Raw genomic sequence first — 86967 nt, forward strand, 5'->3', positions numbered from 1 at the left:
TAACACGGATCACGGTTGAAGGTTAGGCATCAGCAGACAGAATTGAGCAGGTTTCTCACGCTAAGTTCAGCTGATCACAAGGCTGAGATCTGCCTTATCAGTCACCAGCAGATGTTGTGGACTGTTGATAATACACCACTCTGGTGCTGCCCGAGTGATGGCAAGATGCGCAGTTAAACTGGTAGTCCAGAATACGGGTATATCACCCGAGCTAATGCAGAGCGGCTCACCAAAGTTTGGTTTACTCAGGTTGGATACTCCTATTTCGCCGGAGTCACCAAAATGAACCGGGATACCGTGAGGCACCCGACTCACAGAGCCGGCCTGAATTGCACGGATCAATGTCGGCTTATTCATAGGGCGCATGCAGACCACCTTTGGTCCCCCAAACGGCCCAACCTGATGGCTTTCGATATTGCTGATGTACATTGGTAAAGAGTGAGTCGGATTAGCAAGTGGGCTGGCAATGCCAAAAGAGCGTAAAACAGTGTCAAATGCCAGATAACTGGCCAGCGCAAAGGCAACAAAATCATCCCGCCACAGATGTGTAATATCAGAGACTTCTTCGGTTAGCTGTCCTTGCTTTAGTATACGATAACGTGGAATATCTGTTCTTATATCAATGTCCTGACCCAGTTGGTCCAGGTGATAACAGCCAGGCGAAATACTGCTTGCCAACAATGGACAGCAATCAGCATTGTGCTGGCAGTAGGTCTGAAATTCAAACGCATTGGCTTCAGGCAGGATTAAAATATTGCATTGGGCAAAACCCGGTACAAAACCATTGGTGGGGCCGGAGTAATCTCCGGCCCGGATCATGGCACGAATAGCGTTAGGTGCAGTGAGTGATGCCTTAGGGTCCATATTTGTCCTCATCAGATAACAGGCTGATTTAACAACATCTCCCCAATATTATAGGCCGATACGATTAATCTGCCTGCTTGTCTATGCTGACCGGGAGCGTACCATTGGCTTTGGCCTTGCCCATAATCACTTGTGCAAGGGCTGTGTAAGCGGGGCCACTCACCCGGTGCTCGGTTTCAACATCTACGTTATACGCATAGCTTGCCAGTACAGCCTGGCTGTATGGAGCAAAGCGAGTGATTTCATAGGGTGCGCGTAAGCTGATGAAAACCGTCGGTGTATTCTGCGCTTGGGCGAATATCATTAGCTCTTCTAATGCCTCTGGCTGGGCTTTTGCGTTTACCGCAAATTTGGCTAATGTGGCCAGGTCATCCATTCCGCCAATTTCGGCAGCACTTTGTGCCGGGGAGGCGTGCCCGGCAATCACCCAGTCAGCACGCTGGATATCTGACTTTGCTTGTTGCGGATTAAACCCTTGTAAACTAGACATTGTCACGGTGAGTGGATGTGCGGAGTAAGCCTGTAAAGCTTGTTTAAGCGCCGTGGTTTTTTGTTTGTCAGGCATGATCAGGTGAATGTGTTGATTAGCACGAACCGCTAGTGGCAATAGATTATCATTCTTCACTTCGGTAATGGCCGCCAGCGCAAGTTCGGCCTCGACTTTGCGATGTTGGGGGTTACCCAAGACGGATTCAGCAATGGCGGTTGATAAGCGACGTTGTTCGGGTAAAAAGCGTGCTTTGAGCGCACGGATCCGGTTGGCTGATAATGTGAGCTCAGAGATCGCTAGCTGGGTAGAGGCTGTTTGATAAAGCTTGTCCATAAATTGCCTGAATGCACTGATATCTTCTGTGCTCCGTATTGCAAAAGGCATAAGTGCGATATCTACGCCGGCAGCAAAGGTTTCTATGACAGCCTGCTCAGGAGCAAAGAAGTCACTGATCCCGGCCATGTCGAGCGCATCCGTGATGGTGACACCCTGATACCCCAGTTGACCCCGCAGTAAATCATGCATTATCTTGCGTGACATGGTGGCTGGACGCAGCATTTTCTCGCCCCGTTTGTTGAGGATTTGCGTATCATCTAAAGCCGGATATTGAATATGTGCTGTCATCAGCATACCCGGAGCGTGTTGCTCGATAATGGTCGCAAATGGTGCGATGTCCTGCTGGTAAATTTGATCAGGAGTGTGATTGACCCGGGGCAAACCTGTGTGGCTGTCTACATTGGTATCACCATGGCCTGGGAAATGTTTAATGGCTGAAATAACCCCTTGTTGTTCAAATGCCTTAACCTGCGCGGCTCCAAGCTTTGCGACTATGTCGGGGCTCTCGCCAAATGAACGTACATTGATGACTGGGTTGTCCGGGTTGGCATTGACGTCAACAGTGGGGGCGAAGTTAACATTGATCCCAAGCGCAGCCAGTTCTTTACCTATCGAAGTGGCGACTGCATGCGCATAATGGGTGCCATGTTTCGCATAGCTGGCACCAATACTCATATTGCCCGTGAACGAGGTTGCCTCGGCCCGGTTGATTCTGGCGACCCTGCCACCCTCCTGATCAATGGCGATAAAGGGAGGGACTTCAGTAGCGTCATGCAGCTGACTTGTTAGCGCGACAATCTGGTCAATTTCCTGTACGTTTTCGGCAAACAGGATCACCCCACCGATATGATATTCCCGGAGGATGTCTCTTAGCTGCGGTGGCAGAGACGTCATAGGCTCTCTGCACTGCGCTCCTTTGCCTTGTTCACAAAAGTATCTCAAATCGAGCATCAGTTTTTGGCCAATCAGAGGGCGTAATTCAGGTGATACCGTGGCACTGTGGCTTTGGGTTGTCAGGGTCATGAGCAAACCTATTAAAAGTAAGCGAAGCAAAGTATTCATCGTTAATATGCTATTTTTTCTGGCACTCTATCATGTCATGACGCTAAGATGGAGCAAATTCAGCTCGGTGCGCTATCTTAAGCCGGTGCCAGTGAACGAGCTTTGAACATTAAGGTAAAATTATAAAATTAAGAGGGAAAGACCATGACACACCATGCCTTAAACTATGTAGAGTTTGCAGCGTCGGATCTGGCTGCGACACAGGCATTTTTTGAATCGGTATTTGGCTGGCAGTTTCAGTCATATGGCCCAGAGTACGTTGCTTTTAGTGAATCCGGCTTGGAGGGGGGCTTTTTTCAAAGTGCGTTGTCTGCACGTCAGGATCAGGGGGCACCGTTACTGGTGCTCTACAGCCAGGACCTCGAGCAAACACAGCAAGCTGTAGAGCAAGCAGGGGCCACTATCAATAAAGCGATTTTTAGCTTTCCGGGTGGCAGACGGTTTCATTTCATTGAACCAAGTGGTAACGAATTAGCGGTGTGGAGCGACAAGTAACTCAAAAAACCAGTACCCCGTTAACTTGCAATCCCGACATCCAGCTTGGCAAACCATTCAAGGAATTCGGTGACGGCGTCTCCTTTAAACAAACGGCCATGTTGTGGTGCCATAATGTCGATATCCAGCTCCTTAACGCGGGCTATCCAGTTTGATTTTGCGCGGTTAGAGGGCATCCAGCGACGATGAAAATACTCCATGTGTTTCACATGAGTGCCAAAGTCTTCAACAAATATGGGCGCATCCGTTTTTTCCAGTGCTGCGCCTACATCACCGCTCATCAGAATTTTGGCGTGGGGGTCATAGACATGAAAATTTCCGGATGAGTGAAGATAATGTGCTGGTACCAGCTTTAGGCTAATGTCATTCAGACGGATCTCCCCGCCTTCGTCCTTGATCCCCTGATATCTGATATTGTTCATGCCAAAGTGACGAATAAACCCTTCCCACAGCCAGGGAGCGTGTAGAGTTGCATTCGGCAGGGCCTTATCCCACAACCCAAGTGATGAAATGATGTCGGGGTCCTGATGGGAAGCGAATAACGTTGTCAACTCTTCGAGTTCAATATGCTGCAATATTGCGGCTAACATAGGTGAAAAGAGCTCCGTGCCGCCCGGGTCTAGCAGCACCGCCAGGCCTTTGCCTTTTACCAAATACTGGTTGGTATCTATGATTTTTTCTGGTTTTCCTTCATCCCGGCCAAACATCAACCAGGTATGGCTGGGAGCCTGAAACAGTTGTGTCGCTTTCAATGCAAGGTGCCTCTTAGTGTATGAATTTCATTTAAGTTTACGGTGACAGATTGCTTGATTGTTCTGGCTGCACTGGCAATAAAGTCGGAGACGGATTGCAAGCTGTCACTAAATTCTCCTGCATTCGATGCTTCAACTCTACTGGTTACTGCAATGTATTCAGCACTGCGCATCTGCTTGTTAATTTCTTCAAAAAAACTCTCCAGTTCAAGCAGGGCGATTTCGAGCTTCTTAGTCTGTTGCTGTCGTTCTGATTTCGCTTTGTGCTGTAAGGCTGCGAGTTGCACTGTGGTAGCCAGCGTCGCAGCCTGATCAACATGTAAATCAAACTGTGTACTGCGTACGGCCTCGAGCGCGATTTTGAACAGCTGGTTGGATAATGTGGAGATGTGTGTTGTGGTTTTAATGGTTTGTTCTGAGAACTCATCAATAAAATTAGTGATAGGCTTAAAACCGGATGCAGAATCTCCCGCCCGAAGTGCCACAACGCGTGCATTTTTAGCGGTTAATGATAAGTTTTTGGCTTCAGCCAGAATGGCATCCAGGTTGGCGATAATACGCGCAACGCGAATAAAGCTGTCTACTATATTTTTATCGCTCAATGCGAAACTCCACTGGCAACGGGCTGCTTTCAAGACACTAGGATAAAATTCGCTGAAATTCCAGAAATCGGCATAATCGCACACCCAGTGAAAATGTTCTCCACAACCTTAAACCCTTTCATTAACAAAGGCTTCAAAAGTACTCTTAAGCATTACCAAAGTGACGAGATTGCGACTAAGCTTGACAGGTGCGACATAAAAAAAGATCGGAGCCTGAGTGAAACCCGCTGCGTTGCAATCAATAGTTTGTCTGTGTTTCTCTGCCATGGGGTGGCAGGCAAGCGCAGCAACTCCAACATCCGCTATTTTATTGGCCAACCCAATGGTGTTTGCGCTGGTCATAGGGGGCGTGTTTGCTTTGATGGCGGGGTTGGTGGTGTGGGGGTTAAATCGCCAACGGGGAGTTATCAGCAGTAGTGAACACCATGAGGCCCATCATTTTTATCTGGAGGCATTTCAGGCGAACCCGGGATATCAGTTTGTGTTTAGCTCGGATGCGAGCTTAGTCAGTATGAGTGATGGCTTAACTAATGCGCTGAATAAAACCCATAAAGCATTATTTGCTTACAACCTCCACGAATTGCTTGAACCAGATAGCTGGGCAAGGCTCGCAGCGTGGCTGGAACAGCCAAAAAATGGCCAGGTGGTTAAATTGACGCTGGTTAGCGCCCAGAGCGAACGTGTTACGGGGTTGTTTGAGTTGCAGAGCTCTGAGCAACGTAACCTTCATCTGGCTCGCTATTTACATCTTTCTCCTCATCTTGGTCAGGCTGACACAGACAGCGAGCTGTTAGCCGTGACACTGAGCTCCATAGGCGACGGCGTAATATGCTGTGATGTAGATAGCCGAGTGATTTTTATGAATCCGGTCGCCGAGGCCGTCTTAGCTTTGCTGACCGAAGAAGTCAAAGGGTTGCCTATCACCGAGGTCATGCCACTTTATCACGAGGGCAGTGACAGGCTTATTGAAGATCAGATGGCCGTTTGCATGCGCAACCAGCAAACGATCAGCTTGCCGGATTCTACCTGTTTTCGAAATCATCTCGGGCTGGAGTTTGCGATTGATGATTCCTGCTCTCCGGTCTACAACAACGCAGGTAAAGTGATTGGGGCCGTGATGATTTTCCAGGATGTGACTGAATCGCGGGCGCTTAAACGTAAAATGAATCACCTGGCTCACCATGATGCATTGACCGGTTTGCCGAATCGACTATTGCTGCAAGACAGGCTGATTCAGGCCTGTAAACGTGCATTACGCAACCGTCATCAGTTTGCCGTTGTGTTTATGGACCTCAATAAGTTTAAAAAAATTAACGATTCATTAGGGCACGACTTTGGTGATCTGCTCCTGAAGCAGATCGCACACCGGTTGACCGATGCTATCAGGGCATGTGATACGGTGTCTCGTATGGGGGGCGATGAGTTCGTACTGTTGCTTGATGCCATTGAAGATAAACGGCACGTTGGCAGTGTTATCAAAAAAGTGCTCGATAAAGTGTGTGGCCAATACGAGATCAAAGGCGTTGAAGTGCGGGCAACTTTGAGTGCTGGTGTGGCTTTATACCCTGATGACGGTGACAACGCCGAAGTGTTAATGAAACATGCAGACAGCGCCATGTATCGGGCGAAGAAATCTGGCAAAGGTGGTATGCAGTTTTACTGCTCACAACTGGATGACGAAGCCGAACAAAACCAGGCTCTGGAGCAGGCCATTTTGGAGGCGATATCTCAGGATAAGTTTGTGCCTCATTTTCAGCCCGTTGTGAGTGCCGCGGATGGCCGGGTTGTTCAGTTGGAGATGTTAGCACGTTGGCACAAAGAAGGTGTATTAGTCGAAGCGAATCATTTTATCGGTGAGATAGCAGATCTGGGCGCCTTGATGACTTTACAGATCAGGCTTTGGGAGCAGGCGCTGAGCTGTTTTGTGAAATGGCAGGCTCTGTACCCCAAGCTCAGGTTAAGCATCAACCTTGCAGTAAAAACACTACAGCACGATGACGCATTGCAAACGCTTAAACGCTGCATATCCTCACATGGCTTACTGCCTCAGCATATAGAAATTGAGATTGCTGAAAAGCAATTGTCGTTGCTTGGAGCAGAACTTAGCTCGGTGGTTAGCACATGGCGTCAGGCAGGGTTTACTCTGGCAATTGACGACTTTGACGCTTGCCATACCAGCATTAGAGAACTTCATGCATTTCACTTTGATGTCCTTAAACTGGACCCCGAGCTAACAAAGGGACTGATCACAGGTGAGGCTTCGGGCGTGGTGAGTTCGATACTGACCCTGGCCAACAATCTCGGTGTTATTTGCTGCGCAGAAGGAGTAGAAACCTCTGAACAAGCCAGATTACTCACCGAGATGGGTTGCCCTCTGCTGCAGGGTTATCATTTGGGTGAGCCGCTCAGCGCAGAGGATGTTGCTGCGCACCTGGCACTGAAAAGTACTTCTTAGGCTCCAAATACGCACTTAAATTGGTGTGTTCAGGCTATACTCAAAGGACAAGTCAGAGGGGCATGCGGCCAGAAAAGGGCTTGTCAGGAGCAGGCGCGTGAACACCAACACTTTATCAGACGAACTGGTTGTACAATGGAATGAGTTATTAACTCGTGTGGCTGAGCTACTGGAGGTGCCTGTTGCATTGATCATGAAACTCAACGGTCCCCACCTGAGTGTTTTCAATAAGAGCCTCAACAGTAAAAACCCTTACGAGATTGGTGATAGTGAGTGTTGGGATCAGTCTGGGCTCTATTGTGAAACAGTGATAAAGACACAACATGAGTTGTTTGTTCCCAACGCCCTTAAAGATGCTGACTGGGCTCATAATCCGGATATCAAACTGGGTATGATAGCTTACCTGGGCTTGCCAATTAAGAATGTTGATGACTCAGTTTTTGGTACCGTGTGTGTACTCGATGACAAAGAAAATACCTTTGATGGCAAAACCAGAGCTATGCTCAGCTCACTGAAACATTTGTTTGAACTGCAATTGAGAATGCTGGCGGAGCAAAAGGAGCACGATCATAAAGAGGCATTTAAAGAGCAGACATTAATGACCATGGGGCTGGCTCATGAACTCAATACGCCATTGGGCGTGAGTGTGACATCTGCATCTATGCTGGTCGAGTCGGCCAGTCGGCTTTTGCAAGAATTAGAGGATGGACCAGAGTCTATGGATGAAGTCCGTAAACAGGCTGACTGCATTGGTCAGGCTGCGGCCTTGCTGGCACGCAACCTTTATCAGATTGACGATAAAATTGACCGACTTAAACAGTCTATTGTGCAGTGCCACAATGGGGTTTCGACAGTATGTCGTATTACAGACGTTTTTAATTCACTGGCAGATGTATGGGCACCTTCGTTAGCAGAGAAAGAAATCACGCTTCAAATCGACATCGATCCAAGCGCAGACGTATTATTACACCTCAAGCCAGCCAGTTTAATTGAAGCGCTCAACCATCTGATTACCAACGCAATTGAACATGCATTTGATGGCGTTGAGGAACCAACGGTCAGAATTGGCGCCAAGGTTAAAAATCAGGAGCTCAAGCTCAAAGTGAGTGACAATGGTGCGGGTGTAAATCTGATTCACCCGGAAGATATTTTTGCTCCATTTTATTCAACTAAAAAACAGGTTGCAGGGTCTGGGTTAGGCCTGGCACATGTTAAGCGTATAGCTTTGAATGATCTGGCGGGTACTGTGTACGTCAGTTGTTATCAAGATGGCTTGAGCATAGTACTGCGATTTCCTGTGTCCGGGCCAATCGCGCAACCGTAAGCTGACAGTCAAAGAGGCTTTGTTACAGACCTTTTTGTGCCTTGACGGTTGCAATAGCCAATGACAGTTGTGCAGCCATTGAAGCATGTTTTTTATGCAGGACATGATAGGCTTTTGAACTGAATAAATGATGTACATTCAAATGAGCGAGTGAGTCGGGTAGCGGCCACTGAGTTGATACCACAAAAACAGCGTAGTCAAAGCGGTGCAGGTTTAGCAGCTCAGGCAGTTTGCCTAAATTGTTAATCTGATAGAACTGATTTCTTTGCGCTTGCGGGTACTTGGTGAGTAGCACACGCTTGGATTGGTCGGTAGCGACTATGGTACTTGGTGTTGCTACTAACACAGAGTTGTCGCAAGGCACATTTGCGACGCATAAGAGCACAAAGTCAACTTCCGTTAACGCGGGACCGACAGAGATAACATCTTTGAATGGGGCGAATATCTCCTGTGCCAGAATGACGTCGCCATCGGTATGCTCAGCCGTAATTTCGTGCAGCACACGGTGCGCGGGCATGGCAATAAAGTTGGCTTTAATGCCTGCCTGAGCATACGCAGCCTGAATTAATGGCAAGGCCTGGTCTCGGACACTAGGGTGTTGCAGGTAGGATATTGTTAATGGTGTAGCACAAATTGGTGCACTGATAGCGCACAACACAATAACTCTGGTTATTAGCAGAAACATTTCTTTGAGCATAAAAAGCGCCTTAGTGAACCTGCGCAGGATTATACCCAGTTTAGTTGCAAAGCGTAGTCTCCAAAGGTGTTATATCCGGTTAAATTAACCACAATTTGCCCTCGATCATAATCCTGTTAAATAGGTAAAATAAAAAAGGTACACCCTTGTCTCCTCTGCCTTTAAAGCGACTTGTTTGTGTCATCAAGAATTAACAAATATGATTAAAAATTAGTTGACTTAGAGGGGCAGCCCGATAAGATGAACGTAGACAGAATTTGGGTCAGTGTTTATAAATCTCCATTACGTTGTTGTATAAGTTTTTGCTTGTAGTAGTACCGTCCTGAAGTTTTATCACCGGCAAAATTTAGGTCTATGCGCCCACATGGGCATAGGTTTGCCAGTTTTTTGTATAGAAGGATCCTTTGCAACAGGGCAGAGGTTAGCTTTTAGGGATTGGCATCATTTTAATATTCAGGATTTACTATTATGTCTAATACTTTAACAGGTACCGTAAAGTGGTTTAACGAATCAAAAGGTTTTGGTTTCATCGCTCAGGAAAATGGCCCAGATGTATTCGCACACTTCAGTGCAATTAAAGGTGACGGTTTCCGTACCCTTGCTGAAGGAGAGCGTGTTGAGTTTAAACTGACTCAAGGCCAGAAAGGTCCTCAGGCTGAAGAAATCGTTAAGCTTTAATTAAAAGCTTAATACCCTGAGAGAAAAAGCAGGCTAAGGCTTGCTTTTTTTGTGCCTGTGATCCACTTAGCATACCTTTCAAAGAACAGGCTGTGATAAGATCGCATCATGAATTCCTGATGTGTTTTATTCCATGGATCTGACCCAATTCTGGCAGCTCATTGCCATCGACAACCAAACTAAAGATAAAGCGGCGCAACTAAAAACCAGGCTGGAAACACTGTCTGATACAGACATTGCCGATTTTGACACTCATTACAGCAAGCAACTCAGACGCTTATGGCACTGGGATATTTGGGGGGCAGCCTATGTGACCTGCGGCTGCAACAGTGAATATGACTTTCTGGATTTCTGCAACTGGCTACTAACCCAGGGCGAAGCCGTGGTAGAACAAGTGCTGACTCAGCCAGATACCCTGGCAAGCATTGAAGACATGCCCCTGCGCGACAACCTGCCTTACCCTTACTGCGACGAACTGGACCTGACAGCAGGCTTGCTCTACGAGCAAAAAACGGAGCTGGAGCTGCCCTATCACAACACGGTGAATTATGCGCCACAGGGCAAACAGTTTAAAAATAAACCCAAAGTGTTAAAGCAAACCTACCCACAGTTGTTTGCCAAGTACTGGCAGGGGTGAGCTCCGCCAGTACCATCGAGGGTCTGACTGTGCCTTCTTCGTTTTCAGTGATACGCCACGGAGTGTAAGCTACAAAATGCAGGTACAAACAGTCTATTCCTTGTGTTTAGATATCGAGGGGTAACAAGGCGTATGCCCAAATTAGACTTTGTACACCACAGACATATTTCTGTTCGGTGCCTGAGTACTGCAAATGCTAACAGTTCTCTTATGAAAACCCTAGTGTATGTTTCTTAGCCATTTGAAATATCTACTAACTTATTAATCCTTTGAGCCTTATTATTAAAATAACGGCAGCAATCTCCATCGAGTCGGTAAAATACTGTTTTAAATAGTGCTTTAGCATTGTTTTTATTTGCGACAACTGAGCGTGTTCAAAGTGCGGAAGTGAACATGAAATTTTAACAGGTTGTTTGTTTTTTGTTTCATTGTGGGTGTTTGTACATTACGCTTTTATGACGTAACGCGTTAGGCTTGAATATTCAATCAGAAGTCGCAATGGCTCATGATGTTAGCGATGCGCCAGTTTCAAGCTTAAAAGGAAACAGTCTAATTTGTAAACAGTATGTATTCAGGGAGAGAGTGAATGCCTAACAATAATGCCTCTTTGGTGGCTTTTCTATGTTGTTTCAGTGGTTTTAGTTACGCTGAGACACAGTGGGTCGACACACACGCATTGTTGAACCAACAACATTTGTGGCATGAAGTTGAACATGAGCTGCACAAGCAGGCTCGAGTCTTGTCTACTTCAATAAATGCGGACAAAGCGACAACTGGGTTGAGCTATCAACGGATAAAAACGACAGGAAGTACCAAACGCTTTGAGCACTATCAGGTTTTTTATCGCAACATACCGGTGATTGGCGCTCGGTTTGTGCTCGTCAAAGACGATACTGATAAAATCGTGCAGGGTCTGGGGGTGACCTTGAGAGCACAAGAGGTAACGAGTGCCACTGATGGGCGTTACTTCCACATGTCCTTGACTGATATCGAACAGCGGCTGGCGGAAGGAACCGGCATAACTTCCGGGACGAAATTAAAACATCTCAATCGCGCGTATTTGACTTGGCAAGGCCGTCTAATAGGCGTTTTTCAGGTCATCGCCACTTCGAAAGAGGGCATACGCACACTCACCATCGATGCGGACACGCTGAGTGTACTTAAATCTGAGCAAGGGGTCGTTCACGTTTCCAGTGATGAGCAAGACGTTGAACAGCTTTCTATCGACGAACAATACGTTGCTGCTGGAGGCATAGGCGGTAACGAGAAAATGGGGGCAATTTGTTATTCTCCACAGCCTTCGACAATGGAGGCTTGCCTCAGATATCAATATGATGAAACGACCGGCGCTTCAACTGAGTTGCTATTCAATGATATCAGCGACACGGATCGCCCGCTCATTTTTGCTGAATTTGATGGCTACCCTTTTATTGTCAGAAAAGAGGGTGGACGCTGTTTTTTAGAAAATCCTTATGTGCAGACGATTGACTACTATTCGCATCATACTAATTCTTTTATGTACAGTTGTGATGGATATTACGAATATTTTAATGGTGCCGATGTCGATACAGATTACTATAACTTTTTTAGCTATAGCTCACTAAATGATGCTCATTTTTACGGTGGGCTCACCATGCAATTTTTTCACAGACAACTGAATGAACTGTTTCCAAATCAAGCGTCCGATTGCTCCATTGATGGTTACTGTCTCCAAACACTAAGACAAAGAGTAAGAAACAACACCTTGGGTATGAACCAAGCTTACTGGGACGGTACCCATGTGAATTACGGTACCGGATACTATGGCTATAGCCATTATTCGCTTACTACATCAAGTGTAGTTGCTTACGAGGCGGCGTATGCATTGACACACTGGAACAGTCAGCTGAATAGCCAAGGGGAAGCTGGTGCTTTTTCTCAAGCATTTGCTGATATTGCGAGCCTTGCCGTGCTAGATTACTTGCAGCACGGAGTATCGGGTAGCTTTAGCACTTCAGAACCATTTCTAACACAAACTTTGGATAGTACAGGGCGCCCGCAAGCGGATAAAAAGTGGTGGCTTGGCTGGGATGTAAGAGTCCAAGATGTCGGAGAGCGTTACTTTTCGCTGCCTTCACTTGATGGTAGTAGTATAGATCATTTGAGTGCGTATCGTGCCAATATGTCTCGATATGACGTGGGTGGTCTTTTCAGAAAAGCGTTTTATGAACTAGTAAAAACTTATGGTTGGACGGTGGAGGAAGCATTCAAACTATTCTTAAACGCCAACATTTCATGTTTGCCCGCCAACGCCAGTTTAGATGATGCAGCTACTTGCCTGATGTTGGTTGCTAACTCAAGCAATGTTGGCATGTTAGCAGAGGATGCACGGAAAAATGTAGATGGAGCGTTACATCTGGTGGGGCTGGTTGCACAAACGTCTGAAATTTCAAGCTTACCGGTTACTGCTATGCCGCAGTATGACGAGTTCAGATATTGGATTGATATACTACCTATAAGTGAAATAGAGCATATCGCTGTGGACTGGGGGGATGGGGCGACAGAACGTTGGGAGCGCAAAGCAGGTCATGCTATTTATCCTTTCTTACATAGGGTACACAATATTGCGCCAGACCAGCTTGTGCGTTTTAAGCTCAAAGTTGTAAAAAGCAATGGAGAGGAATTGCTTGCCTATAGGGATTATTATTCACATCCTTTAGGTGTGGTTTGTTCGCCGATGATAGGGAACGAAAAAACTGAGTTGTTGGATATCGTGACTATTAATCAACAGAGCTTGTCATTGAAGCCACAAAGCTACCAGGAGATTCTGGACCAGCCTCTGAATATGTACCTTGAGCAAGAGAACTCGATCGAGTTAGGTCCCAGGTCGGTAGGTCAAAAAGTGACTGTATTGATCGATACAAACCACAATGGTGCCTACGAAGAGCAAGAAGTTTATATAGAAGAATGGGCTAAGGGTAATGAACGTATTGTTTTGAATTTGCCTGATGGTGCCTTACCGGGTCAAATGATGATGCGGGTGTCTGTTGGAGATAGTTACAGACATATATATAGCTGCGGTGGTATTGATGAGGGGCAAATCTTTGATATAAAAGTCGACTTTTCAAATGCAGGCGAGTGGTCGCCTACTAATTTTAGCTTCGAAACTGACGGCAGCAACAAAGTTAAATTCCTCAACAGTTTTGTACAAAGCAAGACGCAACCTTCGGATGACTTTGAACTACCTGTACTAGCAAATGATTCAGCGTATTTTTCCGGTTCAAGTGACATACCCTATCATCCAAGTTTTCAGACTTGCTTTGAATTGGTATCTCAACAAAGTTCTCAGCGCTATACATATAGTGAATTATCGAACTTATTCGCCTGCCAAACAAAAAAAGCCACACCTCAAACCTATAACGTGCTCCATCCAACTTAATTGAATGAATTGCTGTAGGGTTTCGCCAGCATATCGCAGGTGGGACCTGAGCGTTTGCTCAAATTACTCTCCATATTAAGGGAATAAAATATGAAACCTCTGTACTTATCCATTGCACTTGCATTGGGGACGGTATCCGTAATGCCTGACACTTTTGCTGGCTCATCACAAGCAGCCAGTGATGCAGCTTACCAGCAAGACATGCAAATCAAAAATGATCGTTTAAAAGCGCGACTGGCACGACATGGACTGAGCAGAAAAAACCGGCCTCATTTGTTTTCGCTAATTGAACAAAGGTTGGATCACGACGAGTTGGAAACAGAAAATCCTCGCCTTAGCTCATTACAAAATTGCTTGAGCGGCAGACCTGAACTGTGCTCTTTTTTTAAACACATGGGGATTGACGTAGCAAACAATGCTAGTGGTGAGCCTTTTGTTTTGCTATCTGCGTTAAACAGTAAAACGGTTTCGACCGATTATACATTGATAGATCTGCATCTGACCAATGAGAAAGGCGAGCAGCTCACTCAACTGTCATACAATGAATACTTTGGCGACGGGCAGGAGGCAAAACGCAAATCCGTATACTCCTACGCGAAAGTACAAGATATTCTGTCTAAGCTTGCCGCTTCAGAGCGTATTTTTGCCGATGGCTGGGTAACCTCAATATATATGGGGGCCGACAATAAGCAAATTGTTGAAGACCGAAATATTGTAGTTGAGTATTCGAAGGATACTTTGCTGGCAAAGTTAGGCTACTCTATGCAGCTGAGATCAGGCGCATCTGGTGCTGAGGGCGCCTCACTACTTCCTTTAGCGGGGCGAGATGGTTTTAAAACAGCCATTAAAAAGCCCATTGATAACCGCTCTGAAGGCGGTGCGGATGCGCCTGATGGTAAGATCACTATTTGTCTCAATCGAAATTATGGCGATTGTGATTATGAAAATATATACCCAATAGGAACGCCCAATAGTCAGACCAAACTTAAGGTGCCGTTTCAAGGGAGTTTTAACGTGATGGGCAAAGTAACACGCATTTACCTGCCAAATTTTACAACACTGGAAGTTCAGGAGGAAAACGGCGTAATAACCATAGTCGAGAGCCCGGCAATGAATAAGCCTGCTTTCATGAATCACGGAACTAATATCTTTATTCAGACGAAGGAAGGTGGCGGGGCTGTGGCAATTGGTGATTCTGATTATCAGGATATCAGCGACCTCTTCGCAAAGAAATTAAACTTGCGCTACGACAAGTGGAAGGGGATGGATCGGACAATCATATCTTGGGATATCCCGCAAGATGAGGGGGTGTTTGGAGACGCCACATTATTTGGCAGGTACCAGGATACCCACTGGATAATGCACTTTGCGCTTGATCATGTTATACGTCCAGGCAGACCCCCACTAACGGCTTCTTTTGTCATTGGCTCCACAGACATGAACAGTGGCTGGGGTGAAACAGACCACCCTCAGATGCAAATTGTATATAGTTGCCTGGCTGAAGGCACCTTAATCACTTTACCAAATGGTAAGCAACTTCCCATCGAGCAACTTGAAGTGGGAGATCAAGTGCTCGGTGCCAGCGAGTTTTCACCTGATCATCACTTAGCTCTGACGATAGAAGATATTTCTGTAGGGGTTGAAACCATTCCCATGGTCCAGCTGAAAACCAAGTCTGGTAAAACGCTGCTCTTAACAGAATCTCACCCTGTTGTCATGCAGTCTGGTAAGGCTGTGTGGGCTAGCAAAATTGAGCAAGGCGCAAAGATTTTGACTGAAGACGGGTTAGAGATGATCACTCAGATAGAGGAGATTGAGTTCACCGACAAGGTTTATAATCTTCGCCTGGGTCGTGGTAAAGGTGATCCCAATTATCAACAAGGTGAGTCTTTCAGTATGTTTGCCAATGGTTTGCAAGTAGGTGATTTGGCGATGCAAAGCGAGTATGAGTTCAGCAGTGAGGTGGAAACAACAGAAGATGTGCTTAATCGTTTGCCTCAGGCCTGGCATCAGGACTATCTGAACAGCCTGAAGCAGTAGTCATGGATTGACAAATACCAAGGCCCAATGGGCCTTTCATGGAGATATGATAATGAAAATACGTAATGTGGTTTCGATTATGTTGTTATTGGGAGCCGCCTTTCTGTTGGTAAAGGCACACGCTCACACTATAGCTGTCCATGAAGTAGAAGAACGAACTGCCATTGGTCAGAGTAATGACCTTGTGCCACTTGGCACGGCTTATCAGAGCAAAGGAAAGCAGTTTTTGGGGTTGCAATCTGTGCTTGGCAGGCAAGTTGATCACCTGGGTAACACGCATATAGATTTTAGAGTAGGTGTTGACCTGAGCTATCAGCAAGCACTTAAACTCGTCGATGGAAAGGTAGATGCAGGTTTCGAATTGCCTGCGGTTAGAGTGGATGCAGGCTCAAACTATGCTAAGAATATCAGTGCGGATAGGTACACAGGTACATATACTGTCTACTCCTCAATTAAGCCCAAATCAAGAATATTGATTCCAAACGATGACACAGGCTTTCAGCCTACAGTTGCCGCGAAGGAATTGGCAACGGCGTACCCCGGAAACAAGGCTCGCAATTTGGGGGACGGGTTTGTTCAGGGCTTTGCTTACGGCTCGAATGTTGTCATTAACATGAAAATTGAGTATCGAAATGAGACGGATAAGCGCACAATTGGCGGGTACCTTAGCGTTGACTGGATAGGTAAAGTTCAAGTCGATGGAGATCTGCAGAAAATCGCCGAAGATAAACGAAAATCAGTCAAAATTACGATAAGCGGTATTCAGAGTGGCGGAGACCCAAACAAGTTATTGCAAGTAATACCTAATGGTATTATGCACTGCACACTGCTCAACCCCGAGCCTTGCTTTAATTTGTTTCAAGCAGCAGTACACTACCTGAAAACGGACTACATCAATCAGTTTAATTCACTGGATGATTACAATATCAGCGACGCTTATACAGCCAGATATTTAGATTCTGGTGCCGGCCTTCAACAACTCATCCCTGATAGTGGATATATGCCTGCTAACTATCTGACTCAACTCATTATCAAAGAGCTGACGGCTCGCTGGGTAGATGAGCTGCAGGTGTATCGCCGTGCAAAAAACCTGCAACGTTACTACGCTGCGCAATTTTCCGCAGAGCAATTGCTGCTGTTACAGGATATTGAAACTAAAAGCCGCGCTAACGCTAACTTGTATGCTGATCTAGTGGATTATTGTGAACGCAACCCGGAAGGCAGTCACTGTATTCAGTACGAGGCCGATAATCTCGTGTATTTACGTGATTATAGTGCCATCAGTGACGTACTAAGATAAGGATATCTCATGAATATACTCAGATTTTTGTTAGTCTTGCTGGTACTGGACATGGCTTTTGGTGGTCCGGCAGTTGCCTCGATATCAGAGCAAAATAATGGAACACATCAGCAAGCCAGATACAGTGAACTAGGAGATTTACTTACAGTTGAACAGGCACAAGGCCGGTTTGCGTGGCTGAGCAAGTGTTTTGACGGGCTGCTGGTTGAACTGTGGGAGCAGATGTATGAATCGACCGATATAGTCCAAAAAGAGGAAAAGCTTCGCCAGCTAAAAGAGCTATGGCTCTCTGGCGCCGCTTTAGCTGCTGGCAAAGCGCAATACGTGACGTTTGCGAACACTGATTTTACGAACCCCTATCAGTGGTATGCAGGCACCAGTGCAGATGAAGCCTGCTCTATAATGCCTCCGGAGTATAAGCCCGTGGCGCTTAAGACCACGGTACTGCCGAGATCATACTGTGACAACCGCAGTTATGTGCATGAATGGGAATGGATCTCCGAAGTAACCGTGGATGATGTTACTCACCGGTCTGAAAAGCATGGATATAGCCAGATTTCGGGTAAAGTGTTTGGATTGCGCGCTAATCAGGTATCAAAAGTCACCATTAAACCTGGGCACGAAGAGCCTGAATTTCCATCTTATGTCGCAGCCAGAGTATGGTTGGACTGGGATCACAATGGTCAGTTTGAACCTTCGGAAATGGTTTACCGGTCTGCGTCAACAGGTGTGTTTGAATTTTCGCTAGATGTGCCGGCACAAGTGCCTGAAGGTTTAACACTGATGCGCGTTGCTATTGATGCCGGAGGAGGATCGGATAACGCGTGTACCCGTGTGCATTACGGTGAAGTTGAAGACTATCTGGTAACAATTCGTTAAGGAAGATGATATGAATCCAATTTACTCTACATTGCTGGCGATAACGCTGGCGGCAGTGAGTGGCTATTCACTGGGTGCAGATACTCAAATGACGAATAGTGCTTTGACAGGCTCCGTCATTTCAGGTCTCATAAATGATCACATCGAAGTGGGTACGGCATACGATAGCCAAAAAAAGCGTTTTTTAAACGTGCGGCCAGTCAGTGGTGTTGTCGATGAGAGTTTTGGTAATACTGAGCTGCAGTTCAAAACCGGCATCGACATGGGTTATGACGATATGCTGAGTATTCTCAATGGCAGTGTTGACACCAACGTGAACTTTCCCGTGGTGCGTGTCTCTGCGGGGGCTTCGCTTGCCAAAGAAATGGCATCCAGCACTTATTCAAGCTCTTACACATTTAGTGCGTCCAGCACGCCAAAGAAACGTTTGTTTTTGCCTGTGAACCAGAATACAGGATATACCCTGTCACAAGTTGGGCATAGTATTGCGAACAACTACCAGACTAAATTACAAACATTGGCAGGCGATGAGTTTGTCACTGGTATTGAGTATGGTGCAAACGTGCTGGTTAACTTAAAGATTGATTTCGGTAGTAACAAAGACAAGTCAGACATCGGCGGCTATCTGGATGTTGACTTGTATGGTGGTGTATTCAATGTAGGCGGGCAGCTCAGATATTTGCAGCATGACATAAAATCGTCGGTAAAAATAACGGTAAGAGCGGTACAACAAGGGGGCGACCCCAAACAACTGCTCACCGTCATACCTAACAATATCATTACCTGCTCTTTGGACAATCCACAGCCGTGTTTTGATATGTTCTATGAAGCGGTTAAATATGCAAAATCTGGGTTTACTAGCCAACTGACCTCACTCAGTGATTACAATGTCGTTCGCTATTATACAACTCGCTACGACAAATCATCACTGGCATTGCGCGCATTAGTGCCAGACTACCAGATAGTCAGAAATGCAACTAAATGGCTGATCACTGAGCTTGAGGACGACTTTAAGCAAGCCATTCTGGATGAGCAAAGAGCAACTAACTTACTCAACAGCTATTATGCTTATTTGCCTGAGGTACAGCGCCTGTCAGTGGAGCGTATCAAAGTACTTGCCTATGACAATGCCTGGTTTTCTTTCCATGCTGCCAAATATTGCCGGGATAACCCCTTCGGTTATGCCTGTGAAAACAAGGTGCAGGAAATGGAAAACGCCTGTGTTCAACGAGGCAAATCTTGCCCCGCCAACTACGATATAACGGATTTACAGCTACCGACTAGTGACGGCCAGGATTGGAAGCAGTGTGAGCTTGCCAGGCAAGAGGCTGTTCGCGCTGGCGTTGTTTCTGGAGAGGATAGTGTAAGGTATCGAAATATACGGTGGGCACCAACCTTCATAGACGTAAGTGCACCAGCGCGAGGGATCTTGAACTGGCGGTTGTGTGAGGCCGCTTTAAGCACCTATGGTGTTGCATATCAACAGTAGGACAAAAGCGTATGCCTGATTGCGGGCATACGCTTTATGGCGAAATGTTTGACTGACTCTGAACTCTTACCTAATACAAGTGAATACAATTACGCAGTTAAGCTAGTACTATTGGATGGACGAGTTAGCGTATTATATTTTATTTTTTAACGATTATGTTACAATGAGCGCCGTCATACACTGGCTTCATCAATGAAGCTTTGATGTTACGTATGGCTCAATATCACTATCAGGGAGTGACTATGTACAAAATAATGATTGGCCTTTTATTTTTAATAACGTCCACTGTATCGGCAAGCGATGCACAGTACTTTTGGCGGTTTGGTGATGGTTCGGTATCTCATGAGGCTGAGCCCGAACATGAATACGCACAACCGGGTATTTATACAGTGACCCGTGAAGTGTATCAGGACGGAAAGCTGGTGGAATCTTCCCAAAAACAGGTCGATCTCGTTTCTCCAAAAATTGTAGGGCTGGTTATTTTGCAACCTGATACCGTCGTACTAGGTCAGAATGTAGAGTTTCTGGCAAATCTCACATCCAGTGAGCCGCTAGACTTACATTATCAATGGTATGTTGCTGGTGAGCCGATAACATCGCAGGCGGATACTGGCAAGTTAACAACCCAGTTTGCTGAGCTGGGAAATGTTGAGTTATCAGTTGATGCAATGTGGCAGCAAACCACGGTTTCCAGTGCGAGCGTTCAGCTGCAAGTTGTAGAAACTGATAACAACAATGAAAAGCCCGGAAATGGCGATGGCAACAGCAATAAATCACCAGGTACTGATAACGGCAATACTCAGGGTGGCGACTCAGGTGGTAGTCTGAGTTTCTTGATTTTGTGTTTAGCGGGCGTATTTGTCAGTCGCAAACGTGGTTGATATGCCTTGTCTGAGTTCAGTGCTGAGAACGACCACTTATTAAACCAATAGCTATCCGTTTCAACGAGAGCTTGTATAAGAGTTTGAATAACTTCAACCTCTGGATAGGGCACTACAAGTGCTCTATCCATTTGAGTATCTTTTATTTAAGAACAGACTAATTTTATACCAATGTCACTTAATACCCGTTCAATTTGAAGGAGCAAATATGCCGCTAACGGTGTTAAAAATTTCGCTATTTAGAACAAATAAATAGCGAAATTTTTGCCTCGCCTACATAGATGTAGGTGCCTCAGCGATAGCAGGGCGCGAGATTGGTGTTATCGACGATATTTTCTCGCCTCAAAATAGAGCACTTCATTAAGCAAATTGGTATCACTTTGCGCATGTCAGTTATGGCACTGAACCAATGGTAAATCAGCTAAGTCACATCAATAAAATTGCTCATAAAGTAAGACCTGCGGTCGTCTCACAGGCCTTAATCGATAACTCAAGTCTTGTAACCCGGCACCATTGCAGGTCGCTCTGGCCAGTGGCATAGCTCGCTCCTTTCATGGCGTGTGGCTGCCTTTACCTGACCATGCCCTAATGCGCAGTAGCCTTATGCTTGCAGTGCTTTAAGCGCTCGGTTCACTTGTTGATCTGCCTGACGGGTTGTTTCTGGCAGGCGGTATTTTGGGGTAAGTTTGAGGATCCAGTCTTTTGCTGTGCTCAGACTAACTTTATGACCGACAGAGACGTACACTGGCTTAATGTGGTCCTGAGTCCGTAAAACTTCGCCTATTACTTGCTCATCATCTATCAGCGGCGCGCAGGCACCTCGAGTTTCAAGTGGCGTTTCATGCGTGCCTGTGAGTCGTGTTTTACCACACCCTATGGTTGGAATATCCAGTACGACACCTAGATGACAGGCCAGACCAAAGCGCCTTGGGTGAGCCAGGCCCTGACCATCACACACTATCATGTCTGGTTTGTGGGTGAGTCGTTCAAACGCGGACAGCAATGGCGGCAATTCCCTGAATGAGAACAAACCGGGAATGTATGGAAAACGCACACTTTCGGTGACCACCTGAGTTTCTATGATCTCCAGTGTATTGGCATCTAACACCACAATGGCACTAACCAGTTGGTTTGTCGCGTCGTCATAAGCCACATCAGTGCCTGCAATGGTGGTGATGGAGTCAAATTGGTCTTCAATGATAACCTGAGCCGCGAGTGTTTCCTGCAGTGTCCGAGCCTCTGCCTCAGAGTTGGGATGCTCTATTTGCATGTTAACGCCTTATTTTTTGTATTGCTCTGCAATTTTAACGTACCTTTACTCATTAATCATAGGGGGCTGTACCATAAATGGGCATACACGGTATGATGAAGGTTATTAAGAGAAGGTTGAGCCAATAGAAAGGGTAACTATTATTTAAGTGGCTGCTTTATATGGTTAATTTAGCTTTATGTATAGTGTGGTGACTACTATTTGCCCAAATAGTTAAAGGCGCAGGCTCCAGAGCGAGAGATTAAATGTATGCTTGATTCTAAGCAGTTGCAAATTATCTATTGGGTCATATTGGCATTCAGAGATTATTACGTTTCTGGCGAGTGCGAAGAAACCCCAATGGGCATGATGCAGGAGGGCATCGACGATTATCTTCTTGGATTTGATATTCAGGGGGGCCGATATCGAGTCGCAGATTTAAAGGAGGCATTGCTTTGTGCTTATCAGTCAGATATTGAACTGTGGTGGCGTTTTAATTGTTATAGTTTCCATGCGAAGCCTCCACTTCATGAAGCTCAAGAGGAAGATGAAGAAAGCTTGCAGCGTGCCTGTGTTTTTTCTGGGTTGAATATTTTGGATTGGGTAAGGAGTTTTTGGACCGTGAAAAGCTTGCTGAGTACAGGGACAAGTACCACCCAGAAATGCTTAAATTGTTGGTCAAGTGCTGTGTCTGGGATGTTTTATTTCCGGGAGAGAGCCTGCCCGGTTATACAGTCCCTACATCAGCAGATACATCGTCATTTGACTACACCGGCTAGATAGCGGGTCAGGTATTTGAAAGCCCGGGTATTGGCAGGTCTTGCTCTGATTAATTAGCTCAGAAAACAGGTTAAGTGGCTGACTGAACTAAAGTAGACAATTAGAACAGCAACTCATTAGGGCTGTTTAACATATTTAAGGAAGCCAGATGTTGGTTGAAATGGCAATTGCTGATGCATACGGTGCCGGGTTTGAGTTTGTTGCACAAGATATTATCCGGACACACAATGATCTTAGCGGCTACCGGGCACATGCATTATCTGGCGAGTTAGCCTGCTACACTGACGACACACAGATGTCTTTGGCATTGGCTGAGCTGATGCTAAGTGATAAACCCTGGGATAGTGAAACGATTGCCGCTGCCTTTTACTATACGTACCACAGGGATCCGGTTCATGGCTATGCCAAGCGATTGCAGCAGGCTTTTGCCGAGGCGCCTAATGCACAAGCGTTTGCCAGACTGGTTAAGAGCGATAGCTTTGGCAATGGCGCTATGATGCGTGTTCTGCCTTTGGGTTATCTGGTTGACGAGCAAAAAATTATGAGCAGAGCTGAGCAGCAGGCCCGAGTAACACACGACCACGATATTGCGGTTAACGCTGCCAGGTGTATTGCTCTGGCCACTCATGCGGGCTTATATAAAAAGGCAACTCTGAATACTTTGCCAGATTATCTTACTGATTTCGGTTGTGTGTTTGATGCTCACTGGGAAGGGCCTGTGCGCGCTATTTCAGAGGATACGCTGAGCGCGGTTTTGATGGTGCTGAGCCAGTCGCACAGTTTGAGTGACATACTCGAACTATCAGTAAACTTAGGCGGCGACACAGACAGTGTAGCGGCAATCAGTTGTGGTATAGCAAGTTGCTATGACGAGGTCGAAAAAGATCTGCCTCAGATATTAATTGCTCAGTTTGATCATCCCCATTACGGCCTGGAGTATTTGGCCAATATTGATTTACGTCTTGAAGACTTGAAGCGATGAGTTTAATGGAGTAGAAGAAAAATAACATCGCCTTTCTGGCTAATGGGTTGTATTGAGAGGGAACATAGTATAAGGCTGTTTCATTTTGAATCAGTTTCTCTTTTCTGAAGCGACACTTCCGTCACATACCAGCGCTGATGGGATTACAACATGACAAATCGATTTGTTCGACAGTATCCTACAAGGATATAGAGAACCCACATCAGGTGATCTGTCATTAGCATTATGGAATAAAACCTTGCTCTATCTTGTTATTATATCCAGCCAATTTTTAGCAGGCGGTGTTTAGCCCTATGAAATACAGTTTCTCCTACTCAAAAAGCGCCTTTCGATATAAGGGCGTATCAATCAGTTGCTGGTAGGCGATGCGAAGCCGAGCTACCAGCTCCGGATCCGTGGCTAAGCTGACAGCCAAATATCCCCTGATACTAAGCGGTTCAATATCCAGCACATAGCGAAAGTGGTTGTCTGGTAAATTCATTGCCTGCGCTATGGCGCTGATATAGCGTGGGTCGTCCACCACCAGATCGACTTTATTGGCCGCCAGTAAGTGGTAGGACTGTTGAATATCTGCGGTCTCTATGAATTCAAACCCCAGAGTCTGCAATACCTGGGCAGCCACGTCCTCTCTTTGTACGGCAAGCCGATATTGTTTAGCGTCCATCAGCGACTCGATGTGGATTTTCTGAGGAGGCTGATTCGTTACAAAGCCGAGGTTAAACAGCGCCACGGGGCCAATCCAGTGAAACAACGCTTCTCGCTGTGGGGTTTTTGCCATGCTGTAGATTAGGGTGTTGGGCTTATCTTTTGCAGTATTCAAAGCGCGCGCCCAGGGGTACATGTAAAAATCGCCCTCCAGTGCAGCCGTGTCCAGAATGGCTTTAACCAGCTCGGTGCTTACACCGTCAACCTGATCGTTGACCCAGGTTTGGTTGGGTGGGGATAACTCCGTGACTACGGTGAACTTAGCCCAGCAGTGAAAGCTACTCAGGAATAGGATTAGCGTCAGGGTAACGACTGTTTTTACCATCAAAAACATACCTTTTAATCTACATACGGATAAAAGTGTAGCAGGGTCAGGTTATCTTGCCCTTATTATTCAAGGTGTCAGATTCAAGATGTCAGCCAGTTTAGTGCTAATTAACCATAAATCTCGTGAATACCCTCTATATTGCAAATTGTCGACAATCCGGCTCGGATTAGGTTGACGTATACGTAAAGCAGCACTATATTGTCTACAACTTTTAACAAGACCGGAAGGCAAAGACATAATGAGCTTTATGCATGAAAGTGCCGTAACTGCTTCTGATAAAGCATTTTTCCGGCTTAGAAAAGAGATTGTTGAAGGTGATATTCCGGCTGGCTCTAAGTTAAGCGAAATGGAATTGTCGACAAAGTATGAGGTAAGCCGAGCGGTTGTTCGTGAGGCAATAAACCGCCTTGAGGCCTGTCATTTGGTTGAACGTCGTCCGAATGTGGGGGCCAGAGTGGTCTCGCTGAGCGAAGAAGGCCTGATGGAGTTGTATCAGGTGCGCGAAGCCCTCGAAGGCATGGCTGCACGTCTGGCAGCGCAACACATGCCAGATGAAGAAATTGCTAAACTCAATAGCCTGTTGAACGAGCAGTTCGACGAAGTCAAAGGCGGCGAATCTTATTATCAGGAAGCGGGCGACCTGGACTTTCATTACCGCATTATTGTCGGCAGTCAGAATCAGCAGCTTATTGCTATGTTGAGCAATGGTATTTATCACCTGGCGCGAATGTATCGTGTGCAACTCGGCATGGCCGGGCCACGCGTTACAACGGCCTACGACGAACACAAACACATAGTGCGTGCCATCGCAAATCGGGATGCCGAGTTGGCAGAAATGCTGATGCGCCGCCATATTCAATATTCTAAAAATAATATTGCCACCAAGTTAACCAAACAGCACCAGTCATAATCGGGGAGACACACTTATGAGTACAGGGATCATCAGCGCAGGTAAGAGATTTCGTGACGCGCTAAAAGCCAATCAGCCACTACAGATCGTGGGTACCATCAATGCCTACAGCGCCATTATGGCGAAAAAAATCGGTCACCAGGCTATCTATCTGTCTGGCGGCGGTGTTGCGAATGCCTCTTATGGTTTACCGGACTTGGGCATTACTTCTTTGAACGATGTAATTGCAGATGTTCAGCGTATTACGTCTGCCTGTGACTTGCCTCTGATGGTCGATATCGACACGGGCTGGGGCGGTGCATTTAACATTGCTAAAACTATCCAGGAAATGCAAAAAGCGGGTGCCGCTGCCGTGCATATGGAAGATCAGGTTGCGCAAAAGCGCTGTGGTCACCGTCCTAACAAAGAGATTGTATCGACAGACGAAATGGTTGACCGCATCAAAGCGGCTGTAGATGCGCGTACTGATCCAGACTTCTTCATTATGGCTCGTACCGACGCGTTCGCGCAGGAAGGTCTCAAAGCAGCTATTGAGCGTGCAAAAGCCTATGTTGCAGCCGGTGCAGACGGTATTTTCGCAGAAGCTGTGCAGACAGAAGAACATTATCGTGCATTTGCCGAAGCGCTGGATGTGCCTATTCTGGCGAATATCACCGAGTTCGGTAAAACAGAGCTGTGGAACAAAAAAGAGTTGGGTGAGTGGGGCGTCGATATGGTGCTTTACCCTCTGAGTGCATTCCGGGCAATGAACAAAGCCGCAGAAATGGTGTATCAATCAATTTTAGAAAACGGCGATCAGAAAGCCGTCATCGATAGCATGCAAACTCGTATGGACTTGTATGATTATCTTGGCTACCACGAGTATGAGCAAAAGCTCGACGCATTGTTTGCGCAAGGTAAGAACAAATAAACAGTTTAAAGGATAAAGATAAAGCCGCGTTCCTGCGGCTTTTATCACAATGAAATTAACCAGCAGGTAAAATTCAGGAGACAACAAAATGGCTAAAGTATTAAGCGGTGCAGGCCTTCGCGGTCAGGTTGCAGGTAAAACGGCACTTTCAACAGTCGGTGTATCGGGCTCAGGTCTGACTTATCGTGGATACGACGTAAAAGACCTGGCTGAACACTGTCAGTTTGAGGAAGTCGCATATCTGATCCTAAAAGGTAAATTGCCTAACCAGCAGGAGCTGGACAGCTACAAGGCACTGCTAAAATCTCAGCGCGGCCTGCCACAGGCACTAAAAGAGGTGTTGGAGCGCATTCCGGCCGATGCACACCCAATGGACGTATTACGCACCGGTTGTTCTATGCTGGGTAATCTCGAAGGTGAGCACGACTTTGAACAACAGCAGGCCATCACAGATCGTATGCTGGCGTGTTTCCCAAGCATCATCTGTTACTGGTATCGCTTTAGCCATGATGGTGTACGTGTTGATGTTGAAACCGATGACGATTCAATCGGCGCACACTTCCTGCACATGTTGCATGGTGAAAAGCCAAGCGAGTTGCATGAGCGTGTAATGCACGTTTCACTTATTCTGTATGCTGAGCATGAGTTTAACGCCTCTACCTTCACTGCACGTGTGTGTGCTTCTACGCTGTCTGACATGCATTCATGTATCACAGGTGCCATCGGCTCGCTGCGTGGTCCTCTGCACGGTGGTGCCAATGAAGCGGCCATGGAAATGATTGAGCGTTTTGAGTCGGCCGATCATGCTGAGCAGGAAATGATGGGCATGCTGGAGCGCAAAGAAAAGATCATGGGCTTTGGTCACGCAATCTACTCTGAGTCTGATCCGCGTAACGAAATCATCAAAGGCTGGTCTGAAAAGCTGGCTGCTGATGTGGGTGATACCGTACTTTATCCGGTTTCTGTGCGTTGCGAAGCGGTTATGTGGCGCGAGAAGAAGCTGTTCTGTAATGCAGATTTCTTCCACGCATCGGCTTATCACTTTATGAAGATCCCAACTAAGCTGTTCACGCCTATCTTCGTGATGTCGCGTTTGACTGGTTGGGCAGGTCACGTGATGGAGCAAAGAGCAGACAACCGTATCATCCGTCCGTCAGCGGAATATACAGGCGAGGAACTGCGTCCGGTTCCTGCTATGTCTGAGCGTTAATACCTGAACGTCCACAACGTCACTGTATGGCACAGATCACCGACAATAATGATAAAGATCTGTGCCGTTGAGCCAATGAGCAATCCTGGAAGTAGTTATGAACAGCCAATTTCGTAAAAAATTACCTGACTCTTCGCTGTGTTATTACGACACGCGCGAAGCGGTCGAAGCCATCAAGCCCGGTGCGTATGATGGCTTACCTTATACCTCTAAAGTCCTGGCAGAAAACCTGGTGCGCCGCGCCGAGCCTGAAAAACTCTACGATTATCTGAGCCAAATTATCGAGCGTCGTCGCGACTTAGATTTCCCCTGGTTTCCGGCACGTGTGGTCTGTCATGATATTTTAGGCCAGACGGCGCTGGTAGACCTTGCCGGTTTGCGTGATGCCATTGCCGAAAAAGGCGGTGATCCTGCCAAAGTAAACCCGGTGGTGCCAACTCAGCTGATCGTTGATCACAGCCTGGCAGTAGAGCACGCCGGTTATGAAGAAAACGCCTTTGAGAAAAACCGGGCGATTGAAGACCGCCGTAACGACGACCGCTTCCACTTTATTAACTGGACCAAAACAGCGTTTAAAAACGTTGATGTGATCCCGCCGGGCAATGGTATTTTGCACCAGATCAATCTGGAGAAAATGTCGCCGGTTATCCAGGCGCGCGATGGCGTGGCATTCCCGGATACCCTGGTTGGAACCGACAGCCATACCCCGCATGTTGATGCACTGGGCGTAATTGCTGTGGGTGTAGGGGGTCTTGAAGCGGAAAGCGTGATGCTGGGTCGTGCTTCTTATATGCGCCTGCCGGATATCGTGGGTGTGGAGCTGGTCGGCAAACGTCAGCCGGGGATCACCGCCACGGACATAGTGCTGGCCATCACGGAATTTTTACGTCAGGAACGCGTGGTTTCTTCGTACCTTGAGTTCTTCGGCGAGGGCTGCGAGGGCTTGTCTTTAGGTGACCGGGCAACCATTTCGAACATGACACCTGAGTATGGCGCCACGGCTGCCATGTTCTATATCGACCAGCAAACCATTGATTATCTCCGCCTGACCGGTCGTGATGACGAGCAAATCAAGCTGGTTGAGCAATATGCCAAGCACACTGGTTTGTGGGCCGATGCCATGACAGGCGCTCAGTACGAGCGTGTGCTGAAATTTGATTTATCTTCGGTTGGCCGTAACCTGGCCGGTCCGTCAAACCCGCATCGCCGTGTTGCAACGGCAGACCTGGCCAAGCAAGGCATTGTGGCTGATTATGAGCAGCGTGAGGGCGAAATGCCAGACGGTGCGGTGATCATCGCAGCCATTACCAGCTGTACCAACACCAGTAACCCGCGAAACGTGGTGGCAGCCGGTTTGCTGGCACGTAATGCCAACAAACTGGGCCTGAGCCGCAAGCCGTGGGTAAAAACCTCATTTGCGCCGGGTTCCAAAGCCGTGCGTTCATATATGGAAGAAGCGCAGTTGTTGCCTGAGCTTGAGCAACTGGGCTTTGGTATCGTGGCATTTGCCTGTACCACCTGTAACGGCATGAGTGGGGCACTGGATCCAAAAATTCAGCAAGAAGTGATCGACCGCGACCTCTATGCCACGGCCGTCCTATCGGGCAACCGCAACTTTGATGGTCGTATTCACCCTTACGCCAAGCAGGCTTTCCTGGCATCACCGCCTTTGGTTGTGGCATATGCCATTGCCGGATCAGTACGTTTTGATATCGAAAATGGCGTGCTGGGTCAAGACCAGGCTGGCAACCCGGTCACGTTAAAAGACATCTGGCCAAGCGATGAAGAGATTGACGCAGTAATCGCACAGAGCGTGAAACCGGAGCAATTCCGTGCCGTTTACGAACCTATGTTTGACCTGAGCGTTGACTATGGTGAAGACAACGACCCGCTCTATCAGTGGCGTGAGATGAGTACCTATATCCGCCGTCCGCCATACTGGGAAGGCGCGTTAGCAGGTGAGCGCACCATGAAAGGTATGCGACCATTGGCGATTCTGGGTGACAACATCACCACAGATCACTTGTCTCCGTCGAATGCGATTCTTGCCTCCAGTGCCGCCGGTGAGTATCTGGCGAAAATGGGTTTGCCTGAAGAAGACTTTAACTCGTATGCGACCCACCGTGGCGACCATTTAACGGCGCAACGTGCTACGTTTGCTAACCCTAAACTCCTGAATGAAATGGTGTTGGAAAATGGTGAAGTGAAGCAGGGCTCTCTGGCGCGTCTTGAGCCAGAAGGCAAAGTCACTCGCATGTGGGAAGCCATCGAAACTTATATGGAGCGCAAACAACCGCTGATCATCGTAGCCGGTGCGGATTATGGTCAGGGTTCGTCTCGCGACTGGGCAGCCAAAGGGGTGCGTTTAGCCGGTGTAGAAGTCATTGTGGCTGAAGGCTTTGAGCGTATTCACCGTACCAATCTAATCGGAATGGGCGTGTTACCGCTGGAGTTCCAAAATGGTACAACGCGCAAAACGCTGGAGCTGGATGGTACTGAAACCTACGATGTCGAAGGGACACGTACTCCAGGCGCTACACTGAACCTGATTATCCACCGCAGCAATGGCGTTCAGCTTGAAGTGCCTGTGTTGTGTCGTCTGGACACGGAAGAAGAAGTGTCTATTTACGAAGCCGGTGGCGTGCTACAGCGCTTTGCCAAAGACTTTCTTGAAGCAAACGCTTAACCACTACGTTCTTGCTCTGCAGTAAATGCGGAGCCTGTCTGAGCAGAGGGCACCTGTGCGGGTGTCCACTCTGCTATTTAGGATGAAAACTATGACTTTCAAACCTCAACTACGTGTGCCGGCGACCTATATGCGCGGTGGCACCTCCAAAGGCGTGTTCTTTAATCTCAGCGATCTGCCCGAGGCGGCACAAGTGCCGGGTGAAGCGCGCGACAGACTGCTGCTGCGAGTGATTGGCAGCCCGGACCCTTATGCCAAGCAAACCGACGGTATGGGTGGCGCGACCTCCAGCACCAGTAAAACCGTGATCCTGTCGAAAAGTGATAAAGCGGACCATGATGTCGACTATTTATTTGGCCAGGTCGCGATAGACAAACCTTTTATCGACTGGAGTGGCAATTGTGGCAATCTAACCGCAGCGGTGGGTGCGTTTGCCATTAGCAATGGCCTGGTAGATGCCAGCAGAATACCTGAAAACGGCATTGCCGTAGTACGGATCTGGCAGGCAAACATTGAGAAAACCATTATCGCTCATGTGCCTATGGCAAATGGTGAAGTGCAGGAATGTGGCGACTTTGAACTTGATGGCGTGACTTTTCCTGCCGCCGAAGTGGTGGTGGAATTTATAGACCCAGCCGACGGCGATGCTGATATGTTCCCAAGCGGTAATTTGGTAGACCAACTGGAAGTGCCGGATATTGGCACATTTGATGTGACTATGATCAATGCTGGGATCCCAACCTTGTTTTTCCGTGCTGAAGATCTGGGTTACACCGGTGTGGAGCTGCAAGAAGCGATCAATGGTGACGACGCGGCGTTGGCGCGATTTGAGCAGATCCGCGCCTACGGTGCCGTAAAAATGGGTCTGATTGACCACATTGATGAGGCTAAGGTACGTCAGCACACACCTAAAATTGCCTTTGTATGCGGACCTAAGGCTTATACTGCCTCCAGTGGCAAAGCCATCTCGCAGCAGGATATTGATCTGTCAGTTCGGGCTCTGTCTATGGGCAAGCTTCACCACGCCATGATGGGCACGGCAGCAGTGGCGATTGCTACGGCTGCTGCTATTCCCGGAACGCTGGTGAACCTGGCTGCGGGTGGTGGCGAGCGCAACAGTGTCACCTTTGGCCATCCTTCAGGGACCCTGAAAGTGGGTGCAGAAGCTGAACTGGCAAATGGCCGCTGGCTGGCAAAAAAAGCGGTGATGAGCCGCAGCGCCCGAGTGGTGATGGAGGGACATGTCAGAGTCCCAGAAGAACAAATTTAGTGATGAAAATTGGCCCGGTTACTCCGGGCCTTGTTTTTTAAGGAACGAAAAAGATGTATGAAGCGTTACTTTCTATTGCGCTGACCACAGCGTTGCTACTTGGCTCGCCGGGTCCCGCACCTCTGGCATTGGCCGCAGTGGGCGCCAGTTCAGGTGTGCGGCAGGGAGCCCCTTTTCTATCTGGTATCTTACTCGGATTATTAGTGGCAATTATAGCCGCGGCGACGGGCCTGGGTGCGTTACTATTAAGCTACCCCAGCTTGAGCACCGTGTGTCAGATTGCAGCCATCGCCTATTTATTTTATGTCGCGTATAAAATTGCGACTAATCGCAGTGGATTATCTCATGTAGAAGGCGGTGAGGTTGGGTTTCGGGATGGCTTTATTTTGAACCTGCTCAACCCCAAAGCCTACGCAGCTTGTATTGCCATATTTGCTAACAACAGTGTGCCCGATACCAGCCCGTTTATCGGCGCTTTACTCGCAGCAATAACGTGCTTTGTCATTGCTATTCTGGTGGATAGTCTGTGGCTGGTACTTGGCGGTGTGCTGCATCGATTCATAAAAACTCCCGAACAGCTGCGTATTTTACGTTTGTTTTTTGCCTTTTTGTTAACCTCTCTGCTAATTTGGATCACTACGACCCAAATTCTTAGCTGAGGGAGTGATGGCGTGCTTTCATTCAATCTCTGTTGATACGGAGCGAGTAAATGGTGACCTGCTCATGAGCTTTACAGCGTTGGGCAGGGTAAACCATGCTGATTATATGGCCATTAAGGCTGTAATCGACAGTGCGTTAAGAGCGGCTGTAGGGCAAAAGATCAGAGTACTGGTTGATGTGACTGAGTTTGAAGGGTGGGAGTTGCATGCTGCCTGGGACGACGTAGCATTGGCCCAGCGCCATAGTCATGACTTCTATAAGATTGCGGTGCTTGGCAATAGCCGTTGGCAAAAGCTTGCAGCCATGGTCGGTAATTGGTTTGTAGAAGGGGAGTCCCGGTACTTTGAAGAAAAAGGGCAAGCTCTATCCTGGTTGCTAGACTGAGTGGGCTGCGCTGCCAAGTAAAACGTATATAATGAAACATATAGTGGTAATGTTAAGGCTGACATAAAGTTATGAATACACTTTTCATCACAGGTGCAAATCGTGGTATTGGGCTGGCGCTAGTCAAATTATATCTCGAACAAGGTTGGCGGGTGCTGGCAACCTGCAGAGCCCCACAAGCTGCCGAAGCATTGTGGCAGCTGGAGCAGCAGTTTAGTCACTTACAAATACTTGCTCTGGACATTACCAACTATGCACAGATGGCTAAGTTGTCTGGTACATTGCATGACGTACAGATAGACTTGGTAATTAACAATGCAGGCATTTATGGACCCAAAGGCTATGCGTTTGGCGACTGTGATGTAGAGCAATGGCAACGTGTTATGGAAGTCAATGTGATTGCACCGCTTAAATTGGCGGAGGCATTCACCCCGCAACTAAGGCTGGGTAAGTTAAAGACGTTTGCTGTACTCTCATCGAAAGTTGGCAGCATGACCAACAACACTAAAGGGGGCGGGTATATCTATCGCAGCTCAAAGGCGGCGTTAAACTCGGTGATCAAGAGCCTTTCCAATGACCTGTTACCTGAAGGAATAAAAACCGTGGCGCTGCATCCGGGTTGGGTTAAGACCGATATGGGTGGCCCTAATGCATTGATCTCTGCCGAAGAATCTGCGAAAGGCCTGAAACTGGTGCTGGATGAACTACACGAAGCGCAAAGCGGTGGCTTTTATGACTATCAGGGGTTAGCGATACCTTGGTAGCAAATATCTCTGGTTTAATTTCTAGGCATAGAAGTGGAGTAATGCTGCGATGTTTGAATTGGCCTCACAGAAAGACCTTTTTGTAACATGAATTAAAAGTAGCTGGGCTTAATGAGCGCCAGCTACCGACACTAGATAATGTTACTCAAATTTATCCTGACATGGGCTTGAACCAGGACAAGTCCAGCTTGTCGTGCCTGTTCCGCCAGCAACATGTGGTGTGTTTTTCTCTGCATGCAGCAGTTGTTTATGAGATAAGCTTTTTAGTGGTTTTTTGTTTAGTTTTAACATTGTTATTTCACCTCCAAATGGTTTTTGTGTTTTCCTTAGCGAAAAAACTTCGCAATTCACATTAACCTTATATTGATGCTTGGTCAATAATTGTTATGAAAACTTATCCTGCACTTGCGCCAGGTGATAGTAACCCAGCTGACCAAGGCGGCGAAGCTGAGGAAAGGGTATCCTGGGTAGAGGCTGCTGATATAAGGGTAGGTCGGGCACTTTGTCTTTCATTGCTAGTTGCGCCAGTCTGTACGCTGCCTGTGAGCTAAACGATACACCTGAGCCACAGTAACCCAAAATATATCCAACATTATCCTCAAAAAAGACATGCGGCATATCATCCAGCGCTGCTGCAATATAACCATGCCAGTGGTAGTCATGATTAATTCCCGATAAACAGGGAAAGCATGCCGAAAGTGCGGTTTTGAGGTGGTTCAGGTATTTGGCTTTGTTCTGATCCTTTGCAAACACTGCACCTCTGCCGCCAAAGAGCAGGCGGTTGTCAGGTAGCAGCCTGTAATAGTATTTCAGCCTGCGCGTATCCATTACTACCTGGTGTGTTTGCAGACCACTTTGCACCAGCTCTTGTTCGCTCAGAGGACGAGTTACGAAAATGCTGCTGAGAATGGGCAAATAGCGGTTATCGATAAGCGGATGGCTGTGTTTGTTGTTATAAGCATTTCCAGTATAAAGCAGCTTATCTGCACTTATTTCCTGATCGTTTACACTCAGCGTGTGGCGCTGACCGTGTTTAACCTTGCTGACCAGGCTCTGTTCAAACAAGGTAACACCAGCTTTAATAGCCATGTCACGATAGCCAAGCAGGAGCTTGAGCGGATGCAAACCAAAGCCATTTTCATAGCGTATAGCACCATGAGCGTGGTGATTCAGCATAAACTGCGTATCAAGTTCTGCCTTGCTGAGCAGTTGGCTGCTTTCACCGCCAAAATTATCTGAGATAAACCGCGCAGCACTTTGCAAGTTGGCATATGCCTGAGCATTATGCGCTATTTTCAGATAACCCGATGCCTGTGCGTCACAGTCAATTTTGTGTTCATCAATGAGTGATCTGACTCGGTTGACGCCACCCTGAAACTCATCGTAAATACCACGGCTAACATCTAGCCCCCAACGTTTAGCGTAATCAGGGTAGCCAAGACGTCCTGAGCCGGGCAGTGCAAACCCTGCATTACGCGCACTGGCGCCAAAGCCAACCTGGTTGGCTTCCAGTACACACACTTTTTGCTGATAGTTTTTGGCCAGATAGTAAGCACTTAATAACCCACTAAATCCGCCACCAATGACAGCTACATCAAAGTGCTCAGATGTTTCGGGTGCGGGGTTTGCTGTTGGCAGGGACTGTGTTGCGGCCCAGTAACTTGGCGCGAAATCCTGACCCTGACAATGGGCTGCACTTAGGGGATCGAAAGTTTGCATCAGAACTCCAATACCATTTCAGCAGCCTGGCAATGGCATTCAGTGTCGCAAAGCGTGCAGCGATACCCCTCGTATAAGGTCAGATCTAACCAGCGATCATCGTGAACTTTAACGAGCTTTCCACCCGCTTTAGTGAAATATTTCACGGCTCCGTTGCCCGGGCTTTGCATCCACAGATGGGAGACCCCGGCTTGTGCGCCTTGTTGTTTCAATACCTCGACAGATGCGTTGAGTAACTTAGGTCCAATCCCTTGTCCCTGCGCCTCGGGGTGAATGGCAATACACTTAAAGTATGCCATGTGCTCCTCATCAACTGGCCACAGTGCAGGTGAGCACCACTTGTCGACAGGCCACTGACCTGCGCTAAAGGAAGTTCGGAACCCAACCACTTGTTGCGACTCGTCGAGCGCCACAAATGAGGCATTCAAATCACCTTTTGTGCCCCGTTGGTGCATCATTTTTATACCCGCCATATCGAGGTAATTGTCCCCGTGGACCAGATTGCCGAGGTCGATGACTGCCTGATAATGGGAGGTATCGAGAGGAAGGATAGAAATCATGCGCTACTGCCTAGTGTCATTTACTGAGTTGTCATTTTGCAGCATTTATTAATTGAAAACAAAGGCGTTCAAAAAAAACTGTACATAATAGGTACAAAATTAGTGTGTTTTATGTTCATTTGCCGTTGACAGCGATGTCATCTTGGTAATAATTGTGACAGTGGTGTGTCTGAATGATGGTTGCGTACGCTGCAATTATCTGTGATGACGTACTGTTAAACAGAACGAGAACAACATAATTCAGGGCGCGATATGACTTTCGCACCCTGAGCCACAACAACATGTAAAGGATGTCCTATGAAAAAACTTAACTCCGTTTGCCTGGCGGTTATGGCGTGTATCAGCACGCCCGCACTGGCACTCAATGTTCAGCCAGATCCGAACAACTCAGGTGCTTATCTACTGGATCGAACCGGGCTTCAGGCAGCCGAAGCTGCGCTGACCTCAAACCCAATGTATAGCGTGTGGGCACAGGCACTAAAAACCCGCAGCAATACCGTGGTTGACGCCATTGTGCCTGGTGCTGCCTCTAACCCCGAAAACGTCAAGCGCGTAGAGCGGGTATTTGGCCAGAGTGAGTGGAATTTTCTAACCCAAATGGCTGCACCTGAATACACTTATACGCGCTTTTTGCGTGCTATAGGCAAGTTTCCGGCGTTTTGTGGTGACTATACAGATGGTCGCAATGCGGACGCCATTTGTAAAAAATCAATTGTTACCGCGTTTGCACATTTTGCACAGGAAACAGGGGGCCACATTGCCAAAGACAATGTCTCGGATAACCCACTGCGACTGGAAGAGTGGCAGCAAGCCCTGGTGCATGTGAGAGAAATGGGCTGGTCTGAAGGGCAACCTGGCTATACTACAGGGTGTGGTCAGAATGACTGGCAAAACCGGCGCTGGCCTTGTGCAGACGGGCAAGGGTATTTTGGTCGCGGCGCTAAACAGCTGTCTTACCATTTTAACTATGGCATGTTCTCTGAAGCCATGTTTGATGGTGATGCGACTGTACTGCTGAATAACCCAGCCCTGGTTGCTGATTCCTGGCTCAACCTGGCCTCTGCAATTTGGTTTTTCCTGACCCCTCAGGCACCGAAACCGGCAATGCTACATGTGATTGACCGTACTTGGGTGCCGTCTCAGACTGAGCTGAATGCCGGTATTGGCTACGGCTTTGGGACCACAATCAACGTCATTAATGGCGGGATCGAATGCGGTGAGCACAACAAGAATAAAGGCCAGCCAGTCAATCGCATTCGCTATTGGGAAGGGTTGTCGCATTATTACAACATTCCGGTCGAAAGCGATGAAGAAAATACTTGCTGGCAACAAACACCCTTCGGCAGTTTGAATCTGGATGGTGCCGGTGAAGTGCTTTACACCAACTGGGAAGCAAACTGGGAATACTATGCTGACCGTCCGGGTGGGTTCTCGTTTGAATGTAAGCTGGTGGGCTATCAGACCGCTTATTCCGCACTTGTTGAAGGCGATTATGAAAAATGCGTGACCAACTTCTATGGGTCACACACAGGATGGCCGGTTGTCACAGTGGTTGATAACTTGCCGCCGCCAGATGACAAACCTCCGGTTGATAATGTTGCTGCATGGGAAGCGAATAAGGTTTACCTCAAAGGCGATAAAGCCAGCTTTAATGGGAAAGTGTATGTTGCGAAGTGGTGGACTCGCGGTGATGAGCCAAACGGCACTGGGCCTTGGGAGCTGGCACCGGCAGCACAATAAGTTACTCCTGGTTTTTCCTGTTAAGAGTCAACCTAGCCCATTTACCGTAAGTGGCCTTTGTATCTAGCAAAGGCCACTTTTATTAATAGCGCAGTCTGCTTAACTGCTTCATTACTTCCTTGGTTTCATGAGGTGCCATATAGTTCTCAGGTGCTGAATACCATACTATCATCGTGCTAATTAGCGAGGGGTATTATTCGAACAGCTTCCGTCTGAGTATCTACTTTTGAAAGTTGGTAATGTAATGTATAGTTGAATACGTTTCATCAGTTTACAAGCAATGCCCTAGAGTGCTGATCGGCGGCGTTTACACACAAGAATAGAAAATGGGAAGCACATCTTTGATTAGAGAAAACTACTTTAATAAAAGAGCTTCCCTGCATTGCGTTGCAATTGCTGTGATTTATCTGGTTTTAGATATTAAATTATTGCTCTATGGAGAGAGTCAAACCCTGAGCTTTGAAATTTTGTTCAATGTTAAGGTGTTCGTGTGTTTTCTGTACTTGCTATGCTCAGAGAAGATAACAGGATATTTTGAGCAAGAGGATAATCTGCCGTTAGACTTTACGCTTCATATGACTGCATTTTTATTTATGCTTTGGCTCATGATCGTGCCCGGAATTTTTGGTATCGCTTTTTCAATGTATTTTGGGGGTGTCCTGATAATACTGTTGATAGGGTCAGTACCTATATTGTTTGAGGTTATAAAGTGCAGAGAAGTTAACCATGTTAGCTTTGGTCTCGTGTGTTTAGAGTTGCTAATTAAAGCAGCCTTTGTCTTCTGTGCTATCGTTATTTTGATGTATCTCGTATCTGGCAATTGGTCATGGGAAATCAGGCCGATCCACACACTGATTAAAAATCACTATTTATGACTTAAAATCAAGGTGGTAGAGAAGTTTTATCTCAGCACTTATCTTACAGGAGTTTGTCTCAGGTGTGTTAGTGTGCTTTCTTAAAATTTTCTAATGGTTTGAGGATTGTTAAGGGTTATTTGACTGGTGAAATAGAGACAAAATATAAGGTTTTGAGTTTTGAACATGATGGAATGGAATTCGTTCTGGCCGTTTCTTTCAAAGCTGCCATATTTCTATTTTTAGTCGTGGTGGCTTGTAAGCCTGATCTAATAGTGAAAGATAAATTTTAACGAGACAATTAAAGTAATGCGGGTGAGCGGCATTTTTATGAAACCGCGTGTGTCAGCGAGCTTTTTTCTAATAAAATAAAGCAGTTTTAGGGGTCTGTATAGCTGTAACCAAGTGCTTATGGTTGTGCTTGGATTATTGAAGAAAAGCCTGATTTACTGTCAGAGAACAGTTCGCGCAAGGTGCATCAATCTTACAGTTAAATGAGCAACCATTAAACTTAGATGTAAGTCCGCACTCTACCAAAATAACTCTTTAAACTGATCCCACAGGCCCAGCGACTCATTGGCAAAAATATCTATACCTAACCAGGATTTAAGCAGATAAAGAACAACGAGTATAATACCCAACAAGATCATGGCAACAACTAATAAGGTAATCAAAAACATAATTGCTGCTGTGACTCTTTCTGTGTGGCTCAGGCGACGTTTGTTCACCCCACCCAGAAAGACAAAATAAAAGCTCCAGGGTAAAAAGGGTAACGCCAGAGTGGGTCTGAAATCTATTTTATGATTGTTCCAGTCCCGGGTATTGATTGCTTTTTGCAGAGCTTTGCGTTGTTTATAAGTAAAGCTTGCTGCAATCTCAGGGTCCATTTTGCCAAGGAGCTGCTTAACATGAGCATGTCGTTGGTCGGATTTATTCACCGTCATACAGCCTCCTTAGCCATTGAGTCATGTCAGTATTGAGACGGCAACAGGTTTGACGTGCGTACTCACCCCAAAAGACTTGCCAAGCTTTCTCTAAGTTTAGCGCTTTAAGCTCTGCTATCAATAGCTACGGCCAATCTATCGCGGTATTGCCTAATCGTGCCTGTCATGTCTCAAACTTGGGTTGGTGGTTGTAAGTTAATAACAGCATTGGCCGTGACTATATCCGATTTTCATCCAGCCATAGTTCGATCACCATCGAAGCATGGTCTGAGTCATTTTGTAGACTGTCAAAAAGCTCGGTGGTTATGACGCTTTCACTTCGCTGATCAGTTGAGTTTCATTGCATAAAATACAGCCCGTTTGAACACTTGCTTACGAGGCTAATTGAGGCACAAAGGAGTAATGACATTGGTACTGTTTAAATACCTCGATACCACATTTTACACGACACAAAAGTTGCTTGAGATAGCAGATATTTCTGACCAAATGCTCAAAGCACTCCAAGATAACAAATTGATGCCCAGAGCTTCTTATACGCTTAGTCTCAACTTAAACTGTGATTCGTTCTTTGGTCATTTTAAAGAAAATCATACACTGGAGTATTACGCGAAGGGCTACGCGCTGTGGTTGAATGCTATTAGAAAGGAACAAAATAAAGCACAGGCCTATGAGATATTTTCTGCCCGTTACCGAAATATGCTTACCCGACTTAATTGTCTTGGATATAGTTCAAATCACCCTAAGTTAACGACCTTTCTTTCTGATCATATTGCACAAGAGTGGCAACACTTTTTAGATGGCACTTATGGCTTGTGCACTTGCACTGGTTTGCCAGAAGACATCGCTGCTAAAGAGTTTGCCATTATCAAAATAAACGAGCTTTGTGACCTGAAAAAGTTGGGCCAAGCAGACCGTGAAGTTTTAACTTTTGCCGTTAATTTACTAGATGGTGTGAGTGCTCCATTTGCCCCGCACGAGCGGGACAGAAGCTCAAGGCGTCGTTTCGTTGATGACGTGAGGGAAAAATATGGCCTCACAGCCAGCCCCATATCTTTGAATGCTGGTATGAAGCCAGACCAAAATTCCAGTACGGGTTGCTGCGACAATTGGTAATTGCACGGTGTGCTAGGATTGTTTTTACCGCTTGACGGCCCAGGCGGTAAACAGCCCGGCACTGATAAACATAAACAAGCTGTAGATGCTTGGTGCTATAGACATCACTTCATTGCCCAACAGACCGGTAGTTACCAAAAGGGCGAGAGTGCCATTTTGTAGGCCAACCTCAAGGGTAATGGTGCGGGTCTGTGTATCGCTTCGCAATAAAATACGCGCGACCAAAAACCCCATAATCATAGAAATCAGGTTTAAGGTGATCACAGAAGGACCCGCCTTGATCAGGTAATCAACCAACTTATCGCCCAGTTGAATACAAATACTGACTATCACCAGAAGCAATACTACGACTGAAAACCAGCTGATATAGGGGCTGGCTGATTTAGCAAAGCGATGCCACTTTGCATTGACAGCCATGCCAACCAGAACTGGCAGAACACCAACCACAATAAGCTGCAACCAGGCCTTTAAAATAGGGAACTCAATCAGGGTATCGTTTTGCCCATAATATCCGATTGCCCATGCAGCCAAAAATGGCAAACTAAATGGGGTGATAAACCCTATCACGGCAGTTAAAGATACCGACAGACCGACATCCCCTTTGGCCAGATACGAATAGAGGTTGGAGGTTGTCCCACCCGGGCATAAAGCCAGAATAAATAAGCCAATTGCCAGCTCTCCTGTAAGCCCTGTGATCGCAATAACAGCAATGGCAAGCAAGGGAAGTAGAATCAGCTGACACAGTGCCCCGATGAAAAAGCTTTTGGGTTGCAAAAACACGCGCTGAAAGTCTGCCATTTTCAGGCTAAGGCCCACGCCAGCCATAATAAATATCAGTGCGACAGGTAAGCCGATTTCGATCAATGCAGATGGCATGTCTTTGTCCTTGTTGTGCCCCGTTCAGTTAATCTTAGCAAGCGCAACAGCGCATCGTCACATTCATTTTTTATCAATGGCGTCGAGGCACCCGTTGTGTCAACAAGATAGCATGTCTTTTTTACGGTGATGTGATAGGGCTAAGCCAGTTTTACCGGGCTTTGCTAAACGCGGCTGGAGCACATAAAACAAAACGGCCAGTCGTTGTGCGATCTGGCCGTCTTTATCCCGTCATTAGTGTGTCGTGTTCATTTAATCAGCAACCCTGTTGGTGTCGGGAAATGTCATGTATTTTGGTGCAGTTAGACAATTATTCAGATACATCGATTTCAAAACTGTAAACGGCTGCACCTTTTAAGAGCGATGTATCTGTGTATACGTTACCAGCATTCCCTTTTTGAAACTCCCGCCTGAGATCCTCAAATTCACCCGAAAAATTCAGGGCAGCGACATCCAGGTTTATCTCAATCCCCTCAACTGAGGTGATATTGGTATTCACACTGGTACCAAATTCGAAATCGGGAATGGTCGCCTGAGGTTTACTCATGACTTCCCATCGGACTTTACCATTGACAGTGTCTTCCCATAGCAATGTAATGGCAACCATGTTAACTCGTGAATCCACGCCCGAAAAATCATAATCGAACAGATTCCCGCTGTATTGGTCCGCCATGGACTGTGCAAATTGCTCGAACGCATTTTGAAAAGCGCTATTGAATAGCAAAGGCGCCGTTCTACCAGGCTGGCCGTCATCAGCAATGGTGTTTACGGTCGCTGATGAGGTGTACATATCAAAGCCCGGCAAATAAGTATGCTCAGTAACTGAGTTGTAAGCATAGCTGATGGTGGCAAGGTCCGGGAAGATAAACTTATTTCGCTGGTTTGAGCCCAGGGTGAACTGAGCGCTGAGCTCTTCTTTATCATTAAATGAGCTCAGAAATACGCGAGAATTGGGATAATCTGTGTTCGCGAAGGGTAAAGCGGCTATGTTTACCCTCACACCTTGGCTATCAAAGGCGTCATCGGTTAATTCAAGTAGCCCGTCTCCTTCCAGATTAAACAGGCCGCCACGTACATCACTGTAGTCTTCATTGCTGATATGCAGGATTGCATTCTTACTATCGGTACATAAATAGGCCGTAGCTGGATTTGGGTTTTGCAACGAGATCTCGTCTCCGATAAAGCCGCTGATATAGTAGTCTGGCTGACTGGCAGAAAGGGCACTGAGGTCCACATTTTTCCGAGGGCAGTCACAGCTTGGCTTTTGATCAAACTCGATTATGCCGTAATCTGTGTTGGTTACATCCAGTAAGGTATAGAGCTGAGTGTGCAGTGTCTGGTCATCTGTACTCTTGGCAACTAAAGAGACATGATGTGTGTTCTCAGGTAGCGTTTGCGCGAGTTTGCCGTCTGCACCTGTTTTAGCACTGGCAAGAACCTGGCCACTGGCATTATGGAAAATGACATCGGCAACTGTGGGGTTAGGAATTGCGCTACAGTCGTTGATGAGCGTAGTTGTCACTGAAAACGCTGTGGTTGAATTGCCTTGATCCGGCTTTGAGGCATTGGCTTTTGTTTGTTGTTCATTACCCACAACTGCCTTATCGCCGGATGATCCACCGCAAGCAGAGAGCGTAATTGCAGTACTGACAGCTAAAAAAAGTCCTTTAAACTTCATCTTTTCTCCAATTTATAATAGTTATTTCCGTGCACATTAAAGCTAAATAGCATTCTAACAGATATGGATGTTCTTGTATTGTGGACAAAAGGCTTTATTTGTATTCAAAGCTGGCTGATTTGTTTTCAGATGTAAATAAGGCTGCGCATGAGAAATACCAATAAACGCCGCCTTTCGTGGCGTTTGAATCTGTTAGGACTTATACCAATTTCACTTAATACCTGTTCAATTTGAAGGAGCAAATATGCCGCTAATGGCGTTAAAAATTTCTCATTTAGAACCTTTACCTAAGGTATGAGTTCACAAATTTTTGCCTGGTTATCGACGATATTTTCTCGCCTCAAAACAGAACACTTAATTAAGCAAATTGGTATTAAAACTCGTCGCAGGGATCCTAGAGCATGCTAGAAGTACCTTGCTCAGGTGCTGTTACACTGTTCACTTAGTAGGTTAGGAAAGGTAATAGGCGCTCACTTTGCAGGCGGGGATACTCTGCAAGACTCTGGAAATGCAACCTCTTTGGCAGAAGTTGCATTGTCCGGTGATTAGTTGAAGTCAGTACACGGACCTGTGACGACGCAGTACTGACCAGGGCCCGGGCTTGTCGCAATGGTATCTGTGTCGGTTGGTGGCGGGCAATTTCGGTAGCTTGGGTAGCTGCTATCAGGTTCGATGGTGCCGCCTGCAACGTTAGGCGTTTGTGCCAGGCTTAACTGCTGAGACTGAGATAACGCCTTTAGCTTGGTTTTTTTACTTGTAATTTCATGACTTATTTCCTTAATTAATCATATTATAAGTAACCTACGAATTTCCTATTGTAGGTACGGTCAGTTTGGCATGACATTCGATATGTTGTCAAATTGTTTCAGTGAGAGTGAATACGTTATTTTGATGGGGAGATTTTTGAAAAGACATAGGTCCTTTAAATATGGCACTCTCTGGCAGTAAACCACATATGGTCTGAGCTCGATAAAAGCGCTACAATTCCCCTTCAGTATTTGCAGGCAGAGAACACCGCGTGACCGTTGATCGTCAACTTATCAGTACTTTACACACCGCATTTAACAGTATTTTCCAGCAATCTTTATATGCTGATAAAGTCATTCAGCACCATATACATGATAATCCGCATTGGCGTCGTGAAGACAAAGGCTATTTTGTAACGACCCTGTATGATTTAGTGCGTTTTGTACGCAAGCTGGCATACCTTAGTAACGTTAGTGAGCAGGAGTTTTGGCCCATCTGGCAGGCGTATCAGCTGCTCAATGATGAGCACATCCCTGACTGGCCAGAAATGCGCGACTTGTCAAAGTCTGACCTGCAAGAGCGGCTTCAGAATGCACCGCAGGCTATCCGGCTTAGTTATCCTGATTGGCTGGATACACTGGGGGGTTCTCAACTTGGACAGCAGTGGCCTGTTGTGGCTGAAGCTTTAAATTGCCCAACGGGTTATTACCTCAGGGCTAACACCTTAAAAGCCTCGGCAGGCGCCCTGGCCAGTAAGTTAGAGCAGGAACATATCGCCTGTGAGTTAGTTTCTCCAGAATTGCCGGATGCACTGACTATTCAGGCAGTCGATAAGCTGTTTAAATCCAGCGCGTTTCAGTCGGGTGAATGCGAAATGCAGGATGCGGGGTCTCAACAGATTGCCCCTCTATTAGATGTTGCGCCAGGCATGAAGGTAGTTGATGCCTGCGCCGGAGCGGGGGGAAAGAGCCTGCACCTGGCAGCCTTGATGAAAAACAAAGGCCGTTTATTGTCTATGGATATTCATCAGCACAAGCTTGATAATCTGAAAAAGCGGGCCAAGCGTGCTGGTTGTCATATGATAGAGACGCGGCTTATTAAAAATAATAAGACTATTAAACGTCTTAAAGATAAATTCGACCGGGTTTTACTTGATGTGCCCTGCTCCGGTACCGGTGTTTTGCGACGCAACCCAGACAGTAAATGGCACCTGACGGAGCCGAGTGTCGATGAGCTTATTGCGCTACAAGCTGATCTGCTGCAAAGATACAGTCAAATGTGCCGCCCTGGTGGCAAGCTGGTGTATGCAACCTGTTCAGTATTGCCGGTTGAAAATCAACAGCAAGTCGCTCAGTTTTTGGATGCAAATCCTGACTGGATTCTACAACAGGAACTGAGTTTGCTGCCGGGAATAAACTCAGAGTTTGACGGATTTTATGGCGCCGTATTGTGCCGTAACGAACTAACACAAGATTAAAATAGGATAAAACACATGAATCCAATTATTGCCTTGCTCAAAGAGCACAACATCAGTGACGAAAAAATCAATGAAGTATTTCAGGCATTGACCGAAAACCCGCTAATGGCCATGGCCGTTGTTCAGCAGTTGAACATTCCTGCTGACAAACTTCAGCAGTTGATGGCGCTTGTGATGCAAAATCCAGCACTGATAAAAGAAGCAGTACAGGAGCTTGGTCTTGATTATGATAAAGTTGAACAAGCAAAAGCACAGCTTAAACAATAAGTAATCACATTAGTATAAATGGGCTGGAGATCCTATCCAGCCTGTTCGGTGCTCGAATTTTTTCAGATTTCTCATCAGACAAATTTGTTTCCTTTGACTAAACTAGATGCTAACCGCGTGGTAGCACTATTTTAAGAATAAGGACACACAATGCTCTCCAGCAAAACCCTTGAACATGACTCACCTATGGTGTTTGTGTTTTTCACGGTCATTGCCTGCTTTTTCTATTTTGTTCGACCTGGGTTTATGCCGCCAGCGCCACAGACAGACAAACCCAGTCAGCTCCTGTTTCCAAAAAACTTACAGCACTATCTCAGTAACCCAGATGCCAAGGCCGTGCTGGGGATCGATGTGTCACATTATCAGGGGGTTGTCGATTGGCAGCAGGTGGCACAAGCCGGAGTGCAGTTTGTTTATATCAAGGCGACTGATGGCATTACTTATCGGGACCCGGACTTCTATTCACATTTCAAAGGCGCTCAGGCGGCAGGCCTGAAGGTCGGGGCGTACCATTTCTTTGAACCAGACGATGATCCCATTAAGCAGGTCGACAACTTTGTGACGACTGTGCAGGGGCTGGGACTGACATTGATGCCTATGTTGGATGTGGAGATCACCAGTAATCGATCTTCACAGCAGATCAGCAGTGGAGTTGCTAAATTCATTGCGGCCGTTGAGAAGCGTATCGGGTGTCAGACTATCCTCTATAGTTATGGAGATTATTGGCAACAGAATTTATCGGATCAATTTGCCAACCAACCTTTTTGGTTAGCCGATTACGCCGACAGTCCCAGTGTGCCAGAGCAGGCGCATGCGTGGTGGCTGTGGCAATATTCAGATTCTGCACGAGTTGCCGGGGTGCAGACTCAGGTTGATATTGATGTGGTGATAGCCGGTGAATCAGGGCTTGCTGCAATGAAGTGCACAAGTAAGGGAGCAAAATCATGAACTTTGCGAAACAGCTTTGGCAACATGAGCACACAATAATGCGGGCTCTTTTACTGCTGGTTGTGGTGAGCTTTTTAACTTTGGTCATGCTTCACTACCATGACTGGCAGCACCGTCCGGATGCGTTATACCTCAGCAATCAGGCGTATCTGCATCATGTGGAGGTGCAGGCATTAGACGATTTGTTTTATCTGGCCGAGATCAATGGTCTGCTTAAAGTCGTCGAAAGCAGTCAGGTTGGGGTGTCGTTTATTGCCGAGTTTAAAGTGGATGTTGGCAATATGATCGCGACGGTTACACACTATCTGCAACAAGGCATCAACCTGAACCTTGCGTCACTGGTTGCCGTGGAGATCCTATCCTTACTCAGTGAAGCGGCCCATGTCATCGTTATGCCGTTGTTGGTGGTTACTTTGAGCGGCGCGACTATATGGCTGTGTGCTGAACTATTTGGTTTTCCCGTCGTTATGTGCGCGGTGCTTAAGCGAGTGTGTGAAGGCTTACTACTCACTTTTGTTATGCTCCACCTGATACTGCCTTATGCTATTCATATTAGTGGGGCCATTAGTCACTCCGTCAGTGCCAGTTACAAAACGACGGGTCGCACAGCATTATTGCAATATCATCAGGATGTCACGTACGGGCAAAATAAAGCGTCACTAAAAGATAAAGCAGAGTCGAGTATCCATGAGCTGGAGAAAGTGTCACCTAAGCATGTCAGATATCAGCAAAATGCTTTGTCACACTATTTGGTAAGTACGCTGGCGGTAAATCTGTTTGACCTGATCTTAATGCCACTGCTGCTTATTTGGGGGTTTTATCGAATTGTGAAAGGGCTTTACCTGCATGCACAGGAAACCTATCGGATGGTAAAGAATCGTACTTCAGAAACGATAAAAGGGCCATAAAGGCCCTTTGGTGAAGTATCGTTCAAGTTAGTTTGGTTACTCTAACCCCTTAAAGCAACCAACCAATTGTTTTGCAACTGAGGCTTATCTCATTAAGTTTCTAAGCTAGCGAGAGGAAAAACCCTGCAATTGCTGCGCTCATTAGGTTAGCCATAGACCCTGCTAAAACCGCCCTGAGCCCTAAGCGTGCGATATCCTTTCGTCGACTTGGCGCCATACCGCCCAGTCCGCCTAGTAAGATGGCTATCGATGACAAGTTAGCAAATCCACATAACGCGAATGTGACAATCGCTTGTGTGTGCTCACTTAACGTGTCGCGATAATTCATAAAGTCCAGGTAAGCAACGAACTCATTCACAACCAGTTTCTGGCCGATAAAGCTGCCCGCCTGAGTGGCTTCTGCCCAAGGTACGCCTAACATCCAGGCAACCGGAGCAAATACATAGCCTAAAATCTCTTGTAATGTCAGTGTCGGATGGTCAAAGAAACCACCAATACCGCCTAATAAACCGTTTAAGAGTGCAATCAAAGCAACAAAGGCCAGTAGCATTGCACCGACATTTAATGCCAAATGCATACCACTTGACGCACCTGCGGCAGCAGCGTCGATCACATTAACCGGTTTGTCGTCGCCGCTATCAACCTCTGCCAGGTTTTCTTTCGGCTTTTCGGTTTCCGGCACAATCATCTTGGCCATCAGGAAACCACCTGGCGCCGCCATAAAGCTGGCTGCGATCAGATATTTAAGTTCAACCCCGATAGCTACATAGCCAGCCATGACTGACCCTGCTACCGTTGCCAGACCACCTACCATGACGGCAAAAAGCTCTGACTGGGTCATCTTAGGGATAAAAGGTTTTACAATTAAAGGTGCTTCGGTTTGTCCCACAAAAATATTTGCCGTTGCCGACAAAGATTCTGGTCTGGACGTCTTCAGCAGCTTTTGTAGACCACCCCCTAAGATTTTGATGATCCACTCCATAATGCCGATGTGGTATAACACACCCACTAAGGCGGAGAAGAATACGATCACCGGCAGTACCTGGATCGCAAAAATAAACCCTATATTGTCTGCACCCGCTAACGGGCCAAACAGAAAACTGATCCCGTCATTGGCGTAACCAATGACAGATGAAACAGCCTTCGACATGGCCGCAAGCGCGTTTTTACCGGCTTCTACGAAAAGTACAAAGCCACCAATGAGTATTTGCATGATAAATGCGATACCCACGGTTCGATAATTAATGGCACTACGCTTGGTGGAAGCTGCGTAGGCGATGGCTAGTAGCATTAACATGCCGACTAAGCTCATTATTGTTGTCATGCCAGATTGTTCCCGTATTATTCTTGCAGTAAATATTTTATTTTACTTTTAATAATATCAATCGCAACGCGATTCATACCGCCACGGGTAACGACCAAGTCGGCATTGTGCTTTGAAGGCTCAATAAACTGGTAAAACATAGGTCTTACCGTTGCCTGATATTGCTCAACCACCGAAGAGATACTTCTACCGCGAGTTTCTATGTCTCGTTGCATTCTTCGCAGCAGACAGATATCAAGCGGCGTATCAATAAAAACCTTGATATCAAATTCTTCGATTAATGCTGGATCGCTTAACAGTAAGATCCCTTCAACGACTAAAATCTTTGCCGGGTTTACCGTGCGTGTCTCACTACTGCGTGTATGTTGAGCATAGTCATAAGTCGGTACTTGTACAGACTTACCTTGACGCAGTTGCGTCAGATGCTCTTTCATTAACGCATGTTCAAACGCATCCGGATGGTCATAGTTCGTTTGAGTTCTGTGTTCAAACGGCAAATGCGATTGATCTTTATAATAGGCGTCTTCTTCTATAACGGCGATGGCACCCGATTCAAGTTCGTTTACTAATTCGTTATAAATAGTTTGACTAAAAAGAGACTTACCGGACGCAGATGCGCCGGCGATGGCTATAATTGTTCGTGTCACTAAAGTTCACACCCAGCAGTTGTTAATGTTGGAAGATCACAATAGCAAAAAAGACACGATTAATCTCTTTTGCCTCGCTTAAGGATCAAATTTAATTGTTTTGGTTATAACAAAACAGGACTTATGTCCGCTGGTCCAATTAGTGATGAGATTTAATTAATATAGGTACAAATGGTTTTTTGTTATGCTTTTATGACAGCGGACTTATGTCCTGTACGTTAATTTTGGCTACAAATAAAGTAACACCCTCTGACGAGTATCGATGATAAAAAAACAAAATCGCAGCGCGTCAGAATAAACAGATAAGAGGTAGATTATGGCAAGAGCAATCATATTAATGGCAGACAGCTTAGGAATAGGGGCTGCACCTGATGCCGATAAATTTGGAGATGCTGGTGCCAATACCTTAGCTCATCTGTTAGCAGCTTATAAGAAAGAGAAAGGCGAAGCCTTATCTTTACCTAATTTAAGTAAGTTAGGTTTGATTGCCGCATGTGAAGCAGCAGGCAAAGAAACGTGTGAGGTCGCCGAGCGCATAGAGCCACAAGCTGCCTGGGGCTACGCAAAAGAATTATCCAGCGGTAAAGACACACCGTCTGGACACTGGGAAATGGCAGGCGTACCTGTGTTATTTGAGTGGGGGTATTTCCCAAATACACAACCTTGTTTCCCGCAAGAATTTATTGATGAGTTGTGCAAGCGTGCAGAAATCCCGGGTATTTTGGGCAACTGCTATGCATCAGGCACAACTATATTAGAGCAACTGGGTGAAGAGCACGTCAAAACTGGCATGCCTATTTGCTATACCTCAGTTGACAGTGTGTTTCAAATAGCCGCACATGAGCAATCATTCGGCCTTGACAAACTTTATCAGGTATGTGAAATCGCACGGGCACTGCTTGATGAAATGAATATAGGACGAGTGATTGCGCGGCCATTTATAGGCACTTCGAGTGCCGACTTTATTCGTACTGGTAATCGTCGCGATTACTCAGTGTTGCCACCGTCGCCAACAGTGTTAGATAAGCTGGCGAATGATGGTGGTGAAGTAATTAGTATAGGTAAAATCGCTGATATCTATGCACATCAGGGCATTACGCAAAAGCATAAAGCACCTGGGTTGATGAATTTGCTGGAAAAAACCAGCGAAGTCATCGACCGTGCACCGGACCATAGCCTGATCTTCACCAATTTGGTGGATTTTGACGAAAAGTTCGGTCACCGCCGCAATGCGGTTGGATATGCAGAAGCGCTGGCACAATTTGATGCCTATTTACCGACTATACTCGACCAGTTAAAAGACGATGATCTGCTGCTTATTACGGCGGATCACGGTTGTGATCCGACCGCACCGGGCACAGACCACACCCGCGAATATGTGCCAGTATTGGCGTATCGCAACGGAATGAACAATACTCCGTTAGGTGAAAGAAACAGCTTCGCAGATATGGGCCAGACACTGGCTCAATGGTTTAACTTATCTGCTTGTGATTATGGTGACGGCTTTGCAGCCAAACTCGCTAAGGCTTGATTTAAAGGAAACATGTTATGAGTACTCCGCATATTAATGCTAACCCAGGTGATTTTGCAGAAACGGTGCTAATGCCAGGGGACCCACTGCGTGCCAAGTACATTGCTGAAAACTTTTTGCAAGACGCACGTCAGGTAACGGACGTACGCAACATGTTTGGTTTTACCGGCACATACAATGGTAAGCCAGTTAGTATTATGGGCTCTGGCATGGGTATTCCATCCATGTCTATATACGCTCGCGAGCTGATTGTCAGCTTTGGTGTTAAAAACCTAATTCGTATCGGTACATGTGGTGGTATTAATCAGGATACCAAAATCCGTGATGTGATCTTCGCACAAGGTGCCAGTACAGATTCAAACGTAAACCGCGCTCGTGTGCGTGGTTATGATTTTGCAGCGCTAGCTGACTTTGGCCTGCTTGAAAACGGTGTTAACGCAGCACGTCGCCTTGGTATTGAAGCGAAAGTGGGCAATGTATACACCACAGACACTTTCTATCAGGCTGACAGCAGCTTTTATCCTGAGCTTGATAAGTTGGGCGTACTGGCTGTTGATATGGAAACGGCGGGTCTGTATGGCGTTGCAGCTGAGTACGGTGCAAAGGCAATGGCATTATTCACAGTAAGTGACCACGTGATCACTGGCGAAGCAACGCCGCCTGAAGATCGTCAAAGCACGTTCAATGAAATGGTTAAAATTGCACTAGAATCAATTTAAAGAATTTGGTCCTTTAACAGGGCCTCCCTGTTCCTTGGTAACGTAATCGCAGAGTTTTGGAGACACGCCTAAAACAACGCGAATCACACCCAAAAAGCCGCACTTGGTGCGGCTTTTTTTTGCCTGAAATTTGTTGCTCTAATATCTCTACTATAAACTCAGGGTAATGTATCTAATATCAGGTCCGGATAGAATGGCTTCTTCGATGATGTTATTGGCTTGGGGGATGACAACTTCCGTACCTACAACATGTGCTATACCCATTGAACCGCTTAAAATACAGGCCTATAACCAGCCACATCAAGCAATACAAACCTACCAAAACCACAAAGAAAGCCTGCAACGAGAAACTTGCTCTGAAACAGCACTGTTATATCGCTATGTTCTGATGGCTGCCATTCGACTGCAAAACTGGCCCATAGTGGAGGAGGTAGTGCAGTCACTTCAGTCCGAGAAACTGGCTTCTGATGTGGAAGGAAAAGAGCTCAACATCATTAATAACATTGGTGTTGCTTATCGTAAGGCAGGTCAAACTGATGATGCGCTGACGCATTATCGTTGTGCCTTAACCTATGCTCATACCCATGATGCCAGAGCGCTGATTAAAATTAACATTGCGATAGTTCATCGTAATGCAGGACAGCCCGCGATTGGTTTTCGCTTGTTAGAAGGCATAGAAGAAGGGTATTTACCAAGTGTAATTTTGGCCGGGTTACATGTTGCCAAGGGGAATACGGCGTTGCAGATAAACCGGTATAACGAGGCAAAACATGCTTATCAGCAAGCGCGCGACCATTATCTTGCAATGAAAGACAATCGTAATGCCCAGGCTGTGGTTGCCAATATGCTGGTTGTCGCGCTGGCCACTCATGATCTAAGTACCTATGATCAATTACGTCCGTTGAGTACGTTTGAACCTGATTTAATCTCAGACCATGGCTTGCGCTTTATTCAGTGGCTGGACACTTTTCGGTCATATAGTTCTGTTAAAAACCTGAGTAAGATGCAGCAGCAAACAGAGGCTATTGCAGCTGATTACCTCGAATTTGTCGCATTGCTGTCGTCGCGCTACGGCCTGAATCAGGGGGGGCGCAACGTATTTTAAAAAGAAGTCACGATTGACCTTTATCAGGAGCGCTTGCCAGGCACTGGTGTGCGTCGATGTAAAGACATAGCGTTTTGACGGTTTTAACTTAAAAATTTGTTTTTACCCCACTTTATGCCAGATTTAAGAGGCTGACATAACAAAATGAACGGGAGCACATATGGCGAACTGGGTAAATGGTAAAGTGGTCGAAAAGCTGTGGTGGACACCCAGCCTGTTTAGTATCAAGGTAGCGGCTGACATAGACCCTTTTTGTGCAGGTCAGTTTACTAAACTGGCATTACCCGTTGAGGACAAAAAAGTATCTCGTGCATATTCTTTCGTTAATGCACCTCAGGACCCGCTGCTTGAATTCTTTTTGATTGAAGTCCCGGACGGTCAGTTATCCTCTCCGCTAGCCGCTTTGGACATTGGTGATGATATTCTGGTAGCAGGAAAGCCGAGTGGGTTTTTCACGCTGGATGAGGTGCCCGACGCCAGTGTGTTGTGGATGCTAAGCACCGGTACTGCGATTGGTCCGTTTTTGTCTATGATTGGGGATGGCAAGCTCTGGAAGCGGTTTGATAAAGTCGTGCTGGTTAACGGTGTACGTTATGCGCAGGACTTGTGTTATCAGGATATGCTGCTGGATACTGAAAAAATATTTAAGCAATTTAAATATGTGCCTTTAGTTAGCCGCGAGCCAGTCGAGAACATGTTGACCGGACGAGTTACAAACTTACTGGAAAGTGGAGAGTTGTGTCGCCATTGTGGGTTTGACCAGATACCCGAGGACAGTCAGTTCATGTTGTGCGGTAATCCAGATATGGTGAAAGACACAACGACATTGTTACAGAGCTTAGGCTTTACACGCAATCGCCGTGCAAAACCCGGGCACATCACGGTAGAGCAATATTGGTAAGCTGGTAATCATGTATCGCGATATTGACACCTAGCTCTGTGAATGTTGCGCCCAGCTGGCCCAGAACCTGTATTCTATTGGCCGAATTTGCTATCTTGCTGGGCAACTTGTCCCATCAAAAGGTAATTTATGAAATACCTATGCGCCCTGATCTTACTTATTTACTCAGTTATGGGAAGCGCCAACCCCGCGCTGGATGATCAGGCTAGTGATTACCAGTTGGCAAAGACAGAGCAGGAACTTGCTGCCGAGGCGGTCGTAGACAAACTTATACAGGCATATAACGCACAAAACATACGTCTGTTTCTTGAACTATATGCGGAAGATGTCGAGTTTTATATGTATCCGCAAACGCTGATGTTTACGGGAAAAGAAAAACTGATTGAGCGCTATGGGCTGATGTTTAAGAAAATGCATTGCCTTAAAGCAACATCTATAAAGCGGGTCACGCATGGCTCCATTGTTATTGACCATGAAACATCTGAAATCTGTAGCAAAGAAGCTGGCGTTGTGGATAAGCGTTCTGAATTTGTGACCAGCTATCAGATTGAAGACGGTAAGATTAAAAAGGTCGTGTTTTTTCGTTAGTCCCAGTCTCTCAGCGCACTTTCTGACTACCAGAATAGGTACCTTTGATGCGCTGAACAAGAGTTGACTATGTGCTGGACAGACTTACCAGTGCTCTACCAGCTCCTTAAAGCTTGGGTTACTTTCCAGCACCTTAAATGACGGCTCATGTGTTAGTTCGTTTTTCAGGTTTGGTGAGTAAGCCAGGGCCATTTTAATGTCGGCTATGGCATCTGCCTGTTGTTCCAGCATGGCGTAAGCACAGGCACGTTGCCAGTAGGCGTAGCCATAGTCACTGTCTATTTCCAGTGCCTGATTACACAAGTTGATCGCAGGGCCTGTTTGTTCCAGCTCCAGCAGTGCATCGGCTTTGTATACCAGCGCCTCAACGTCATCCGGATGGCGTTTGAGTATTTCGTCGTACATTTCAATCTTACCCTGCATATCACTTTCAAGATTAGCTCGCATCCATAGTGAGTGGATTTCATTGGTAATGGTGATTTTCCGCTGGTTATTTAGTATCTCTTCTGAGCGCTCTTTGAGTTTTTCTTCCAAAGTGCCTAGTCTTTGTTCATACTCTGCCGTGATATCTCCTACCCGGTCATTAACCGTTTCTTCTACCTTATTTTTGATATCACGTAAAGAATTCCAACCGGCCAGGACCAACAGTGATGCAGTAGCGGTAATTATAAATAGCACGTTGTTGATGGTGTCGGTGGTATAGGTCAGTGCCCGATCGGCTGCATCCAGCTGTTTGTGAGTAAGCTGTAAGGTGACATCTTCACGTAATTTTTGCTGATCCTGCCGTAAGGATTTTAATTCATCCAGAACATAGCGTTCCATTAACGGCCGGTACATTGGCTCTTTCAGCTGTTGTAATGCTTGTTCTTGCTGCTGTTCAGTCAGAGTGGTTGTCGGGGATGAAGTGTTTGCTGAAAGTGTCCAGCAATACATCAAAGAGACGAAAAGAAGGATATTTTTAATCATAGCAGTGATCTGTTTGAGAGTTTGGTCTAGCATGGTGCATGAGAGGCTTAGAAATTGCAAAAATGGCTGGCAAGTTTGCGCAAAATCTGGTCGAGACAGCGGGTATTGAGGTTAAGTAGATTGCATGACGAATTGCACAGTATTTCGGGGAGTATTTTTCACCTTACTGGCATCCATAGTGTCTTTCAGTCACTTGGCCTTCGCAAGTCTTGAACCACGTCCTGTGCTTGTGCCGGACTCAGAACCTGATATTCAGCTTCATGTTGTTACAGAGCAGTGGGTACCTTATAACTTTATCAACCCGCAGGGAGAAGTAGACGGACGGGCCACTCAGAAAGTGCGCGAAGTGCTTGATGCCGCCGGGATCAGGTATGAAATATTGCTATTTCCCTGGGCCAGAGCGATGAAAATAGCACAAACTCAGCCTAACACCATGATCTATTCAATTTTTCGCACTCCCGAGCGCGAAACAAGGTTTGAGTGGGCATGTCCCTTGTTAAGACCTGTCAAAGAGCATCTGTTTAGATTAACTTCTCGCAATGATATACAGCTCAATTCTTTAGACGATGCCAAACGCTATATTACCGCCATGGTAAGAGGCAGTGTGGCACACGAATATCTGATTGCCAGGGGGTTTAAAGGGGGAGTGAATTTGGATTTATCAGCTGACCCCAGCTCACTTGCCAAAAAACTGCTGGCAGGGCGGGTCGATTTTTTGATGACCACTGAGTTTACAATCTATGAGGCCTTGCGGCTGATAGACCAGCCATATGAGGTGGTCACCTCTGCGCTGGAGGTACGCGACAGATCAGGAGAAAGAGCCTGTATGGCTTTTCATCCAAACACCGACAGTGAAATTATTAACAAAGTGCGCCGCGCACTGGCCGAGCACAACCGTCGCTATATTGGTCCTTAAAGTACCGTATTTTCGCTTTCTCGATTACTGGGTAGTCTGATTATTGAACAATGTTTGTAGCTCTGTCACAGTGACAAAGCAACAAGCATTGTTGTCGTTATATAAAAAATATAATCAAGGAGTCAGAAAATGAATATAGTTAGAACAATACTCCCACTGCTGGGATGTATGGTAGTGGCTGTTGCCTTCAACGGGATGGCAATGAGTTTGTCCGAGTTACACCATATTAAGAAGGGAAGGTTTTTTCTTACTGGTGACGGACTCGTTGAGCCGGTGGTACGATTAGTCTTAAACAAGCACGAAGTGGGTCAATATGAAGGTAATATCGCAAGCCCGATTGAATGGTACAAAACCCCTGATGGGCTTCAGATAAGGTTACTATCTCCCGAAACTCTGGGGGAGTACACTGAGCAGGGAGTGGTGTTTCGTGCTGAAGTTCACCAATGGAGTATTCAGCCAGCACAAACACGTAAGGGTGTCGAGTATGTCCAGCATACACGGGTAGTTCGCACAGATACAATGGACGTTGTGGATACTGCGGAACGAGGTTTTGTCGGGACTTTGTTGCCAGAGCACGAAATGAATGAATGGCAGGTTGATCTGGCACAGGGAACCTGGTCACTTCCGGCCGTAGATTATGCCTTTTACGATGCGTTTAATATTCCAGCGTTTGGTTCTGTTGACGCGCGCTTCTTCGTCGACGGAACTGGACAAATGGTGCATCACGACAAGCGCTTGAGCCGTTTTAAGTGGCGTATAAAGGGCAATCAGTTAGTGCTAAAATATCGGCAGGATGGCATGAAAAGGAAGCTGTCATTCAGGATCGCAGAGACATTAGCAGATATTGGGTTACGTGTTGTTATGCATGTACAAAGTCAAAATGATACAGCGCCAATGGTCCGCACTGGACTGATGCTCCAAGATCAAGGTACGCGGTTTAGTTATGAGAATGCGGTAGGCACCTGGTTGAATGGTACTGTTCGCTATGACTATTATGACGATCATGTATATATCCCAAATATTGCCTTTCAGGCGGCAACCTGGGCATTCACTCAGGCAGGCGAAATAGAGCGGCAGAAAATAGTACATCCTGAGCTGGGCACTGTGCCTGTGTGCCCGGACGACACATGTTATGTGTCATGCACTTTCACACTGAAACTCCTGGCACGAGACGAAGAAGCCATGTATGTCTCGATACAGACTGACTCAGAGCTAGTCGACGGTGGTCCACATTTCTTTATGGGTAAAACGGTTGCAAAGTTCGAAGTTAAACCACATCAGCGCGTATCCGCTTTTGACTATAGCTGGCTGGGAATGACGACTATGACATTCAAATCGGAGAGTGATTCGACTCCCTACTTTTTTGCAATGATGCCCTCAACAACCGGCGCCTGGGAATATATGTATTCAAAGGGGGTGCCCTCCAATGTAGAGGGGAAATTCTCAGTTGTGGACGGTAAGTTACACCTTGAAACACCTCAGGGCACACACACTCTGGAAATCACGCATTCAACCCGGGATTCGCTAGAGGTATGTCGATACGACCAAGGTGGCGTTTGTGGTGAAGGTGACAATTTGGTACTTGAGTTCCATAATGGCACTCACTTACTTGACTAGACACCCGTATACCTGAATCTGGTTAATGGGGCCTGTCTGCGGGCAGGCCTCATGCCGGTGAGTTTGTCAGTAGCTGATACAATACAACTATCAGAATAAGTGACACACAAACGATTAAGTAAAACGTTGGTGTAGAGCGTTCATTAGATTCTGCGACCAGATGCTTATGATATAACTGGCGTCCATAACCTGCGTTGATACTAGTATGTGTTTGATTGCGTCGTGGAAAGGTCAGCAAACCTAAAGTGGCGAGCATGCCGGAATTTACCCATTGTCCCTTTGTGAGTGTGAGCACTGCCAGAGTGAACAACGCGATACTCGCGATCCATCTTAATAAATACGTCATAATGCGTCCGTTGCAATAGTAGAGTCAGGCTGTACTTTAGAGCTTGGGGTCTAATCTTGCAAGTCAATTGTCCCCAAAATGAAAAAATTACAGGTTTAACCTATTTTTCTCACTAACTGTGTAGGTTATGTCTCACAACTTGTTACGCTGACGTTATATCAATTTGCTTAATTTAAGTGTTCTATTGTGAGGCGAGAAAATAGGATCGATAACCAGACAAAAATTTTGCTATTTAGTTATTCTAAATGAGAAATTTTTAACACAGTTAGCACCATATTGATCCTTTAAATTGAACAGGTATGCAATGAAAGTGGTATTATCCACTTTGCTGCACCAGACCCAGCTCGACGGCTTTGAGCGTTGCCTGGGTCCTGTCTCTGACCTGCAGCTTGCTGAGTAAATTGGACACATGATTGCGGATCGTTCCTTCGGCTTTGAAAAGTTGGGCTGCGATTTCTTTGTTAGAGTGACCCTGTGCAATGAGCACCAGTATTTGCTTTTCCCGCTCTGTCAGGTCGTCAAGAATGTTTGCTGTGCGAGAGAACACAGTGCTCAGAGCGCTTTGTATCACCAGTTTACCTGAGTGCACTGAATGGATAGCTGAGTGCAGCTCCTCCAGCTCGGCATCCTTTAACATGCAGCCGTTTGCGCCAAGTGCAAGGGCGTGCTGGAGTTTGGTCGTGTCATCAAAGGTTGTCAGAATGAGTACCTTGGGGGCGTTTTGCGTGTGCTTCAGTTGCTCAAGCACGCCCAGGCCATCCAATTCCGGCATACGCATGTCCAGTAGCACAACATCAGCTTCAATCTGACCAGCTTGATAGTCGTTGATAAACGCCAGGCCATTTGCCGAACTACCACTGCACTGGATATCTTCACATAGTCCCAGCAGTGCTTGCATACCCTGCCTTACTAATGCCTGATCATCGACGATATGGACTTTTACTTTAATCATGTTGCTGGACTTCCCTAAAATGAACTTGTATTTCAAAACCTTCACGAGTGCTTTGCCAATCGAACCGGCCGCCCAGCGCAGTTACACGCTCCTGCAGACCAAGTAAGCCATTGCCAGGTTGACAGGCTTGGGTTGCATTCCCATTGTCAGCAATTTTCATGCTCCAATGCATGCTGTCAGAGTCGCTAAATTCAATGCGCATTTGCGTTGCATTGCTGTGTTTGAGTGTATTTGTGATGCTTTCCTGGCAGACTCGTAAGATGCAGTGTGCATGGCTTAAGCTCTGTAAAAGTGGGTGCGTACGAAACTGCAAAGAGACGTTAATTCTGGGTATATGGCTAATCAGCTCTGTTAGCACGGCTTCCAGGTCAAGCGGTTGTTCAGTACGTTTGTCACTGACCAGAGTCCGGATTTTCTCTAATGTTTCTCGTGCCAGAGTATAGCTTTGTTGTAATTGAGATTTCTGTGGTTCTTCAGCGGTTCGTCTGGCAACGTCAAGGTTCACGATTAGGCTGGTCAACTGATGACCAACATCATCATGCAGCTCTCTGGCTAAATGGAGCCGCTCCTGTCTGGAAACAGACTGACTGAGCAGAGATTGTGTAGCCAGTAGCTGGCTGTTGGCGAGCTGTGCTTGCTCTTTGGCAAGGCGCTCTTGCCGCATTCTGTGGCTAACTACGAAGGAAAAAAGGTGAAATGATGCAAACATCCCAGCTTCTGCCCAAGGCCAGGAGCGCTCCCAAAATAGGGTTTGAGTAAGCAAATAAGCAAGGCAGGCAAGCAGGATGTAGCAGTAAGACAGCGTGGGTGTGAGATAAAAGGTCAGGATTGCAATGAACATCACACTGTATATCAGGTACACGGAGCTGGGTAATAAGAGGCCAGCACTATGAATTAAAATAGCCATTACAGCGAGTAGCCAATACCTGACTGTGTAACCATAACTGTGCTGTGATTCATTGGTGACCAACAGAATGAAAGGCAACAGTAAGACATGTGGCAGCCAGGCCCAGGCTGGCAAAGCAGACAAGGCTAGCAGGCTTGGAATGGCCACTGCGCACCAGGTGACGAGTGCCGTAATTAACATAGACGGTTGATATTTAAAGTAAGACTGCACGATAACTTCATATTTTGTATTGAGACTCTGTACTTATATCAGATCCTGACATGAAAAAAAGCATGACGAATGTCACTGATTTTTCATGACATTCGTGACATGAACAAAGTATCGCTTTTTCATAGTCTGAATGCACATCAATTTGAGGACTATAAATCATGCAATATCTTCATCAGTTTTCTCTCGTTATTCACATTATTGTTGGCAGTTGTGCGTTAATTCTGTTCTGGGTGCCAATTCTGGCTAAAAAGGGATCAAAGACTCATAATCAGGCTGGCAGAGCATATACTTACAGTATGCAGCTGGTTGCATTGTCTGGCATCTTGTGTTGTTTTTTGGTGTTACTCGACCCGATTACAATATATCAGGCGAGCTACTCACAGGCTAAAAATAAGGCACTTTTTATCGAGACAGCCCGTGAGCGAGCCAGCTTCTTACTTATGCTGTCCTTCCTAGTGTTAACTTCGGTCATGCACGGTGTCCGCGTGCTCCAAGATAAGGCATCTCGTCAATCGCTGACGCGACCAGATATGATAGCCAACTATATTGCGCTATGCTGCAGTGCACTCTATGTTGGATATCTTGGAAGCCGCAGCGGCCATGTTTTGTATACGGTATTTAGTGTAGTCAGTCTCGTTATTGTTATCAGGATGATGCGTTACTCGTTTGCTCAGACGGTCAAACAGAACCAGTGGGTGGTTGAACATCTCAGTGCGATGATTGGATCTGGCATTGCTGCTTACACCGCATTTAGTGCAGTTGGAGGGCGTTACCTGTTCGTTGAGCTGCTTGGTGAACAAGCGATACTGATGGCCTGGTTGGCCCCCACAGTTATTGGAACTATTGGGTTAGTCATTACTAAACGTCGCTACCGGTAGGTCGTTCGCCCGCGAAAAATTCTACAGGGGTCAGAAGTCTGAATAGGTGCAAGGTACCTGGTGAGGTTGATAAGGGCAGCTCAGAAATGAAGGGCGTTGTGCAGTAAAATGCAACTCCTTATTGAGGGCTGTCAACGAAAAGGGTGCAATACGCCTAAGTCGGTTTGCGTAATATTATCAAGTTAGTTATTGCTTTAGGTACATTTATCAATCCTGATACAAAGCGCCTACAAATGGTTACTTACAGTCTATGCTTGTAGTTGTATGGTTGAATTATGACCGCAATGACAACAATCCGACGGGGCTTACCATGAATAAACTCTCACTGATGTGCCTGCTTTTGATTTTCACCTGCCAAAGTGCAATCGCGGTCCATTCTATCGGCCAGGCTCACTGGACCTTGCTTGAGCAAAACCCGCAAATCAATCTTAAGAGTACAGAGCAAACTCTGATGTTAGATAAAGCCAGCGTCCAGGCATTGCTTACAACCTCCGACTTTGTTGATATGGCACTCCCTTTACCCTCAGGTCAGTTCGTCACATATCGACTTAAACCCAGCCAGGTTATGGCCCCGGCACTTGCTCGCAAATACCCCCAGATAATGACATTTCATGGGGCGGAAGTTGGCCAACCGGATAACCTGGGATCCTTTGATATATCACCAAAAGGGTTCTTTGGGATGTTTGAGCATGGTGGAAAAACGGTATACATTGACCCAGTAAAAGGGACTGAACAGTACCGCAGTTATTATTTCACACATGCTATGAAGCAGGCCAATCCGGTTAAAATTAAGCGCCATCCACCAATACGTTTCCCTGAGTTATCAGAAGCTTTAGAAAAAAGACCAGACGACTTGATGCAAACCAGCCAGATCACTGAACGGATTGTCTATCGCCTGGCTGTTACAGCGACGGGGGAATATACCGCCTATCATGGCGGCACACGCGCACTTGCATTGGCTGCGCTCGTCACTATGGTTAATCGGGTCAATCAGGTATATGCGCGAGATGTGGGACTTACATTTCAACTGGTGGCAAATAATGATCAACTGATATTTCTTGATGCAGCGACTGATCCCTTTACTAACTCAGACCAGGATATTGATGGTGATACCATTACTGATGCCATAGAGGCGGTGATTAGTGCGTCAGATTATGATATCGGGCATTTAGTGGTAACCGAGGGTGGTGGAGTTGCCGGTTTAGGGGTGGTGTGCACCTCTCAAAAAGCAGCGGGCCTGACTGGCAACCCTGTACCTGAATCAGACGCATTTTATATCGATTATGTAGCCCACGAAATTGGTCATCAACTTGGCGCTGAGCATACCTTCAACGGCTTAGTAGGAGCCTGCCAGGGAAATCGCTCCGGACTTTCTGCGTTTGAGCCGGCCAGTGGTTCCACCATTATGGGATACACAGGTATATGTGGTTCTCAGGACCTACAAAAAAACTCAGATCCCTTTTTTCATTTGCATTCTATCGAACAGATGGTTGAAGTCACTCGTCAGGGGGTTGGAAATACCTGTGGTAGCCGAACTGGATTGACAAACCAAAGCCCGGTGGTTAACGCTGGGAGTGATTATTTCATTCCGGCACTTACACCATTTACCCTGACTGGCAGCGCAACAGATCCTGATTCAGACACGCTCAGTTTCAGTTGGCAACAATTCGATTTGGGAGCGTCAACCAGCAGTCCTGATCAGGACGCCATTGACAGAGGGACGGGCCCATTATTCAGGGTGTTTGACCCTACTTCTGAACCTGTAAGAACCTTTCCCAGATTAATAGATATTCTGACCAACAGCACCGTGCTTGGTGAGACTTACCCGACGACCAACAGAACGCTTAATTTTCGGCTTGCTGTGAGAGATGGCCAGGGACACGTTGCAAGTGATGCGATGCAGGTGACCGTTGTGAACTCGACCACCGGATTCAGAGTGACGCAGCCTGATAGCAGCAGCCAGTGGGACTCCGCAACTCATTCTGTTACCTGGGATACAGCAAATACCCAAAATGCACCGGTGTCGTGCAACAGAGTCAGCATTAGCCTCTCAACAGATGGTGGTGCGAGCTTTCCGACTTCTCTGGCAAACGGAGTAGATAATGATGGGCAACAGGATGTGTTGATCACGTCCGCCATCAGTACAAATCAAGCCAGAGTAAGAGTGAATTGCTCGGACAATATCTTTTTTGCGATCAATTCAGGAAATTTTACCGTTAACTTCGATGGCCCGGCAGAGCCCATCATTCCCGTATTTCAGTCACAGGATCCGCTTTCGGTTAATGAGGATGAGCGGTTAACGGTCAAGAAAGAGGACTTAACCTTTGCGCTTGACTTAGCTATTGACTCTGTCACTTTGATGGCGGGCGACAACTATACCCTTGACGGTACGACAGTGATCCCGGATGAGCATTTCAATGGGCAATTGCTTGTGCCTGCTACTGCGACCAAAGACAATCAAAGCAGTGAGCAGTTCAGTATCGAAATCACAGTGGTTGCGGTGAATGATGAGCCGACCGTAATAAACGACAGGGCTGATGTTGCGTTTCAGGCCAGTCAGGTTGTGTTGTCTGTGCTCAGTAATGACAGTGATGTTGATGGAGATACGCTGAGTATATCGAGTGTGGACTATCAAGGAGAAGGAACAGTAACGATTGCATCGGCCAGTTTAGTCTATACCGCAGGCAGCACATTCTCAGGCGTAGAGACCTTTAGCTATACAGTGAGCGATGGCAATGGCGGCAGTGCTACTGGCGAGGTTGAAGTAACAGTGGCGGCAGCCCCAGTAGAGCCAGATCCGGAGCCGCTACCTGAACCTCCAGCGCAATCGCTTGATAATGGGGGCTCTGGAGGTACTTTATTTGGTGTGCTGTGGATCGTGATTTTGTGTTGTGGTATCAGATTAGGAGCAAAAAAGTATGGCAGGTAAACTTGCGACAGCGATCGCTTTGTTCGCCGCAGGCATAACAACGGGGTGTCAGGGCATGAGCAAACACGCTACCAATACAGACAGTAAACTGGAGCAGGCGGTGTCTCAGGCCCTGGCCGTGGAAGATTTCCGTCTGTACTATACGACGGGAAGAAGACCTGTTGTGCCCGGGTTTGAGCAGCTAGCGTTCAAAGAGCTGGAGGCTCAGTGCGGTGTTAAAGTTATGCCCGGAACAGGAGATACCCTACGTAGCGAAGCTGATAAAAAAGCGCGCTCAGAGGCTTATCGATACGCCAGGGAGTTTAATATCAAAATGTACGAAGCGTGTTTGAACAGGCGATAAATGACAACAGAACAAAAAATACTACTGATAGATGATGACACAGAACTGACCCAGTTGATGTCTCTGTTTCTTGAAAAAAATGGCTACTGTGTTTCATGTTATGCCCAGGGGAGCGGCGCAGTGGAGCGTGTAAGAGAATTTGCTCCGGACTTACTGGTACTTGACCTGATGTTACCAGGCCAAGACGGCTTAAGTATCTGTCGTCAGATTAGAGGGAGTTTCAGTGGGCCAATTATCATGTTGACTGCGTTGGTAGACGACATAGACGAAGTCACCGGCCTGGAAGTTGGTGCGGATGACTACTTGTGTAAGCCAGTTAAACCCCGGGTACTGCTTGCACATATTCGGGCCCAGCTCAGGCGTCATGATATGCTCTTGGCGCAAAGCAGTCAGCATGTCAGAACTATCCATGAAGGAGAGATATGCGTGGATCTGACCAAACGTAAGGCAACCTGTGGTGATAAAGAAATTCTTCTGTCCAGTGCTGAGTTTGAGCTTCTGTGGTTACTTGCCAGCTCACCCGGGCGAATTCTATCGCGGGATGAGCTGTATCGAACGCTCTTTAAATTGGAATTTGACGGCATGGATCGTTCGATTGATTTACGTATTTCCAGGTTGCGTAAAAAGCTTGGCGACGATCCTAAGGAACCTAAAATAATTAAAACTATAAGAAACAAGGGATATTTGATTGCAAGTTAACACTTTACGGGTGTTCGCCTTTATTGCCGTAGCAATTGTGCTTAATAGTGTGGTCGCTTTTACGGTACGTAATACCTTACTTATTGACATAGAAACCCAGTATACCGAAACACAAAATCAGTTTCTGGAAGATGTGAAAGCTCAGATTTCTGCAGTCCTTACAGACCCTGAGCGTTTACCTTTATCGGGTATTCAAATGCAGCTGGAGGCGCAATATGACACATCGGCGCTACTGGTGGCGCGTGATGATGAGTACTTCCCACAGGATCTACTGGCTGAGTTAGCCTTGCCTCACAATAAGCATGGGCTGGTGGATTACTTAAACGCAACCGTCTATTTTGTGTTAAGCGATAAGGATGTGCTCGAGGTTGGGCCACTGGTCGAACAGAACATGTATTATTTTCTGGTCGACTGGTTTGACTGGTTGGTATCAGCTTGCCTTAACCTGTTACTACTCCTGATATTTTGGTATGTGATCAATAAAGAGCGTCAGGCTTTAGTGGCACGATTGAACAAGATGCCTGTACCTTTGAGCCAACCACAGGATTTGAACACCAGTTTGCAACAGCTTTCGCAGCTTGTTGATGCTCAGCTCAGTGAAGGAGAAGCCAGGATCACTTTACAGCGAGACCTGCTTCATGGCGTGGCACATGAGTTCCGTAGTCCAATGGCGCGGATGCAGTTCGCACTGGATATGCTGGAGGAAGCCGGTGAAGATGAACGAGGTGAGCTTCATACCAGCCTGAGTCAGTCACTGAACGATTTGGAAAGTCTGGTCAGTGAGTTGTTGTACTATGCCAGAGTCAAAGACAACTCAGTCAAACCAAATCTGACCGCGCTGAATATGGATATTGTATTGCAGGAAACGCTGGATAAAGTCGTGCCTTTTTACCCCCATATCGGTTTTGAACTGGATAGCGTCGATATACACTGGCAGGGAGATGAGGCACAAGTGAAACGTCTGTTCACCAACTTAATGCGTAATGCGGGCCGTTTTGCTCGATCTCGCGTGCGCATAAAGGCTGGAGTTCAAGGGGGCGAAGTCGTTGTTCGCGTAGCTGACGATGGCATAGGCATTCCACCTGGAAAGCAGGCGCGTATTTTTGAGCCATTTACTCGGCTGGATCCTAGTCGCTCCAGAGATTCTGGTGGATGTGGGCTTGGCTTAGCAATCGTTCAGTCGATTGTTATCAAGCATCATGGCACGGTTCGGGTTAGTGACGAAAATGCTGAACTGGGCGGTGCATGTTTTGAAGTCAGATTGCCGGTAATGAACGAGTCACATGGTCAAATCACTCCAGGTCATTAAGTAGTAGTTTGATTTCACTGCGAACACTATCTATGTCCTTAACGACCAGGTCGACAGCCTGGGTGCTGGCGTAAATATTTTGCCAGTTGTTATTCCAGGTCGTTTTCAGTGTTCTGGCACTTTGTTGCAGATCGCCATTGGTAAGATAACTGAAGTCATTGATTAACCCGACACTGATCCACCCTTTTCGCGGGCTACCCTCTGTTTTATTTTGATCGTAATGGGCGACATAAATCAGCTGCTCTAATTGTGCGAGCTCCTTCAACATCTCGAAACAAGCGGTACGTATATTGTTGTTTTGCTCCGAAACTTCCAGCCGCCAGGCATTATAGGCAAAACCGACAAAGGCAAATAACATACTGGCGATAAGGCTGAGCTGATATAGACGGATTTTTTCACTAAGCTTCATAGAGTTTCTGGTCCATTTAAAAGTGGCGTTTTATGGCAGCTGATAGTTACCTAGCCAGTTTGCAGTGAGGGCTTTTTGTAATAACTGCATGACTGCGAGTGTACCTGCCTCAGCATCTTGATGAATATTAGCTGCGGCCTCGCATACGAAGCTAAAGGGCAAACCCCGTTCCATCGACTGCAGGCATTGATACTCATGTTGAGATAAAGGATGAAAGGCTGTGCGCAGATCGGCCTCGCGAATAACCAGCCAAAAGCGTTCAGACTCAAGCTCTGGCGAAGGGGGCGGATTCCCGTGTTTAAGTGCTTGCCAACTTTCAATCGCGGCAAACTGACAACGCAGCAGTCGTGCGCTTGGGTGCAAAGAAAAAACAACATTCGGCCATAAATCTGAGGGGATCTGCTGAATTTCAGACAATGTCAGGCGTTTTGTGTCAGGGGCATCGAACGCCTGTAGCAGCTGGCGCTCAAACAACGCTATTTCGCTCAGGATCCCATGTTCAGAAAAGGGCAGCTGACTGGCAAGAAAGTGGGGAAGTTTGTCGCCAAAATGCCGCAAAGAAGGGTCATTTGAGGGATACTGAGCCAAATATCCTGTCACCATTTCATCAAACAAATCGTCACCCAGATAGCGCCCCAGCATCTCATGATCTTGCTCTAATACTTTGGTGAGGCGAATGCGGTAAGCATTTTGGTAAATCAGGGCTCTGTGCTCGGCATCCAAACCGGGTTGTGGCGCAATATGGTTAATCAAATCCTGATCAGTGCCGTTAAGCAAGGCCATAAACGCTTGTTGAATTCTGGCCAGTTCAGTCATTAGTTCTCCAATTCACAGGGGCAAGCTTTCTTGCTTGATTTAATTCGGCCATCAGAGAATCAAAAGACGGAAAGTTATCGTCTCTTTCGATCATTGTGTTGATAGGTAAGCGAGATTGTGCGTAACGCTGAAATAATTGCCATACTGCGTCACAGACTGGCTGATCATGTGTATCCACAATGTGGCTGCCAAAATCACTGTGGCCTGCCAGATGGATCTGTGCAACAGCCTGCTGTGGAATCGCATTGAGGTAATCCATGGCATCAAAGCCATGATTTCTGGCGCTGACATAGACATTATTGATGTCGAGCAAAAATTGACAGCCGGACTGTTGATGTAGCGATGCGAGAAAATCCCACTCAGTCATCTGAGATTGATGATACGTCAGGTAGCTGGAGACATTCTCCAGAATCAGTGGGCGCTCCAGGTAGTCCTGAACAATTCGCAAGCGATCGCATACATGTGTGAGTGCCTCTTCGGTGTAAGGGAGTGGCAACAAGTCATGACTATTAAAATCGCCAATAGACGAAAAACACAGATGGTCAGATACCCAGACAGGGCGGATGCGCTCTATGGTGCGCTTCAAATCTCTCAGATAGTCGAAATTGACCTCTGTGGTGCTGCCAATTGACATCGAGACACCGTGCATGGCTATGGGGTAGCGCTCTTTTATCTGATCAAGATAGTGCCAGGGCTTGCCACCCTCAACAAAGTAGTTTTCTGAAATAATTTCAAACCAGTCGACTTCAGGCTGAGTGTCTATGATGTCTTCAAAATAGCAGGTGCGTAGTCCCAGGCCAAAACCCAGATAGGGAGGTGATGTGTTCAAAGTAAGGTCCATTTGGGCTAGTGGCTTTGTTTAGCTTGCGATGCTGGTTATTAGTATCGCAAGCTAAAACTGGGCCGTAAATTGTAATACGGAACGATTAGCTTTCGACTTTGCCGCCGATATCCTGACAAGCTTTGACAGGCATTTTTACAAAGCCCGTGCCTTTACATGAGGCATGACCACCACACGCGTTATTGGCAGTTTTACAGTCGTTGTGGCCACCGCAGATATTAACATCATGGCACTTCACCAGATCTGACTTGGCGACAGAACCGACCCATTTGTCTTTTACTTTACCGCCCACATCTGCGCACGCTTTACCTGGCATAGCTACGAAACCAGTTCCTTTACAACTGGCTTGTCCAGAGCAGGCATTGTTGGCAGTTTTGCAGTCATTGTGACCACCACAAACGTTCACATCATAGCAATGTACCAGATCGGTGCTTGCACCGCTCGTACCTGTGTTTGCTGCATTGGATGGTGAATTGTCTGTTGCATTACAACCTACCAGGCCTGCAACCATGACCGCCATAGCGGCCCCCGTTAGTGCTTTCATTTTATCTTCCTCATTGAGTGTGTGCCAAACAGAGTATGGCGGTTACCGATCCATAATTGCTGTTGTCATAGAGTGGAAAGGTAGTTCAGCAGCATGTTCAATGCCCGTACTTATTGGTAGCCAATTGCCACCTGAACATGCTGCTGTAACGACAAGACCTGCCCTGACCAAGTTTCATTTCAGTTTAGTCGAAAATTTTTTATTTGAGAGAGGAGGGAAGCAGTGAATATGGTGGGATCCCTGACCAAACCTCACGGCCAGGGATCCAGTTGCTAATTAACGCCTCAGGGGCGCGTGATTACTGTACTTCTAACAAAAAGGCACGGCGCTGGTTGTCCTTGTTAACGTAAATGCCCACAATGTCTCCACGTTCATTCACTGCTTCAGCTGTTTGCAGCCAGCCCGGTGCTGAAACCAGTCGGTTTAAATCATAGAGCTTGCCTCGATAATAAACAGTGGCCTGTATGGTGTCAGAGGTCGATGAGAAACCAACGGCAGTACCTGAGCGGTTAATGTCATTGAAAGCTGATTCTTCGCGTGATGTTTGCTGTAGTCCGCCTACAACATGTTCTGCAACACCCCCAAGCATAGAGGGATACCAGATGGTTGCTTTCAGTGGGGTCATGGCACGGACCATCTTAGCGCCCGCAATCATGCCATAGTCATTGATTGCATTCATTTCGCTCATAACGCCTTCACCTTCATCTATCACCGATACCTGTCCGTGTTTATAAATAAAGGCTCTGTTGGGTTTGTACGACCAGACTTCATACTCAAAGCCGACGACATCACCCAGATTATTCAGGCCAGTAGCACGACGATAATAGGTGTTGTGTGGTGCTTCTGCCGAAATGGCATTGTCCTGCCAGGATACTAAAGTATCCTGGCCGCTCTGATTGTCTGCCCAGCCAATGATTTTGCCCTGGTCATTGATATCAACAGCCATGGCACTGTCCAGTGGTTTGCTACTCAGTACCGGCAGAGCTTGGGGAGCGCCTTGCTCAAATCTGACTGGTTGATGATAACTTTCCCCCATTTTTGTGTCATCGTTAACGCCGCGTAAAATCTCATACCCCACGGCGACTGAGTGATTGTTTATGGCTACTGCATGTGAAGACTGTACTGTGTCCTGGCTGTGGCCGAGATCAATCATGGCGCCATTTTGATACTTGAACGCATATTCACAGTTCATTGGTTTACTGACCGGGGAAGTACAGTCCATATTGTTATCACGGGTGGACCAACCGACTATAACGCCCTGGTCGTTTATATCGAGCGCTGCCGATTCACTTCCTCCCAGTGTACCCAGATCGATAAATCGGTATGAAGGTGACTCAGAAGCCAAAGTTGCGGCAGAAAAAGTGCAAAAAACGGTGCTGGCGATCAGCGTGGTTGTGAGAGACTTAATGTAATACATCTTAATACTCCTTTTAGTTACATTAATGATAAAGAACGGGTTTTGTAATCTATTGAGACTAAAATTACCCATTAATAATGACAGAAAAAAGTATTAATCGTTAAGGTAAAATAACAGCACCTTTTGATCTGGAGCAATAAAGGTACATTTTATTAGTTTTTATATCATGTAGATAGCTTATAAAATGTTCAGGCCAGGTTTTGTTAAGGGTTAGACTGCAGACGTAGAGTCGCATGGCCGCCTATGTTTGCCGGATCAAGCGCCTGAGCATGACCAGCTTTCGTAATACTGAAATTTTGTGTTTGCTTTTGAACAACAGCACACCGCCAAGTGCCAACAGTGCAATACCTTCAGGTGTGCTCGCCATAGCGTTGGCTTTGTGGCAAAAGCGCCTTTTATTAAACTGCGCATGATACAACTGCTTCATCAGGCGCAGTTGTTGTTGCTGTGCCTCTTTGTGTGCATTTTGGTAAATGAAACGTGCCAGCCTGTTCATCATAGCGTCCTTTGAAAATCATGAATCAAAACACATCAAGCAGATCGCTGGTGGTTTTATCGAACAGTTGTATTGCAGCTACGATCAGGTAGTAAATCAGTGCCAGGTTAAGCGCCATCAGTAGCCCGGCAGATACAAACCAGCTCAGGCCGGCCTGTATCATTGCATAGGCAACCAAGCCCTGAAGAGACAACCAGGTTGCAGTGATAAGTAGTGCAGATATCATCATCAGGATGATACAGGCCAGAATGGTTCTAAAATGGGCATAAAGTTTGGCCTTCAGCAATGCTGCACAAGCGCGGGTGACATCAACATAACTGGAGGTAACAGACTTACCCTCTCGTAATAGCCCTTTCAACTGTGCACCCACACTTACCGAACGGTGTTGTTTTGCGCTATTGTCTGATGACGCACTCATGTTACTTACTCCGTAACAGCATGGTAAAAAGAACACGGGCACCAAATGCAATACCCGCGGTTTTCACGGGGTTTTCTGTTGCGTATTGTTTGACCCCTGAGGCATTCCATTTTTTTCGAGAAGGCGTTTTTGTACTTGTATGGCCTGACCTGATGCATCGCTTTTACTTCTTAACTGCTCTTCCGTTTTGGCTGCCGTGTTGTGCAAGGCATCGACGGTGGAATGTAGTGACTCAGCCAATTGATCTGAAACAGGGTGTGTGGGGTCGTTGCTTGTCTGACGGTTAGCAGCCGATTTATTAGTGCTCATAATAACTCCTTGATTGCGAGAATTAACATACTCAAGGCTGCAAGTGGCTTGCCAAATGAAATATATCTATTAATCAAGACTTTAGGTGTTTGTACAGATTGGTTCAGGGAGCGTTTACTCAGTGTGAGAATATTTTACTCGGTATTATTTACGCGCATGATCCGGGTTGAACAGGCTTCTGCGCGTGCAATGAGGCGTCTGAATAGCCACTCGACGGGCCCCTGAGTAAATCGTCGGTGCCATAGAGTGGCAAACAGCCAGGATGACAAGCAAAAAAGCAGACTACTCACCAAGGCATGTTCTATGGATTGGCCTCCAAGCATATCCAGTGCTTCTAATGTACCCATGCCAATGAGAATATGTGCAATATAGAATGTGAGTGATAACTTACCTGTCGCCTCCAGAGAGCGAAATACCGCTGTGTGGTGATAGCTTTGTGCCAGTCTGACGCATACGATCAGGATGATCACTGAGCTGGCGGTAGCAGAGATCAGGTACTGGGGTAAGGGGGGAATAGGGCCTGTACTCAGTAAAAAGGCGATTTCTTCCCCCTGTATACCCACGTTTTGCGCCATCATACGTAAGAGGTAAAATGCGCTTTCAATGAGTATCAACACCAGTAGTGCAGCTTTAAACAATCGCTTCTGGGTTGCGCTCTGATGCAAAGGTTGGCGACCAAGCCACATGCCAAACAACAGCAGCGCGAACCAGGGGAAAACAGGATGAAAGCCATTATAAAAAATGCGCCTAAGCATCCCTTGGGGTGTCCACAGTTCAAGATAAGTCAGGGTCTCCCAGTGCCAGCCCTGGGAGTAATCAATGATTAGTAAGAGAGCTGGAAACGTTGAGACAATCACTGCACACAGTACAAGCAAGGTACGATGGGACGCAAATAATAACCAGGACGCCAGGATAAAATAGCAGCCATAAAAATGCAGAATATCAGCAGGCCAGACAGGCAGGTAAAGCAGCCCCAGACAGAGTAGTAAGATGCCACGCATGGCCACTTTATTTTGCAGTTGTTTCCTTTGCAGCAGGGTGTGATGATGGGCTTTTCGACAGCTCAGTGCCAGACCAATTCCGGCAAGTATCACAAACAAAGCGGCAGCGCGACCCTCGAATAATGCACTTGCTGATATCAACAAAGTGCTGCCCGTGGTCGCGCCCATAACGAGTTTAAAGTTAACGACCACCATACCAAAAATTGCCAATGCTCTGGCAAGGTCAATACCATGGATCCGCTTACTCATTAGTGTTCCCACTTGCACGTTCAGTGTGTCTTAAGTTAAGAGGTGTGGGCGGAATATTCCGTTAATAAGTGTATAAATTTGTAATCGCTACAGGTACGGGCGGAAGTAAAATAAGTATTTAAAACATATTGCCTGTTAACTTAGCTTCCCTGCCAGATTGCGAATTTATCTCCCAGATATTTGCTGTAGCGAATGAAATACGCATTGACGAGCAATAGCAATCCACCAACAAGCGCCGCTTCGCTGAACAGCCCCATAAGGCAAAAGCTCAAACCAAAGCCATGTAGTATAAACTCAAGGCGTGTCAGAAGTTGTCTGTCGGGTTGGCTTTGAAACGTCCCCAGAAAAAACCACACTCTGAGCCATAAAGGCAGTGGGCGGATAGATGCGTCTTGATTTGGCATAAATGACTCCTTTTGTAATGTATCAATATCGGTCTCCAGTGCAGCAGCAAGACATTTTAATGACTCCATGCTTGGCTTCTGCCCCTGTTCGATGCGTTGAATGGTTCTGATATTTAGCCCCGACATCATGGCCAGTTGGGCCTGAGTCAGGTGCTTGCTTAATCTGAGTTGTTTTAGGATCATAAGTGACTCGCTACACGGTGATGTTGAAAAGTGTTACCAGAAGCTCTGCAACTGGCAAGAAATTACAGTCGGCTTTTTTGTGACAAAGTATAAATATCAGTAGGTTAAGGTTTTTCCTAAAGACCTCATCAGGCAAATAGACCAAGCTTTTTAAGCGTTCCAGAACTACATCGTTCGGCTGCTCAAAATATCTGGTTTGGCTGAAATAGCACCTTCTTGTGTGCTTTTTGAACGAATTGTGTGGTGAATAGACTAGCGCGTTTTTATGCATACGTATTCAATAGACGTTTAATCGGATCTCTCTATATTGTTACCGTGATGTAAATATTATCGTTATGACAACAACAGAGAGCACACAATGATTAAACAGTCACTTAAAGCGTTGAACACTGCGCTGATCACTGCTGGACTGGGCCTGTCCGCTCAGGCACTGGCAACCCCCACAACTTTTGTTCATTTGTTTGAATGGTCCTGGCAGGACATCGCTACCGAATGTGAAACTTTCCTTGGTCCTAAAGGCTATGCCGCGGTTCAGGTTTCTCCGCCGAGTGAACACATTACAGGAGCGCCATGGTGGACACGTTACCAGCCAGTCAGCTATCAGCTTGAGAGCCGCAGTGGCAGCCGTGCCCAGTTCACCGATATGGTGGAGCGTTGTAAAGCTGTTGGTGTAAATATCTACGTTGATGCAGTGATCAACCATATGGCACACGGCAGTGGCACGGGTGTGGCCGGCAGCACTTTTGGTGACAAACATTACCCTATTTACAGCCCACAAGATTTCCACGAAACGTGCGCCATTAACGACGCTGATTATGGCAACAATGCCTGGCGAGTACAGAATTGCGAACTGGTTGGCCTGGCTGACTTAAACACCTCCGCAACTTATGTTCAGAATACATTGGCAGCTTACCTTAACGATCTCGTCGGAATTGGCGTAGCCGGGTTCAGACTGGATGCCAGTAAGCACATGGCTGCATCGGACATTGCGACAATCATGAACAAGGTTAATGGTGATCCCCTGGTCTTCCAGGAAGTGATCGACCAAGGTGGTCAGGCTGTACGAGCAGATGAATACTTTGGTAATGGCTTGGTGACAGAATTCAAGTACAGCACCAAGTTAGGGGATACCTTTAAGTCGGGCAAACTGGCCTGGCTAAACAGCTTTGGTGAAGCCTGGGGTATGATGCCAAGTCATCTTGCTGTGGTCTTTGTAGACAATCATGATAACCAACGAGGTCACGGCGGGGCCGGAAATGTGGTGACTTATGAGGATGGCGCACTTTATGATCTGGCTAACGTATTTATGCTTGCCTTCCCATATGGCTACCCTAAAGTGATGTCGAGCTATGATTTTAACCACGACGGTGATGCTGGCCCTCCGGGAAGCTCTGTACACCAGGGTAACACCCTTAACTGCTTTGCTAACGAGTGGCAGTGTGAGCACCGTCGCGGCATGATCGCAGGAGCCATGGATTTCAGAAATAACACCACGGGCCACTGGACCGTAAACAACTGGTGGGACAATGGTAATAACCAGATTGCATTTTCGCGAGGCAGTGAAGGCTTTGTCGCAATTAACCGTGAAGGTGGGTCGCTCAATCAAACGTTACAAACCGGTCTTGCTGAAGGTGTGTACTGCGATGTACTGAGCGGTGGAAAAAATACTGCAGGTAGTGGCTGCTTAGGCAGTCAAATTACGGTATCGCAAAGTGGCGTTGCCAGTATCAATGTCAGCCCCATGAGTGCAGTTGCAATACACCACAACAGTAAAATTGGTGATACCCCGGATGTTCCTGCGGGTGACTGGCAGCGAACTGTGGTCTTCATTAAAGCCGAAACGGCGGCAGGGCAGGATATGTTTGTCCGCGGCGGACTGGATCATGCTTTTGCCGCGACATTGGGCCGAGACTGTGCACAAGACCCGATGCAATGTGCGATGCCGATCCGTCATAACAACCTGAAGAATCCAACAACACAAGGCTGGAAACAGGGTGATAGTTACCTCGACTGGCACGGAGCTGAGGCCACACAAAGCACTGATGCGCAGGGTAGCGCACTGGACTGGACCACCAACTTGTGGCCCACAGAGTGGGGAGCCAAAGCCACGGTTGAAAGCAATGGATATGGCGAAACGCCATTAAACCAATGGGGTGCCCATTACTGGATGCTGGACGTTGATATGGACTGCGCTCAGACACATAATGGCTGGTTTGAGATCAAAGCCTTTGTGAAAAATGGCCAGGGCTGGGAAGGTGATATCAACCAGACCGACACCCCATACAGCAGTATTAACCATTTCGCTCGTTGCGGACAAATTTCAGTATTTGAATTTAATCAATCGACTGCGAGTTACAGCAATTTCTAATCACTAACACCGGTTCTCCGGTCATCAGTATTCGGTGGCGGTCACTCTCCCTGGTGGCCGTTGCCCCTTACAAACTCTGCTTGCTAAGTTGCCTGCATCCGTTTATCGACTTTCATAAAGACGCGGGTAAAACAATCTCCTTAATACCTGCTGTTATGAACTCCAACACGCTTCACATGGGAGAGCTATCACTTACTGACAGGTTGGTAGCAGAGGTGACAAAGGTGTGAAGTAAACTGGGCCTTCGTAAAACTGATTTAGATATTTTTATTAAATTATTCAGTGACTTGTTTTATGACTACTCGGCTTCTGTAGTAGCTTTATCGCAGTCAGGAGCGAATTGTTTTTTGAGCTGATACATGAATATGGATTGGTTCAATTGCTGGTAGTCAAAATTGTGGGTGCCAAAAACGTTATGAATGGTACAGTGTATCAACACTACCTGGCTCATATTGATTTAGAGAATAAGCCATAATTGCAGCTGAGTAGCACCGAACCACGACTGGAGTCTTTTTGTGCATTTCATAATTAAACTTATAAGCTTCACTATTCGGAGCTTATAGGAAGCGCTGCATTCAATAATCTTGCATTTCCATTGTAGTTTTGCCCCCGAGCTGACAAATGAATTTATGGGTGGGGGTCGCTGAAGTTTGGTAATAAGATCAACCTGGTACCAATGACTCGTGAGCTCAATCGAGATTTATATTGATCAATGGTGCGTGAATCGGGTCAGGCGTTAAAAGATGGGAAGGGGTGTACGTTGATATAAAAGTTGGGTACCCTGACAATCCAATATCAACACGGCCAATTGTTTTTGTGGTTCGCGTTATTTTTGCGGTAATGAAAAAAGATATAGATTTTCGCGACAACGTTAGGTAGTGCTATAGCATGAATACAGAGCAAGCGTATAATATTCTAGGAAACGTACTCTTTGCGCATTTTGAAGCGGAAGAGAAGTTTGATAAACTGGAAATGATATTAGAGATTGGGGATGGCGCTACTGCTAGTACTGTCTGGAAATATTATGAAGATCAGAAGACAAGTCCCCCGCTTCACATAGACTTGCCTATTCAGGCCGACATTGATCTGCAGGAAGCAGCCTTTTTCCTTCGAGATAATCTACTGGAAACAACCAATGAGCAGATCTGGGGATTGGTTTTTACCCTCTTCCCGGACAGCAGTTTTAATATAGAGTACACCTACGAAAAGTCTGACTGGTTAAAAGGCGGCGAGTAAGCCAACAACTGGAATGACTGATATTTAAGATAAAAACGCCCGTCAATGACGGGCATTTTTTTATGAATGAGTAACATGGACAGCTATCTAAAACAGGCGTGCAGGCTGCGCGCCATCCACCTTTAGGTAGCACTCATTAGCCGCCCTGAATGGTTGCGTAATTTTAAAAGGGAAACCACACCAAACTGGCGATTCAAGCTTTAGAAGAACCATTGACAACAGAGTAAAGGCAATTAGGCAAGGTGAATAAAGTTAGTGATGTTATAAAAATCTTTGGAAGGCTTTCTTTTAGTTCGTTTGCAGCTAGCTTGGGGTTTTTCTACGTATCTTACGCTATTTACAGTGGTGAGGAAGTAGGGTGTAAGCATACTGAAACTAAAATATGTGATGACTTCTCAGAACCTTTAATTATTGGTCTGGTATTAGCTTTTTTGTCCGGACTCTTTCGTTACATTTATTGTAAATTAAGGGACCACACTCGCAGGTAGGCGCAAGTAAGTTACAAAGTAAGTAGAGAAGTTTACACGGACAGCCACCCCAAATTGGCGTACATAATGTACGCCGTCTACCTCTAGGTACGCTTGCACACAACGAAGCGTATCAGGATCAGGTCATTGCCAGTCTGGCAGGTACGTCTGATGTTAATGCCATCGATGCATTTATAAGAGTGTATGAACGGGCAGACTATGCGCTATCCAAAGAGAATGTTGAGAAGCTGACGGAATTTTATCAAACAACAACGCACCCAATAATTAAAAAGCGGCTGGCCGCTGTTATCCGGTTATAGCCAAAATGAGTGGCGGGGCTATATCGCCACTCATTCAACCTTATTTTGCGCGTATCTTCCACGGCGGCAAAATATGTATTGGGCCCTGCCTTTTACGGGCCGGAAAAAATGCCTGGGTTATAAATAGCCCTTGATGGCAGTGATTTTATTTTTGGCATACGCACTGTGTGGATTTATCTCAAGTATTTGCTGATAGTACTTTAATGCCAGTGAATATTGCTTGTTTAGCTCATAGGCTTCAGCAACACTACTGTGGTAGTAAACTTGTTCACTATTTTGCGTCAGCGCGAATTCAAAAACGGCAATGCCATCATCAACTCGACCACTTTTAACCAGGCTATTACCCCATTCAACCAGGACTTCCAAATCATATGTTACGCCTGTGTCAAGCTGCGCTTTTGCTAATACAGTGGCGAAGTTTTTAAACCCTTGTTTATCTGTCAGAGATTTTAAATAAGTCATGGGTTGGTAGGCAATTTGCTTGTGCTCATCGTTGAAACCCGGGATGTAGTAAGCGGCAATTTTGTCGACAAAAGTAATGGGTAAGCTGCCTAATAGGTTAGTCAGTACTACCACTGAAACTTTGTCTTCTGGATATATGATCATGGTAACGGCGTTCGCACCGCTTGCGCTGACTGCACTGTGGTATTTTCGCTGGTTCACCTGCCAGCCCATTGCATATCCATTTTCTTGGTTGTTAAACCCTTCAGTACGTCCGTTATTAAGTCTAACGGGTGTCCATAAGAGATTGAGATCTTTAACCAACTCACCTTGTTGTAATGACACAATGTAGTTGGCAAGTTCTGTTGCCGTTGAGCTCATCCCCGCTGCGGTTCTTAAAATGTACGGAAACTCACCGTAAAAGTTTTTATAATTGTTTTCGCTTAAATGAGTATACTGGCGAGTCTGGTTTGGTACCATACGTTCCAGGTAGTCGAAGCCTGCTTGTGCAGTTTTTGGCATCTTAGCGCGTTCTAGCTGCATGCTTGTAATGAAAGCGGTAAACCCTTCTGGGATGTATTTATCAATGAGCTTGCCCAAAATTACATAACCAGTTTGGTTATAACTAAAACGTGAGTTGGGCGTAAATTGAAGCGGGTGTTTTTGGACTTCCTGCCAGGATGCATCGGCATCGTGAGGTATAAGTGTTTCGAGGCCTCGGTTAGCTGCCAGGATCTCAGGTAAGCCCGCAGTGTGCCCCATTAGTTGATTAATTTTCAGTGACTGCCATGTTTCTGGTAAATCGGGTAAATGCTTGCCAATTTCGTCATCAATGTTGAGAAAACCTTGTTCTGCCAATTGCACAATAGCAACACCAGTAAAGGCTTTTGTCATTGAATTAATTGGGAATAGCGTTTTTTCCGTCACAGACACCTGATGTTGTAAGTCTGCAAAGCCATAGTTGCCTTGCTTAACAATTTTATCGTCTTTAATTACTGCTAACTGTAAACCCGGAATATGCCTTTCCTTCATCAGTGCCTTAATTAGCTTGTCTACCGGCTCAGCTTTTACCAATGACGACCACAGTAAGGTGCCAAACCAGAATAAGGTGGATAATAAGACTCTGTTGTTTTTGTACATGATAGTTCCGTTATGCTTTGTCATTGTGAAGATAACATCATACGTAACAAGTAACGTACCAAGTTTAAAATCTATATTTATCAGATGGTTATGGTTTTTATAAAAAGGTAGTACTACTTTATCTTTCGAAGAGTGGTCAGAATTGCGAAGAAATGGTGGTTTTAACAACGAGAAGAGCGGAGCAACGCGAGTGTAACCGCAATCAAGCAAGGATAAGAGCAGCCACCTGAAACTGGCGTACAGAATGAGCGCCGTCTACCTTTAGGTAATACTTACTGGGTTGAGGGTGAAAGATTATGCCAATGGCAAAGAAGAGACGGGTATGCTTATCGGATAAAGTGATTGTTATGCGTTGACATTAGCAGATCAAAGGCTGTTCGCAACAGCACAAAATGCAGCGGGCCAACCTGACTCTGTGCGAATGGTTTCTGAGTGAATACTTGGCACCTCTTCTGTTTTGTGATGTCTGTTTATCCAAACTTAGGTGGGGCATGTTCTTGTATTACAGAATCTTATCGACCTCAACTACCTCACATCTGAATGTACGATTTTAATCATAGCGTTTGAATACGAGCTAAAAGATAAACTCGTCTTATGTTCCAAGCATCGAGTTGCCGTGTTTCCTATTTCAGCGTATGAGTATGCTGACAGTAGTGTAATGAAGAAAACAAGTGGTGTTCTGTTGAATGTTAAAAGTTAAAACGATTTTATTATTACTACTACTCGCTGGTTCTTTTACTGTAGTGCAAATGCTGGACAGGCCAGTGAACGATATCTTTGTTTCAGAAGAAGAGTTGGGGATGTCGCTTGAAGAGCAAGTGTTTTTTGAAGAAGATCAAGCTCAGCAATTTATTGATGATAAGTATAATAAAAGAGAGGCCTTGCTCAGGGTTAAGCTTGCTGAACGGCAGGAAAGACTCAGTATATTGAAGCATTGTTCTTTGTTTTTGGTTTTCGTTTCACTGATAACTGTTTTTATTGTTGGAGCAGAAAAAATAAGAGTGTTATATGCTGGATTACTGCTAACGTTCGCATTGATTGAATGGTGGCTATACGGTTTGAGTGGATTGGTTTTGGCCCTAATTTTAATCTCTATTATACAAGTCATTTTTTACATATATAAAGATGAGCAGTTGCCACCTGATTGGGATCAGAATATAAAAAGTAAGAAAGGGGATGAAGATTAGAATCACGTGGTTTCAGAGTGAAGGGATTAGGTAAATAACATGATCAATGTGGCCAAAATCTTTAGACGGCTTTGCTATAGCTCATTTGTAGCCAGTATGGCGTTTTTCTACATTTCTTACGCTATTTATAGTGGTGAGCAAGTATGGCGTAAACATACTGAAACTAAGGTGTGTGAAGGCTTCCTTGAACCTATGATGATCGAATTGATGCTAGCAGGACTATCAGGGGTCTTTCGTTATATATATTGTAAATTAAGAGAAAAAAGCGTTCTTCAATTTTTCAAAGGGTTAAGGTGGAACGGTACTAACTTCTGGGAGTTCAAGTGGGGGTGACAATAACAGCCACTTCAAAAAGATCTGTAATGGATGACTTTGTAACTCCGGTGGAGACCTTGAGGTCGCATGGTTTTATTACCGGACAGTACCAGATTGGGTGGAGTTACACACTCTATTGAAAATACTTTGAAAAACTCTGTTACATAATATTTATGTATACGTCGGAGCTTCCCTTTGTACCTTTAATTAGATAAAGCCATTTAAAAACAGTTTCTTAGTGTTTTTTTGAGCTTGGCGGGTGGCGCTATTTTGAATCTCAAGATAAGAATTGACTTTTAACTTCATACCGCTTGTGTAGATAATTGTGTATAACAACAAAAAAGGATAATTAATGTTCAAGCGCACTCTTTTATCTACTGCCATTTTTCTTTCTCTTGCTACTTCAGCAAATATGAGCGAAGACTACCGCTTAGCCAAGGTTGCCAAACCAATACAACAGCATGTTAGCTTAGATGTAGACCCATCTAAAGAGCGTTTTTCAGGGCAAACCGCCATTGATATTCAAGTTTTAGAAGAGACTCAATTTATTGAATTAAACGGGCTCGACTACGCGATTGAATTTGCCAAACTACTCGGCGATAAGCAATGCGATCTAAAAGATACGATGTTGAAGACAGGCAAAGTGAAACTCGCTTGTGACACGCTGATCCCAAAAGGGAAATACACCCTAAAAATTGCATTCGATGCGCCTTACAACCGTCAAAGCGTTGGCCTATATAAGTCAATGGATAGAGGCGTACCATACCTCTTTACACAATTCCAGATGAGTGACGCAAGGCGTGCCTTCCCTGTATTTGATGAGCCTGAATTTAAAATTCCTTTTCAGCTCACCATTACCGCTCCTTCCTCACAAAAAGTGTATGCAAATACCCCAGTGATTAAGACCAGTTCAAATAATGGGAAAACAACGCACTACTTTGATAAAACTCCGCCCCTGTCATCTTACTTAGTTGCTCTGGCTGTAGGACCTTTTGAGGAAAAGCCCGTTGAAAAAATGTCGGTTCCGGGCAATATTGTGACACCACATGGAAAAATTGGCATTGCTGACTCTGCGGTTAAAGAAACGCCCAAAATTCTTCAAGCACTGGAGCAGTACTTTGACATTCCTTATGCGTATAAAAAGCTAGATCAAGTTGCCCTACCAGAATTTCCTTATGGTGCAATGGAAAATGCAGGGTTAATTACCTACCGCGAAGAAATTCTGCTTGTTGACCCCATTACGCAATCTCGCGATGAGTTTGATACACATTTATACGTTATAGCACATGAACTTGCGCATCAATGGTACGGTAACCTGGTGACCTTGAAATGGTGGAATGACATGTGGCTGAATGAGGCATTCGCTACTTGGATTGGTGGAAAAATAGTCACCAAGTTATACCCTGAGCTAGAACGTGATTTATTGTTGCCGCAGCATGATGCCATGTTAAGAGATGCGATGGTCACCACTAAGCCTATCCGTAAGCCGATAAATAACTCTGACGATATTATGGATGGACTAGGTCTTGCTTATTCTAAAGGCAGTGCTGTGCTTACTATGGTTGAAGAGTGGATAGGCCATGAAGTCTTCCAGCAAGGCATGCGGAACTACATTAAAAAATACGCCTATAAAAATGCAGAAGCAAAAGATTTATGGTCTGAACTTGAGGCCGTCTCTAAAAAAGATGTCCCGGGCGTCTTGGGTTCTTTTGTCTCTCAATCTTCTTTTCCTTTAATCGATTTCACTCAGTCAGGCAAAACTATCACGCTGAGTCAGACACGATTTATACCTAAAGGTCAGCAAGCCAAAGAGCAACTTTGGAAAGTTCCTGTCTCTATCAAGTATGGTGATAACAAAGGGAATGTAGCCACCAAAAGAGTATTGTTAACTAAGCAAACTCAATCAGTTACACTCGATTTTGAACCTACCTGGGTGTATCCAAATGACAATGCTATTGGCTACTACCTGTGGTCCATGCCAGAAACACAGTATCAAGCTGTATTGACACAGGCAGATAAAGCGTTAAACACGCGTGAAAAGCTCTCTTTGATAGAAACAACCAAGCAACTTATGGATGCAGGTAAAGTTAATGCCTTTACCCTGCTTGCTTCTCTTAATGCATTCACTGATGATGCCCATCCGAAGGTTGCCGCCAGTGCGTTAAAAGAGATTGTAAATAATATGCACACCTTCGAGACTGAGAAAAATCAATCTCAGTGGCGGTCTTTAATTTCTCAAAAAGTATCTGACGCAATTGAGCGATATGGCTTCGAGAAACAGGTTGGGGAATCTGACACCGTTTCCGAGTTAAGAGCAAGAGTATTCAGACTGGCTGCTTTTGAAGTGCAAAATCCTAACATTATCGCTGAAGCACAAAAGCAAACAGCTCAGTTCTTCAAAGACCCCAGTAAAGTCGATCCTTATTTAACTAACACTTACCTTGAAATTGCGGCTTACTTTGGTGATCAGGCACTACTCAATCAATTTAAATCAACGATTGAACAAACTGCTACCCCCAGTGTTCGTGTAAAATTATTATCTGCCCTTGGTTACTTCAATCAACAGAATCTTCAGTCTCAAGTACAAAGCTACTTGTTAACTGGTAAATTAACGGCATCAGACACGCCTACAGTACTGAGAGGATTAAGTTATCGCCCAGAGCGAAAAGCAAAGTTGAACCAATGGATTTTTGAAAACTTTGAGCAAGTCGCACAACGTGTCCCACCGTATGTAGTCGCTTTCTTCCCTTATATTTCAATGCCAAAATGCCATGAGAAAGACTTGGAAGATATTAAGTCCTTCTATGAAGCGAAAGTAGAGGCATTCCCTGGGATGGGCAAAAGCTTACCTGCAGCGGAACTCAGGTTAAACACTTGCTTGTCTTTACAAAAACGAGAACTCGCCTCTGCTGAGCGTTTCTTGAAACAACTATAAATGTCATTGTGAGTAATAGGGTCTCCCCTATTACTCACTTTTGATAATGCTCCCGTCTTGTTAAGTAAATTCAGATAGTTTCATCAGCACCGCGATTTCGGTTGTTCCCCTGATATTAAGGCATATCTAGCCCTGCTATTCTATGACCGCCGTCTCAGCAAGCAGCTGATTGGCTCAATGAATCATCAGCTTGTCACCCATTAGCTGTTTATATCGGTACATTACTGTTTCCACCGGCGAAGGGGGTGGTAATTCACGTGCTTTTCCCACTCAGTGCTATCTGAAAGTCTATTTTCCCAAAAGTTGCACAGTTTAAAATCAGTTTCGTAAGGTTTTTACGTAAATACTTTAATTCCTGTCTCTGGCTACAAGCAGAAGCTATGCATTGCAATGAGGGAGTAAAGAAGATAAAAATAATCATTTATATCAATTGTATATGTTTTTCATAGGATTTCTCACTGGTTTGTCAGGAGTTGTCTTCTCTATGGTTTTACAAAAGATCGTGTGTTTTTTACTCAGTGAGGCTTGACCTCTTACCACTTTGGGCTAGCCTTTTGTTGCTAAATTGTAACTTTTGGAGCAACTCAATGAAAAAAATAACACTGACACTTTTGCTTAGTTTCATGTCACTCTTTGCACAATTTGCGCACAGTAGTGATGAGCTGGAATATCCAGTGGTACTGGTTCATGGCCTCTTTGGCTTCGACAATCTGCTTGGCGTGGATTACTTCTATCGCGTGCCCTCGGTTATTCGTCAGGAAGGCGGCAATGTCTATGTGGCTGAAGTGTCGTCTGCACATAATTCAGAGCTGCGAGGTGAGCAACTGCTTGAGCAGGTTGCGCTTGTCAGAGCCCTGACAGGTAAAGACAAGGTGAACCTGATTGGTCACAGTCAGGGTGCGCAAACCATTCGTTATGTCGCTTCGGTAAAACCTCAGTGGGTGGCCTCGGTAACCAGCATTGGCGGCGTAAACTGGGGCAGTCGCTTCGCTGATGTGGTGCGCGGTGGAGTCGACCAGGGATCCTTCTCTGAGCAGTTTCTAGCGTCACTGGCCAATGGTCTGGCTGGCCTAATTGACTTATTGTCGGGTAAACCTACAGCACCTAAGGATGCACTTGAAGCACTCGAGGCCCTGACCACAGAAGGCACGCTTGCGTTCAATCAAAAGTATCCGGAAGGGGTGCCAGCTACTTATTGCGCTCAGGGTGATATGCTGGCTGACAATGGCGTCTACTATTTTTCGTGGAGTGGCAGCCGTGCCTGGACGAACTTGTTGGATCCTGCAGACAATGCGCTTTTACTCTTCTCAGGTGTATTTGATGAAGCCAATGATGGCCTGGTATCGGCCTGCTCAAGCAACCTGGGATATGTGATTGGTAACGACTTTAAGATGAATCATCTGGATCAGGTTAACCAGACCATTGGTGTTCATCATTTATTCGAGACGGATCCACTCACGATTTATCGTCAGCATATTCGTCGTCTGAAAGGGCTGAATCTATGAGTTACCGGCGTCTGCTTTCACTTAGTTGTATCGGGCTCAGTGTGTGTCTGTGGTATTTGGCAATGCAGCAAGCTGATACAGAATCCACCAAAGTGGCCGTCGCTTCTGCACGCCCAGTGACTGAGACGCCATACGCGTATGATCAGCAACTTGTTGCCGCGATGTCAGCACAGACAGTGCATTGCGGCGCAGTCACCAAAGCACACAAACATCAGCTTGATGACTGGATCTTAGCTTTACAAGGCGAGCAGCTGGAACATAGCTGGGCTAACTATACCAGTCGCTTACCGGTGTGTTTGCAAAAGTTGGCGCATGACTACATGAACTACAAACAAGCGCTAATGGAAATACCAAGCAATCTTACTATTCACGAGCGTTTTGAGGCACTGCAAACGCTTCAGGGACAGTATTTCTCTCCTGACGTGCTCGAAGCCTGGTTTTCGGATGAGAACCGCTGGAACACGCAGGCACTGGAGCGCTGGCAAATTCTGGCTGATCAATCGCTCAGCGTGCAGGCGCGGGGCGAACTAATTAATGCACACATCAGCCAGCTGCCACAGGACGAGCGAGAGACAATAGTGGCGACGCAAACCCTGGCTACGCTGCAACAAAGCTGGCAAACCATGGATTATAACCAGCTCAGCGCCAGATATGGGGATGAAGCGGCAGAGCGCCTGATGCAAGCCAGAAGCACACGGACTAACTGGGAGCAGCGACTAGCGGATTATAAACAACGTCGCGCTGAACTCCTTGCTGGTTATACCGGTTCTGATGAGCAAGCTGAGATAGATATGTTGAAACAGGCGCTGTTTTCAGCAAATGAGCAAAAACGCTTAGCAGTGATACTGGCAAACAACGAACACTAAGTCACTGATGCTTATTTTCGACACACACCGCTGTCGCAACGGGACTGACCAGTCAGCCAGTAAGAAATGCGATAGCGGTTTTTGGCAAACAGTAAGTAAAACTTATCAGCGATGGGCTTAATGACAGGCCATCTCAGTGGCGCATACAGCCAGCCCATTCCCACTAATCGCCACGCCTGATGCGTAACATCCAGACCCAGCAACAGGTTACCTTTGGCATCCAGCGCGTGCAAAACTGTATTTGCCTTTTCCGGGTCAATGCCGGGGTAGCGGGCAAATTCGTCGCTGAAAATATCGACGGTTTTAATGCGCTGCGCCTTATCTCGTTTGGTCAGCGCGGTCATTTCCTTTACGCACAAAGGGCAGGTGCCATCATAAAATATGGTGAGTTCGCTCATTAGCTTATCCGGTTGTTTTTAACGCAATACGCACTGGTAAAATAATAAGATCATTGCCGGCGTATGTCTGCATATTATTTCAGAGAGTTATCTTCTTCATAAAACCGTGCAACTGTCGAGTTGTATGTCGGTAAAAAACGAACTCAGCAGACGCAAGAGCTAAGCTATTCACCTCTTAAAAAGGCTAATTGTAACTCTGTCCCACCTTTGTGATCTAAGTGTATAAAAGATGATCTTTTGGTTTGTTTTTTCTCTGTTACTAGTGTTGTTTCATCATCTAATCAATAACATAAGTTCAAACCATTAATAATTATGGTGTTCAATCAGCGGCGGTCTTTAATTATAATATTCGATTACTTAATGAGTCGTTGTGTAAAAAATATACCCGGGCTAATCCGTATTCAGGCGTTAGGCTAAGACTTTATTGTGTACAAACATGCTGCATGGTTATGCCATTTGCACACATAAAATCGCTGGTATTTTGCACTCTTTTTTCAGGTTACAAACAACCGCCAGAGATATTTGGTTTTAGTATCTCTGGCGGTTTTTTATTCGTCTGGGTTATTGTTAAATTAGGGAACTTTACAAAGAGCATGGCAATAAAAGATTTATCCATCACCCAGGGTGAGAGCATACTTCGTTAACGACATTAACCAAAGATAAGCTCTGCCCTGAATTCATCGTCAAAGCTGGCCCGAACGCACTTACCACGTATCGAATCTTTACGGCCTGTGTGCTGTTTTACCA

General features: G+C 46.2%; 77 protein-coding genes. 46 read left to right on the forward strand and 31 right to left on the reverse strand.

The window, feature by feature from the left end; translation table 11 throughout:
- Positions 1–66: 66 nt before the first annotated feature.
- On the reverse strand, positions 67–864 hold the full coding sequence (locus NH568_RS19695) for a DUF1445 domain-containing protein (RefSeq protein WP_253050126.1): 798 nt from the start codon (positions 862–864) through the stop codon (positions 67–69).
- A gap of 64 nt (positions 865–928) precedes the next feature.
- On the reverse strand, positions 929–2713 hold the full coding sequence (locus NH568_RS19700) for a glycoside hydrolase family 3 protein (protein WP_253050129.1): 1785 nt from the start codon (positions 2711–2713) through the stop codon (positions 929–931).
- 183 nt (positions 2714–2896) lie between these two features.
- On the opposite strand from NH568_RS19700, the gene NH568_RS19705 reads away from it, so the two are divergent.
- Entirely contained in the window at positions 2897–3247 is a 351-nt protein-coding gene (locus NH568_RS19705) for a VOC family protein (RefSeq protein ID WP_253050132.1), read from the forward strand.
- A 20-nt stretch (positions 3248–3267) separates the two neighbouring features.
- On the opposite strand, the gene NH568_RS19710 is transcribed toward NH568_RS19705, so the two are convergent.
- The gene (locus NH568_RS19710; protein WP_253050135.1) at positions 3268–3999 is read right to left on the reverse strand and encodes an MBL fold metallo-hydrolase; all 732 of its coding nucleotides are present in this window, start codon (positions 3997–3999) and stop codon (positions 3268–3270) included.
- Complete coding sequence (locus NH568_RS19715; protein ID WP_253050137.1) at positions 3996–4601, reverse strand: chemotaxis protein; 606 nt, start codon at positions 4599–4601, stop codon at positions 3996–3998. Before NH568_RS19715 ends, NH568_RS19710 begins: the two co-directional genes overlap by 4 nt.
- A 217-nt stretch (positions 4602–4818) precedes the next feature.
- Here NH568_RS19715 and NH568_RS19720 point away from each other — a divergent pair, with 217 nt between their 5' ends.
- Together NH568_RS19720 and NH568_RS24260 are read left to right on the forward strand one after the other, a co-directional pair.
- Positions 4819–7056 (forward strand): EAL domain-containing protein, encoded by a 2238-nt coding sequence (locus NH568_RS19720; RefSeq protein WP_253050138.1) that lies wholly within the window; start codon positions 4819–4821, stop codon positions 7054–7056.
- A 97-nt stretch (positions 7057–7153) separates the two neighbouring features.
- Positions 7154–8380, forward strand: coding sequence for a GAF domain-containing sensor histidine kinase (locus tag NH568_RS24260; RefSeq protein ID WP_253050140.1), 1227 nt, complete (start codon positions 7154–7156; stop codon positions 8378–8380).
- Between the two features lie 22 nt (positions 8381–8402).
- Here the strand turns inward: NH568_RS24260 and NH568_RS19730 are convergent, their stop codons facing one another.
- Positions 8403–9077: a hypothetical protein gene (locus NH568_RS19730; RefSeq protein ID WP_253050142.1), complete on the reverse strand. Its 675-nt coding sequence runs from the start codon at positions 9075–9077 to the stop codon at positions 8403–8405.
- 468 nt (positions 9078–9545) lie between these two features.
- Between NH568_RS19730 and NH568_RS19735 the strand changes: the two genes are divergently transcribed.
- From NH568_RS19735 to NH568_RS19770, 8 genes are all read left to right on the forward strand, one after another.
- A complete protein-coding gene (locus NH568_RS19735; protein WP_010380108.1) occupies positions 9546–9755 on the forward strand; it encodes a cold-shock protein in 210 nt (69 codons plus the stop codon).
- A 133-nt stretch (positions 9756–9888) separates the two neighbouring features.
- On the forward strand, positions 9889–10392 hold the full coding sequence (locus NH568_RS19740; RefSeq protein WP_253050144.1) for a DUF4240 domain-containing protein: 504 nt from the start codon (positions 9889–9891) through the stop codon (positions 10390–10392).
- Between the two features lie 586 nt (positions 10393–10978).
- Positions 10979–13810, forward strand: coding sequence for a M4 family metallopeptidase (locus tag NH568_RS19745; RefSeq protein ID WP_253050146.1), 2832 nt, complete (start codon positions 10979–10981; stop codon positions 13808–13810).
- Positions 13811–13900: 90 nt separating this feature from the next.
- The gene (locus NH568_RS19750; protein ID WP_253050148.1) at positions 13901–15850 is read left to right on the forward strand and encodes a Hint domain-containing protein; all 1950 of its coding nucleotides are present in this window, start codon (positions 13901–13903) and stop codon (positions 15848–15850) included.
- Between the two features lie 52 nt (positions 15851–15902).
- A complete protein-coding gene (locus NH568_RS19755) occupies positions 15903–17150 on the forward strand; it encodes a hypothetical protein (protein WP_253050150.1) in 1248 nt (415 codons plus the stop codon).
- Positions 17151–17159: 9 nt separating this feature from the next.
- The gene (locus tag NH568_RS19760; RefSeq protein WP_253050152.1) at positions 17160–18029 is read left to right on the forward strand and encodes a GEVED domain-containing protein; all 870 of its coding nucleotides are present in this window, start codon (positions 17160–17162) and stop codon (positions 18027–18029) included.
- Positions 18030–18039: 10 nt separating this feature from the next.
- Entirely contained in the window at positions 18040–19518 is a 1479-nt protein-coding gene (locus tag NH568_RS19765) for an internalin (protein WP_253050154.1), read from the forward strand.
- Between the two features lie 242 nt (positions 19519–19760).
- Positions 19761–20399: a PKD domain-containing protein gene (locus NH568_RS19770; protein ID WP_253050156.1), complete on the forward strand. Its 639-nt coding sequence runs from the start codon at positions 19761–19763 to the stop codon at positions 20397–20399.
- Positions 20400–21000: 601 nt separating this feature from the next.
- Here the strand turns inward: NH568_RS19770 and nfi are convergent.
- Positions 21001–21669: a deoxyribonuclease V gene (gene nfi / locus NH568_RS19775; RefSeq protein ID WP_253050158.1), complete on the reverse strand. Its 669-nt coding sequence runs from the start codon at positions 21667–21669 to the stop codon at positions 21001–21003.
- Positions 21670–21918: 249 nt separating this feature from the next.
- Here nfi and NH568_RS19780 point away from each other — a divergent pair, with 249 nt between their 5' ends.
- A complete protein-coding gene (locus NH568_RS19780; protein WP_253050160.1) occupies positions 21919–22431 on the forward strand; it encodes a hypothetical protein in 513 nt (170 codons plus the stop codon).
- A gap of 145 nt (positions 22432–22576) precedes the next feature.
- Entirely contained in the window at positions 22577–23410 is an 834-nt protein-coding gene (locus NH568_RS19785; RefSeq protein ID WP_253050162.1) for an ADP-ribosylglycohydrolase family protein, read from the forward strand.
- 310 nt (positions 23411–23720) lie between these two features.
- On the opposite strand, the gene NH568_RS19790 is transcribed toward NH568_RS19785, so the two are convergent.
- On the reverse strand, positions 23721–24440 hold the full coding sequence (locus NH568_RS19790; RefSeq protein ID WP_253050164.1) for a transporter substrate-binding domain-containing protein: 720 nt from the start codon (positions 24438–24440) through the stop codon (positions 23721–23723).
- 241 nt (positions 24441–24681) lie between these two features.
- Between NH568_RS19790 and NH568_RS19795 the strand changes: the two genes are divergently transcribed.
- From NH568_RS19795 to NH568_RS19830, 8 genes are all read left to right on the forward strand, one after another.
- On the forward strand, positions 24682–25353 hold the full coding sequence (locus NH568_RS19795) for a GntR family transcriptional regulator (RefSeq protein WP_046007265.1): 672 nt from the start codon (positions 24682–24684) through the stop codon (positions 25351–25353).
- 31 nt (positions 25354–25384) lie between these two features.
- On the forward strand, positions 25385–26263 hold the full coding sequence (gene prpB, locus NH568_RS19800; RefSeq protein WP_253050264.1) for a methylisocitrate lyase: 879 nt from the start codon (positions 25385–25387) through the stop codon (positions 26261–26263).
- A gap of 88 nt (positions 26264–26351) precedes the next feature.
- A complete protein-coding gene (gene prpC, locus NH568_RS19805; RefSeq protein WP_046007264.1) occupies positions 26352–27473 on the forward strand; it encodes a 2-methylcitrate synthase in 1122 nt (373 codons plus the stop codon).
- Positions 27474–27570: 97 nt separating this feature from the next.
- Entirely contained in the window at positions 27571–30159 is a 2589-nt protein-coding gene (gene acnD, locus NH568_RS19810; protein ID WP_253050166.1) for a Fe/S-dependent 2-methylisocitrate dehydratase AcnD, read from the forward strand.
- A gap of 91 nt (positions 30160–30250) precedes the next feature.
- Positions 30251–31429 (forward strand): 2-methylaconitate cis-trans isomerase PrpF, encoded by a 1179-nt coding sequence (gene prpF / locus NH568_RS19815; protein ID WP_253050168.1) that lies wholly within the window; start codon positions 30251–30253, stop codon positions 31427–31429.
- 53 nt (positions 31430–31482) lie between these two features.
- Positions 31483–32088, forward strand: coding sequence for a LysE family translocator (locus NH568_RS19820; RefSeq protein ID WP_253050170.1), 606 nt, complete (start codon positions 31483–31485; stop codon positions 32086–32088).
- Positions 32089–32095: 7 nt separating this feature from the next.
- Positions 32096–32473: an STAS/SEC14 domain-containing protein gene (locus NH568_RS19825; RefSeq protein WP_253050173.1), complete on the forward strand. Its 378-nt coding sequence runs from the start codon at positions 32096–32098 to the stop codon at positions 32471–32473.
- Between the two features lie 71 nt (positions 32474–32544).
- Positions 32545–33237, forward strand: a complete 693-nt coding sequence (locus NH568_RS19830) for an SDR family oxidoreductase (protein ID WP_253050175.1) — start codon at positions 32545–32547, stop codon at positions 33235–33237.
- 141 nt (positions 33238–33378) lie between these two features.
- On the opposite strand, the gene NH568_RS19835 is transcribed toward NH568_RS19830, so the two are convergent.
- From NH568_RS19835 to NH568_RS19845, 3 genes are all read right to left on the reverse strand, one after another.
- Positions 33379–33528 (reverse strand): hypothetical protein, encoded by a 150-nt coding sequence (locus NH568_RS19835; RefSeq protein WP_253050177.1) that lies wholly within the window; start codon positions 33526–33528, stop codon positions 33379–33381.
- A gap of 93 nt (positions 33529–33621) precedes the next feature.
- Positions 33622–34956 carry an FAD-binding oxidoreductase gene (locus NH568_RS19840; RefSeq protein ID WP_253050179.1) on the reverse strand — a complete coding sequence of 445 codons (1335 nt, stop codon included), beginning with the start codon at positions 34954–34956 and terminating at the stop codon, positions 33622–33624.
- A complete protein-coding gene (locus tag NH568_RS19845; protein ID WP_253050266.1) occupies positions 34956–35513 on the reverse strand; it encodes a GNAT family N-acetyltransferase in 558 nt (185 codons plus the stop codon). Before NH568_RS19845 ends, NH568_RS19840 begins: the two co-directional genes overlap by 1 nt.
- A 300-nt stretch (positions 35514–35813) precedes the next feature.
- Here NH568_RS19845 and NH568_RS19850 point away from each other — a divergent pair, with 300 nt between their 5' ends.
- Positions 35814–37256 (forward strand): chitinase, encoded by a 1443-nt coding sequence (locus NH568_RS19850; RefSeq protein ID WP_138544884.1) that lies wholly within the window; start codon positions 35814–35816, stop codon positions 37254–37256.
- A 326-nt stretch (positions 37257–37582) separates the two neighbouring features.
- Complete coding sequence (locus NH568_RS19855; protein ID WP_253050181.1) at positions 37583–38131, forward strand: hypothetical protein; 549 nt, start codon at positions 37583–37585, stop codon at positions 38129–38131.
- Between the two features lie 509 nt (positions 38132–38640).
- Here NH568_RS19855 and NH568_RS19860 read toward each other — a convergent pair.
- Positions 38641–39054, reverse strand: a complete 414-nt coding sequence (locus tag NH568_RS19860) for a hypothetical protein (protein WP_253050183.1) — start codon at positions 39052–39054, stop codon at positions 38641–38643.
- A 402-nt stretch (positions 39055–39456) separates the two neighbouring features.
- On the opposite strand from NH568_RS19860, the gene NH568_RS19865 reads away from it, so the two are divergent.
- Complete coding sequence (locus tag NH568_RS19865; RefSeq protein ID WP_253050185.1) at positions 39457–40167, forward strand: DUF6058 family natural product biosynthesis protein; 711 nt, start codon at positions 39457–39459, stop codon at positions 40165–40167.
- A gap of 24 nt (positions 40168–40191) precedes the next feature.
- On the opposite strand, the gene NH568_RS19870 is transcribed toward NH568_RS19865, so the two are convergent.
- On the reverse strand, positions 40192–41043 hold the full coding sequence (locus NH568_RS19870) for a bile acid:sodium symporter (protein ID WP_253050187.1): 852 nt from the start codon (positions 41041–41043) through the stop codon (positions 40192–40194).
- Positions 41044–41353: 310 nt separating this feature from the next.
- Positions 41354–42721 (reverse strand): hypothetical protein, encoded by a 1368-nt coding sequence (locus NH568_RS19875; protein WP_253050189.1) that lies wholly within the window; start codon positions 42719–42721, stop codon positions 41354–41356.
- A 1018-nt stretch (positions 42722–43739) separates the two neighbouring features.
- Here NH568_RS19875 and NH568_RS24265 point away from each other — a divergent pair.
- The 4 genes from NH568_RS24265 to NH568_RS19895 all read left to right on the forward strand — a co-directional run bounded on the left by NH568_RS24265 (position 43740) and on the right by NH568_RS19895 (position 47068).
- A complete protein-coding gene (locus NH568_RS24265; RefSeq protein ID WP_253050191.1) occupies positions 43740–44945 on the forward strand; it encodes an RsmB/NOP family class I SAM-dependent RNA methyltransferase in 1206 nt (401 codons plus the stop codon).
- A 15-nt stretch (positions 44946–44960) separates the two neighbouring features.
- Positions 44961–45212, forward strand: coding sequence for a DUF2999 family protein (locus tag NH568_RS19885; protein ID WP_046004601.1), 252 nt, complete (start codon positions 44961–44963; stop codon positions 45210–45212).
- Positions 45213–45362: 150 nt separating this feature from the next.
- Positions 45363–46160: a glycoside hydrolase family 25 protein gene (locus NH568_RS19890; RefSeq protein WP_253050193.1), complete on the forward strand. Its 798-nt coding sequence runs from the start codon at positions 45363–45365 to the stop codon at positions 46158–46160.
- Positions 46157–47068 carry a hypothetical protein gene (locus tag NH568_RS19895; RefSeq protein WP_253050195.1) on the forward strand — a complete coding sequence of 304 codons (912 nt, stop codon included), beginning with the start codon at positions 46157–46159 and terminating at the stop codon, positions 47066–47068. The genes NH568_RS19890 and NH568_RS19895 overlap by 4 nt, the downstream gene beginning before the upstream one ends.
- A gap of 100 nt (positions 47069–47168) precedes the next feature.
- On the opposite strand, the gene NH568_RS19900 is transcribed toward NH568_RS19895, so the two are convergent.
- Both NH568_RS19900 and udk read right to left on the reverse strand, forming a co-directional pair.
- Positions 47169–48392: a NupC/NupG family nucleoside CNT transporter gene (locus NH568_RS19900; protein WP_054013532.1), complete on the reverse strand. Its 1224-nt coding sequence runs from the start codon at positions 48390–48392 to the stop codon at positions 47169–47171.
- Between the two features lie 17 nt (positions 48393–48409).
- Positions 48410–49039: a uridine kinase gene (udk, locus tag NH568_RS19905; protein ID WP_049865267.1), complete on the reverse strand. Its 630-nt coding sequence runs from the start codon at positions 49037–49039 to the stop codon at positions 48410–48412.
- A gap of 316 nt (positions 49040–49355) precedes the next feature.
- On the opposite strand from udk, the gene NH568_RS19910 reads away from it, so the two are divergent.
- From NH568_RS19910 to NH568_RS19930, 5 genes are all read left to right on the forward strand, one after another.
- Entirely contained in the window at positions 49356–50570 is a 1215-nt protein-coding gene (locus NH568_RS19910; protein ID WP_253050197.1) for a phosphopentomutase, read from the forward strand.
- 17 nt (positions 50571–50587) lie between these two features.
- Entirely contained in the window at positions 50588–51289 is a 702-nt protein-coding gene (gene deoD, locus NH568_RS19915) for a purine-nucleoside phosphorylase (protein WP_253050199.1), read from the forward strand.
- 193 nt (positions 51290–51482) lie between these two features.
- On the forward strand, positions 51483–52394 hold the full coding sequence (locus tag NH568_RS19920; RefSeq protein WP_253050201.1) for a tetratricopeptide repeat protein: 912 nt from the start codon (positions 51483–51485) through the stop codon (positions 52392–52394).
- 160 nt (positions 52395–52554) lie between these two features.
- Positions 52555–53295 (forward strand): ferredoxin--NADP reductase, encoded by a 741-nt coding sequence (locus NH568_RS19925; RefSeq protein WP_253050203.1) that lies wholly within the window; start codon positions 52555–52557, stop codon positions 53293–53295.
- A 129-nt stretch (positions 53296–53424) separates the two neighbouring features.
- On the forward strand, positions 53425–53883 hold the full coding sequence (locus NH568_RS19930; protein WP_253050205.1) for a nuclear transport factor 2 family protein: 459 nt from the start codon (positions 53425–53427) through the stop codon (positions 53881–53883).
- A gap of 84 nt (positions 53884–53967) precedes the next feature.
- Here NH568_RS19930 and NH568_RS19935 read toward each other — a convergent pair whose 3' ends face one another.
- A complete protein-coding gene (locus tag NH568_RS19935; protein ID WP_171045399.1) occupies positions 53968–54816 on the reverse strand; it encodes a tetratricopeptide repeat protein in 849 nt (282 codons plus the stop codon).
- A gap of 157 nt (positions 54817–54973) precedes the next feature.
- Between NH568_RS19935 and NH568_RS19940 the strand changes: the two genes are divergently transcribed.
- A complete protein-coding gene (locus NH568_RS19940) occupies positions 54974–55765 on the forward strand; it encodes a transporter substrate-binding domain-containing protein (RefSeq protein WP_253050207.1) in 792 nt (263 codons plus the stop codon).
- Between the two features lie 129 nt (positions 55766–55894).
- Positions 55895–57382, forward strand: coding sequence for a hypothetical protein (locus tag NH568_RS19945; protein WP_253050209.1), 1488 nt, complete (start codon positions 55895–55897; stop codon positions 57380–57382).
- Positions 57383–57431: 49 nt separating this feature from the next.
- On the opposite strand, the gene NH568_RS19950 is transcribed toward NH568_RS19945, so the two are convergent.
- From NH568_RS19950 to NH568_RS24270, 3 genes are all read right to left on the reverse strand, one after another.
- A complete protein-coding gene (locus NH568_RS19950) occupies positions 57432–57728 on the reverse strand; it encodes a hypothetical protein (RefSeq protein ID WP_253050211.1) in 297 nt (98 codons plus the stop codon).
- 316 nt (positions 57729–58044) lie between these two features.
- The gene (locus tag NH568_RS19955) at positions 58045–58680 is read right to left on the reverse strand and encodes a response regulator transcription factor (RefSeq protein ID WP_253050213.1); all 636 of its coding nucleotides are present in this window, start codon (positions 58678–58680) and stop codon (positions 58045–58047) included.
- Positions 58673–59797, reverse strand: coding sequence for a histidine kinase (locus NH568_RS24270; RefSeq protein WP_253050215.1), 1125 nt, complete (start codon positions 59795–59797; stop codon positions 58673–58675). Before NH568_RS24270 ends, NH568_RS19955 begins: the two co-directional genes overlap by 8 nt.
- Before the next feature lie 158 nt (positions 59798–59955).
- On the opposite strand from NH568_RS24270, the gene NH568_RS19965 reads away from it, so the two are divergent.
- The 5 genes from NH568_RS19965 to NH568_RS19985 all read left to right on the forward strand — a co-directional run bounded on the left by NH568_RS19965 (position 59956) and on the right by NH568_RS19985 (position 65955).
- Positions 59956–60675 (forward strand): hypothetical protein, encoded by a 720-nt coding sequence (locus tag NH568_RS19965; RefSeq protein WP_253050217.1) that lies wholly within the window; start codon positions 59956–59958, stop codon positions 60673–60675.
- Positions 60676–60985: 310 nt separating this feature from the next.
- Positions 60986–63604 (forward strand): reprolysin-like metallopeptidase, encoded by a 2619-nt coding sequence (locus NH568_RS19970; RefSeq protein ID WP_253050219.1) that lies wholly within the window; start codon positions 60986–60988, stop codon positions 63602–63604.
- Entirely contained in the window at positions 63594–63947 is a 354-nt protein-coding gene (locus NH568_RS19975; protein ID WP_253050221.1) for a hypothetical protein, read from the forward strand. Before NH568_RS19970 ends, NH568_RS19975 begins: the two co-directional genes overlap by 11 nt.
- Complete coding sequence (locus tag NH568_RS19980; protein WP_253050223.1) at positions 63948–64646, forward strand: response regulator; 699 nt, start codon at positions 63948–63950, stop codon at positions 64644–64646.
- Complete coding sequence (locus NH568_RS19985; protein ID WP_253050225.1) at positions 64636–65955, forward strand: ATP-binding protein; 1320 nt, start codon at positions 64636–64638, stop codon at positions 65953–65955. Before NH568_RS19980 ends, NH568_RS19985 begins: the two co-directional genes overlap by 11 nt.
- On the opposite strand, the gene NH568_RS19990 is transcribed toward NH568_RS19985, so the two are convergent.
- The 10 genes from NH568_RS19990 to NH568_RS20035 all read right to left on the reverse strand — a co-directional run bounded on the left by NH568_RS19990 (position 65939) and on the right by NH568_RS20035 (position 73042).
- Complete coding sequence (locus tag NH568_RS19990) at positions 65939–66364, reverse strand: hypothetical protein (RefSeq protein WP_253050227.1); 426 nt, start codon at positions 66362–66364, stop codon at positions 65939–65941. The genes NH568_RS19985 and NH568_RS19990 overlap by 17 nt on opposite strands.
- A 30-nt stretch (positions 66365–66394) precedes the next feature.
- Positions 66395–67180 (reverse strand): DNA-binding domain-containing protein, encoded by a 786-nt coding sequence (locus NH568_RS19995; protein ID WP_253050229.1) that lies wholly within the window; start codon positions 67178–67180, stop codon positions 66395–66397.
- Positions 67173–68009, reverse strand: a complete 837-nt coding sequence (locus NH568_RS20000) for a DUF692 domain-containing protein (protein WP_253050231.1) — start codon at positions 68007–68009, stop codon at positions 67173–67175. The genes NH568_RS19995 and NH568_RS20000 overlap by 8 nt, the downstream gene beginning before the upstream one ends.
- Before the next feature lie 97 nt (positions 68010–68106).
- On the reverse strand, positions 68107–68565 hold the full coding sequence (locus NH568_RS20005; RefSeq protein ID WP_253050233.1) for a hypothetical protein: 459 nt from the start codon (positions 68563–68565) through the stop codon (positions 68107–68109).
- A gap of 298 nt (positions 68566–68863) precedes the next feature.
- A complete protein-coding gene (locus NH568_RS20010) occupies positions 68864–69982 on the reverse strand; it encodes a DUF3466 family protein (RefSeq protein ID WP_253050235.1) in 1119 nt (372 codons plus the stop codon).
- A 241-nt stretch (positions 69983–70223) separates the two neighbouring features.
- A complete protein-coding gene (locus NH568_RS20015) occupies positions 70224–70481 on the reverse strand; it encodes a hypothetical protein (protein WP_253050237.1) in 258 nt (85 codons plus the stop codon).
- 22 nt (positions 70482–70503) lie between these two features.
- Positions 70504–70896, reverse strand: coding sequence for a hypothetical protein (locus tag NH568_RS20020; RefSeq protein WP_253050239.1), 393 nt, complete (start codon positions 70894–70896; stop codon positions 70504–70506).
- Between the two features lie 63 nt (positions 70897–70959).
- Positions 70960–71205 (reverse strand): hypothetical protein, encoded by a 246-nt coding sequence (locus tag NH568_RS20025; protein WP_253050241.1) that lies wholly within the window; start codon positions 71203–71205, stop codon positions 70960–70962.
- 134 nt (positions 71206–71339) lie between these two features.
- Positions 71340–72455: a DUF418 domain-containing protein gene (locus NH568_RS20030; protein ID WP_253050243.1), complete on the reverse strand. Its 1116-nt coding sequence runs from the start codon at positions 72453–72455 to the stop codon at positions 71340–71342.
- Between the two features lie 140 nt (positions 72456–72595).
- Positions 72596–73042 carry a helix-turn-helix transcriptional regulator gene (locus tag NH568_RS20035; RefSeq protein WP_253050245.1) on the reverse strand — a complete coding sequence of 149 codons (447 nt, stop codon included), beginning with the start codon at positions 73040–73042 and terminating at the stop codon, positions 72596–72598.
- Between the two features lie 358 nt (positions 73043–73400).
- Between NH568_RS20035 and NH568_RS20040 the strand changes: the two genes are divergently transcribed.
- The gene (locus NH568_RS20040) at positions 73401–75410 is read left to right on the forward strand and encodes an alpha-amylase family protein (protein WP_253050247.1); all 2010 of its coding nucleotides are present in this window, start codon (positions 73401–73403) and stop codon (positions 75408–75410) included.
- Positions 75411–76298: 888 nt separating this feature from the next.
- Complete coding sequence (locus NH568_RS20045; RefSeq protein WP_253050249.1) at positions 76299–76646, forward strand: hypothetical protein; 348 nt, start codon at positions 76299–76301, stop codon at positions 76644–76646.
- A gap of 904 nt (positions 76647–77550) precedes the next feature.
- On the opposite strand, the gene NH568_RS20050 is transcribed toward NH568_RS20045, so the two are convergent.
- Positions 77551–79014: a serine hydrolase gene (locus NH568_RS20050; RefSeq protein ID WP_253050251.1), complete on the reverse strand. Its 1464-nt coding sequence runs from the start codon at positions 79012–79014 to the stop codon at positions 77551–77553.
- A 686-nt stretch (positions 79015–79700) separates the two neighbouring features.
- Here NH568_RS20050 and NH568_RS20055 point away from each other — a divergent pair.
- The 4 genes from NH568_RS20055 (at position 79701) to NH568_RS20070 (ending at position 85822) form a co-directional block, all read left to right on the forward strand.
- Positions 79701–80201, forward strand: coding sequence for a hypothetical protein (locus NH568_RS20055; protein ID WP_253050253.1), 501 nt, complete (start codon positions 79701–79703; stop codon positions 80199–80201).
- A gap of 667 nt (positions 80202–80868) precedes the next feature.
- A complete protein-coding gene (locus NH568_RS20060; protein WP_253050255.1) occupies positions 80869–83451 on the forward strand; it encodes a M1 family metallopeptidase in 2583 nt (860 codons plus the stop codon).
- A gap of 587 nt (positions 83452–84038) precedes the next feature.
- Positions 84039–84956, forward strand: a complete 918-nt coding sequence (locus tag NH568_RS20065) for a triacylglycerol lipase (RefSeq protein WP_253050257.1) — start codon at positions 84039–84041, stop codon at positions 84954–84956.
- Positions 84953–85822, forward strand: coding sequence for a lipase chaperone (locus NH568_RS20070; protein WP_253050259.1), 870 nt, complete (start codon positions 84953–84955; stop codon positions 85820–85822). Before NH568_RS20065 ends, NH568_RS20070 begins: the two co-directional genes overlap by 4 nt.
- A gap of 11 nt (positions 85823–85833) precedes the next feature.
- On the opposite strand, the gene NH568_RS20075 is transcribed toward NH568_RS20070, so the two are convergent.
- A complete protein-coding gene (locus tag NH568_RS20075; protein ID WP_253050261.1) occupies positions 85834–86220 on the reverse strand; it encodes a DUF393 domain-containing protein in 387 nt (128 codons plus the stop codon).
- Positions 86221–86967 lie beyond the last annotated feature (747 nt).

The organism is Pseudoalteromonas sp. XMcav2-N, from assembly GCF_024124545.1.
Classification (GTDB): domain Bacteria; phylum Pseudomonadota; class Gammaproteobacteria; order Enterobacterales; family Alteromonadaceae; genus Pseudoalteromonas.

Bases quoted from the DNA above. Each gene is read 5' to 3' on its own strand.
- NH568_RS20015 (WP_253050237.1), bottom strand. From the start codon at position 70,481: ATGATGAACAGGCTGGCACGTTTCATTTACCAAAATGCACACAAAGAG.
- NH568_RS19925 (WP_253050203.1), top strand. From the start codon at position 52,555: ATGGCGAACTGGGTAAATGGTAAAGTGGTCGAAAAGCTGTGGTGGACA.
- NH568_RS20040 (WP_253050247.1), top strand. From the start codon at position 73,401: ATGATTAAACAGTCACTTAAAGCGTTGAACACTGCGCTGATCACTGCT.
- NH568_RS19740 (WP_253050144.1), top strand. From the start codon at position 9,889: ATGGATCTGACCCAATTCTGGCAGCTCATTGCCATCGACAACCAAACT.
- NH568_RS20045 (WP_253050249.1), top strand. From the start codon at position 76,299: ATGAATACAGAGCAAGCGTATAATATTCTAGGAAACGTACTCTTTGCG.
- prpC (WP_046007264.1), top strand. From the start codon at position 26,352: ATGGCTAAAGTATTAAGCGGTGCAGGCCTTCGCGGTCAGGTTGCAGGT.
- NH568_RS19760 (WP_253050152.1), top strand. From the start codon at position 17,160: ATGAATATACTCAGATTTTTGTTAGTCTTGCTGGTACTGGACATGGCT.
- NH568_RS19840 (WP_253050179.1), bottom strand. From the start codon at position 34,956: ATGCAAACTTTCGATCCCCTAAGTGCAGCCCATTGTCAGGGTCAGGAT.
- NH568_RS19765 (WP_253050154.1), top strand. From the start codon at position 18,040: ATGAATCCAATTTACTCTACATTGCTGGCGATAACGCTGGCGGCAGTG.
- NH568_RS19950 (WP_253050211.1), bottom strand. From the start codon at position 57,728: ATGACGTATTTATTAAGATGGATCGCGAGTATCGCGTTGTTCACTCTG.
- NH568_RS19755 (WP_253050150.1), top strand. From the start codon at position 15,903: ATGAAAATACGTAATGTGGTTTCGATTATGTTGTTATTGGGAGCCGCC.
- NH568_RS19825 (WP_253050173.1), top strand. From the start codon at position 32,096: ATGGCGTGCTTTCATTCAATCTCTGTTGATACGGAGCGAGTAAATGGT.
- NH568_RS20060 (WP_253050255.1), top strand. From the start codon at position 80,869: ATGTTCAAGCGCACTCTTTTATCTACTGCCATTTTTCTTTCTCTTGCT.
- NH568_RS19735 (WP_010380108.1), top strand. From the start codon at position 9,546: ATGTCTAATACTTTAACAGGTACCGTAAAGTGGTTTAACGAATCAAAA.
- NH568_RS19785 (WP_253050162.1), top strand. From the start codon at position 22,577: ATGTTGGTTGAAATGGCAATTGCTGATGCATACGGTGCCGGGTTTGAG.
- prpF (WP_253050168.1), top strand. From the start codon at position 30,251: ATGACTTTCAAACCTCAACTACGTGTGCCGGCGACCTATATGCGCGGT.
- NH568_RS20065 (WP_253050257.1), top strand. From the start codon at position 84,039: ATGAAAAAAATAACACTGACACTTTTGCTTAGTTTCATGTCACTCTTT.
- NH568_RS19890 (WP_253050193.1), top strand. From the start codon at position 45,363: ATGCTCTCCAGCAAAACCCTTGAACATGACTCACCTATGGTGTTTGTG.
- NH568_RS19875 (WP_253050189.1), bottom strand. From the start codon at position 42,721: ATGAAGTTTAAAGGACTTTTTTTAGCTGTCAGTACTGCAATTACGCTC.
- NH568_RS19970 (WP_253050219.1), top strand. From the start codon at position 60,986: ATGAATAAACTCTCACTGATGTGCCTGCTTTTGATTTTCACCTGCCAA.
- NH568_RS19750 (WP_253050148.1), top strand. From the start codon at position 13,901: ATGAAACCTCTGTACTTATCCATTGCACTTGCATTGGGGACGGTATCC.
- NH568_RS19945 (WP_253050209.1), top strand. From the start codon at position 55,895: ATGAATATAGTTAGAACAATACTCCCACTGCTGGGATGTATGGTAGTG.
- NH568_RS19855 (WP_253050181.1), top strand. From the start codon at position 37,583: ATGGGAAGCACATCTTTGATTAGAGAAAACTACTTTAATAAAAGAGCT.
- NH568_RS20030 (WP_253050243.1), bottom strand. From the start codon at position 72,455: ATGAGTAAGCGGATCCATGGTATTGACCTTGCCAGAGCATTGGCAATT.
- NH568_RS19920 (WP_253050201.1), top strand. From the start codon at position 51,483: ATGGCTTCTTCGATGATGTTATTGGCTTGGGGGATGACAACTTCCGTA.
- NH568_RS20070 (WP_253050259.1), top strand. From the start codon at position 84,953: ATGAGTTACCGGCGTCTGCTTTCACTTAGTTGTATCGGGCTCAGTGTG.
- NH568_RS19990 (WP_253050227.1), bottom strand. From the start codon at position 66,364: ATGAAGCTTAGTGAAAAAATCCGTCTATATCAGCTCAGCCTTATCGCC.
- NH568_RS19780 (WP_253050160.1), top strand. From the start codon at position 21,919: ATGCTTGATTCTAAGCAGTTGCAAATTATCTATTGGGTCATATTGGCA.
- NH568_RS20075 (WP_253050261.1), bottom strand. From the start codon at position 86,220: ATGAGCGAACTCACCATATTTTATGATGGCACCTGCCCTTTGTGCGTA.
- deoD (WP_253050199.1), top strand. From the start codon at position 50,588: ATGAGTACTCCGCATATTAATGCTAACCCAGGTGATTTTGCAGAAACG.
- acnD (WP_253050166.1), top strand. From the start codon at position 27,571: ATGAACAGCCAATTTCGTAAAAAATTACCTGACTCTTCGCTGTGTTAT.
- NH568_RS19930 (WP_253050205.1), top strand. From the start codon at position 53,425: ATGAAATACCTATGCGCCCTGATCTTACTTATTTACTCAGTTATGGGA.
- NH568_RS19850 (WP_138544884.1), top strand. From the start codon at position 35,814: ATGAAAAAACTTAACTCCGTTTGCCTGGCGGTTATGGCGTGTATCAGC.
- nfi (WP_253050158.1), bottom strand. From the start codon at position 21,669: ATGCAAATAGAGCATCCCAACTCTGAGGCAGAGGCTCGGACACTGCAG.
- NH568_RS19910 (WP_253050197.1), top strand. From the start codon at position 49,356: ATGGCAAGAGCAATCATATTAATGGCAGACAGCTTAGGAATAGGGGCT.
- NH568_RS19965 (WP_253050217.1), top strand. From the start codon at position 59,956: ATGCAATATCTTCATCAGTTTTCTCTCGTTATTCACATTATTGTTGGC.
- NH568_RS19770 (WP_253050156.1), top strand. From the start codon at position 19,761: ATGTACAAAATAATGATTGGCCTTTTATTTTTAATAACGTCCACTGTA.
- NH568_RS19995 (WP_253050229.1), bottom strand. From the start codon at position 67,180: ATGACTGAACTGGCCAGAATTCAACAAGCGTTTATGGCCTTGCTTAAC.
- NH568_RS20055 (WP_253050253.1), top strand. From the start codon at position 79,701: ATGTTAAAAGTTAAAACGATTTTATTATTACTACTACTCGCTGGTTCT.
- NH568_RS19745 (WP_253050146.1), top strand. From the start codon at position 10,979: ATGCCTAACAATAATGCCTCTTTGGTGGCTTTTCTATGTTGTTTCAGT.
- NH568_RS19795 (WP_046007265.1), top strand. From the start codon at position 24,682: ATGAGCTTTATGCATGAAAGTGCCGTAACTGCTTCTGATAAAGCATTT.
- NH568_RS19835 (WP_253050177.1), bottom strand. From the start codon at position 33,528: ATGTTAAAACTAAACAAAAAACCACTAAAAAGCTTATCTCATAAACAA.
- NH568_RS19900 (WP_054013532.1), bottom strand. From the start codon at position 48,392: ATGACAACAATAATGAGCTTAGTCGGCATGTTAATGCTACTAGCCATC.
- NH568_RS20050 (WP_253050251.1), bottom strand. From the start codon at position 79,014: ATGTACAAAAACAACAGAGTCTTATTATCCACCTTATTCTGGTTTGGC.
- NH568_RS19830 (WP_253050175.1), top strand. From the start codon at position 32,545: ATGAATACACTTTTCATCACAGGTGCAAATCGTGGTATTGGGCTGGCG.
- NH568_RS19940 (WP_253050207.1), top strand. From the start codon at position 54,974: ATGACGAATTGCACAGTATTTCGGGGAGTATTTTTCACCTTACTGGCA.
- NH568_RS19790 (WP_253050164.1), bottom strand. From the start codon at position 24,440: ATGGTAAAAACAGTCGTTACCCTGACGCTAATCCTATTCCTGAGTAGC.
- NH568_RS20005 (WP_253050233.1), bottom strand. From the start codon at position 68,565: ATGAAAGCACTAACGGGGGCCGCTATGGCGGTCATGGTTGCAGGCCTG.
- NH568_RS20010 (WP_253050235.1), bottom strand. From the start codon at position 69,982: ATGTATTACATTAAGTCTCTCACAACCACGCTGATCGCCAGCACCGTT.
- NH568_RS19860 (WP_253050183.1), bottom strand. From the start codon at position 39,054: ATGACGGTGAATAAATCCGACCAACGACATGCTCATGTTAAGCAGCTC.
- NH568_RS19885 (WP_046004601.1), top strand. From the start codon at position 44,961: ATGAATCCAATTATTGCCTTGCTCAAAGAGCACAACATCAGTGACGAA.
- NH568_RS19730 (WP_253050142.1), bottom strand. From the start codon at position 9,077: ATGCTCAAAGAAATGTTTCTGCTAATAACCAGAGTTATTGTGTTGTGC.
- NH568_RS19705 (WP_253050132.1), top strand. From the start codon at position 2,897: ATGACACACCATGCCTTAAACTATGTAGAGTTTGCAGCGTCGGATCTG.
- NH568_RS20025 (WP_253050241.1), bottom strand. From the start codon at position 71,205: ATGAGCACTAATAAATCGGCTGCTAACCGTCAGACAAGCAACGACCCC.
- NH568_RS19870 (WP_253050187.1), bottom strand. From the start codon at position 41,043: ATGCCATCTGCATTGATCGAAATCGGCTTACCTGTCGCACTGATATTT.
- NH568_RS19935 (WP_171045399.1), bottom strand. From the start codon at position 54,816: ATGTATTGCTGGACACTTTCAGCAAACACTTCATCCCCGACAACCACT.
- NH568_RS19975 (WP_253050221.1), top strand. From the start codon at position 63,594: ATGGCAGGTAAACTTGCGACAGCGATCGCTTTGTTCGCCGCAGGCATA.
- NH568_RS20020 (WP_253050239.1), bottom strand. From the start codon at position 70,896: ATGAGTGCGTCATCAGACAATAGCGCAAAACAACACCGTTCGGTAAGT.
- NH568_RS19700 (WP_253050129.1), bottom strand. From the start codon at position 2,713: ATGACCCTGACAACCCAAAGCCACAGTGCCACGGTATCACCTGAATTA.
- NH568_RS19820 (WP_253050170.1), top strand. From the start codon at position 31,483: ATGTATGAAGCGTTACTTTCTATTGCGCTGACCACAGCGTTGCTACTT.
- NH568_RS19695 (WP_253050126.1), bottom strand. From the start codon at position 864: ATGGACCCTAAGGCATCACTCACTGCACCTAACGCTATTCGTGCCATG.
- NH568_RS20035 (WP_253050245.1), bottom strand. From the start codon at position 73,042: ATGATCCTAAAACAACTCAGATTAAGCAAGCACCTGACTCAGGCCCAA.
- NH568_RS19865 (WP_253050185.1), top strand. From the start codon at position 39,457: ATGACATTGGTACTGTTTAAATACCTCGATACCACATTTTACACGACA.
- NH568_RS19980 (WP_253050223.1), top strand. From the start codon at position 63,948: ATGACAACAGAACAAAAAATACTACTGATAGATGATGACACAGAACTG.
- NH568_RS19955 (WP_253050213.1), bottom strand. From the start codon at position 58,680: ATGATTAAAGTAAAAGTCCATATCGTCGATGATCAGGCATTAGTAAGG.
- NH568_RS19895 (WP_253050195.1), top strand. From the start codon at position 46,157: ATGAACTTTGCGAAACAGCTTTGGCAACATGAGCACACAATAATGCGG.